This is a genomic window from Agrobacterium sp. 16-172Ci, assembly GCF_053522725.1.
In genome coordinates, this window is the sequence record NZ_JBNWBW010000002.1 from 170,175 (window position 1) to 284,286 (window position 114,112).

The window sequence follows — 114,112 nt, forward strand, 5'->3', positions numbered from 1 at the left end:
GTGTTCCCGCCACGGACGAAATGCCGGTCAAGTCGAACAAGTTTCCATAAAGTTCAGAATACGAGCCCGATGTCATTTCATATTACCCCGACCGCCGCCGCCCGTGATTCCGAGACGAAGCAGATCGATCACAACGATTCGATCCGCGCGTCCTATATGACGGTGGAGGAACTGCATGATGCGGGCGCCGCGCTTTCGCGCGATGGCGCCGACAGTCTTCCCGGCTTCATGGAGTTCGATTTCTTCGAGCGTCATCGCGAGAACGAGAAGGAAATCCTCAGGGTCTATCGTACCACGGCCGTCGATGCGGAAAATGGCGCGACGATAACGCCGGCGGCGGAATGGCTGCTCGACAATCACTACGTCATCGAAGAGGCGATCCAGGAAGTCCGCCGGGATTTTCCGCGCAAGTTCTACCGCCAGCTACCGACGATGACGGTAGGCGGCGTGACGATCCCGCGGGTCATGGCGCTCGGCTGGCTTTATGTCGCCCATACCCACAGCACGGTTTCGCGCGAAAACATGACGGCGCTGGTGGATGGCTACCAGACCTCGAAGACGCTGCAGATCGGCGAATTGTGGGCTTTGCCGTCGATCATCCGTTTCGTCCTCATCGAAAATCTCCGCCGCATCTCCATTCGTGTGGAGCGTTCGCGCCGCATGCGCCAGAAGGCGAATGAGGTCGTTGATGAAATCATCCGTCTGAACGATGCCGAGGCGTCGGCCGCGCTTCTCAAGCAGGTCGATTCGCTGGTTGACGATCCGACTTTCGCGACGCAGTTCCTTTATCGTCTCCGCAATGGCTCACAGACCTCCGGTTTGGCGGTTGCGTGGCTTGAAGAGCGTCTTCATGCTGCCGGCACCGATGCCGAAAACGTCATGATGTCGGAACATAATCGCCTGGCATCCGGCAATGTGACGATGGGCAACATCGTCAAGAGCCTGCGCGAAATTGACGATACCGAATGGTCGGTGTGGTTCGAGGAAGTCAGCCACATCGACAAGGTTCTGCGCGAAGAGACCGACTACGAGGTTCTCGATTTCGGTTCGCGCAACACCTACCGCAACACGATCGAACTTCTGGCGCGCCGTTCTCCCAAGACCGAAGTCGAGGTTGCGCGCGCCGCCGTCGAAATGGCGCGTTCGGAGACGCCGGCGGGTGCGGATGAAACCCATCGCGTCAATGTCGGCTCCGTGCTCGTCGGCCAGCGCCGCTTCGAGCTTGAAAAGGCTTTGGGTTACCGGCCGCTGGTGTCGCAGCGTATCGTGCGCTCGATGCGCAAGTTCAACTGGCTGGCAATCGCCGCGCCGGTCCTTCTCATCACCGCGCTCGCCATGCTCGCTGTCGGCTGGTTCCTGGCGCAGGCGGGCATGCCCTGGTATGTCGTGACCGCCTTCCTGCTGATGTTCGCATTGCCGGCATCCGAAGGCGCGACCGGCCTCTTCAACACCCTCGTCACCTTCTTCGTGAAACCGTTCCGGCTGGTCGGATACGAGTTCAAGAACGGCATTCCGCAGGACGCCCGCACATTGGTCGCCGTGCCCTGCATGCTGACCAGCCGCGACAGTGTCGACGAGATGATGCGCAATATCGAAGTGCATTATCTCGCCAATCCGCATGGCGAGATCTACTTCTCGCTGGTGAGCGACTGGCGCGACGCGCAATACGAGCAGTCCGACGATGACCTCGAGATTCTCGATTATGCCAAGCGCGAGCTTGCGGCGCTGAACAGCCGTTATGCCTTTGATGGCAAGACGCGCTTTTACCTGCTGCACCGCCGCCGCCTCTACAATCCGGCCGAAGGCTGCTGGATGGGCTGGGAGCGCAAGCGCGGCAAGCTGCATGAACTGAACATGCTGCTGCGCGGCGACAAGGATACGACCTTCCTCGGCGGCGCGAACGTCGTGCCGGAGGGCGTGAAATACGTCATGACACTGGATGCCGATACGCGCCTGATGCGCGATGCGGTGACCAAGCTCGTCGGCAAGATGCACCACCCGATCAATCGCCCGGTGATCGATCCGGTATCCGGACGGGTTGTCGAAGGCTACGGTCTGCTGCAGCCGCGGGTGACACCTTCGCTGACGACCGGCAAGGATGCCTCTGTCTTCCAGCGCGTTTTCTCGATCAACCGCGGTATCGATCCTTACGTCTTTACCGTTTCCGACGTCTATCAGGACCTGACCTCCGAAGGTACCTTTACCGGCAAGGGCCTTTACGATGTGGATGCCTTCGAGGCGGCGCTGAAGGGCCGCATCGAGGAAAACTCCATCCTCAGTCACGATCTGCTCGAAGGCTCCTTTGCGCGCTGTGCGCTGGTGACCGATGTGGAACTGGTGGAGGACTTCCCGACCCGTTATGAGGTGGAAGTGTCGCGCCAGCATCGCTGGGCGCGTGGCGACTGGCAGCTTCTGCCCTTTATCCTCGATCGTGCCCGTGGCGTTACCGCCATCGGCCGCTGGAAGATGGTCGACAATCTGCGTCGCTCGCTGACGCCGATCGCCTGGTTCTTCGCCTCGATCCTCGGCTGGTATTTCATGGATCCGCTCGGTGCGTTGATCTGGCAGATCCTGCTGATCTTCTCGCTGTTCGTCGCGCCCACGCTTTCCCTGCTGTCCGGTCTCGTGCCGCGCTCCACCGATATCGTGCCGCAGGCGCATTTCCATACCATCTGGTCGGAAATCCGCGCCACCAATGCGCAGGTTGCGTTGCGCATCGTCTTCATCGCCGATGCCGCCTGCATGATGACGGATGCGATTGCCCGTTCGCTTTACCGCCTGCTCGTCAGCCACAAGCTGATGCTGGAATGGCGTACCGCCGCCAGCATGCAGTCGAGCGCGCAGGGCAGCATCGTCGATTATTATCGCCAGATGTGGCATGCGCCCGTGGTGGCGATGCTTGGCCTGCTGTTTGCGGCGTTGCCGGGCGACAACGCTTTCCTGATCGGCATTCCATTCACGCTGCTCTGGGTTCTGTCCCCCGCCGTTGCCTGGTATGTCAGCCAGTCGGCTGAAACCGAAGACCGGCTGTTCGTTTCGGAACACGTCTCCTTCGAGCTTCGCAAGATCGCGCGTCGCACCTGGCGTTATTACGAGGCCTTCGTGACGCCGCAGGAAAACCACCTGCCGCCGGACAACTTCCAGGAAACGCCGGAACCGATCGTTGCTTCGCGTACCTCGCCGACCAATATCGGCGTCTATCTGCTCTCCGTCATCTCGGCGCGTCAGTTCGGCTGGATCAGCTTTGCCGATACGCTGGAGCGGATCGAGAACACGATCCAGACTGTCGAGAAGATGGAAAAATATCGTGGCCATCTCTACAACTGGTATCACACCGACACGTTGCAGACGCTTGGACCGCGCTATGTTTCGGCGGTCGATAGCGGCAACCTCGCCGGTCACCTTATTGCGGTTTCGTCTGCCTGCCGTGATTGGGCAGAAGCGCCGTCCGCGCATCTTCAGGGTAATCTGGACGGTATCGGCGATCTTGCCGGCATTCTGCGCGAAACGCTGAAGGCGCTGCCCGACGACCGCAAGAACCTGCGCCCGCTGCATCGCCGCCTCGAGGAGCGCATCATCGGCTTCTCGAACGCTCTGGCCTCCGTCAAGCGCGAGCATGAATTCGCCTCGATCCGCGTCATCAATCTCGCGGTTCTTGCGCGCGATATCCAGAAACTCGCAACCAACGTCGATCACGAGGTGAAATCCGCGCAGAGCGCGGAAGTGACGCGCTGGGCGCAATTGCTCGTCGATTGCTGCGAGGCGCATATTTCAGACAGCGCCATCGACCTCACCAATATGGAGCCGCTGCGCCAGCGCCTCGCATCGCTGCGCGACCGTAGCCGTAACCTCGCCTTCTCGATGGATTTCACCTTCCTTTACCGCAAGGATCGCCGTCTTCTGTCGATTGGCTACCGCGTCGAAAGCAAGGAGTTGGACGAGGCTTGCTACGACCTTCTGGCTTCCGAATGCCGCCTGACCAGCCTCTTCGCCATCGCCAAGGGCGATCTGCCGACCGAGCACTGGTACCGCCTCGGCCGCCAGGTCGTGCCGATTGGTGCGCAGGGTGCGCTGGTCTCCTGGTCCGGCTCGATGTTCGAATATCTGATGCCGCCGCTCGTCATGCAGGAGCGTCAGGGTGGCATCCTCAACCAGACCAATAATCTGATCGTCAAGGAACAGATGAACCACGGCCGTCGTCTCGGCACGCCATGGGGCATTTCCGAAGCGGCGTTCAACGCCCGCGATCACAACATGAACTACCAGTACACCAACTTCGGTGTGCCGACGCTTGGCCTCAAGCGTGGCCTTGGCCAGAATGCGGTGATCGCACCTTACGCATCGATCCTCGCCAGCCAGTATGATCCCGATGGTGCGCTTGAGAACCTCGACAAGCTGCGCAAGCTTGGCGCTCTCGGCCAGTACGGTTTCCATGACGCGGTGGATTTCACGCCGACACGTGTGCCGGATGGCAAGGTCTGCGCGGTGGTCTACAATTATTATGCACACCACCACGGCATGTCGATTGCGGCCGTCGCCAACGTCGCCTTTGACGGCGTGCTGCGCGAACTCTTCCACTCCGATCCGGTGATCGAGGCGGCAGAACTGCTGCTGCAGGAAAAGGCGCCGCGCGAAGTGCCGGTCATGAGCGCCAAATACGAGCCGGAAACCCCCGGCAAGGAACAGGCGGACTTGTTGCGTGCGGAAGTTCGTTCCATCACCGACCCGGCCGCGCGCGACCGCGAAGTGGTGTTCCTCTCGAATGGCCACTACTCGACCATGCTCACCTCGACGGGTGCCGGTTATTCGAAGTGGAACGGCCAGGCCATTTCCCGCTGGAAGGCCGACCCGACCGACGACCGCTGGGGCACCTTCATCTTCCTGCGCGACACCACCAATGGACAATGGTGGAGTGCGACGGCCGAGCCGCGTGTCATCGAAGGTGAAAAGACCAAGACGATCTTCACCGATGACAAGGCCGAGTTCCACAAGACCACCGGCGATCTGCAAAGCGTTGTCGAATGCATCGTCGCCACCGAGCACGATGCCGAAGGCCGCCGCGTCACTCTGCTCAATGTCGGTTCCGAGGATCGCTATATCGAAGTGACCTCCTATTTGGAGCCGGTCATTGCGTCGGAGGATGACGACAATGCCCATCCGCTGTTCTCGCGCATGTTCGTGCAGACGGAGATCGGCCGCCGCGGCGACGTTATCCGCGCCTGGCGCAACCGCCGCAGCCCGAACGAACCCGGCACCGTCATCGCGCACCTGGCGGCTGACAATGCCGGCCCGTCTCGCCCGACGGAATTCGAGACGGATCGCGCCAAGTTCATCGGCCGCGGACGCTCGCTGCGCGAAGCGGCGGCTTTCGATGCCGGTGCGACGCTTTCCAGCACCGACGGCTTCACGCTTGATCCGATCCTGTCGCTGCGCCGCACCGTGCGGGTGCCGGCGGGCAAGAAGGTGAGCGTGATCTTCTGGACGATTGCCGCGCCGAGCCGCGAGGAAGTCGACAAGGCAATCGACCGTTATCGTCATCCGGACGCCTTCGCGCATGAACTGGTGCATGCCTGGACGCGTACGCAGGTGCAGATGCGCCATGTGGGCGTCACCTCGCAGCAGGCGGCCGCCTTCCAGCATCTCGGCCGTTATCTGACCTATCCGGACATGCATCTGCGTGCGGATTCGGAAACGCTGAAAACGGGTCTCGCGTCGCAGCGCGCCTTGTGGCCGCTTGCGATTTCGGGCGATTTCCCGATCTTCAGCCTGCGCATCAACGACGATATGGACATGGATATCGCCCGTGAAGCGCTGAGCGCCCATGAATATCTGCGTTCACGCGGTGTGATCTTCGATCTCGTCATCGTCAACGAACGGGCTGCGTCCTATGCGCAGGACATGCAGCATGCACTCGATCATATTTCCGAGGCGCAGCGCCGCATCAATCCCGCCGATGGCGGACGTCCGCACGTCTTCTCGGTGCGCCGCGACCTGATGGATGAAGAAACCTGGAGCGCGCTTCTCGCCGCTTCCCGCGTCGTTCTCCACGTGCGCAACGGCAAGATCGTCGACCAGATCAACCGTGCGGTATCGCTGTTTGCGGCCCATCGCGGCCCCGACGGCACGAGCGACGCAGCACAGGCCCGTCTGCCTGTTCCGGTCTTCCCTGTGGCGGAGCCGGTGGAAGATGCGGGCGACCTCGATTTCTGGAACGGTTTCGGCGGTTTTGCCAGAAGCGGTCAGGAATATGTCGTGCGCCTCAATGGCGGGCAGTCCACGCCGCATCCATGGATCAACGTCATCTCGAACGAGAATTTCGGCTTCCATATTTCGGCCGAAGGCGCCGGTTTCAGCTGGAGCCGCAATTCGCGCGACTATCAGCTGACGCCCTGGAGCAACGATCCGGTCATCAACCGGCCGGGTGAGGCCTTCTATGTCGCCGATGTGGAGACAGGAAAGCTCTATACGCCCTGCGCCGCGCTTTCGCGCGATCCCGAAGCCATGTTCGAAACCCGCCATGGTCTCGGGTACTCCGTGCTGACGGGCGTGGCCGATACGCTTGAGGTGGAGCTGACGCAGACCGTGGACCGTGAAAAACCGGTCAAACTCTCGCAGGTCATCGTTCGCAACAAGGGCTCGAAAAGCCGCCGTCTGAAGGTCTATGCCTATGTGGAATGGGTGCTCGGCAATAACGGCCAGAAATCTGCGCCGTTCATTCTGAGCAGGCATGATGCCGGCAACAATGCGATCTTCGCGTCGAACCCCTACAGCATCGACTATAGCGCCCGCACGGCCTTCCTGACGCTCGACAGCGAAGCGAGCGGCTTCACGACCAGTCGCCGGGAATTCATCGGCCGCTTTGGGTCGGCGCAGGCGCCGCAGGGCATCGTGTCAGGTGCCGCACTCAGCGGCAGCACGGAGGTCGACGGCGATCCCTGTGCCGCGCTGATGCAGGAAATCCACCTAAAGCCCGGCGAAGAACGGCACATGACCTTCATTCTCGGCGATGCCGACAATGCGGAAGAGGCCGAGGCGCTGGTGAAGGATGTTCGTAAGGCGGACTTCCAGACGGTGCTGGATGAGAGCAAGGCGTTCTGGACGGGCTTTACCGGCCAGTTGCAGGTTTCCACGCCTGATTCCGGCTTCAACCACATGGTCAACAACTGGCTGCCCTATCAGGCGCTGGCATGCCGCATTCTGGCGCGTACTGCCTTCTACCAGTCGAGCGGTGCTTTCGGCTTCCGCGACCAGTTGCAGGATACTCTGGCCTTCCTGCTCTACCAGCCGGATCTCGCCCGCAAGCAGATCCTGCGTGCGGCAGGCCGCCAGTTCCCGGAAGGCGATGTGCAGCACTGGTGGCTGCCGCTGACGGGCGCCGGTGTTCGTACCACCATTTCGGACGATGTGGTCTGGCTCGCTTATGCGATCAACCAATATGTCTCGGCCACGGGCGATGCTGCCATCCTCGATGAAAGCATCCCCTTCCTGAAGGGGGCGGCATTGATGCCCGGCCAGCATGACGCTTTCTTCCAGCCGGAAACTAGCGACAGATCCGCCACGCTTTACGAGCATGCGGCGCTGGCGCTCGATCTTGCCATTCATCGCACTGGCGAAAATGGCCTGCCGCTGATCCTCGGCGGCGACTGGAACGACGGCATGAACCGTGTCGGCGTGGGCGGCAAGGGCACCAGCGTCTGGCTCGGCTGGTTCCTGTCCGGAGCGTTGCGCGATTTCATCGAGATTGCGGAAAAGCGTGGCGATACCGACCGCGTCGGCAAATGGGCGGCGCACCGGGAAAAGCTGCGCAATGCGCTGGAAACAGCTGGTTGGGATGGCAGCTACTACCGGCGCGGTTATTTCGATGACGGCACGCCGCTCGGTTCCGCCGAAAGCGAGGAATGCCGGATCGATTCGCTCGGCCAGAGCTGGAGCGTTCTCTCCGGCGAAGGCGAAGAGGCTCGGTCGCGGCAGGCAATGGATGCCGTCATGGAGCATCTGGTCGATGAGCAGACTGGCATTATCCGGCTGTTCACGCCGCCCTTCTCGCGTGCGCCGCATGATCCGGGTTACATCAAGGGATATCCGCCGGGTGTGCGCGAAAACGGCGGACAATATACCCATGCGGCGACCTGGGTGGTTCTTGCCCTTGCGAAGCAGGGTCGGGCGCAGGAGGCATGGAACTGCTTCAAGTTGCTTAACCCCGTCAATCACGCGCTCGATACGGCAGCATCGGAAACCTATCGGGTCGAACCCTATGTGGTGACTGCGGATGTCTACGGTGAAGGCGCTTATGCAGGCCGTGGCGGCTGGAGCTGGTACACGGGTTCCGCCGGGTGGCTCTACCGCGCTGCTGTCGAGGGTATTCTCGGCATCACCCGCACCGACGGCAAGCTGCATATTTCGCCGTCGCTGCCGGAGGACTGGAGCGGCTTCTCGGTGAAGATCACGCTCGACGGCAGGGCCAGGGATATCGTCGTAAGCCGCAAGGCCGATACGGCGGAAGTCTCCGTTTCCGTCGATGGTAAGGCCCTGTCGGCAGGTGATCGGGTGATCCCCTTCGACTGAGACGATCAGGTTTCCGTTCGCCTTTAAACTCAGGCTCCCGTGGTAACGCGGGGGCCTGAATCTTTATGGGGCTACCCTGGCCTCCGACTCAGTCTGTGGGTCGGATCATGGCACGGAAGCCCGGACCTAGTTCGCAGCGTCGGCTGGAAGCTCCCGCAGCACCGGGATAGGGTCATATTGGCGAAGGTTTTGATGGCGCGGTGCCGGATCGTCCGGTGCGGACTGTCTCGTCAATCTTTTCGAGAAAAGCAGCCGTCGCGAATAGTCGGTCGATCGGAAGGGAGTTATCTTGCAATTCAGCGCATCTTTCACAGAACTTGCACTGTTGGCGTTGCTCGCCATTCTTTCCCTGTCGTTGTCGTGTTGGCTGGCGCGTTACCCACGGAAAACGAGCGTCGGAGTAATGCTTGGCGTGGTGCTCGGAGTTTTCCTGACCAATCTCGCAGCAGGCATTGTCCTTTCTGGGAAATGTCCTCCCCTTCGGGCAGATCGATTTCTGGCTGGCAAGTTCCCTGACCGGAATTCTCCAATAGGCGACCTGTGATCTGGCGGGGCCGTCGGGAAGCGCACAAAGAAAAAGGGCGGACAACATGCTGTCCGCCCTGTCTTCATTCCGTCAGCCAGACCCTCAGGAGGCAATGGCCTTTGGCCGGGGCTGCTGGTTTTCGTCTTCCGTCAGCAGGCCGCTGGTGCGCAGCAGCGAGGTAAAGCGTCCGCCGCGCTGGCTCAGCTCATCGAAAGTACCCTTTTCGATGATCCGGCCCTGATCGAGGAACAGCACGAGATCGGCGTCGCGAACCGTGGAAAGGCGGTGGGCGATGATGAAGGTTGTACGGTTCTTTCTCAGCGCATCCACGGCGGCCTTCACGCGGGCTTCCGTTTCCACGTCGAGCGCGCTGGTCGCTTCGTCCAGAACCAGAATGGGAGCGTTCTTCAGTATGGCGCGGGCAATGGCGATGCGCTGGCGTTCGCCGCCGGACAGGCGGTTGCCGCGTTCACCCACCTGGGTCAGATAGCCGTTGATGCGGCTATCGATGAAATCCGTCGCCGCCGCTGCTGCCGCTGCTTCCACCACTTCCGCATCGGTGGCCGATTCACGGCCGAGGCGGATGTTTTCGCGAATGGAGCGGTTCAGCAGGCCGGCATCCTGAAACACCGTGGCGATGGAGTTGCGGAGCGAATTTTTCGTCACCGTCGAAATATCGGTCCCATCGATCAGAATCTGGCCGGAATCGGGATCGTAGACCCGCTGCAGGAGATTGATGAGCGTGGTCTTGCCGGCACCTGTCGGTCCGACGATCGCGACTGTCTCGCCGGCCTTGGCCGTGAACGAAACGTCGTGAACGCCCTGCTTGGTGTTGGCGAAACCGAAATTGATGTTGCGGAACTCCACGGTGCCGGAGACATTCGACAATTCGCGCGCATCGCCCGGCTCTTCCCGTTCCTTGACGGAATCTTCCAGCACGAAGAAATCCTCGAGCTTGGCGCGGGCTTCGAAAATCTGCGTCACGAATTGGCGCATCTGGTCCAGACGGCCGATCAGGAGATTAGCGAAACCGATGAAGGCGATGACATCGCCGACGCGCAACTCGCCGTTCTTCACCAGCACGGTGCCGATGACGAGGATGATCATCATCGAAACGGTGGAGGCCGTGCGGTTCAAAGCACTTGCAAAGGCCCACCAGTCGAGCACCGGATATTGCGCGCTCAGCAGCTTTTCGGTGAAAGATTTCAGCGCCTTCGTTTCGGCCTCGATGCGGTTGTAGCTGTGCAGCACCGAGACGTTGCTGATGGAATCGCTGACATGGGCAAAAACGCTGTGATAGTGTTCTTCGACCGAAGCCTGGCCGTCCTTGGTGCGGCCCATCACCCACTTGCCGATGAACCAGTAGACGATACCGAGGCCGATCAGCACGAAGCTGAGGCGCAGGTCCATGGACATGGCGGTCGGGACGAGCAGCACCAGTGCGACGAAGGTGGCCAGATGCGTGCGCATGAATTCGAGCCAGAGGCCGAACAGCGTTTCGCTGGCGCGCAGCAGCGTGTGGAGGGCATTGGATGTGCCGCGCTGATGGTGCCAGGAAAGCGGCATGGAGATGATGCGCCCGAAGGCTTCCGTCAGCAGCGAAGCGCGCCGGCCATGGGCCAGCCGGTCCGCCTCGCGGGCGACAGCCACATAAGCGACAGTGTTGAAGACACCGAAACCCGCCCAAAGAATGAGAATGGGCGTGACGTTGGTGCCGGAAGAGATGGCGTCGATGATCCGGCCGAACAGCACCGGTTCGGCGATGGTGATCGCTGCAAGAATGACGTTGGCGATGACGACCACCGTCACCCGCCATTTATGTACGGTCAGATAGCGCAGAGCGCGTGTGTAAACCTGAAACAAGGTCAAATTTTCAATCCAGTCCGAGCGTCTTTTTCGAGCGGTTGTTTGTTCGGTCTCAAGGCAAGTTATTTTAGCAAGGTTGCATGAGACGGCGAAATTTGTGTAATTATCGCTCTTTCTGTCTGAATGGCGGCTTAACAGATTGACCGCGCGTGCGAACCGAAAAAAACCGAACCCGATGTTTCCCGGGGACTGCCGTCACAAGATTTCGCATCTTCGTTTCAGGGATTGCTAACGACGATATGTTCAATCTCAACCGACCGGCGCCCGAGTAACATGACGTCATCGCGGGACCACGTCCTTCGTGTCATTCCCTTCAAGCCAAGCTCCGGACCCCGTGTCTTTATGCATGATATTCTTCACTTCATCTCTGCGTGTTACCAGACGGGAAGCGCCGACCGCGTTCGTTCCGAATTTGCAACGCTCATTCGCGAATACGGTTTCGACTATTTTCTTGTCAGCAGGCGGATGACCGGGGAGCTCGCCTCCACCGGACACATCCTTGCGCAACATCTGCCCGAAGGCTGGCTGGAGGTCTACAGGGCCAAGAAATACAATCTCGTCGATCCCGTCCGCAAGGTGATCGGCATGGTGCACAAGCCGTTTCAGTGGAAGGAAGCGCTGGACGGCCTACCACGTGCGATGCATCGCAAAAGGGCGAGCGTCTTTTTCCACGATGCCGGCCGGTACGGTCTGCAGGGTGGTTACGCCTTCCCCGTGCATGGCCGCGCGGGCTTCATCGGTGCGGTCTTCATTGGCGGTCAGGATCGGCAATTGCCCTCTTTGCAGGTGGAACTTCTGGATGCGGCCACGCGTGCCGTATTCTGGCGCCTGCTCGATCTTTCCGGTCAGTCCCACGGCTTCAGCAATGCTCCTGACGTTTCCGCTCTCGAGCTTACGAGGCGCGAAATGGAGGTGCTGACGCTGATGGCGGACGGCATGACCTCCACCGAAATTGGACGCCAACTATCGATCTCCAACCACACGGTCGATTGGTATATCAACGGAATTCAGCGCCGTTTCAGCGCAAAGAACCGGCAGCATACAGTGGCACTTGCTTTTCGTCATGGTTTGCTGAGCTAGCGCAAACAGGACAGTTCTCGCCGGAATTGCCCTTTCCAAGACCGGGTTTTGCTGCTTAATTCCGCAGTGCAGCAGAAATTTTGTTTTGGCGTGTGGGGAGACCGTCTTGAAAATATCGAAAATACTTGTTGCCAACCGATCCGAAATTGCGATCCGTGTTTTCCGGGCAGCGAACGAGCTTGGGATTAAAACCGTTGCGATTTGGGCGGAAGAGGACAAGCTGTCTTTGCACCGCTTCAAGGCGGACGAATCCTATCAGGTCGGCAGGGGGCCGCATCTCGCCAAGGATATGGGACCGATCGAGAGCTATCTTTCGATCGAGGAGGTCATTCGCGTAGCCAAGCTCTCCGGAGCGGACGCGATCCATCCCGGTTACGGTCTTCTGTCTGAAAGCCCTGAATTCGTGGAGGCCTGCAACAAGGCCGGCATCACCTTCATCGGACCGACGGCAGATACCATGCGCCAGCTCGGCAACAAGGTGGCTGCGCGCAATCTGGCGATCTCGGTCAACGTCCCCGTTGTTCCCGCTACCGATCCGCTGCCCGACGATATGGCGGAAGTGGAGCGCATGGCCGAGGAAATCGGCTATCCGGTCATGCTGAAAGCCTCCTGGGGCGGCGGCGGACGAGGCATGCGCGCCATCCGGAGAAGAGAGGATCTTGCCCGAGAGGTGACGGAAGCCAAGCGCGAGGCGAAAGCCGCCTTCGGCAAGGATGAGGTCTATCTGGAAAAGCTGGTCGAGCGTGCTCGCCACGTCGAAAGCCAGATTCTCGGCGATACGCATGGCAATGTCGTGCATCTGTTCGAGCGTGATTGTTCGATCCAGCGCCGCAATCAAAAGGTGGTCGAGCGTGCACCCGCGCCCTATCTCACCGAAGCGCAGCGTCAGGAACTTGCGGCCTACTCCCTGAAGATCGCCGCCGCCACCAGCTATATCGGCGCCGGCACGGTCGAATATCTGATGGATGCCGATACCGGCAAATTCTACTTCATCGAGGTCAATCCGCGCATCCAGGTGGAGCATACCGTCACCGAAGTCGTTACCGGTATCGATATCGTCAAGGCGCAGATCCATATTCTCGAAGGCGCTGCCATCGGCACTGCGGAATCCGGCGTGCCGCGCCAGGAGGATATCCGTCTCAACGGCCATGCGCTGCAGTGCCGTATCACCACTGAAGACCCGGAACATAACTTCATTCCGGATTACGGCCGTATCACCGCCTACCGTTCCGCCTCTGGCTTCGGCATCCGTCTGGATGGCGGCACTTCCTATACCGGCGCTGTCATCACCCGCTATTACGATCCGCTGCTCGTCAAGGTAACGGCCTGGGCGCCGCAACCGGATGAGGCGATCAACCGCATGGACCGCGCGCTGCGCGAATTCCGTATTCGCGGCGTCGCGACCAACCTCACCTTCCTCGAAGCCATCATCGGTCACGACAGTTTCCGCAACAACACCTATACGACCCGCTTCATCGATTCGACGCCGGAACTGTTTGCGCAGGTCAAGCGTCAGGACCGCGCCACCAAGCTCCTGACCTATCTTGCCGACGTGACCGTCAACGGCCACCCGGAAACCAAGGGTCGCGCCAGGCCGTCCGAAAAAGCGGCAAAGCCCGTCGTGCCTTATATCGATGCGCCGACGCCCGATGGCACCAAGCAGTTGCTGGACAGGCTTGGCCCGAAGAGCTTTGCGGACTGGATGCGCAATGAAAAACGCGTTCTGGTTACCGATACGACCATGCGCGACGGGCACCAGTCGCTGCTGGCCACCCGCGTTCGCACCCATGATATCGCCCGAGTCGCCAGCGTTTACGCCAAGGCGCTGCCGCAGCTTCTCTCGCTGGAATGCTGGGGCGGGGCGACGTTCGACGTTTCCATGCGCTTCCTGACGGAAGACCCATGGGAGCGTCTTGCGCTGATCCGCGAAGGCGCGCCGAACCTGCTGCTGCAGATGCTTCTGCGCGGCGCGAACGGCGTCGGATACAAGAATTATCCGGACAATGTCGTCAAATATTTCGTCCGTCAGGCTGCAAAGGGCGGGGTCGATCTTTTCCGCGTCTTCGACTGCCTGAACTGGGTGGAGAATATGCGCGTCTCGATGGATGCGATTGCCGAGGAGAACAAGCTCTGCGAGGCGACCATCTGCTATACCGGCGATCTGTTGAATTCGGCGCGTCCGAAATACGATCTCAAATATTATACCAACCTTGCCGCCGAGCTTGAAAAGGCCGGGGCTCATATCATCGCCGTCAAGGACATGGCGGGCCTGTTGAAACCGGCCGCCGCCAGGGTTCTGTTCAAGGCGCTGCGTGAGGCGACCGGTTTGCCGATCCATTTCCACACCCACGATACCTCGGGCATTTCCGCCGCGACCGTTCTTGCGGCCGTGGATGCCGGTGTCGATGCCGTCGATGCCGCAATGGATGCCTTCTCCGGCAATACGTCGCAGCCATGCCTTGGCTCGATCGTGGAGGCGCTGGCGGGGTCGGAACGCGATACGGGTCTCGATACCGAATGGATCCGCCGCATTTCCTTCTACTGGGAGGCCGTGCGCAACCAGTATGCCGCCTTCGAGAGCGATCTCAAGGGACCGGCCTCGGAAGTCTATCTGCATGAAATGCCTGGCGGCCAGTTCACCAACCTCAAGGAACAGGCGCGTTCGCTGGGTCTCGAAAGCCGCTGGCACGAGGTGGCGCAGGCCTATGCCGACGCCAACCGCATGTTCGGCGATATCGTCAAGGTGACGCCGTCCTCCAAGGTCGTCGGTGATATGGCGCTGATGATGGTCAGTCAGGATCTGACGGTGGCCGACGTTGAAAACCCTGATCGTGAAGTGTCTTTCCCGGAATCGGTGGTGTCGATGCTGAAGGGCGATCTTGGGCAGTCGCCCGGCGGCTGGCCGGCAGCCCTGCAGAAAAAGGCGCTGAAGGGCGAAGCGCCCTATACGGTTCGTCCGGGTTCGTTGCTGGAAGATGCTGATCTCGATGCCGAACGGAAAGTGATCGAGACCAAGCTGGAGCGCAAGGTCGACGATTTCGAGTTCGCGTCCTATCTGATGTATCCGAAGGTGTTCACGGATTTCGCGCTGACAGCCGAGACCTATGGCCCTGTGTCAGTGCTGCCCACCCATGCCTATTTCTACGGCATGGAGGATGGCGAAGAACTGTTTGCCGATATCGAACGCGGCAAGACGCTGGTCATCGTCAATCAGGCCTCGTCCGGCACGGATGACAAGGGCATGGTGACGGTATTCTTCGAGATCAACGGCCAGCCCCGCCGCATCAAGGTGCCGGATCGTGCCCATGGCGCTTCCGGCTCCGCCGTGCGCCGCAAGGCCGAACCTGGCAATGCCGTCCATATCGGCGCGCCGATGCCGGGCGTGATCAGCCGCGTCTTCGTCAACCAGGGCCAGGAGGTCAAGGCCGGCGACGTGCTGCTTTCCATCGAGGCCATGAAGATGGAAACCGCGCTTCACGCCGAACGCGACGGCAAGATCGCCGAAGTTCTGGTGCGCCCCGGCGATCAGATCGATGCGAAGGATCTGCTGATCGCTTACGGGGAATAAAGCCGTATCCGATCATCGATGCAGTGTCAGACGCCCGCCTCTCCGGCGGGCGTTTTTTGTTGCGTAGCCGTGAAAACTCGAATATGCATGTTCGTGCACGTTTATTCCGGTTTATGCATGGGTTTCGATGAGCGATCATTTTGTCAGCGAGCGGCAGGCGCTCATCCTTGCGCAGTTACGGCAAAGCGGCCGGGTGCTGGCGCAGGATCTCGCGCAGAATTTCGGCGTTTCCGAAGACACCGTGCGCCGCGACCTGCGTGAGATGGCAGCCCGGGGCGAATGCCTGCGCGTTTATGGCGGAGCGTTGCTTTCCGACAGCAAAACGGTGCCGCTGAAAACGCGGATCGCCGAGGATGCGGACCGCAAGGCCCTGCTGGCGCGCGCCGCTGTCCCGCTTCTCGAGCCGGGCATGGTCGTCTTCATCGATGCCGGTTCCACCAATCTCGCCATTGCAAGGGCGCTTCCGGCCGGGCTCAACCTGACGGTGGTGACGAATACGCCCGCCATTGCCGCTGAACTGACGGGGCGGGCCGATAGCGATCTGGTGCTGATCGGCGGCAAGGTCGATCCGGCCGTAGGTGCTGCGATCGACGCCATGGCGCTTCGGCAGCTCGAACTGATGCGGCCCGATCTCTGCATTCTCGGTGTCTGCGGCGTTGCGGCCGAGACGGGTCTGTCGGCGGATGTTTTCGAGGATGCGGTGTTCAAGCGGCTTGCCTGCAGCGCCAGCCAGCGGATTGTCGCCGCCATCACCAAGGAAAAGCTCGGCCACAGGGCAGCTTTCCATGTGCATGATTTTTCTCCACCTCTTTCCCTCGTGCTGGAACTCGATGCCGACCGCGCATTCGTCGAGGCGCTGTCGGCAAAGGGCGTACAGGTTTATTGCGGCGAAGATGACGCCGTTCAGTTTTCTCATGGTCAAGTCTGAAGGATATTGCCGATGAATGGCCCCACGACATTTTCGCCGACAGGCATACGCTCGTCCTATCTGACGCGGCACAGGCTGGGCGTTTCCCTGCTGTTCTTGATGAACGGTTTCATGATGGGGTCATGGGCGCCCAAGATTCCGGAATTTGCGGCGCGCCTGTCCCTCAGTGAGAGCGCGCTCGGCCTGATCATTCTGGTCTTCGGCATCGGTTCGCTGGTTTTCATGCCGATTGCCGGTTCGCAGATCGCCCGTTTCGGTTCGCGTACGGTCAGTCTCGTCACAGCGGCGATCTTTTTGCCGACTCTGCTTTTCATTTCCTGGGCGGGCACGGTGTGGGCCGGGGTGATTGCGGTGTTTCTGTTCGGCGGGCTGACGGGGGCGATGGATGTCGCCATGAACGCCAATGCGGTAGCGGTGGAACGGGATATGCGCCGCGCCATCATGTCATCGTGCCACGCCTTCTGGAGCCTTGGCGGCCTGATCGGCGCCGGTCTTGGCGGTTATCTCATCACGGCCATCGGTGTGCAGGGACATGCCATTGCGCTGACGGTCATCGCGCTCGTGCTGCTGGTCATCGCGTGGCCGCGCGTCCTTGCGGATCGTCCGCATCCGGAGGAAGAGCGCCCGAAAGGCGGCCTGCCGCTGACGCCGCTGCCGTGGATCATCGGCCTGATGGCGCTGTTCTCGATGATTCCTGAAGGCGCTATCCTCGACTGGGGCGCTCTTTATCTGCGCAATGAACTCGGTGCTTCGGTGTCGCAGTCCGGTTTCGCCTTCGCGGCTTTTTCCATGACCATGGCGGCCATGCGGTTTGCCGGCGATCTGGTGCGTGACCGCTTCGGCGCCGTGACGACCCTGCGCTTCTGTTCGGCCATGTCGATTATCGGTCTTATGATTGCCGGTCTTGCGGGAAATTCCACTATCGCGATCATCGGCTTCGCGATTGCCGGCGTCGGCATTTCCAACATGGTGCCCATTGCCTTTTCCGCCGCCGGCAACATGCCGGGACTGGCGCCCGGCATTGGTCTCTCGGTGGTCACCACCATGGGCTATTCCGGTATTCTGGTGGCGCCGTCCGCCATCGGCTTTATTGCCGAGCATACCGGCCTTGCGAGCGTCTTCATCGCCCTGCCGCTCTTGCATGTGGTGGTTCTGCTGCTTTCGCGGCTCGCCCGCCATGCGGATGGCGCGGGCAAGGAATAGGCGTCTCGAATTTTGCCATGATTGCGGTAAAGTAGAAGCTCTCATGCGTTGGGTGTTGACAAGCAGGCTTGCCTGTTTCACCTCAATTGCCAGACCTTGCCGCAAGCTCCAGAGACCGCCATGACGTCACATGCCGATTACGATCCCAAGCCCCGCCGCGCATCCGTCGCCGTAGACGTGGGCGGTGTCATTGTCGGTGGCGGCGCGCCCGTCGTCGTGCAGTCGATGACCAACACCGATACGGCGGATATCGACGCCACCGTGCAACAGGTGGCGGCGCTCTTCCGGGCCGGTTCGGAAATCGTGCGCATCACCGTCGACCGCGACGAAAGTGCGGCCGCCGTGCCGAAAATCCGCGAGCGGTTGCTGCGGCTTGGGCTTGATGTGCCGCTTGTCGGCGATTTCCATTATATCGGCCACAAGCTTCTGGCCGATCATCCGGCCTGCGCCGAAGCGCTGGCGAAATACCGCATCAATCCGGGCAATGTCGGCTTCAAGGACAAGAAGGACAAGCAGTTCGGCGAGATCGTCGAAATGGCGATCCGCTACGACAAGCCGGTGCGAATCGGCGTCAACTGGGGGTCGCTCGATCAGGAACTTCTGACGACGCTGATGGACAAGAACAAGGAGCAGGGCTTCCCTCTCTCCGCCCGTCAGGTCACGCGTGAGGCCATTGTTCAGTCGGCGCTGATTTCCGCCGAGCTTGCCGAAGAGATCGGCCTGCCGCGCAACCGCATCATCCTGTCGGCCAAGGTCAGCCAGGTGCAGGACCTGATCGCCGTTTATTCAATGCTGTCGGAACGCTCCGACCACGCCCTGCATCTCGGCCTCACCGAAGCGGGCATGGGCTCCAAGGGCATCGTCGCCTCATCCGCCGCCATGGGTTATGTGCTGCAGCACGGCATTGGCGATACGATCCGCGTTTCGCTGACGCCTGAGCCGAATGGCGACCGCACCCGCGAAGTGCAGGTGGCGCAGGAACTGCTGCAGGTCATGGGTTTCCGTCAGTTCATTCCGGTCGTTGCGGCATGTCCCGGCTGCGGGCGCACCACGTCCACCGTCTTTCAGGAACTTGCCCAGAACATCCAGAACGATATTCGCAAGAACATGCCGATCTGGCGTGAGAAATATCCGGGTGTCGAGGCGCTCAACGTTGCCGTCATGGGCTGTATCGTCAACGGCCCCGGTGAAAGCAAACATGCCGATATCGGCATTTCCCTGCCCGGAACCGGCGAAAGCCCGGCAGCGCCCGTTTTTATCGACGGTGAAAAAGCGCTGACCCTGCGTGGTCCCAATATCGCCGCCGATTTTGAAGCGCTTGTGATCGATTACATCGAAAAGCGTTTTGGCCGGAAAGATGCGGCGGAGTAAAGAGTACCGTGAAAAGGCCGGAATTCCACTGTCATACCTCCTGAACCTCTCGGAGCATCAAAACACATGATCAAAAAAATCGCGATCATCGCCCTTTGCGGGACCTATCTTTCCGCCTGCACCACCACCGATCCCTATACGGGTGAGCAGAAGATGTCGAACACGGCGGGCGGCGCCGGCATCGGCGCCGTGGTCGGTGCTCTGGGCGGTCTGGCTGTCGGCGGTTCGCCGACCGGTCGCCGTAATGCCGCGCTTATCGGTGCGGGCATCGGCGCGCTCGCCGGCGGCGCCATCGGTAATTACATGGATGGCCAGGAAGCCGAGCTTCGCGCCCAGCTTCAGGGAACCGGCGTTTCGGTTACCCGCCGTGGCGACAGCATCGTTCTCAACATGCCGTCGAACATCACCTTTGCGACGGACCAGGATCAGGTCATCCCGCCATTCTATCAGACGCTCGATTCCGTCGCCATCGTGCTGAACAAGTTCAACCGCACGCTCATCGACATCAACGGCCATACCGATTCGACCGGCAGTGCCGGTTACAATCAGGGTCTTTCGGAGCGTCGTGCCGCATCGGTCGCCAATTATCTCGGCGCGCGCGGCGTCGATCAGCGCCGTATTTCGACGCTCGGCTTCGGCCCGTCGCAGCCGATCGCTTCGAATGCAACGCCGGATGGCCGCGCTCAGAACCGTCGCGTCGAAGTGCTGATTTCGCCGCTCAAGGGCTGATTGGGTGATGAAAAGCTGAGTGGAAGCCGCTCAGCTCTTTCGTTCAGCGATGAATCTGGCGGCCGCGATGAGAATCGCGGCCTTTTCGCCATAAGGGGCCAGCAGTTCGCTGGCTTCCGCCACTTGCTCCCGCAGCTGGCTGCGCGCCCAGTCCTCGCCGCGCAGCGCCACAAGCGTTCCCTTGCCGCGCGCGGCGTCCTTGCCGGTTGCCTTGCCCATGGTGGCGGCATCGGCCGTCAAATCCAGAAGGTCGTCGGCAAGCTGGAAGGCGAGGCCGATCTTTTCGCCGAAGAGACGCAGCCTTTGCCTTTCAGAAATATCGCTGCCGGCGATGATTGCGCCCGCTTCGCAGGCAAAACGCAGCAGTGCACCGGTTTTCATAGCCTGCAATGTAATGACGCCGGCTTCATCGGGTGCTTTTTTCTCCGCAGCGAGATCGAGGGCCTGGCCGCCGGCCATACCGCCGATGCCCGCCGCGCGGGCAAGCGAAAGTACGAGCGCGGCCTTGCGCTCGGCCGCAAGCGGATTTTCGTCCGATGCGATGATATCGAAGGCAAGCGTCAGCAGGCTGTCGCCGGCGAGAATTGCTGTCGCCTCATCGAATTTGCGATGCACGGTCGGCTGGCCGCGGCGCAGGTCGTCATCGTCCATGGCCGGCAGATCGTCATGAACAAGCGAATAACAATGGAGGCATTCCAATGCCGCGCCAACATAAAGGGCGGCTTCGGCATTCCCGCCCGCAAGGGCGGCACTTTCGATGACGAGGAAGGGTCGCAGGCGCTTACCGCCGTTCAATACGCCATGGCGCATGGCGTCGAGCAGGTTTTGCGGGCGCGTGATCTCATCCGCGCGGGCTTCGCCGGAAAGCAGGCGACCAAGCAGGGCTTCGGTTTTTGCCGCGTTTTCGCGCAGCTTCGTTTCGAAATTTGTCATCGCAGCGTCCATGCCGCGCTCTTTGGCATGCCGCGCGAATGCAGGCAAACCTTTTCGTGATTCCAGAGGTCCAACTATTTGAGCGGACTCGCCTTGAAGGCGGCAATGGACTATGAAAGGCTTCAATTGGTGCGGGGCTTTGACGAATATTGAGCAGTACGCCTGAAAGCGACGCAGATTACGCCGTTCTGGCGGAAGACCGGAGCAGTCCGAAGGTGGATTTTCGCACGTTGGCAAAGCGCATCATCATGACCTTGCTGGCTTTGCTGATCCTGCCCTATCTGCTGATCCCAGTCTATGCGCTGCCGTTTTTCCGTCCGGTCTCGACGCTGATGCTCGCCGATCTGGTGACCTTTCAGGGTTATGACCGGCGCTGGGTGCCGCTTGAGGATATTTCGCCGCGCCTTGTTCAATCCGTGATGATGTCTGAGGACGGGCAATTCTGTTTTCATGGCGGCGTGGACTGGAACCAGATGCAGTCCGTGGTCAGCAACGCGCTCGACGGGGCGTCCACCCGTGGCGCAAGCACCATTCCGATGCAGACGGCCAAGAACCTGTTTTTATGGAACGGCCGTTCGTTCTTGCGCAAGGGGTTAGAATTGCCGCTGGCGATTGCCGCCGATTTCGTCTGGTCGAAAAAACGGATGATGGAGATTTATCTCAACGTTGCCGAATGGGGACCGGGCATTTACGGAATCGAGGCTGCCGCCCAGCACCATTTCAAGGTGCCGGCCGCAAAACTGAGCTCCCGTCAGGCGGCGCTGCTGGCGGTTTCGCTGCCTAATCCCATAGACCGCGTCGCCAGCAAGCCGGGACGCGGGCTGCAACGGCTTGCCGGCCTTATCGAGCGGCGCGCGCGTGCCTCCGGCGGCTATGTCGGCTGCGTGCTGGATTGACCCCGGCGCGCCGCGTCAGCCCTTCTTGAAAATATAGTCGGTTTCCTGACGCAGGGTTTCACCCGGCCGCAGGATAGCGTGCGGAAAATCCGGGTGGTTAACGGCGTCCGGCCAAATCTGCGTTTCCAGGCAGAAACCGGCAAAGGGGCCGTAGTGACGGCCATCGAGGCCGGGAACCGGAACGTCCAGTTTGAAGGCCGAATAAAACTGCACACCGGGCTCGGTGGTGTGAACCTCAAGGGCGATATCGGAGGCCGGCGAATAGGCGCGGGCGACCTTGCGTTTTGCGCGGCGCTCGGGCGACAGGCAGAAATTGTGGTCGTAGAGAACCTGCTCGCCATTCTCCTTGCGCCGCATCGGTGTCGGGTGGCGCAGGTCGAAGACGGTGCCTTCGACGGAGCGGATTTCGCCCGTCGGTATCTGCTTTTCATTGGTGGGCAGGTAAAAATCAGCCGCGATGCTGATCTCATGCCCAAGCGCGGTGTCTGCGCCATCGAGATTGAAATAGGAATGCTGGCAGACATTGGCGATGGTCGGCTTGTCGGTCACCGTTTCATAGACCACCGAAAGCACGCCGCCGTCGAGGATCGTATAGGTGGCCGTGACCGTGCAATTGCCGGGATAACCAGCGCGGCCATCGGGATCGATGATCTGCAGAACCGCGTGGCTTTCGCCATGTTCCATCAGCATCCAGTTGCGCTTGCCCATGCCGTCGCTGCCGCCATGCAGGTGGGTTACGCCCTTTTCATTGAGCTCCAGCTGGTAGTCGCGCCCGTCGATGGAGAACCGCCCGTCGCCGATGCGGTTGGCGTTGCGGCCGGGCGTGGCACCGAAATAGGAGGAATATTTGTAGTCCTCGAACTTGTCGAAGCCGAGCACGAGCGGCGGCTGGTGGCCTTCAAGGCGCAGATCCTGAATGACGGCGCCCCAGGTGATGACCTTGGCCGTCAAACCGCCTTTCGAGATGGTGACGCGTTCGACTTTTTCGCCCGTCGCCGTGAAACCGAAATTCTCCCGCGCCGCCGCGTCGCTCATCGTCATTCTCCCTGATGTTGCGAATTGCCGGGCGGACGTTGCGTCATTTCCCGGCAATTCGCAATCCCGCAATTCAAAGCATGTCTCCCAAAAGTGCGCCGCGGTTTTGGGACAAAGACATGCTTAAAACAAAAACGAAAGCGCGTCGCATGCGTTCGATAAAACGCGAGGCGCTTTACGCGGCGAGTTTGCCAATGGATTCGAGATCATAAGGTGTCGTCTGGTATATCTCGTTGATCCAGTTGCCGAAAAACAGGTGGGCATGGCTGCGCCAGCGGTTGAGCGGGGCAAGCGCCGGGTCGTTGTGCGGAAAATAATCATGCGGAAGCTTGATGGGCACGCCGGCATTCGCGTCACGGAAATATTCGTCGGAAAGCGATGTCGAATCATATTCGACATGGTTGAACATATAGAGCCTGTTGCCCTCTTTCTCGTGCACCAGACAAACGCCCATTTCCTCGGATTCCATCAGGATTTCGAGTTTCGGATGTTTTTCGATATCGGCGCGGCGTACCTCCGTCCAGCGCGAGACCGGGACCTGGAAATCATCCGAAAAGCCATTCAGATAGATCGATGAGGGGCAGAGATTGCGGTGACGGTAGACCCCGAAAGCCTTTTCCTTCAACTCGTGCTTCGGCACGCCATGGAAATGATAGATGGCGGCCATCGCGCCCCAGCAGACATTCAGCGTCGAATGAACGTTGGTCTGCGTCCATTCGAAAATTTGTCGCATTTCGTTCCAGTAGGTCACGTCTTCATAGGCCAGCGTCTCCACGGGCGCGCCGGTAATGATGAAGCCGTCGAACTTGCGGTGGCGCACTTCCTCCCACGTCTCGTAGAAGGACAGAAGATGTTCTTCCGGCGTGTTCTTGGCACGATGGCCGCCGATCCGCACCAGCGACAGCTCCACCTGCAGCGGCGAGGCGCCGACGAGGCGCGCCATCTGGATTTCCGTCTTGATCTTGTTCGGCATGAGGTTGAGAAGCCCGATCTGGAGCGGGCGGATATCCTGCCGGATGGCCGCCGTTTCGGTCATGACCCGCACTCCCTCATGAACGAGGGTCTCAAAAGCGGGAAGCGTATCGGGAATCTTGATCGGCATGTCGAACTCTCTTTTCCGGATCACGTAAAGAACGTTGCGAAAACAAAAAAACCGGCAGCGAAATCGCGACCGGTCCCAGGAAATTGCCTTTTTCCTCGACCCTTTAGCGACTTCTTTAAAGTGGCTGCAAGCCGGTCGGCAAATCACCACTGAGGCGTTTCATAATCCCGAAGCCGGCGAAAATCAATATAGGCCGATTTCATCGGGTTTCTGCTTTCCATTTTTGGCCGAGGTGCGATAAGGCAGGGCATGAATAAAGAGCGCTTCACCATTCTGCTTGGCGGCGATGTCACGGTGACCGATCGTCTGCAAGAGGCGGTCGCGGATAGCCGTGTGATTGCGGCCGACGGCGGCATGCGCCATGCCGGGCCGCTTGGCCTTGCGCCGGAGTTGTGGGTCGGGGATTTCGATTCCGCCAGCAAAGAGTTGCTGGAGGCCTGGCCCGATGTGGCGCGGCAGCCATACCCGACCGCAAAGGCGGTGACGGATGGCGAGATCGCGGTATCGGAAGCTCTCTCCCGTGGCGCGCATTCGCTGGTGCTCGTCGGTGCGCTTGGCGGCGCGAGAAGCGACCATGCGCTTCAGCACCTCCTTTACGCGGTGGCGCTTGCCGAACGTGGTATCGACGTTACGCTGACGTCAGGTGAAGAAGAGGCGCGGCCGCTGCTTGCCGGTTCGCTGGATATCGATCTGCCGCCCGCCTCGCTGTTTTCGGTTGCCGGATTTACCGCCCTCGAGGGGCTCGATATCGGCAATGTGCGTTATCCGCTCAAGGATTTTGCGCTTGCTTTCGGTTCGTCCCGCACTATTTCCAATGTCGCGAATGGCGGCCCCGTGCATTTCTCGCTGAAAAGCGGAAAAGCCATCGTGCTCGCCCGCCCTTATGATCTGACCGGAGCCTGACGCCTTGGCACCCCCAATTTTGAAACTCGATGACATCAAGCTGACCTTCGGCGTGACCCCGCTGCTCGATGGCGCCAATCTCCAGGTGGAACCGGGCGACCGTATCTGCCTTGTCGGGCGCAACGGTTCCGGCAAGTCCACCCTGATGAAGATCGCCGCGGGTCTGGTCGAGGCGCAATCGGGCGAGGTTTTCCGGCATCCGGCCGCCACCATCCGCTATCTGGAGCAGGCCCCGGATTTTGCCGGTTACGACACGGTTCAGGCCTATGCCGAAGCGGGGCTCGGACCCGGTGACGATCCCTATCGCGTCACCTATCTTCTGGAGCATCTCGGTCTCACCGGGCAGGAACATCCGGCGAGCCTTTCCGGCGGTGAAGCGCGACGTGCGGCCCTTGCCCGCGTCATGGCGCCGGAACCCGATATCCTGATGCTGGACGAACCGACCAACCATCTCGATCTGCCCACCATCGAATGGCTTGAAAGCGAGCTGCAGCAGACGCGCAGCGCGCTGGTGCTGATTTCGCATGACCGGCGTTTTCTCGAAAAGGTCTCAACCTCGACCGTCTGGCTGGATCGTGGCCAGTCGCGCCGTCTCAATCGCGGTTTTGCCCATTTCGAGGAATGGCGCGACAAGGTGCTGGAAGAGGAAGAACTGGAACAGCACAAACTCGGCAAGGCCATCGAGCGTGAAGAGCACTGGATGCGCTATGGCGTGACCGCAAGGCGCAAGCGCAACATGCGCCGCGTCGGCGAGCTTCAGGCCATGCGTGCGGAATATCGCGGCCACAAGGGACCTCAGGGCACGGTGCAGGCGACCGTTACCGAAGGACGTGAATCCGGCAAGCTGGTCATCGAGGCCGAGGCCATCACCAAGGCTTATGGCGAGCGCGTGATCGTCGCGCCGTTTTCGCTGCGCGTCCATCGTGGAGATTGCATCGGTTTCGTCGGCCCGAACGGTGCCGGGAAAACCACGCTTCTGAAGATGCTCACCGGCCAGCTGGAGCCCGATAGCGGCACCGTGAAGCTCGGCACCAATCTGGAGATTGCGACGCTCGACCAGAAACGCGAGGATCTCAATCCCAACGATACGCTCGCCCATTATCTGACCGATGGCCGCGGTGAAAATCTGCTGGTCAACGGCGAGTTGAAGCACGTGACGGGCTATATGAAAGACTTTCTGTTCCAGCCGGAACAGGCCCGCACGCCGATCCGCAACCTTTCCGGCGGGGAGCGCGCGCGTCTTATTCTGGCGCGCATTCTGGCCCGGCCGACCAATCTTCTGATCCTCGACGAGCCGACCAACGATCTCGATATCGAAACGCTCGATCTGCTGCAGGAAATCGTTGCGGGCTTTTCCGGCACCGTTATCCTCGTCAGCCACGACCGCGATTTCCTCGACCGCACCGTCACCTCCACCATCGCGCCCGTCAATCCGGACGAACCAGACGGACGATGGATCGAATATGCCGGTGGCTATTCCGACATGATGGCGCAGCGCAAGGGTGCGGCGGAAGAAAAACGCAAGGCTGAGAAACAGGAAAAGGCGAAAGCCGCACCTTCGGCCTCTGCATCGCAGGATCCTTCAAAGGCCAAGGGCAAGCTTTCCTTCAAGCAGAAATTCGCGCTCGAAAACCTTCCGAAGGAGATGGAAAAGGCGCAAAGCGAAATCGCAAAACGCGAGCAGCGTATGGCCGATCCGGAACTTTTCACAAAGGACCCGGCGGCCTTCAACACGCTGGCGCAGGAAATGTCGAAGCTGCGCGACAAGCTGGAGGCCATGGAAGAAGAATGGCTGGAACTGGAAATGCTGCGCGAGGAACTGGAGGGCTGAAGGCAATCAGTTCCCCGTTTGACCGGTCCTCCTTCGGCCTTTGAGAGAAAAGCAGAATTGCCGTTCTATGCCGGCGTTCGTTTGGAGGAGTTGTGAAAATGCGCATGATTTTCGTCAATCTGCCGGTCAAGAATATCGAGACATCAAGAAACTTCTTCACTGCTCTCGGTTTCAGCTTCAACCCGGAATATTCGGATGACCGCACGCTCTGCATGATCGTGGAAGAGAATATCTTCGTGATGCTTCTCCAGGAGGGACGTTTCCGCGATTTCATCAACGGCGATATTGCCGACGCGACGCGAACCACCGAGGTTCTGACCTGTCTTTCCGCCGGAAGCAGGGAAGAAATCGACCGGATGATCGCCACGGCGCTTGCCTCCGGCGGCAGCGGCTGGAAGCCTGTTCAGGACCATGGCTTCATGTATGCCGGCAGCTTTCAGGATCCCGACGGGCACGTCTGGGAACTGGTGCATATGACGGAATAGGGCTGATCTCGGCCATCTTGCCAATCGGGGACGGCGGGACTACACCATCATCTTGATCTAACGGGGTGTCTTTTGCGCTTGGGTGCGAAAGGCTGAGAGGCTTGCCAACCCGAAGAACCTGATCCGGTTCATACCGGCGGAGGGATTAGACGGCTTTAACGCAGGCGGCTATTTCCCTATCGTTTTTTTGAGGAGATACCCGTGCGCCGTCGTCTTTTCCTGAATACCCTCGTTGCCGCCTCGCTGTTTCTGCCCGGCCTTGCCGTTGCACAGGATAGACAGGAACTGACCGTCTACACCTATGAAAGCTTCGTTTCCGAATGGGGTCCCGGTCCCAAGGTAAAGGAGGCCTTCGAGAAGGTTTGTAATTGCACGGTCAATTTCGTCGGCGTGGCCGATGGCGTGGCGCTGCTCAATCGTCTGAAGCTTGAAGGGGCGGGGTCCAAGGCGGACGTCGTGCTTGGCCTCGACACCAATCTTGTCGCGGAAGCAAAACAGACCGGTTTGTTCGATGTCGGCGGCATCGATGCATCGGCGGCCAAGGTGCCGGGCGGCTACACGGACGATGTTTTCATTCCCTATGATTACGGTCATTTCGCTGTCATTTATGATACGCAGACGGTGAAAAGCCCGCCGACGAGCCTGAAAGACCTCGTGGAAGGCGACCCCTCGCAGAAAATCGTCATTCAGGATCCGCGTACCTCCACGCCGGGGCTTGGCCTGCTGCTATGGGTGAAATCGATCTACGGCGACAAGGCCCCGGAGGCCTGGGAAAAGCTCAGGAAGCGCATTCTCACCGTTACGCCGGGCTGGTCGGAATCCTATGGCCTCTTCACCAAGGGCGAGGTGCCGATGGTGCTCTCCTACACCACCTCGCCCGCCTATCACATGGTCGCTGAAAAAACGGATCGTTATCAGGCCGCCGCCTTTTCCGAAGGGCATTACATCCAGATCGAGGTTTCCGGTCTCCTCAAAAACGCGCCGCACAAGGAACTGGCAAAGCAGTTCCTGGCTTTCACGCTGACATCCGGTTTTCAGGATGCCATTCCGGAAAACAACTGGATGATGCCGGTTGCGGCAACCTCGAAGCCCTTGCCGGAGGCGTTTTCAAAACTCGTGGTGCCGCAGAAGACTTTTCTGATGGATCCGGAAGAGGTGGCGAAGAACCGCAAGGCATGGATCGATGAATGGCTTGCCGCCATGAGCATGAATTGAGGAAGAGGCACACCAGCGCATGATGCTGCGTCGCGATTACCGGCGGTCGATCATTTTCGGAACGGCGGCTTTTGCCGCCGTTTTCCTGTTCATGGCGCTCGCGGTTGCAGCTCTCCTGTCTTTTGATGCCGGCGCGTCCGCTGCCGGCATCATGGATGCCTATACGCTGCGCATCCTGCGTTTCACGCTTTATCAGGCAACGCTTTCCACCCTTCTTTCCATTGTTCTCGGCCTTCCGGTGGCGCTGGCGCTTTGTCGTCGGCGCGCGTTTGCGGGAAGGATCTGGATCATCAGGCTGATGGCGGTGCCGATGGGTCTGCCGGTGATCGTCGGCGCCTTCGGTATCATCACCATCTGGGGCAGGCAGGGCGTTTTGAATTCGGCCCTCGTTTTTGCCGGAGCGGATGAGCCTTTCAGCATTTACGGCCTCTCCGGCATCCTCATTGCCCATGTGTTTTTCAATCTTCCGCTTTCGGTGCGTCTGATGCTGGCCGGGCTGGAGCGCATTCCGGGCGAATATTGGCGCATGGCGGCGAGCCTCGGCATGGGGCCGGTTTCGATTTTCCGTTTTATCGAATGGCCGGCGGTCGCGCGTCTCGTCCCCGGCATTGCCGGGCTTGTCTTCATGCTGTGCGCCACCAGCTTCACGCTCGTTCTTCTGCTGGGCGGCGGGCCGGCAGCAACGACGCTGGAGGTGGCGATTTATCAGGCGTTACGGTTCGATTTCGATCCGCAGCGGGCGATTGCGCTTTCGGTTTTGCAGATTGGCCTCACCGCAATCCTGCTCGGCCTTCTTGCCTTTTTGCCGTCGCCCGTAGCGGAGATTCCCTCGCTTGGTCGTTCCCTTCGCCGTTTCGACGGAAAGGGCATGGGTGTCCGCCTCTGGGATGGCGCGGCAATCGTGTTCGCTGTTCTGCTGATCGGCCTGCCACTTGTCGCCATCGCTGTCTCGGGTTTGAGGGCCGATCTGCCGCGTCTTCTGTCCGCGCCGATTTTCCTGCGCGCGGCGGCGACCAGTCTTGCAATCGCCGCACTCTCCGCAGCCCTTGTCGTGCTTTGCTGCATGGCGATCATCGGCGCGCGCCAGGCGATAGGCTCCAGACGGCGAGCGGGACAACCCCTGCGCTTCCTCTCTACCATGCTCGGGGCAGGGTCTTCGCTGGTGCTTTTGGTGCCGCCAGTCGTATTGGGAAGCGGATGGTTTCTCTTATTGCGGGTTTTCGGCGATACCAGCTTCTATGCGCCGGTCCTCGTGGCGCTGATCAATATGCTGATGGCTTTGCCGCTTGCCATGCGGGTTCTGGAGCCGGCCTGCACCAGTCATTTCTTGCGCACCGGCCGACTTTCCGCCAGTCTCGGGCTTCAGGGTCTGGCGCGGCTGCGGTTCGCCGATCTTCCGGTTCTGTGGCGGCCGCTGGCCATGGCGTTTTCCTTCGCCATGGCCCTGTCTCTCGGCGATTTAGGCGCGGTTGCCCTGTTCGGATCGGAAAGTTTCGTCACCCTTCCATGGCTGGTTTATAGCAATATGGGCAGCTATCGTACCAACGATGCCGCCGGTTATGCCTTCCTTCTCGGTATCGTCTGCCTGCTGCTTGCCGCAGGCGGTGTTGCACGGCAATCCCAATCAGCAGGGGCGAGCATATGACAGGCGATGATTTTGCCGTTGAACTGGACAAGGTCAGGCTGCGGCTTGGAACACAGGATTTCGACCTCGATTGCACATTCTCGAAGAGCCGGATAATTGCCGTCGTCGGCGCGTCCGGTTCGGGAAAGTCGACGCTTCTCAACCTCGTCGCCGGTTTCGAGGCGCCGGATTCCGGCCGCGTGATGATCGGCGGGCAGGACATGACGGCGCTCGATCCTTCGGAAAGACCAGTCTCATCGATCTTTCAGGATAATAATCTGTTTGCGCATCTCGATATCTTCACCAATGTCGCTCTCGGTGTCAGCCCCGGGCTGAAATTGCGGGTGGAAGACCGGGAACGGATTGAGATGGCGCTTGCACGTGTCGGTCTGGCGGGTTTCGACAAACGTTTGCCGGGCACGCTTTCCGGCGGAGAAAGGCAGAGGGCGGCGCTGGCGCGTGCGCTGGTCAGGAAAAAACCGGTCATGCTGCTCGACGAGCCTTTTGCGGCACTCGATCCCGGACTGCGGGCGGGTATGACGTCGCTGCTTCTCGACTTGCATGGAGAAACAAAAAACACGGTGATTATTGTCACCCACCATCCCGAAGACATAAAGAAGCTGGCGCAGAAGGTGGTTTTTCTTGATCGCGGCCGGGTTGTCTATGTCGGCTCGACCGCAGATTTCTTCGCCACACAAAATGTGAAGGCGGTGGACAGTTTTCTGAACGGGTGATCGCCTTATTTTCGACGTGTGCCGCTGGCAATCGCTTTAGATGACTTCAATGGCGCTAATTTGCACTTGCCAGTTTCAAGTTGTTGCCCGAGAAAAGATGGGAATTATTGCGTTCTTCAGGAATAATCCGGACTTGATGGATCGTTTTTACCGTTTCGGCATTCATCGCCCGTTGGGGCGAATCTGTTATTCTGGTCTGCAATTAACGGATGATCAGGAACGTTAGGGGCAGGCATAGAGAATGAGAAATAGCATGACTGCACAGTGGAGGCTCTTCTCCCGTTCAGGCCTTCGCCGTTCGGGCAGGATGGCTGCAGCCTGTTCCGTGCTGACCGCTTCTGCGGTGTTCCTGTCGTCGTGCCAGTCTCTCTTCAGCCCGGCCTACCAGTCCACCCTGCGCCCGTCGGATAATCCGCAGACCGTGGAAGAGGTGCAGAAGAATGATCCCCGCGCCCAGATGGGCGCGCGCGAGCATCCCCGCATCGTGGCGAGTTATGGCGGTGAGTACCGCGACGCCAAGACGGAACGGCTTGTCGCGCGTATCGCCGGCGCTCTAACCGCCGTTTCGGAAAATCCGCAACAGTCTTACCGCATCACTATTCTCAACTCGCCGGCCATCAACGCCTTTGCGCTGCCGGGCGGATATCTTTACGTGACGCGCGGGCTTCTGGCGCTTGCCAACGATGCTTCGGAAGTGGCCGCCGTGCTTTCGCATGAGATGGGCCATGTCACCGCCAATCACGGCATCGAACGCCAGCGCCGCGAAGAGGCGGAGGTGATTGCCAGCCGCGTGGTTGCCGAAGTGCTGTCGAGCGACCTTGCCGGCAAGCAGGCGCTTGCGCGCGGCAAGCTGCGGCTTGCGGCCTTTTCGCGCCAGCAGGAATTGCAGGCGGATGTGATTGGCGTGCGGATGCTGGGCGAGGCCGGTTACGACCCCTTTGCCTCGCCGCGTTTTCTGGATTCCATGGCGGCCTATGCGCGGTTCTCTTCGGCTGATCCCGAAAACGACCAGAGCCTTGACTTCCTTTCCAGCCACCCCAACACGCCGCAGCGCATCGAGCTTGCGCGCCGTCATGCCCGCGCCTTCGGCCAGGACGGCCAGGTCGGCGATCGTGGTCGCGACTGGTTTCTGGATGGCACAGATGGTCTGCTTTATGGCGATAGCCCGCAGGAAGGTTATGTCCGCGGCCAGACATTTCTGCACGGAACGCTCGGCATTCGTTTCGATGTGCCGGAAGGTTTCCTTATCGACAACAAGGTCGAGGCCGTTCTGGCGACGGGACCGGGCGATATGGCCATCCGTTTTGACGGTGTCGCCGATCCGAAACAGACGAGCCTTGCCAATTACCTGACCAGCGGCTGGGTTGCCGGCCTGTTGCCGGAAACCGTCAAGGAAACCCAGATCAATGGTCTGGAGGCCGCGACGGCCCGGGCAAGTGCGGATAAATGGGACTTCGACGTGACCGTCATTCGTGTCGGCCAGCAGATATTCCGTTTCCTGACCGCCGTGCCGAAGGGCAATACGCAGCTTGATTCCATCGCCAATACATTGCGCACCAGCTTCCGCAAGATGACGCCGCAGGAAATCGCCTCGTTGAAGCCGCTCAGGGTACGGGTGGTGACGGTGAAGCCCGGTGAAACCGTGGCGACGATGGCGGCGCGGATGATGGGAACCGACCGGAAGCTCGACATGTTCCGCATGATCAATGCCATGAGCGCCACGGCCACCATTCAGCCGGGCCAGCGGGTGAAGATCATTTCGGAATGAGCTGACGGCCTGTCATTCACCGGTTGCCTGAGACAGGTAGGCGTGAACAAGTGCAATCATTTCCCGTCTGACTTTGGGCGACTGCAATTCTCCGCGGCGGGCGGCATTGTGAATGATGCCGTCAATGGCATCGGATACGATCAGCGCCGTGGTTCTGCTTTCGACCTTTGTGTCGGCCGTCATATGTGCCGCGATCGCTGCAGCGTAGAGACCGAGATATTCCTGTTCGAAAACGCTGTTGGGATCGTTCGTCCCTTCGTGGCTGGGCGCATCGTCCAGAAGGACCTTGTGAAGACCGGGATGGATGCTGTGGACCCCGATCATGCCGGTCACGAGCTCTTCCACGAATTTCGCAAGCGATTGCCGCTTTTGCGAGACGCTCTTCATGACGGAGAGACAGTCCTCGAGGTGACGATGGCGCACCGCTTCCACGATTGAAATCTTGTCCGGGAAATATTGATAGAGCGAGCCGATGCTGACGCCAGCCGTTTCGGCGACCCTGTTCGTGGTAAAACCCGCCCAGCCATGATCGCTCAAAATGCGAGCCGCCGCGTGAATAACGGCATCGACCGTGGCGCGGGAACGCTCCTGACGCGGCTCCTTGCGCATCTCGGTCTTCCGCTTTGCAATGCGAGTAGACAAGACACCCTCCATGACGAAAATATAAACATAGTGCTCACATTTTTGAGATGTAAAGGATATTGTGATGAGGGATCTGCTCAGGAGCCTGCTCGGCTATCACCAATGGGCGAACAGGGACTTGTTCGAGAAGCTGAAACACCTCGATCCCGTCCACAATGCATCTGAACGGCACACGGCAATCCGGCTGATCAATCACTATTACGTCGTTGCGAGGATTTTTTCGGGTCACCTCACGGGAACGGCACACGGCTTTCTCTCGGATAATACCGAGGCAACGCCGCAGCTGGATGATCTTGCGAAGGATGTCGCCGCTCTCGATGGCTGGTATCTCGATTATCTCGAGAAAACATCGCCGGCATCGCTTGGCGAATTCGTCGCCTTCACCTTCACGGATGGGGACAAGGGTTACATGTCCCGCGCTGAGATGATCTCACATATGGTTCTGCATGCGGGCATTCACAGGGGCGAGGTCGCGCGTATTCTGAGCCAGCTCTCCATCACGCCGCCCTGGGATACTTTTGCCGTGTTTCTGCACGGCACGCAGCCGCAGCGGCGTTTGCAGGGACTATAATAAAAACCACCCGCCCCCTGCGGGGGACGGGTGGCTTTCCTGCAACGATGGCCTCAGGAGCTTATTGCCACTCACGCACGTCGACGAAATGACCGGCGATCGCCGCCGCTGCCGCCATGGCGGGGGAGACGAGGTGGGTGCGGCTCTTGTAGCCCTGACGGCCCTCGAAATTGCGGTTCGAGGTGGAGGCGCAGCGTTCGCCGGGTTTCAGGCGGTCGTCATTCATGGCAAGGCACATGGAGCAGCCTGGCTCGCGCCATTCGAAACCGGCTTCGAGGAAAATCTTGTCCAGACCTTCCTTTTCCGCCTGTTCCTTCACGAGACCGGAGCCGGGCACGATCATGGCCGAAACGGTGGGAGCGACTTTACGGCCGTCGACGATCTTCGCCGCCGCGCGCAAATCCTCGATGCGGCCATTGGTGCAGGAGCCGATGAAGACGCGGTCGATGGCGATATCGGTGATGCGCGTGCCGGGCTTCAGGCCCATGTAGTCAAGCGCACGCCACTTGGAAGCGCGCTTGTTTTCTTCCTCGATATCATCGGGATCGGGAACCATGCCTTCAATGGAGGTCACGTCTTCCGGAGACGAGCCCCAGGAGACGATGGGCGGCAGGTTGGCCGCATCCAGCACCACGACCTTGTCGTAATGGGCGCCTTCGTCGGATTTCAGCGTTTTCCAATAGGCGATGGCCTGTTCCAGCGTTTCGCCCTTCGGCGAGCGCGGCTTGTCCTTGATGTAATCGAAGGTGGTTTCGTCAGGTGCGATAAGACCCGCACGGGCTCCGCCCTCAATGGTCATGTTGCAGACCGTCATGCGGCCTTCCATGGAGAGCGAACGGATCGCCTCGCCGGCAAATTCGATGACGTGGCCGGTGCCGCCAGCCGTGCCGATCTCGCCGATAATGGCGAGGATGATGTCCTTGGCGGTAACGCCATCGGGAATTTTGCCGTCGACACGCACCAGCATGTTCTTGGCTTTCTTCTGGATCAGCGTCTGGGTCGCCAGAACGTGCTCCACTTCCGAGGTGCCGATGCCATGCGCCAGTGCGCCAAAGGCGCCGTGGGTCGAGGTGTGGCTGTCACCGCACACGATCGTCATGCCCGGCAGGGTGAAGCCCTGTTCGGGGCCGACGATGTGAACGATGCCCTGGCGCTTGTCGCGCTCGGAATAATATTCGACGCCGAAATCCTTGGCGTTCTGCGCAAGCGCCTCCACCTGAATGCGGCTTTCCTCGTTCTTGATGCCTTCCAGCCGGTCGGCCGTGGTCGGAACGTTATGGTCGACAACGGCCAGCGTGCGGGCAGGCGAATGCACGGGACGACCGGCCATGCGCAGGCCTTCGAAGGCCTGCGGGCTCGTCACCTCATGGACGAGGTGACGATCGATGTAGAGAAGACAGGTTCCGTCCGGGTCACGATTGACGACGTGGTCGTCCCAGATTTTGTCATACAGGGTGCGGGGTGCGCTCATGGCTCTATGCCTTGTCATGGAAAAGGGTAATCAGGGTTCAGAAAAGCGTGGACAGCGGTACTGTCAGGCGAGCCTAAGTCGGCTGGTGAGCGCCCCGGAAACGCGCGCAAAGAACCGTGCCGGCAGACGCTTGTGGTCCTGCAGCACATAAACATTCTGCGCGAGACATCCGAATTTAGATCCCATGGCAGCCTTCATACCAGATCGCCGGTTTTACGGCAATATCAATGCGCATAGCATGGAACGCGACTGTCCGGCATTTTCTATGTGCACTGCATCACGGCTGAAGGCCCGTAACAAGCCTGCCCTGCTGGGGTTCTCCAATGGTCATGATGCAATGCAACTTGCGTATTTTGCGATGCACATATAGATGGGTTCCCTTATCATTTGCGTTTCGACGAGAAATCGAAGGGAGGGAAAAGCATATGGTATCCGAAAAAGCCCTTATCTCGAAGATCACCTGGCGGCTGATGCCGTTTCTTGGCCTTCTCTATCTCATCGCCTATATCGACCGCCAGAATGTCAGCTATGCCAAGCTGCAGATGGTCGACGCGTTGAGCCTCAGCGAATATGCCTATGGTCTTGGCGCTTCGCTGTTCTTCATCGGTTACTTCATCTTCGAAGTGCCGAGCAACCTGTTCCTCAACCGTTTCGGCGCCAGCAAATGGTTTGCCCGTATTCTGGTTTCCTGGGGCGCCGTCACCATCGCGCTTGCCTATACGCAGAACGCCACGATGTTTTACATCCTGCGCTTCCTGCTCGGGCTTTGCGAAGCGGGTTTCTTCCCCGGCGTATTGTTCCTCATGACGCTCTGGTTCCCGCGCGATTATCGCGGCCGCATGATCGGCCTGTTCATGATTTTCAGCGCGCTTGCCAATGCCATCGGCGCGCCGCTCGGCGGCATGCTGCTCGATCTGGATGGTTTCCTTGGTTATGCCGGATGGGAATGGGTGTTCCTCGCCACGGGTATCCCGGCGGTCATCGCCGGCATCGTCACCTTCTTTTATCTCGACGATACCCCGGAAAAGGCGAAGTTTCTGACGCAGGATGAGAAGGACTGGTTGAAGAACCGGCTGGCCGAAGAAAACAGGGGCATGGAAGAGCATGCGGAGGACGGCTTCAAGGCGCTGGTCAATCCGCGCGTTCTGTTCATGGCGCTCTGCTATGTCGGCTTTCCGCTGGCGGCCTATGGTCTCAGCTACTGGCTTCCAACCATCGTGAAGAGCTTCGGCGTTTCCAACACCGCCAATGGCTTCATCAACATCATCCCCTGGGTGATCGTAGCCGTCGCCCTGTTCGTTGTGCCCCTGGCCGCCGACAAGGCAAAGAACAAGACGCCCTATATCGTCGGTCCTGCCTTCATCGGCGCCTTTTGCCTGTTGATGTCGGCATTGCTGAGCGATCCGGTCTTGCAGTTCGCCTTCCTCTGCATCGCCGCTGCAGGCATCTTTGCCGGTCAGCCGGTGTTCTGGAGCCTGCCCGGCCGCTTCCTCAAGGGAGCAGGTGCGGCCGCCGGCATCGCCGCGATCAATTCCGTCGGCAATCTGGGTGGCTTCGTGGCGCAGAACGTGGTGCCCTGGATCAAGGATCAGACCGGCAGCACCATTGCGCCGATGTTCTTCCTTGCCTTCTGTTTGGCGCTTGCCGGGGTGCTGGTCATCGTCGCAACGCGTAGAATGGGCAATCAGGCCAAGGCTGCCTGACTTTGGAAGATTGCGACGGCTGCCACGAGTGTCGGCGGTCGCATACATAAAAAATCGTGGCCTGGATTTTTTCCGGGCCACGATCATTTTAAGCAGCAAATAATGAATTCTCTTTGAGAGAATTACGCCGTGAACCAGTCGCTACCGGTGAGGTGAACACCGGCGACAACGATCTTTTCGCCCTTGTGCTCGCCAGTGACGTTGTAGGTGAGGATGGTGTCGCTATCGTCGATCCTCACCGCCCAGTTATCGATTACCGTGCCGACCAGTTTCAGCTTGTCCATGGAGGCGTTGAAGCCTTCGATGCTGTCGGTGGCGGAGCTTTTGGCCATGTCGCCGAGATTGAAGACGAAGGTATCAGCGCCACCGCTTGCAATGATGCGATCGATACCCGTGCCGCCGGTTACCAGCGAGGAAGCCAGCTTCACTCCGCTCAGGTCGATTTTGTCGTCACCGGCGCCTGCATTGATGGTGACATTGGTGAAACTGCCGTCGGTTACGCCAGCGCCACCATTCACAGCCTGGGCGAGAATACCGCCCGTACCTTCGGCTGAGGTGTCGTTGAACGACTTTCCTGCCTTGAACGTGATGGTGTCGTTGCCAGCACCTGTGTCGACATTGAAGGCATTTGACCAGAATTTCTCGTTCGAAACGAGAGAGACGGTTACCGTATCGTTACCTGAGCCCGTTGAAATATTGCCACGCTTGGCATTGAGTACTTCAACATTGGATGAACCCGTGCCGCCGAGGTGAACATCGACGTGAACGATATCCTTGAACGAGAGGTTTTCGGATGTGTCGGATTTGGCGAGGACGTTTTTAACGGAATTCCACGCCGTCGTTACGTCGAAATTGAAGCTGTTCGTGTCGGCATTGTATCCGACAGCGATCTTGGCACCCGGGGCGGCCTGAACGATGCCGGAATTGAGCGAGGAGCCGGTCTTGGTCTGCGTAGTCGCTTCATCGAGGAGTTTGTATGTTTCCTGATCGACCAAATTGGTAAGCGAAGCGACAGTGTAGGCGCCACCATTACCGAAAGTTACTTTTAACGCCATTTTACACTCCATAAATTTTGAGAAATCGATGAATTGAAATTAAATTTATAATAAATATTGCGGGTGATATTTAATACGTAAAAAATGATAATACAATATAAGAAATTGTTTTTTTGAATAAAGTGCGTCTTTAACGTGTTGCGGAAATTCCTTTCGTAAAATTATGGGCAATGGAAACTGTTTATTCCTGGACGAAGGTCTTTTTGAGCCTGTCCTGGAACGGCTTCACAAAATAAGAAAGAACACTCCTTTCGCTGGTTTGTATGAACACTTCGGCTGGCATGCCGGGATATAATTTCCCGCCGGGCAGATGACCCATTCCGGCCTTGTCGGGTTTGATGCGCAGCGCGTAATAAGATGATCCAGTTCGGGAATCTGTCTGCAGATCGGGGGCGACGACAGCAACTAGCGCGCTCAAATCCGGCGTCGTGCTTTGATTGAATGCCGTGAAACGAATGGTGACCGGTTGCCCGACGTAAATCTGATCGATGTCTCGTGGGGTTATGTTGGCCTCGATGGCAAGCTCATCCTGCTCCGGCACCACCAGCATCAGCACTTCACCCGGTTGAATGACGCCATTTATATTGTGCACCGAGAGCTGGTAGATGCGGCCGGCAATCGGTGAGCGGATGTCGAGGCGATCCAGCTGGTCGCGCGTTGCCGCCAGCCGCTCTTCATATTCCGCGACGGTCGCTTCGATCGATGTCAGGTCTTTCGTGACTTCCGATTTGCGGTCTTCATCGAGCTGAAGCAATTGCAGGTCCAGTTCGCTCAGCTTGCCCACTGTCTGTGCCCGGGCGGCGATGTATTGGCCCTGCTGACCTTCGAGATTGGAAAGCTGGCGCTTGAGGAGATTGAGGCGCTGAAGTGTGACAAGCCCTTTTTTGAAAAGCTCGTCCGTCTTGGAAACGTCTTCCTTTACAATGGCAAGCTCATTGTCCGTCGCCTCCACCTGCACCTCGAGGCCGCGTGCCTCGTCGGCGAGTTGGTCCTTGCGTGTTCCCAGCTGCTTTTTCATGCCGATCAAGGCGTTGCGACGGCTGTTGAAAAGGTTCTGTTCGCTGTCGATAAAGGTCTTGGCCGCCTTCGAACTCGTCAGTGCCGCCAGATCTTCCTGCACGGTGAAAGACGGCGCCTCGGCAATTTCCGCACGCAGACGCGCTCGACGCGAATAAAGCTGCGCAAGCGTATTTTCGACGATGGAGAGGTTGGCCTGCACGACGGTGGCGCTCAGCCGCAACAGGACCTGACCTGCCTCGACCCTGTCGCCTTCGGCGACATTGATCTCGCTGACGATGCCGCCGGAAAGATGCTGGATTTTCTTGGAGTTGCCTTCAACGACAACCCGGCCGGTGGCCACCACCGCGCCGGCAAGCTTTGCAAAAGCCGCCCAGCCGCCCAATCCGACCAGCAGGCCAAGGGCGAGAACGACCACCGCGGTCGAGTGCCTGAGAATGGACGCATTCGTCATACCGGGTTTTTCCGCCTCAACCATTTTCGCTCACCCGGTTTTCAATCTTGCGCGTTTCTTCCTCCTCAGGCACCTGGCGGATGTTCTGCCGCAGGATTTGCGCGAGCACTTCCTCCTTGGTGCCAAAGCGCAGCATTCGGCCGTTGCTCATCACCATCACCAGATTGACGCTTTCGATGGCGCTGGGGCGATGGGCAATGACGACGACAATGCCGCCACGCGCCCTGATGTCGCCAATGGCATTGCGCAAGGCCGCTTCGCCTTCGCTGTCCAGATTGGAGTTCGGCTCATCGAGAAGGACGAAAAAGGGTTCGCCAAACAGCGCGCGGGCAAGGCCGATGCGCTGTTTCTGACCACCCGACAAGGCCTCGCCACGGTCGCCAATATAGGTATCGTAACCCTTGGGCAGGTTCAGGATCAGCTCATGCACCTGCGCGGCCTTGGCTGCGGCGACAACCGCTTCCGCCGTCGCATCGCGGTCGAAGCGCGCAATATTCTGCGCCACGGTCCCCGGCATCAGCTCCACCTGCTGGGGCATGTAGCCGATGGATTTGCCGAGAAACTCGAAATCCCACTGGTTGAGCGCGGCCCCATCGAAGCGGACGGAACCGCGTTCATAGGGCCAGATGCCGGTCATCAAGCGTGCCAGTGTGGATTTGCCCGAGGCGCTTGGGCCGATGATGCCGAGACCATCGCCGGCGTTCAGCGTGAAGGAAATATCGGCGACCGTATCGCGCGCGCCATTGGGTGGCCCACCGGTTACCCGATCAACGGCAACGGTATATTTCGGGCGGGGCAAGGAGAGCGGCTGCGAGGGTTCGGGCACCAGTTCCAGGAACTCGTTGACGCGTTTCCAGCCCTGTCTTGCGGTCATGAAGCTGCGCCAGTTTGCAATCGCATGTTCGACAGGGCCGAGCGCCTTCGCGGAGAGGATCGACCCTGCGATGATGCTGCCCGCCGATGCATTGCCGTCGATGACGAGAACGGCGCCGATGGCCATGACGCCGGATTGCAGCAACAGGCGGAAGGTTCGCGACATGGCGCCGAGCATGCCGGCAGTATCGGATGTTGACAGGGTGATGGCGCGGTATCTGGAATGTAGCTCGTCCCACATGGATGTCACCGCCCCCATCATGCCCATGGTCTTGATGGATTCGATGTTGCGCTGGCTGCTGCCGACAAGGACGTTTCTTTGCCCTCGTGCGGTATAAGCCTGCTTTGTCGCCCGTTCGGTCAGCCAGTTCGTAAGAAGCGTCAGCACGATGAGAACTATAGCTCCGCCGAGCACAGCGAACCCGATCCACGGATGCAGGGCAAAACAGATCAGCAGATAGATGGGCAGCCAGGGAATGTCGAAAAAGGCGGCCGGGCCTGGTCCCGAGAGGAACTGGCGGATCTGATCGAGATCGCCGACGATCTGCAGCCCATCGATCTTTCCCGAGGCAAGGAGCGGCGCACTGATCGACGCCCTGAAAAGCTTCTGATTGAGAGCGTCGTCCATATTGTCCGAAATGCGTGCCAATATGCGGCCTCGCAGCGCGTCGAACCCCATCAGAAACGCGTAGAGAACGATCAGGAGAACGACCAGTGCCACAAGGGATGGAATGCTCTTGCTTGGCAAAATGCGGTCGTAAACTTCCAGCATGAAAAGCGAGCCGGAAAGATTAAGAATGTTCATCAACGCGCTGGCGAGACCAACGGCAAAAAAAGCGGACTTATTTTTTGTTAAAAAAGAATTAAATAAAAACATAATAACACCTGAAACAGCAAGAAAATCGCACAATAAATGCAATTAGGCAATGCTGTTCGAGGATTGGTTAAAACACTCGAGCAAGAAATCAGGCAGGCATTTGTCGCCGGTCGAAATTTGCCGCATCTTTCCGCAAAGGAAATGATTGAAAGAGCTTCGATATTCTCCGGCCAGCCAATGCTCGCCAAACGCGGCTTTCAAGCCGCATGCGTGCTTTGTTGCGTTATATCCACGCAACAAAAAAGGCGGCCCGAAGACCGCCTTTCAATCAATCCATCGAAATGGAAATCTTATTCCGCTGTGGCTTCCGCAGCCTTTGCTGCTTCTTCCGCTGCCTTGGCTTCTGCGGCTTCGGCTGCTGCCTTCTCGGCGGCGAGAGCCTGTGCTGCTGCTACCTTTTCGGCTTCCAGACGTGCCTTCTCGTCGGCAAGTGCCTGACGCTCGGACTCGTTCAGCTTGCGGGCGCGCGTACCGGTGTTCTCAACGATACGGGCAGCCTTGCCGCGACGGTCGCGCAGGTAGTAGAGCTTCGCGCGGCGAACCTTACCGCGGCGAACGACTTCAACGCCTTCGACCAGCGGGGAGTAGATCGGGAATACGCGCTCGACGCCTTCGCCGTAGGAGATCTTGCGAACGGTGAAGCTTTCGGAAAGACCGCCGCCGGAACGGGCGATGCAAACGCCTTCGTAAGCCTGAACGCGGGTACGGTTACCTTCGGTAACGCGCACGTTGACGCGCAGGGTGTCGCCCGGAGAAAACTCGGGCAGGGTGCGCTTTGCTTCGATCTTGGCGGCCTGTTCGGCTTCCAGCTGCTGAATGATATTGGTCATGTTAACCTCTGATTTCTTCTGAAACAGCCAGAGCGCTCAACGGTTCGTCTGTCGGTCAATGCCTTCAGACCATGCCTTGCGGCAGGAGCGGGTTCGCCATTCTTTGCTTTCGGTTGGGATATTTCCCATTTCCACGCGGGCACATACACGAGGATGCGCCGTTTGTCATCCCTTTCATGACAATATTTTATCAATTACGCGCCGTGTTCCGGCAGTTGCGAAGCGGCGCGCTGGCGGATATGGCATGGGAACCTTGGGAGGGGCCATGTCCATATTCATTATTCTCATGCTGTTCGCCACCGGTTTTCTGTCGGGTGTCGTCAATGCGATTGCCGGTGGCGGCACCTTCCTGACCTTTGGGGCGATGACGCTGGCCGGCCTGCCACCCATCGTCGCCAACGCCACGTCAGCCATCGTGCAGTTTCCGGGCTACATCACCTCCGTGATCGCCTATGGGCCGGAAATCCGCGCCCATTGGCGCGAGGCGATCCTTCTGTCGGCCGTTTCAGTCGTCGGGGGGCTGGCCGGATCGCTGCTGCTTTTGTCGCTCGACAATCCTTCCTTCCGCCAGCTCGTGCCATGGCTGCTTCTTGCGGCCACCGCCGTTTTCGCTGCCGGCCCGTGGCTGCGGCCGAGGGCGAGCGTCGAACGTTCGCCCGGCAATCTGCCGAGCCTCGTCTTTCAGGGTCTCGCTTCCGTCTATGGCGGGTTTTTCGGTGCCGGCATGGGCATCATGATGCTGGCCATCCTCGGAATAACCTCGGGCGGCATCTACCATCATCTGAACGCGCTGAAAAACCTCTTGTCAGTCGTGATCGCCGTCATCGCAATCACGATCTTCGTCAGCGGTGGCGTCGTTTCCTGGTGGGCGGCGCTCATCATGTTCCCTGCGGCCGCACTTGGCGGCTATGTGGGCGTGCATACGGCACGGCGGGTGCCGCAGTGGATCATCCGCTGGCTGGTGATCGCCGTCGGGCTGGTGCTGACGGCCTATTATTTCGTTTCAGCCTGAGCCTTTACCAGAAGGTCCGGGCGTCTTTCCTTCGTCAACGCCAGTGCCCGCTCGTGCCGCCATTTGTCGATGGCGGCGTGGTTGCCGGAGGTGAGGACGGCCGGAATATCGCGGCCTTCCCAGACCTGCGGGCGGGTATAGTGCGGATGTTCCAACAGTCCGCCCTCGAAGCTTTCATGCACGCCGGAAAGATCGTTGCCCATGACGCCCGGCAGGATGCGGACGACGGCATCAAGAAGCGTCAGCGCCGCCGGCTCACCGCCGGAGAGGATGTAATCGCCGATCGACACTTCCTCCAGCCCGCGCGCCTCGATCACCCGCTGGTCGACGCCTTCGAAACGGCCACAGACGATGATCGCGCCTTCTCCAGCCGCCAGTTCACGCACACGGTTTTGCGACAGGGGTTTGCCACGTGGGCTCATCAGCAGCCGCGGCCGCGTATCGCCATCCGAAACATGGTCGATGGCCGCCGCGAGAACGTCGGGTTTCAGCACCATACCGGCACCACCACCTGCCGGTGTGTCATCGACGCTTCTGTGTTTGTCGGTGGCGAATTCGCGAATCTGTACGGCGTCCAGCGACCATTGCGCTCGCTCGAGCGCCTTGCCTGCCAGAGAATATCCGAGATGCCCCGGAAACATTTCCGGGTAGAGCGTCAGAACGGTAGCCTTGAAGGTCATGACTTTATTTCTTGCCGAACGGCGATGCGCCGGTTTCGTCCTTGTCGTAAGGATTGTCGATCAGGCCGGCGGCCATCGGATCGATGAGAATACGACCGGCTTCGAGGTCGATTTCCAGCACGGCCGCTTCCGAAAAGGGAATGAGAGCAGGGCGACGGCCCGCGCCCTTCAACTCCAGCAGATCACCTGCGCCGAAATCATAGACGGCGCTGACGGCGCCATAACTTTTGCCATCGGCATCGACGGCTTCCAGCCCTTCGAGATCGGCATAATAGAATTCGTCATCGTCAAGCTCGTCGTCGGGCAGATTGTCACGCTCGATGAACAGTTCCAGCCCATTCAGGCTTTCCGCCGCATTGCGGTCATTGATGCCCCTGAAACGAACGACGACGACGTTCTTGCCCTCGCGCACTTCCAGAATTTCGAAAACACGGCCATCGGCGGTAACAAGGTTGCCATAATCGCCGAGCGCCATCGGATCGGCCGTATAGGTGCTGACACGGACTTCGCCGCGCAGGCCCTGTGCGCCGCCGATCTTTGCCATGAGTACCGGGTTTTCCAGCTTTGCCATCGGGCCGTCCGTCTTCTGGTGTTGGTTGCGTCAGCTTTAAGGTTTGTTGACGCCAAAATAAACAAAAAACGGGCGGCATGGAAAACCACGCCACCCGTTCTTCAAAAGTTTCCGTGCAGATTATTCTGCAGCAGAGGCTTCCGCAGCAGCAGCGGCTGCATCTTCAGCCTTCTGCTTCTTTTCAGCGATACGCTCGAGAGCGCGCTTGCCCGGCTTTGCCTTTTCCGGGTTGCTGCGAGCGGCGCGCTCGGCAAGGCCGGCTTCTGCGAGGAAGCGCAGAACGCGGTCGGTCGGCTGTGCGCCCTTGGCGATCCATTCCTTGATGAGGTCAGCCTTCAGCTCAACGCGCTGCGGGTTGTCCTTGCCGAGCATCGGGTTCCAGGAACCGACCTTCTCGAGGAAACGGCCGTCGCGGGGCGAACGGGCGTCAGCAACGACGATCTGGTAATACGGGCGCTTCTTGGAACCACCGCGTGCGAGACGAATTTTAAGTGCCATGTGATATACTCCTTAGGATGGCTTGTCCGCCTTTCAGGCGGTCTTTTCGGTACCGCCATGTTCGGCGGCGATTGCTTCATGATGCCGGATGACTTCCTTGATGACGAAGTTCAGGAACTTCTCGGCGAAATCCGGGTCCAGATTGGCGTCCTTCGCCAGACGGCGAAGGCGTTCGATCTGGTATTCCTCGCGCGCCGGGTCGGCCGGCGGCAAATTGTACTTTGCCTTCAGCACGCCCACCGCTTTGGTACAGCGGAAACGTTCGGCAAGAATGTGAACCAGTGCGGCATCGATATTGTCGATCGACTGACGGTATTCGGAAAGCTGGGCTTTCACCTCTGCATTGTTCATTGGCGCGCCCTCACTTCTTTTTCGGGAAACCGGGAAGCCCCGGCATGCCACCAAGACCCGGCAGCTTTGCGCCACCGAGACCAGGTAATCCGCCCGGCAGACCGCCAAGGCCGGGCATTCCACCCGGCTTGCCGAGACCGGCGGCTTCCGCCTGCTTCTGGAGCGCCTCGAGCTGCTTGGGATCGATGTTCGAAAGGTCAGGCATACCGCCGCCCATCATGCCACCGAGGCCCATCTTGCCGGCAAGGCCGCCCATCATCTGTTTCATGATGCCGCCCTTGCCCTTGCCGCCCATGGCCTTCATCATGTCGGCCATGCCGCGATGCATCTTCAAGAGCTTGTTGATTTCGGCGGCATCCGTGCCGGAACCGGCGGCGATGCGCTTCTTGCGGCTGTGTTTCAGAATATCCGGATTGGCGCGCTCGGCCTTGGTCATGGACGAGATGATGGCGATCTGGCGGTCGAACATCTTGTCGTTCATACCGGCCGAAGCCATCTTGTCCTTCATGCCGGCCATGCCGGGCATCAGCCCCATGATGCCGCCCATGCCACCCATCTTCTTCATCTGGCCAAGCTGGTCGGCGAGATCGTTGAGATCGAACTTGCCCTTGGCCATCTTCTCGGCCATGGCGCGGGCTTTTTCCGCATCGATGTTTTCGGCGGCCTTCTCGACCAGCGAGACGATGTCGCCCATGCCGAGAATACGGTCGGCAATACGGCGCGGATGGAACTCGTCGAGTTCGTTCATCCGCTCGCCGATACCGATCAGCTTGATCGGCTTGCCGGTGACGGCGCGCATGGAGAGAGCCGCACCGCCGCGTCCGTCGCCATCCATACGGGTCAGCACGAGGCCGGTGATGCCGACGCGCTCATCGAAGTTGCGCGCCAGGTTGACGGCGTCCTGACCGGTCAGCGAATCCGCGACCAGCAGGATTTCATGCGGGTTGGACTTCTTCTTGATGTCGGCCATTTCCAGCATCAAGGGTTCGTCGATGTGCGTGCGGCCGGCGGTGTCGAGAATGACGACGTCATGGCCGCCGAGTTTTGCTGCTTGCACTGCACGCGCGGCGATATCGGTCGGCGACTGGCCGGCAATGATCGGCAGCGTGTCGATGCTCGTCTGGACACCAAGCTGGCGAAGCTGTTCCTGGGCGGCCGGACGACGCGTGTCGAGAGATGCCATCAGCACCTTCTTCTTATCGCGGTCGGTCAGGCGCTTGGCGATCTTGCCGGTGGTGGTGGTCTTGCCCGAGCCCTGCAGACCCACCATCATGATGACGACGGGGGCGGGGGCGTTGAGATCGATGGAGACGCCTTCGGTGCCGAGCATCTCGACAAGCTCGTCATGCACGATCTTGACGACCATCTGGCCGGGCTTGATCGACTTCAGGACGGCGGCACCAACAGCCTTTTCACGCACCCTGTCGGTGAAGGAACGCACGACTTCCAGTGCAACGTCCGCTTCCAAAAGCGCACGGCGAACCTCGCGCAGGGCGGCGGCAACATCGGCTTCCGTCAGCGCGCCACGGCCGGTCAGTCCATTCAGAATGGAACCAAGGCGGTCCTGGAGGTTTTCAAACATCGTTTCTTCCTTCTTCGTTCCGGGGTTTCCGAAACGTCGGTGCTTTCGCTGCCAAAAACAAGACGCAAAGCCAAAAAGCACCCGAGGGCGCATCGCGCTGTCGGGTGTTGACCTCCGGGATCTCTTTATACCTTTGCGGGTCCCGGTCGGCGGCTTGGAGTCATGAAACTGCCAGCTGATGGGCGGGATAAACAGGAAAGTGCGGGAAAAGTCAAGGCGGCGCGGGTTTGTGGCCAAAAAGGCCCGCATTTCATCTTTGCGTGATTGGCCGCAGGCGGCCATTGACGGCGCTTGAACGGGCCCCTTTCGCTCCTTATACCTTTGTCATGAAACGTCGAAACTTCTTTCGTTTTTCCGCTCTTGGTCTGCTCGCTCTGGCGGGTGGGGGCCTCTATGCCCGCCGTTCGAACGCGAGCGCCTATTATAGCGGCCCGATCTCCGATCATTTCGACGGGGTGCGCTTCTTCAATCCCGGCGGTTCGCCGCCCGGCAATTTCATGGGCCTTATGAAATGGCGCTTCAATGGCGAGCGCGCCACATGGCCGGAAAGCTATCCGAGCCCTTTTCCCTTCGCAAAACCGGAAGCCCGGATCGAAGGCAGGGACATGCGCGTCACCTTCGTCGGCCATGCCTCGTTTCTCATCCAGACGGCGGGGCTGAATATTCTCATCGATCCGGTGTGGTCGCAGCGCACCAGCCCGTTCAGTTTCGCCGGTCCCAAACGGGTCAATGCGCCCGGCATCCGTTTCGAGGACCTGCCGCCCATCGACCTGGTGCTGGTGACGCATAATCACTACGACCATCTGGATATGGAAACGCTGAAGCGCCTGCATGTCGCGCACAAACCGCTCTTCATCACGCCGCTCGGCAATGACGCCATCATCCGTACCGGGGTCGAGGCGGCGCGCATCGAGGTGGGCGACTGGGGCGATGTGGTGGAGACAGGGCCGGTTAAAATCCACTTCGAGCCGTGCCATCACTGGTCGGCCCGCGGCCTGAACGACCGGCGCATGGCGCTATGGGCTGCCTTCGTCATCGAAACGCCCGGCGGTAAAATCTACCATATCGGTGACACCGGCTTCCATGAAGGTCTCAATTATCACGCCGCGCGCAAGAAGCACGGCGATTTCCGCCTCGCAAACCTGCCCTTCGGCGCTTACGAACCGCGATGGTTCATGAAGGGCCAGCACCAGAACCCGGCGGAAGCCGTGGAAGGCATGAAGCTTTGCGGTGCGGCGCATGTCTGCGGGCACCATTGGGGTACGGTACAGTTGACGGATGAGGCCGTGGATGCACCGCTTGCGGCCCTGAAGGTCGCATTGACAGAGCAGGGGGTGGAGGAGAGCCGTTTTCGGCCGATGCGCCCCGGCGAGGTCTTCGACGTGCCTTCCGCCTGATCGCTGCCGCGTTTGCGCCGTAACAGTCTGGTAATTTGCTGCCCTTTCCGCCATATAGGGCGAAAGCGCGGGGAAATCCCCTATGCAATCCGATTTTCAGACGGTTTTCAGGTTTAGGGCAATGGTGGATACGGTCGAATTTGCGAAGATGAACGGGCTTGGCAACAAGATCCTCGTTGTCGACATGCGCGGCCGTAAAGATATGGTCACGCCGGAGGCGGCGATTGCGCTGAACGCCGATGCTGCCACACAGTTCGACCAGATCATGGCCATCCACGATCCGCGTGTCAGTGGCACGGATGCATTTATCGACATCCTCAATTGCGATGGCACGAAGGCGCAGGCTTGTGGCAATGGCACGCGCTGCGTGGTGCAGGCGCTGTCGTCCGAAACGGGCAAGACCAGTTTCACTTTCCAGACGGTGGCTGGCATCCTCAACGCCGTCGAACATGAAGACGGCATGATTTCCGTCGATATGGGCCTGCCGCGTTTCCGCTGGAGCGATATTCCTCTTTCGGAAGAGTTCCACGATACCAGCCGTATCGAATTGCAGATCGGGCCGATCGATGCGCCGATCCTGCATTCGCCGGCCGTGATGTCCATGGGCAATCCGCATGCGATTTTCTGGGTGGATCGCGATCCGATGGAGTTCGATCTCGAACGTTTCGGACCGCTTCTCGAAAACCATCCGATCTTTCCGGAAAAGGCCAATATCACGCTGGCGCAGGTGATTTCCGACAGCGCGCTGCGCACCCGCACCTGGGAGCGCGGCGCCGGACTGACGCTTGCCTGCGGTTCCGCCGCCTGCGCTTCAGCTGTTTCCGCTGCCCGCACCGGCCGCACCGGCCGAAAGGTCACTATCGATGTGGCCTCTAGCCCCATTCGCGTTCCGCTGACGATCGACTGGCGTGAAGATAACCACGTCATCATGACCGGCCCTGCCGAGTGGGAATGGTCAGGTTCGGTCGACCCCGTCACCGGTTCCTGGGCGCGGGATGCGGTCGAGCGGGGGGCTGTATGAGCGGCGTCGAGGTCATAACCTTCGGCTGTCGTCTCAACACCTATGAATCGGAAGTGATGCGGGCGGAGGCCGAAAAGGCCGGGCTCAACAATGCCGTGCTGGTCAACACCTGCGCCGTGACGGGTGAGGCGGTGCGCCAGGCACGCCAGGCCATCCGCCGGGCAAGGCGGGACAATCCGCATGCCCGTATCATCGTTACCGGCTGCGCCGCCCAGACCGAGAAGCAGACCTTTGCCGAGATGCCCGAGGTGGATGCGGTGCTGGGCAATGAAGAGAAGCTGAAAAGCGCCTCCTATCGTGCGCTGCCGGATTTCGGCGTTTCGGCGGAAGAAAAGCTGCGCGTCAACGATATCATGAGCATCAAGGCGACCGCGCCGCAGATGGTGAAGCACATCGACGGGCATGTGCGCGCCTTTATTCAGGTGCAGAACGGCTGCGATCATCGCTGCACCTTCTGCATCATTCCCTATGGGCGCGGCAATTCCCGCTCCGTGCCGATGGGGGCCGTGGTGGATCAGGCGCGCAGGCTGACGGAAAGCGGCTATTGCGAGATCGTGCTGACCGGGGTGGATGCAACGAGCTATGGTGCGGACCTGCCGGGAGAACCTTCCCTCGGTTATCTTGCCAAGACATTGCTGAAGCAGGTGCCGGATATTCTGCGTCTGCGGCTTTCCTCCATCGACAGTATTGAGGCCGACCGCCATCTGATGGATCTTGTTGCCGATGAGCCGCGTTTCATGCCGCATCTGCACCTGTCCCTCCAGCATGGCGACGACATGATCCTGAAACGCATGAAACGCCGCCATTTGCGGGCTGATGCCATTCGCTTCTGCAACGAGGTGCGATTGCTGAGGCCCGATATCGCCTTCGGGGCGGATATGATCGCCGGTTTTCCGACCGAGACGGAAGAGATGTTCGAAAACGCCGCGACGCTTGCGGAAGAATGCGGCATTTCCAGCCTGCATGTCTTTCCCTACAGCCCGCGTGCGGGGACGCCCGCGGCACGCATGCCGCAGCTCGACCGGGCTTTGGTGAAGGAGCGGGCGGCGAGGCTTCGGGAGCGCGGCGAGGCGCTGAAGCTGGCGCATATGCAAAATATGGTCGGTTCGGTGCAGACGATCCTCGTTGAAAATAACGGTTTTGCCCATACCGACAATTTCACGCTGGTGGAGGCGTCGCATCTTGCTCCGCGCACTCTTGCGCAGGTTGCGATTACCGGCCACAACGGCAAACATCTGAACATGAAGCTTCTGGCGGCGGATGCGGCCTGAGGCGGCACAAGAGAAAACACACGGGAACGACCATGGCCCTCGGCTTCATCAAAAAAGTCTTTTCGTTCGGCAAGGACAAGGCCGAAACGAATGACCGGCCGCAAGAGGACACCGCGCCTGAGCGCGGCAATGAAAACGCTTCCTTCGAAGCGGCGCTAAGTGACGCCGAAGCGCATGGCCCTGTCGATAAGGACCCGGTTTCCGAACTGGAGATGGAGACGGCCGGCGGACCAGCCCCGGACGAGGCGACGGACGTGGTCCTTCCCGACGATGACGAGGAAGAGGACGCACCGCTTCTGCCCGGTGCCGAGCTTTCCGGCGATATGGGCGTGGTGCCGCTGTCGTTGCTACAGGCGGAAGCAGCCGCCGAAGAGCAGGTCGAATCTGCCCCCCAAGCAACGGATGTTGTGCTGGATGCGGATGCGATGGATGCGCTGCTTGACGAGGCCGAAGCCGCGACTGCCGCCGAGCCCTCCGCTACACCGCCAGCTCTACCAAAGGGTTTTTCGTCCGCCAGTGAGCGGCAGGAGCCTGCCCCTGCCGCACCGCAGGTAAAACTGACATGGTTTCAGCGCCTGCGGGCAGGGCTTGCCCGTACATCGTCGCAGCTGACCACACAGATTTCGGCGCTTTTCACCAAGCGCAAGCTGGATGAGGATACGCTTGATGAGCTGGAGGATCTTCTCATCCAGTCGGATCTCGGCGTCGAGACTGCCATGCGCATCACCGGCGCCCTGTCTTCCGAGCGTTACGGCAAGGATGTGAGCGGCGAGGACGTGGCGCGCATCATGGCGGGCGAGATCACCAAGGTCCTGAAGCCTGTGGCCAAGCCGCTGGAACTCGATCTTTCACACAAGCCGCATGTCATTCTCGTTGTCGGTGTGAATGGTACGGGCAAGACGACGACTATCGGCAAGCTTGCCGCCAAGCTTTCCGGTTCGGGTCTCAAGGTCATGCTGGCGGCGGGCGATACGTTCCGCGCGGCGGCCATCGAGCAACTCAAGATCTGGGCGGACCGCACCGGTTCGCAATTCATTGGCACCAAGCTTGGCGCGGATGCAGCGGGGCTTGCCTATGATGCCTATGAGCAGGCGCGGGCGCAGAAAAGCGACGTTCTCATCATCGATACGGCCGGTCGCCTGCAGAACAAGACGGAGCTGATGGCGGAGCTGGAAAAGATCGTGCGCGTGCTTGGCAAGCTCGATCCGGATGCGCCGCACACCGTGCTGCAGACGCTGGATGCGACGACCGGCCAGAACGCCATGAACCAGGTAGAAATATTCCGCAATGTCGCGGGTGTTTCGGGCCTGATTATGACAAAATTGGATGGCACGGCGCGGGGCGGTATCCTCGTTGCCATCGCTGCCAAACACAAGCTGCCGGTTTATTTCATCGGTGTGGGTGAAGGTGTTGATGATCTGGAGCCCTTCGAGGCGGAAGATTTCGCCAAGGCCATTGCGGGAGTTTGAGTATGGATATTGAAAGCAATTCCAAGGAAAGCGAAAAGATGGTGGCGGAAATCAGCCCGCTCCTGAAATTCGTGCTCGAGCTTGGCCCGCTCATGGTCTTCTTCTTCGCCAATTCCCGCGGCGAATGGCTGGCCTCCACTTTCCCCGTGCTGACGGAGTTCGGCGGGCCGATCTTCATCGCCACTGGCCTGTTCATGATCGCAACGGCTTTGGCGCTTTCCGTCTCATGGGTGCTGACGCGCAAGTTGCCGATCATGCCGCTGATATCGGGCATAGTGGTCTTCGTGTTCGGCGCGCTGACGCTTTGGCTGCAGAACGATACTTTCATCAAGATGAAGCCGACCATCGTCAACACGCTGTTCGGTGTCATTCTGCTCGGCGGCCTGTTCTTCGGGCAATCGCTGCTCGGTTATGTCTTCAATTCGGCCTTCCGGCTGACGGATGAGGGCTGGCGCAAGCTGACGCTGCGCTGGGGCATATTCTTCCTCTTTCTTGCGGTGCTGAATGAGGTGGTGTGGCGCATGTTTACCACCGACACCTGGGTTGCCTTCAAGGTGTGGGGCACGATGCCGATCACCATCATCTTCACCATGGCGCAGATGCCGCTCGTCATGCGCCATTCGCTGGAACCGCTTAACAAGGACGAAAAATGACCGTTGCAGAGATGTCGGCTTCCCGTTCGCGCTCGCTCAAATGGTTCGGCGTGGCCGCCGGGCTGCTTCTCCTGCAAATCGTCATCCTTTACGCCATGGGCCGCATTCCGATCTGCGAATGCGGTTATGTGAAGCTGTTCGAGCCGGGCGTGAACACGCCGGGCAATTCCCAGCATCTGGCCGACTGGTATACTCCCTCGCATATCATTCACGGTTTCCTGTTCTACTGGTTCGCCTGGCTGCTGTTCCGCAACAGGTCGCTTTCCATGCGGCTTTCGCTTGCGGTTCTGGTGGAAGCGGCATGGGAAATCCTAGAAAACTCGCCTCTCATCATCGATCGTTATCGGACCGCGACGATGGCGCTGGGTTACACCGGCGACAGCATCCTGAACTCGGCGATGGATACCGTTTTCATGGCGCTGGGTTTCCTGTTTGCCGCCCGTGTGCCGGTGTGGTTGACGGTGGCGATCGCCATCTTCTTCGAAATCTTCACCGGCTGGCTGATCCGTGACAACCTGACGCTGAACGTGGTCATGCTGCTTTGGCCCGTGGACGCGATCAAGGAATGGCAGAACGCGCTCCCGCAAATGTGAACGGGTTTTCCGGGGCCGCGGGCCGAAAGGCACGGAAGCCGTGCAATATATGCAGGTTTTCTTAATGGCATTGCCGTAGTGTCAGGCAAAGGCTCGTATCTCCCTCCGGCAGAACCCATTGCAAGACAACTTCGCCTATCTTCTCCCCTTCATCATGCTGACATTCGGCGTGGTGTTCCTGTTCCTGCAAAGGATCGGCCACGCTTCCGCCCGCTATTGGGGTATAGGATATCTTTCGGCGGCCTTCGGTTTTGCGACACCTCTGGTGCTTGGCGGCCTGCCGTTCGAAATACAGGCGATTGTTTCGAACCTGTTGTTCTTCTCCGCCTTCTTCCTCTATGGCCACGCTCTGCTCGTCCATTTCGGGCGGCCGCTTTATATCACGGCCAGGCTGTCGATCGTGGTTGCCGCGGTTTTGCTGGTCTCTTTCCATGTTTTCGTCACACCGGATCTGAAACGCGAGCTCGTCATCGGTGATCTCGTCTGTGCCCTTTTGCTCGCGATTCCGGTCTGGCTCGTGCGAAAGCGCCCCGTCGCGCTTGCGGACAGGCTGATGGTGGGAATTGCCTGTCTTGTGGTGCTGGAGACGCTGGTGCGCATCGGCATGCTGCTGGTGATGACGCCGAGCGGCTCGATGATCGAGCTCAGCGAATTCTTCGAATCCGACTATGCTTTCTACATGCAGCTTGCCGCCAGCATCTTCGGCTTCCTGCTGGCGCTCTCCGTGCTCGCGAGTCAGATTTCCGTCACCGTCGACCGGCATCTGCATGCGGCAGAGCATGATCCGCTGACGGACGTGCTGAACCGGCGCGGCTTCGACCGCCGAGTTCCCGATTTTCGTAACGATATCCCTGAGGGTGTGGTCATCGCCTGCGACATCGACCACTTCAAGCGTATCAACGATGTTTACGGTCATGCGGCTGGAGATATCGTTCTTATCGGTCTTTCCGATCTGCTCAGGCGCAATGCGCCCGAGGATGCGCTGGTGGCGCGCTTTGGCGGTGAGGAGTTTGTGGTCTTCCTGCCCGGCCAGACAGCTGCCGCAGCCGGCCAGCTGGCCAATGCCATGCGGACAGGTCTTTCGTCGCTCGATTGGCGCAACCGGGGTGTAACCAGCCAGATCACCGCGAGCTTCGGTGTCTCGGCCGTCGCGAGGGGAGATCATTCCATTCATGACGCCATCAAGCGGGCCGATGACGGTCTCTATGCCGCAAAACGCGGCGGTCGCGATCAGGTGGTGCTGGAAGGCATACGTCTGCCGGCTGAAGGCCCTTCGCTGAGGGTCGTTACCAAGGGGTGATGCCCTACCGAGCGCGTTATTTCCCGGCTGCGGCCGCAATGGCTGGCAGCAGATCGCGCTCGACGCTGCGGGCATCGAAGGGGCCGACCTTTTTATAAAGGATCGTGCCATCCGCGCCGACCAGGTAACTTTCGGGAATGCCGTAGACGCCCCAGTCTATCGCGGCCTTGCCGTTTGGATCGACGCCTATCGCAGCAAAGGGATTGCCGAGCTCGCCGAGGAAGCGCAGCGCATTATCCTGCTTGTCCTTGTAATTGATGCCGACGACGGTGATTCGGCTGTCTTTCGCCAATTCCTGAAGCAGCGGATGCTCCTGCCGGCAGGGAATGCACCAGGAGGCGAAGACGTTCACCAAAGTCAGCTTGCCCTTGATGGCGGCATCGGTCAGCGCCGGCAGGTTGGAGCCTTCCAGCGGCGGTAGCGACAGGGTGGGCGCCCTGGTGCCGATCAGCGCCGAGGGAATGGCGCTGATATCCAGCCCGTTCACGTCCTGATCGTAAAGCATCTTGCCGGCGACGAGGGCGAAACCGCCGAACAGCAGCAACGGCAGCAGCGCAAGCGCATAGCGTGCACGGCCTGTCGTTTTGGCCTTGATGTCCCGGTCAGCCTGCGTCATTGCGCGTCACCTGCGGAACCGGCTCTCGCCCTGCGGCGCACGCCGGATGCCTCGAGTTCTTTCAATTCCCGTTTGCGTGCCTGACCGTCCACGACGACCCAGGCGATGAGACAGAGAACGACAAGGCCGGTCGCCGCATAGGACATGCCGATATAAAAGGCGTGCGTCATCTCCTCAGCCCTCCCGGTTCGCCATGCGGGCGGCGAGACGCCGCTGCGCGGCCACGCGCCGACGCCAGATTTCGTTGCGCATGGCGGCGATGTGCAGCGTGAAGAACAGCAGCGTGAAACCGACGGCCATGGTCAGCAGCGGCCAGAGGAATTCCGCATCGATGGCGGAGCCGCCCATGCGGATGACGCTTGCCGGCTGGTGCAGCGTGTTCCACCACTCGACCGAAAATTTGATGATGGGGATATTCACGAAACCGACGAGGATCAGCACGGCGCTGACACGGGCGGCTCTCGACGGATCGTCCATGGCGCGGTTGAGCGCGATCAGCCCGAGATACATCAGGAAAAGCACGAAGACGGAGGTCAGCCGTGCATCCCACACCCACCAGGTTCCCCACATGGGCTTACCCCAGAGCGAGCCGGTGACGAGTGCAATCAGCGTGAAGGCCGCGCCGATGGGGGCAGCGGCCTTGTGGCTGACATCCGCCAGCGGGTGACGCCAGACGAGGGTGCCGATGGCGGAGACCGCCATGACCGAATAACACATCATGGCGAGCCAGGCTGAGGGCACATGCACATACATTATGCGCACAGTGTAACCTTGCTGATAATCGCCTTCGGTAGTGAAGGACAGATAAAGACCGGCGGCCAGCACCAGCGCCGTGAGCGCAGCGAGCCATGGCAGAATGCGTGCCGCCAGCGCCAGAAACCGGGTGGGATTGGCAAGATCACTGAATTTGGTGATGGTGAAGGTCTGCTCGTTCATGCCGTTTGTGTAACCCGAGAATGGCCGCCCCGCAATTGATCCCTGTCAATCGGGGATCGTCTGGCGTGGTTTCATCAATCCATAACATTGCGCAGCGCCAAAGCGGCGAAGAAAGGTCCGGTCACGGCTGAAAATAACGTGATCGCACACAGAATGAGAAATGGCGGCATGAAGGGCGCCGGGTCCTGCACCGCCGCATAGGAGGCGCTGACGCCGAAGATCAGCACGGGAATGGCGAGCGGCAAGACGAGGATGGACACCAGAAGCCCTCCGCGCGGCAGGGCAACGGCAACCGCCGCCCCTACCGCGCCGATGAAGGTGATGGCGGGCGAGCCGACGAGAAGGGTTAGCATCACGGCGCCGATCGCCACTTCGTCCATGTTCATGAAGAGGCCAAGCAGAGGGGAGGCAAGCACCAGTGGCAGGCCGGTCGTGACCCAGTGTGCCAGGCATTTCACGAACACGGTCAGGACCAGCGGGGTTTCCTGCATCAGGATTAGATCAAGGGAGCCGTCATCCCGCTCGGCCTGAAACAGCCGGTCGAGGCCGAGAAGGGCGGACAGCAGCGCGCCGATCCAAACAATAGCGGGGCCGATGCGGGCGAGCAGGTTGAGATCGGGGCCGACGCCGAAGGGGATGACGGCAACCACTGTCATGAAAAACAGCACGCCGATCAGCGCGCCGCCGCCGGCGCGGATGGAGAGTTTGATGTCGCGGAGGAGGAGGGCGGTCATTGGGGTTGCTCCGCGTCTGGGGCGTTACCCCCCTCTGCCCTGCCGGGCATCTCCCCCTCAAGGGGGGAGATCGGCAAGAGGCTTTTCCGCTGCTTTATTCTCAGGCGTAGAGATGGGCGAGACCTAGCCGCAGGTCGATCTCCCCCCTTGAGGGGGAGATGCCCCGCAGGGCAGAGGGGGGTATGCCCCACGCACATCGCCCTCATGCCCAAGCCTCCACACCCGCAAACCCCGTCATCCGCAATTCCCGCGCGCTCTCCAGCCCCAAAGGCTGATGGGTTGCGGCCAGAACGATGCCGCCTTTCCCAAGATGGTTTTTCACGAGATCGGTAAACATCCCGTCCGCAGCCTTGTCTAGCGCCGCCGTCGGCTCATCGAGAATCCACACCGGTCGCCATGCAATCAAAAGTTTCGCCATGGCAAAACGCCGCTGCTGGCCGGCGGAGAGATAACCGAAGGGCAGGTGGGTAATGCCGGCCAGGCCGACGATCTCCGCCGCCTCATCGATTGCCATGCCCGCACCGCCGGAAAAATCGCCGAGGAAGTCCTTCCAGAACCGAAGATTCTCCGAAACGGTCAGTTCGGTTTTCATAGCATTGCGATGGCCAAGATAATGGCAGGCCTCAGACGGGCGCATGTCAGCGTCTATTTCTTTGCCGGCTATCTTTATTCGTCCCTGTTCGGGCCGCAGCAGGCCGGCCACCGTGCGCAGCAGGGTGGATTTTCCTGAACCGTTGCGACCGGTCAACACAAGAGCCTCACCGTCGCTTAACTTGAAGGAAATATTCATGAATATGAAATCTTCGCCGCGTCGCACGCCAAGATTTTCCGCCGTCAAATCCATGCTGCGGTTCCGATTACGATTTCGTCGTCTCGATCATAAAAAAATCGATTAGGTTCGTTGAATGGTCTGGCACGTTTTAGAGAAATTATCTATATGGGTGTCAACACGCCAGCGGCCGGCGTGAACATCATCTTGCGCCGGACTTGACGATTGCGAGGAGCAATTTTCACGTGCGGACAGCGGAAATGGTCGTACCCGCATCCTGATGTGCATGAGTGCATAGGTGTCCGCACGCACGTGTTGGCTATCAGAGTAAGCGGGGTTTTTATCCATGCCCAAATCACTCGACAGTTTCCAATGTCGTTCCGTCCTTACCGTTGACGGTAAGGAATACATCTATTTCAGCCTTCCCAAGGCTGAAGCCAATGGCCTGAAGGGCGTTTCCAAGCTGCCCTATTCCATGAAGGTTCTCTTGGAAAACCTGCTGCGTTTCGAGGACGGCCAGTCCGTCACCAAGGAACACATTCTGGCGGTTTCCGAATGGCTGAACAACAAGGGCCTGACCGAAACCGAAATCGCCTATCGCCCCGCCCGCGTTCTGATGCAGGACTTTACCGGCGTTCCCGCCGTTGTCGACCTTGCCGCCATGCGTGACGGCATCAAGGCCCTTGGCGGCGATCCGGAAAAGATCAACCCGCTGGTTCCCGTCGATCTCGTCATCGACCACTCGGTCATCGTCGACGAATTCGGCACGCCGAGCGCCTTTGCCCGCAACGTCGAGCTGGAGTATGAGCGCAACGGCGAGCGTTACCGCTTCCTGAAGTGGGGCCAGCAGGCGTTCAAGAATTTCCGTGTGGTTCCGCCCGGCACCGGCATCTGTCACCAGGTCAACCTCGAATATCTCGGCCAGACCGTCTGGACGAAGGAAGAGGATGGCGAGACGATTGCTTATCCGGATACCTGCGTCGGCACCGATTCGCACACGACCATGATCAATGGTCTCGGCGTTCTCGGCTGGGGCGTTGGCGGTATCGAGGCTGAGGCGGCCATGCTAGGCCAGCCGGTCTCCATGCTTCTGCCCGAGGTTATCGGCTTCAAGCTGACCGGCAAGGTGAAGGAAGGTGTGACCGCGACCGACCTCGTGCTGACCGTGGTTCAGATGCTGCGCAAAAAGGGCGTTGTCTCCAAATTCGTCGAATTCTTCGGCCCCGGCCTCGATTCGATGTCTCTGGCCGACCGCGCCACCATCGGCAATATGGGCCCGGAATATGGCGCGACCTGCGGCTTTTTCCCGGTTGACAGCGAGACTATCAATTACCTGACCATGTCCGGCCGTGCCAAGGATCGCATCGCGCTCGTCGAAGCCTATTCGAAGGCGCAGGACATGTGGCGCACCGGCGACGGTTCCGACCTCGTCTTCACCGATACGCTGGAACTCGACCTTGGCGACGTCGTGCCCTCCATGGCCGGCCCCAAGCGTCCGGAAGGCCGCCTGCCGCTCGAAACCATCGCGCCGAATTTCGCGACGGCTCTTGAAAATGACTATAAGAAGCCCGGCCAGCTTTCGAGCCGTTATGCGGTCGAAGGTGAGGCTTTCGATCTCGGTCACGGCGATGTGGCGATTGCCGCCATCACCTCCTGCACAAACACTTCCAACCCCTCGGTTCTCATCGCTGCCGGCCTCCTCGCCCGCAACGCGGTCGCCAAGGGTCTGAAGTCCAAGCCGTGGGTGAAGACGTCGCTCGCACCCGGATCGCAGGTCGTTGCCGAATATCTCGACAAGTCCGGTCTGCAGAAGGACCTCGACGCGATCGGCTTCAACCTCGTCGGCTTCGGCTGCACGACCTGCATCGGTAACTCCGGTCCGCTGCCGCCGGCGATCTCCAAGACGATCAACGACAAGGGCCTGATCACCGCCGGTGTTCTCTCGGGCAACCGCAACTTCGAGGGTCGTATTTCGCCGGATGTTCAGGCGAACTATCTGGCCTCGCCGCCGCTCGTCGTGGCTTATGCCCTTGCCGGCACGGTCCAGAAGGATCTGACGAAGGAGCCGATTGGCGACGACCAGAACGGCAATCCGGTCTACCTCAAGGATATCTGGCCGACCTCCAAGGAAATCCAGGAATTCATCCTGAAATACGTCACCCGCGAGCTTTACGAAACGAAGTATGCCGACGTGTTCAAGGGCGATGCGAACTGGCAGGCGGTTCAGGTTCCTCCGGGGCAGACCTATGCCTGGGACGACCAGTCGACCTATGTTCAGAACCCGCCCTATTTTGTCGGCATGGGCAAAAAGGGGTCGGGCCTCAAGAACATCAAGGGCGCGCGCGTCCTCGGTCTCTTCGGCGACAAGATCACCACCGACCATATTTCTCCGGCCGGTTCGATCAAGGCCGCTTCGCCTGCCGGCGCCTATCTGACGGCGCATGGCGTCGCCGTAGCTGACTTCAACCAGTACGGCACGCGTCGCGGCAACCATGAAGTGATGATGCGCGGCACCTTCGCCAATATCCGCATCCGCAACCACATGCTCGGCCCGAACGGCAAGGAAGGTGGCTACACCATCCACTATCCGTCCAAGGAAGAGATGTCGATCTATGACGCGGCCATGAAATACAAGGCCGAAGGCGTCCCGCTCGTCATCTTCGCCGGTGTCGAATATGGTAACGGTTCGTCTCGCGACTGGGCGGCGAAGGGCACCAACCTGCTCGGCGTCAAGGCTGTCATCGCGCAGTCTTTCGAACGTATCCACCGTTCGAACCTCGTCGGCATGGGCGTCGTTCCCTTTGTCTTCGAGGAAGGCACGACCTGGGCGAGCCTCGATCTCAAGGGTGATGAAATCGTCGAGATCGACGGTCTCGAAGGTGAAATCAGGCCGCGTGAAAAGAAGATCGCCAAGATCACCTATAGCGACGGTTCGGTGAAGGAAGTTCCGCTTCTTTGCCGCATCGATACGCTGGATGAAGTGATCTACATGAACAACGGCGGCATTTTGCAGACCGTTCTTCGCGATCTGGCCGCATAAAGCTTCAACAATCGAAGACGCCGGGAGAAATCCCGGCGTCTTTCCATTTCATCGTCTCTTTTTTTGTGATTGTCGCTCACCCCTTCGTGACTTTCTATTGAAGGGCAATAGACGTTATTTTCCGGTTTGCATCCCGGCAGGATTGATCGCATCAATTCGTCTGGATCTCTTCCGGACAAAGGTTTTTGTAATGCCGCTGAAATTCCCCCTGTCGATATGTCTTCTCGGCACGTTCCTCGTCACCTCCGCGCAGGCGCAGGAGGCCGTGAAGGGCGTCGTCGAATTGTTCACGTCGCAGGGATGCTCATCCTGCCCGCCGGCCGATGAAGCCCTGCGCAAGATGATCCAGAAGGGCGACGTCGTCGGTCTTTCCTACCATGTCGATTACTGGAACTACCTCGGCTGGACGGATTCGCTGGCGTCTAAGGAAAATACCGACCGGCAATATGGTTACATGCGCGCGCTCGGCCGCAACGGGGTCTATACGCCGCAGGCCATTCTGAACGGCCGCGACCACGTCAAGGGTGCCGATGTTCGCGGCATCTATGACAGGCTGGATGCGTTCAAGCGCGAGGGCAAGGGACTGAACGTGCCGGTCTCGTCGAAATTTGCCGGTGATGAGGTGGAGATCGATATCGGCGCGGGCAGCGGCAAGGCCGATGTCGTCGTCGCTTATTTCACGCGAGAGCAGACCGTGGATGTGCAGAAGGGCGAAAACCAGGGGAAAAAAATGTCCTACTGGCACAGCGTCTATGATGTGCAAACGGTCGGCATGTGGGATGGTTCGCCGATGACGGTGAAGCTTCCGGCGAGCGTGGTGGCCAAGGTGAAAAAGGGCGGCTGCGCCGTGCTGTTGCAGACGGCCAATGCCGGTGGCGATCCTGCGGCAATTGTCGGCGCAAGTATCCTGCTTGGAAATGAAAACCCCTGATCGCCTGTCGGGCGATGGAAGATCCGGTCCGGGCATTGGGGGCTGGGGGTAAAGGGTCAATGCACCGGACCGGGTCATCTTGGTGCCTAGGCATCAATTGACAATAGGACTATTCCACCCAATTCGGGCCATGGTTTGACCGAAATACGGCAGCCCATGCGAAAATGGCTGCCTAAATGGTTACCATTTTTAACCCCTGCCTTTGCCGTTGGCAGCGCTCGTCGGAGAATCGGCGGGCGCAATTCTGCGCTGACGTCTTCCGGTTACTCTGCGCATCGAACGCTTGTCGAACCTTTCCCGGAATTCCCTGCCCTATCCGCCATGCCGGTGCAAAGACTTGCAATTTCGCCCTCTCAGGCTCACACTGCATGGATGATTTGGGTGGAATCGGAGGTATTGGATGACCGATCAACCGGATGTGCAGCAGGTGCAGACCGCTTCACGTGACAATTCCACCGTTATCGATCTCCGCGAATATAAAAAGAACAAGGACCCTTTGCCGGTCACCTTTCACCGCCGCGAGCTGGATGCGATCCTGCGCATCTATGGCCGCATGGTGGGAGAGGGCGAATGGCGTGACTACGCCATCGATCACCTCAAGGAAAAGGCGGTATTTTCCGTCTTCAAGCGTTCAGGTGAAATGCCGCTTTTCAGGATCGAGAAAAACCCCAAGCTGGCGGCGAAACAGGGCGCCTACTGTGTGGTGAATACGGATGGCCGCATTCTCAAGCGAGGGCATGAGTTGCCGCAGGTTCTGAAGGTCTTCGACAAGGTTTTGAAGCTCATCGAGTGAGCTTTCGCAAAAGCGGACTGCCCGCCTCTGGTGGATAGGGCTAAAGAATCTTTCCGAATAAAAAGGCGGCCGAAGGGCCGCCTTTCATATGTCTGGCAATCGAACCCTTAACCTTAGTCGTCGCGGTTTCCGAGGAACTGCAGGAGGAAGGTGAAGAGGTTGATGAAGTCGAGGTAGAGCGTCAGTGCGCCCATGATGGCCTTACGGCCAGCGACGGCAACATCGTCAGCATCGAAATACATTTCCTTGATCTTCTGGGTGTCGTAGGCGGTCAGGCCTGCGAAGATCAGCACGCCAATCGCGGAAATCGCGAACTGCAGCGCGGAGGATGCAAGGAAGATGTTGACGATCGAAGCGATGATCAGACCGAACAGGCCCATGATCAAGAACGAACCCATGCCAGACAGGTCTTTCTTGGTCGTGTAACCGTAAAGCGAGAGCGCACCGAACGAGGCCGCGGTCACGAAGAAGGTCTGCACGATGCTCTGGCCGGTGTAGACCAGGAAGATCGACGAGAGCGAAACACCCATCAGCGCGGCATAAACCCAGAACGTCGTCTGCGCAGCAGAAACGCTCATGTTCTGGATGCGGAAGCTAAGGAAGAAGACCAGTGCCAGCGGAGCGAGCATCACGACCCAGCGCAGCGGCGACGCGAAAAGCAGCTGGGCGAAAGCCGGGTTGGAAGCGGCAAGCGTATAGGTGCCGAACGCTGCAACGCCGGTGATGACCAGAGCCAGCGCCATCAGGTTATAAACCTTGAGCATATAGGCGCGAAGACCTTCATCGATCATCGCACCAGTCTGTGCACGGGTCTGCGCCATGCGGTTCTGGTAGTTATTGAAGTCAGCCATTGTTTCCTCTTTTGAGCTCCGTGATTGCTACGGTGTCGGGATACCTCCCGGGCGCCGCTGCGGAGCTTCAGCAAGCCTGTTCAAGAATATGATGGCAGAACGTGTTCTATACAAGGCCTTTTCCAGCTGAAAAGACACCATATGCGCGAAAAGCGCTCACGTTTTGGCGATCATTACAAAGAATTAATCGTTAAAGTTAAGCGGTGCACAACCGACGATCATTCACCTGCCTGCCGGAGAACCGGGGCTGCCTTCTGCCCGAGAATCCGCCATGTGCCGATGAGGCCGATGCCCACCGTCATGACGAGGGCGACGACGAGCGTTCCGATCGCCACATCCGGCAGGAAGCTGGAGGGCAGCTTCATGATGCGGGCGATCACGAACCATGCGGAGACGCCGCCGGCGAAAAGTGCGAAGACGGCGGTGGCGAGGCCTAGCATCATATATTCGTAGGAGAAGGCGCGGATGAGCAGGTTTCGTGTGCCGCCCAGCGTTTTCAGGATGACCGCGTCATGGGTGCGGGTGCGGTTTCCGGCGGCAAGAGCGCCGGCGAGAACCAGGACGGAGGCGATGAGGGCGACGGCGGCGGCGGCGCGAATGGCGGTGGCGAGCTGGCCGACAAGCCGGTTGACGACGTCGAGCGCATCCTTCACGCGCACGCTGGTGATCGTCGGAAAGGCGTTGGTGACAGCGCGCAATATGCGGCCTTCGTCGGCGGCGGTTGCGGAGGGGTCGGCGAGTGTCGCCAACCACGCATGCGGCGCGCCGCGGAAGGTGTTTGGCGAAAACACCATGACGAAATTGATCGACAGGGATTCCCATTCGACATTGCGCAGATTGGCGATCCTTGCCGTTATGCTGCGGCCGAGCACGTTGACGGTCACCGTGTCGCCAATCTTGAGACCCAGTTCCCCGGCTTCCTCGGCCGCGAAGGAGACCAGCGGCTCGCCGCTATAGTCCGGTCCCCACCAGCTTCCTTCTGTGAGAGTCGCGTTTTCGGGAATATCCTGCGAATAGGTGATACCCCGGTCGCCGCGCAGCACCCAGCGTCCGGCTGGAGGCACCTCCATTTTCGTGACGTCCTCGCCGTTGAGCGCCAGGATGCGGCCGCGCAGCATCGGCACTTCGGTCAGCGCGCCTTCCGGCGCTTCCCGCTTCAGAAGATCGCGGAAGCCCTGAAGTTCGCTGCCCTGAATATCCACGAAGAAGAAATTCGGTGCGCGGTCCGGCAGGCTGTCCGTCAGTTCGCGGCGCAGATTGCCGTCTATCAGCGTGAGCGTCACGAGCAGGGTCAGGCCGAGGCCGAGCGAAAGGACGACAGACGGGGTGAGCGCGCCCGGCCGGTGAATATTGCCGATCGCCAGCCTGAGCGCAGCCGAATGAACGCGCGGACTACGCTTGGCGATGGCTTTCACGCCGGAGGCAACGAGCCTCAGCACCACGAAGGCAAAAGCGATGGCGGCAAGGAAGACCGAGGCGATGAAGCGGTCTTCCGCCGAAAGGATGGCCAGCGCGGCGAGCGCTGCCAGCAGCAGGCCGGTTGCGGCCAGATAGGGCCAGGATGGCCAGCTTCCCTCCTCGAAACCCTGTTCGCGGAAAAGCGCCGTTGCCGGCACTTCGCGCGCCTGGCCAAGCGGCACGATGGCGAAAGCGAGCGTCGTCAGGAGGCCGAACAGGGCGGCAAGGCCGAGCGCGCCGGGATAGAAGGCAAGCTCCTCCGGCACGGGCAACACGCCCTCCAGAAACCGCATGGCGATGAGGGGCGCGATGGCGCCGACCACGAGGCCGATGACAATGCCGACAGCGGCAATGAAGGCGATCTGGAAAAGATAGGTCATGGTGACCACCGAGGCTGGCGCCCCTAAGCATTTCAACGAGGCGATGGTGGTGCGCTTGGAATCCAGAAACGCGCGAACGGCATTGGCAACGCCGACACCGCCGACGATGAGGGCGGTGAGGCCCACCAGCGTCAGGAATTGCGAGAAGCGATTGACGTTTTCGGTGAGCGATGGGGCCGCCCGATCACTGGTGCGGATGGACCAGCCGGCATCGGGAAAGGCCTTGTTGGCCGAATCGGTCATCGTTGACCGTGCCGAAGGATCGTTCAGCCTGATCTTGTAGGCATGCTCGACCAGACTGCCGTTCTGAACGAGACCCGAGGCGAAAAGGGCGTCGCGGCTGACCATCAGTCGTGGAGCAAAACCGAAACCGTCGGAGAGAGCATCCGGCTCGTCGACCACGGTGCCGGTCAGTTTCAGCTTCACATTGCCGAGCAGGATTTCATCGCCGACCTTGGTGCCGAGCCGTTCCAGCAGAAGCGGCGCGGCAATGGCGCCGTAGGTGTCGCCGTTCCCGGCCAGAAGCTCATTCAGCGGTCGGTTCGGCTCGGCAACGAAGGTGCCATAGAGCGGGTAAGCGCCATCGATAGCCTTCACTTCCGTCAGGGTCTGTTCGGACCCGTCGCCAAGGCGCGCCATGGAGCGCAACCCGGTGGAAACCGCGACGGTGCCGAGGCTGTCGAGATAGGCCCGCTCTTCCTGTGTCGCTTCCCTGTTGCGCAGTTCGAAACGCACATCGCCCGCCAATATGGACTGACCTTCCGTGGCGATGGCGCTGGTCACCGCGCGCGAGACGGAATTGACGGCGGCGATGGCGCCGGTTCCAAGCGCGATGCAGGCGAGGAAAATGTAAAAGCCGCGCAGGCCCCCGCGAATTTCGCGGCGCGCGAGCCTTGCGGCGTTTCTGATATTGGCGACGGACGGGAGAAGGGATCCGATCATGCCGGTACCGCCCGCGCCATCTGGGGGCGAGCGCTGTCGCCCTCGATCTCGCCGGAGCGTACCTTGATCTGCCGCGAGCAGCGGGCGGCGAGCGAAGGATCATGGGTGACGAGCACCATGGTCATGCCGCGTTCGGCCTGTTTGGCAAACAGGAGATCGGCGATCTGTTTCCCCGTATCGGTATCGAGATTGCCTGTCGGTTCGTCGGCGATCAGCACGGCCGGTGAGGGGGCAAGTGCTCGGGCGATGGCGACACGCTGCTGTTCGCCGCCGGAGAGCTGGCCGGGATAGTGGTTGAGACGTTCGCCGAGACCGACGGCGACGAGCTCGCGTCTGGCGATCTCAAAGGGGTTGGGTGTGTTTGCCAGTTCGAGTGGGACCGCAACGTTTTCCAGCGCCGTCATATTGGCGATGAGATGGAAGGACTGGAAAACAATGCCGATGTTGCGGCCACGAAAATCCGCCAGCGCGTCCTCGCCGAGCTTGTGCAGTTCCGTATCCGCGATGATGATTTCACCGCTATCGAGCCTCTCGAGACCGGCAAGCACCATCAGAAGCGTCGACTTTCCCGATCCGGAGGGGCCGACGATACCAACCGCCTCGCTCTCTCCGATTGAAAGATCGATGTTCTTGAGAACGTGAACGGAGGCGGCGGCATTGCCGAGCGTGAGGTCGGCTTTCTTCAGCTCTATGATGCTTTTCGTCACAATTCTCGTTCCTATATAGGGTGATGAAAACGGTCTGGCGGTCGATGCGGTCGGTATTTCAGACAATGGGAACCAAGTTAGGAAAGCCGTGATGAGATTTAAAGCTGCCCTGTTTCACTTCATCGTCATTTTTGCCGCCGCCTTTTCCGCAACTGTTGTCATGGCTCAGGAGCGGACATTGCAGCTGGTCGGACTGGGCGACAGCCTGATGGCCGGCTATCAGCTTCCCCCCACCGACAGCTACACCGCACAGCTTGAGGCTGCATTAAAGGGCAAGGGCGTCAACGTCGCCATCGCCAATGCCGGTGTGTCCGGCGATACCTCTTCCGGCGGTCTCGCGCGGGCGGACTGGTCGGTTCCCGATGGTACAGACGGGGTCATCCTGGAACTCGGCGCAAATGACGCTCTGCGCGGAATTCCCCCGGAACAGACCGAAAAGAACCTCGACACCATCATTTCCGGTTTTCAGAAGCGCAACATAGCCGTGTTGCTGGTCGGCATTATGGCGCCGCCGAATATGGGCGATGATTATGCCAGGCGCTTTAATCCGATCTTTCCGAAGCTCGCCGAAAAATACAACCTGCCGCTTTATCCCTTCTTTCTGGACGGCGTGGTGACGGATGATGCGCTGAAGCTGGACGACAAGATGCACCCCAATACGAAGGGTGTGGCGATGATGGTCGAAAAATCTTTGCCGGCTGTTGAAAGCTTCATCACGACAATCGGTGCGCAAAAAAAATAAGCACTTGCGCCCGCCTGCATTGCGTGATTCGCTATGCTTGTTCTGCCAAGAGATTCGGGGAGCTCGCCATGCCGAGACTGTTTACCGCCCTCGAAATTCCGCGCAATGCGGCTATGAGCCTCTCATTGTTGCGCGGTGGTCTGCCGGGAGCCCGGTGGATCGATGTGGAGAATTATCACATAACCCTGCGTTTTATCGGTGACATCGACGGGCGGACCGCCGATGAGGTTGTTGACAGGCTGGACCGGATCGAAAGGCCGGAATTCCAGCTCAGTCTCACCGGTATGGGGTCCTTCGGTTCCAAGAAACCGCATTCCATCTGGGCCGGGGTTTCTCCCTCACCGGAAATGCATGCGCTTCAGGCGGAAATCGAGCGGATCTGCCAGAGGATCGGTCTCCCGCCCGATCCGCGCAAGTTCATGCCGCATGTCACGCTGGCGCGGTTGCGCTCCTCCCGCGTGGACGATGTGGTGCAGTATCTTTCCGGACGCGGCAACTTCCGCACCTCGCCCTTCACGGTCGGCCGTTTCGTGCTGATGTCGTCGAAGGAATCGGTGGGCGGCGGACCCTATATCGTTGAAGAGGCGTTTCCGCTTCACGAGGCGCGGTCCAGCTCCATATTTTCGAGCAACGATCTGCATCCTGCCAAGAGCATGTTGTAGACCTTGAGGAACCCGTCCTCGGCTCCGTAATAGGGGTCGGGGACGTTCTCGCGACGGCAAGTGGCATAGTCCATGAAGAGATGGATCTTGTGCCGTTGTCTTTCCGGGCTTGATTGCAGCAGGTTCGCCAGATTGTTTTCGTCCATGGCGAGTATCAGGTCGAAGGCCTCGAAATCCGCAGGGGTGACCTGTCTCGCCCGCTGCCTGGAAATATCGACGCCATGCCGTCGCGCCATGGCAATGGATCGCGGATCGGGTGCGTCACCCGCGTGCCAGCCGCCAGTGCCGGCGGAATCGATGGTAAGCTGATCAGACATGGCCGCGCCGTCGGCAAGGTGTCTCAAAACCCCTTCGGCCAGCGGTGAACGGCAGATATTGCCCATGCAGACAAAAAGAATAGCTGTATGTTTCATGGAATATGCGTCGATCCGGTCGTTGAAGCGTTAATAGGTCTCAAGCGGAGGCAAGTTCATGAAATATCCCAGACTCGAGCCGGACGCCATCCGGCAGGCCCTGTCGAAACTCGAGGGCTGGTCCCTGCGCGAGGACGGGGCGGCGATCGTCCGTTCTTTCAAGTTCTCCAGCTTTGCGGAAGCCTTCGGTTTCATGGCCGAATCCGCACTTGTCGCGGAAAGGCTCAATCACCATCCCGAATGGTCCAATGTCTATTCGCGGGTCAAGGTCTGCCTTACCACCCATGATTCGCAGGGTGTGACGGAGCGGGATTTTCTTCTGGCCGAGGCCATGCAAAAGGCGGCTGCGGGCCGAAGCAATTGAACGACGGACCTTAAATCCCATATAATAGCCGTGACCGGAGGACCGTCGATCATGGATGATGTGAAAATCGGTGAAATTCTTCTGCCGGGTGAAACCGACAGGCAGCAGGAGCGCGAGACTGTGGTGCGGGCGAAATTCTGGCCCAAGCTGAAGCGCGTGATGTCGAAGGTGCCTTTCGCACGCGATGCGGCGGCTGCCTATTATTGCGCGATCGACCGCGATACGCCCTTGCGCGCCAAGGGTATCATTCTGGCGGCGCTCGCCTATTTCATCATGCCGATGGATGCCGTGCCGGATGTGCTGGCCGTTATCGGATTCACCGACGATATTGCCGTCATCACGGCGGCGCTCGCCATGATCCGCGCCCATATCAAGATGGAGCATTACGAGGCGGCTGACGCCATGCTGAAACGGCAGCAGGAAGCCGGGTAACGCCTCTGTGATCTGGCTGTTCGGGTGAGCCCGACGGGCGACAAATTCTTGCCTGAATTTATGTGTCATACACACGGAGGAAGGGTGTTTCGCGCCCTTCTCCTCAGGGCGTCGGGAGTCGCCAATCTGTAACACCGCAAGACGTTTCCGGCATTTTATGCGTGTTGTTGACGGTTTGGTAACCGCTTCCCGACCACAATGAGAAAAGACGATCCGCACCTGAACGTGGCCGATCCAGAAACTGGGCTCGCCGATGCTTCGGGCCAATGGAAGACAATAACCCGGCAGGAAATTCTATGTTTGTAAGAAGTGTAGCAACCGCAGCGGCCATTTTGCTGACCAGCGTCGGCGTAGCATCTGCACAGTCGCCCACGCGCATCCAGCAGTTCAATGCATGGGGTGCCTATTCGTACAAATCGGGCAACAGCACCGTCTGCTACGTTCTTTCCATTCCGACCGCCAAGGAACCGGCAAGCGTCGACCATGGCGATATCTTCTTCATCGTGTCGCAGCGTCCCGGCCAGAACATTTCCTATGAGCCGCAGGCCATGGTGGGTTATCCGCTGAAGCAGGGTTCCAAGGTCAATGTGACGATCGACAACAAGAACTTTGTCATGTTCACCAAGGACAAGGCAGCCTGGGTTGAAAACGCTGCTGAAGAACCGGCACTCGTCGCCGCCATGAAGGGCGGCAAGTCGATGACCGTCAAGGCAGTTTCCGGCCGTGGCACCGCGACCTCCTATTCCTATTCGCTGTCGGGTATTTCGGCGGCTCTCAAGCAGATCGAGAGCTGCAAGTAACGCTGACGCTTTATCGCATTCAACGATGGCCGGTCATTGACCGGCCATTTGCGTTTTTACTTGTTTGATGCTAAAGGCGCGGCAACATTGACAGGCGGATGCGCGAAAAGTGCTCCGCCTTTGATTTTCTCGACATGCAGACGATTTTCCGCCTATCCGAAAGGCTGGTCGTGCGATGCATGGAATGATGGGATAGCGTGATGTCCGTAATGCAAGCCCCTGCCGGCCTGGCAGTCAAAACCCCGCTGATCGCCAATAGCGATCTGATGTCCGGCAAGCCGTCGCTGATCGGCCTGACGCGTGAGGACATGGGCGAGGCGCTGGCCGAAATCGGTGTGCCGCAGAAGCAGGTGAAGATGCGCGTCAGCCAGTTGTGGAACTGGCTTTATGTGCGCGGCGTCTCCGATTTCGACAATATGACCAATGTCGCCAAGGAGCTTCGTGAGAAGCTGAAGGCGGCCTTCACCATCGCCCGCCCGGAAATCGTCGAAGAGCAGATCTCCAATGACGGTACCCGCAAATGGCTGATGCGGTTCCCGCCGCGCGGTGCGGGACGTCCGGTCGAAATCGAGACGGTCTATATTCCCGAAGAGGGTCGCGGCACGCTGTGCATTTCGAGCCAGGTGGGCTGTTCGCTGACCTGTTCCTTCTGTCACACCGGCACCCAGCGCCTCGTGCGCAACCTGACGGCTGAGGAAATTCTCTCCCAGCTTCTGCTGGCCCGTGATCGGCTCGGTGATTTTCCCGATGGTTCGACGCCGGTTGGCGCTTATGTGCCGAGCGAAGGCCGCAAGGTTTCCAACATCGTGATGATGGGCATGGGCGAGCCGCTCTATAATTTCGAGCATGTGAAGACCGCACTTCTGATTGCCACCGATGGCGACGGTCTGTCGCTCTCCAAGCGTCGCGTCACGCTCTCCACCTCGGGCGTTGTGCCGGAAATCTTCCGCACCGGCGATGAGATCGGCGTCATGCTGGCGATTTCGCTGCATGCGGTGCGCGACGAGCTGCGCGACATGCTGGTGCCGATCAACAAGAAATATCCGCTGAAGGAACTGATCGAGGCCTGCCGCAAATATCCGGGCCTCTCCAATGCCCGCCGCATCACCTTCGAATATGTGATGCTGAAGGATGTGAATGACAGTCTGGAAGACGCCAAGATGCTGGTGCAGCTTCTGAAGGGTGTTCCGGCCAAGATCAACCTCATTCCGTTCAACCCATGGCCGGGCACGAACTATCAGTGCTCGGACTGGGCGCAGATCGAGAAGTTCGCCGATTTCATCAATCAGGCGGGTTATGCTTCGCCGATCCGCACGCCGCGCGGTCGCGATATTCTCGCTGCCTGCGGCCAGCTGAAGTCGGAATCGGAGCGCATGCGCAAGACCGAAAGGTTGGCTTTCGAGGCGATGATGATCGCCAACCATGGCGCGGATGACTGAATAAGCCGCAATTGCCGCCTGAAAGCTTGTTTTGCAGCGGTTCTCCGATTGATTTCGGGCTGTCTTGTTCCTAAGAAGACGAAAACAGGGAACCAACAGGAGGATATCCATGCGCGCATTCATTCTGGCTCTCGCTGCCGCGAGCGCCCTCGTTCTGCCGGCCAAGGCTGAAAACGTCACCGTTGCCGTCACCGCCATCGTCGAACATCCGGCGCTTGATGCCGCCCGTGATGGCGTCAAGGCCGCGCTTGCCGAGGCTGGTTACAAGGAAGGCGAGAACCTCAAGTTCCTTTATGAGTCCGCGCAGGGCAATCCCGGCACCGCGGCGCAGATCGCCCGCCAGTTCGTGGGCGATGCGCCGAACGTCATCGTGCCGATTTCCACGCCGTCCGCTCAGGCCGTCGTCGCCGCCACGCGCGACATTCCGGTCGTCTTCACGGCGGTTTCCGATCCGGTCGGCGCACAGCTCGTCAAGGACATGCAAAAGCCCGGCCGCAACGTGACCGGCCTTTCCGACATGCTGCCGGTTGGCGAACATCTGGCGCTCATCAAGGAAATCTCCCCGAACGCCAAGTCGATCGGTTTCATCTACAACTCGGCCGAGGCCAACTCCGTTTCGACGCTGGCCCTCTTGAAGGCCGAAGCCGAGAAGGCGGGTCTCAAGGTTGTTGAATCCGTCGCCACCAAGTCCGCAGAAGTGCAGGGCGCAACCCGCGCACTGGTCGGCAAGGCCGATGTGATCTACGTTCCGACCGACAACACCATCGTTTCCGCTTTCGAAGCGGCTGCCGGCGTTGCATCCGAAGCCAAGATCCCGCTTTACGCCGCCGATACGGATTCCGTCGCCCGCGGTGCGGTTGCCGCCCTCGGTTTCAACTATTTCGACGTTGGCAAGCAGACCGGCGCCGTCGTCGTCCGCATTCTCAAGGGTGAAAAGCCGGGCGATATTCCGGCAACCGTTGCTGTCGGCACTGATCTGGTGATCAACAAGAAGGCCGCCGAAAAAGCTGGCGTTACCTTCCCGGAAAGCATCACCAAGCGCGCCACCAAGGTCATCGACTGAACCGAAACCAGACTGAATAACGGGCGGCGGCAAATTCGCCGCCCGTTTTACGTGGCACGAGATGGTGCCCGTCTCCGCCTGATGGCGGCAATAACAAGGACATTACCGTGAGCCAAATCGCCTTCTGGGGTGCCGTGGAGCTGGGACTGGTCTTCGCTTTCGTGGCGATCGGCGTTTATCTCGCTTTCCGGGTGCTTGATTTTCCTGACCTGACCGTGGACGGTTCGTTTCCGCTCGGCGCCGCCGTGGCTGCCGTGCTGATCATCGCCGGTCTAAATGCCTGGGTTGCGACGGCGATTGCGATGGTGGCCGGTGCCGCCGCCGGCATCGTGACCGCGACGCTCAACGTTCGTTTCAAGATTCTCAACCTGCTTGCCTCGATCCTGACGATGATCGCGCTGTTTTCCGTCAATCTGCGCGTGATGGGAAAGCCGAATGTCGCGCTGCTCAATCAGGATACGATGATCTCGCCGTTTTACGGCCTCGGCCTGTCGGAATATCTGGTGCGGCCGCTGTTCGTCGGCGCGCTGGTGCTGATCGCGGTCATCCTCGTCTGGCGTTTCCTTGAAAGCGATGCGGGCCTTGCCATGCGCGCGACGGGCGCTAATGCCCGGATGGCGCGGGCGCAGGGCGTGAAGACCGGCAACCAGATCTATCTCGGTATGGCGCTTTCGAATGCGCTGGTCGCTCTCGGTGGCGCGCTGTTTGCGCAGACCAACGGCTTTGCGGATGTGACCTCCGGTGTCGGCACCATTGTCGTCGGCCTTGCCGCTGTCATCATCGGCGAAACGCTGTTCGGCGCGCGCGGCATTCTGATCGCGCTGATCGGCTGCGTTTTTGGCTCCATCGCCTATCGTCTTGCCATTCAGCTTGCCCTGTCGAGCGATGTGCTGGGCCTCAAGGCGTCCGATCTCAATTTCGTAACGGCGGTATTGGTGGCAATCGCATTGATCCTGCCCCGACTGCGCCGCGGGGGAGCAACATCGTGATTTCCCTTTCCGATATCCAGGTTGTCTTCGGGCGCGGCACGCCGCTGCAAAAGCAGGCGCTCTCCAAGATCAATCTCACCATCGACGATGGCTCCTTCGTCACCGTCATCGGTTCCAATGGCGCTGGCAAATCGACGCTGCTCGGCGTTCTGGCGGGCGATGTCCTGCCGACGGCGGGCAAGGTGATGATCGGCGGCGCCGATGTTACCCGCAAACCGACCGCCAGCCGGGCTGGGCGAGTGGCGCGGGTGTTTCAGGACCCGCTGGCGGGCAGCTGCGGCGCGCTCACCATTGAGGAAAATCTGGCGCTCGCAGCGTCGCGGGGCGAGCGTCGCGGCCTTCTGCCGGCGCTTGGGCGCGGCCGTCGGGATTTCTTCAAGGAGCGCATTGCCTCGCTCAATCTCGGGCTGGAAAATCGTCTGAAGGACCGCATGGACCTTCTGTCCGGTGGCCAGAGGCAGGCGGTCTCGCTCGTCATGGCGACACTGTCCGGCTCGGATGTGCTGCTGCTCGATGAACATACGGCTGCTCTCGATCCCGGCATGGCCGAATTCGTGATGGAGCTGACCCGCAAGGTCGTGTCGGAGCGCAAGCTGACGACGCTGATGGTTACCCATTCCATGCGTCAGGCGCTGGATTATGGCACTCGCACGATCATGCTGCATGCCGGTGAGATCGTGCTCGACGTCTCCGGTGACAGCCGTAAGGATCTCGAGGTCGAGGACCTGATCGACATGTTCCGCAAGATACGCGGCCAGAAGCTCGATGACGATGAGTTGCTGATCGGTTGATTGTAAAAAGGCGCCGTAAGGCGCCTTTTTTTATTTGCCGTCAGCGCGCCTGCGTGAAGAAAATCTTGACGGCAAAAAGCGAAAAGACGCCGGCGATCGTATAATCCAGTCCGCGCAGAATTTTCCGGTTGCGTTGCAGCCAGGCTGAAAGAACATCTGCGGCGATCACGATGCCGATGCCGATCGGCAGCGCGACGATGATCGACCAGATGCCGAGGAAGATCAGCTTGCCGGTTACATGCGGGTCGGATGCGCTGACGAATTGCGGCAGAAAGGTCATGAAAAAGATGATGATCTTCGGGTTCAGCAGGTTCACCCAGATGCCGTTCAACAGCGCTGATTTCAGCGAGGACTGCGCTTTTTCGCCGGTGCTTTTCACCATCACGAAATCCGAGCCCTTGCGGATCGCCTGAATGGCGAGCCAGACGAGATACGCGGCTCCGCCGGTCTTCAGGATCATGAAAGCGGTCGGCGAAGCGACGATGAGGGCGGCGACGCCGAAGGCGACGAGCATCGTGTGCACGGTAATGCCGATATTGGTTCCCAGAAGCGTCATGAAACCCGCCGTCCGGCCCTCGCGCAGCGAGCGGCTGATCCACAGCGTCATGTCAGGCCCCGGCGTCACCGCCAGAAGCAGAATGGCGATGGTGAAGGCGATCAATGTTGGCAGGCCTGGAACGAAATCCATCGCGGCACCCGTAAAATCTGGAGGTTGCCGTGCTTAACGCGATTTCGCGCTTCTGCCAATGTTTTTGAGCGCCAATGCATCGGCGCGAAAAGCCGCCGCAACGGTCACATCGCGGCGGCCCGGAACATTCAGTTTTTCAGGAAGCTGGTGAAGGCGGCGGAGTATTCCGTGTGCCAGCGTGACAGCGGCGGGCGGTTCTGGACGATGTCATAGGCCGCCCAGAGAATGCGTTTTTCATCCGTCGGGCGGTCCACCTCGCCATCCGGGCAGAGAATGTAGAAATCACCGCGGCCGATGCTTTCGACCATGAAGTCGACGGTCTGTTCGCCGGTCCATGCGCCCTCCGGCTTTTCCGTTCTGCCATGGGCGGTGAGGCCGGTGAAAACGTAACCGGGGATCAGCAGATGGGCGGAAACCGAGCCGTTCGGAATATTGCGCAATTCGTGCTGAAGCGCTTCCGTGAAGGTTTTGACGCCGGATTTCGAGACGTTGTAGGCGGGATCGCCGGGAGGTGTGGTGATGCCCTGTTTCGAGCCGGTATTGATGATGAGTGCCGGCTCGCCATGGGCGATCATGCCCTGGCCGAAAACGCGGCTGCCGTTCACGACGCCCATCAGATTGACGTTGATGATTTTTTCCCAATTGGCCTGCGGCCCGAAGATGGCGCTGCCGGGCTGGATGCCGGCATTGTTCATGAGGACGTGCACGCGGCCGAAACGCTGGATGACGGCGCGTTCCAGCGCCTCAAGCTCATCGAGTTTCGAGACGTCGGTCGGGATGGCGACGATCTGCGCTTCGCCGTCCTTGGCGACGGTCAGAATATCCGCATGGGCAGCGGCGAGCTTTTCGCCATCGAGATCGACGAGCACGACGCTCATGCCGAAACCGGCGAATTTGCGGGCGGCGGCAAGTCCGATGCCGGATGCCGCACCGGTGATGACAGCGACATTATCTTCCTTGAATGCGGGGTGGATGGTCGTCATAGGTTTCTCCTTCGCGTCGTTTCGGCTGTTTCCAGCGGTTTGCAACGTTGCCTGAACCTGAGTGGCTTCATTCACGGTCTTCAAGTCGATCGCGCCGCTTATGATAAAGCGCGAATTTTCATAATGCATGTGACAATTGCTTCGTTCCCATCGATGCGCCCGGTGATCGCCCACTGTCGTACCCGCCCATCAATTGTTTTGTCGCTTATCTCACGGAAAAGCGCTTCACACATTTCGGGTTGCACTGTAAAAGTGCCGAAATCCCAAGGAAATGGCGGTGTCCCAATGCCGTCATCATGCAGATGGACATCACTATGGCACTTCCGAAAGACGTTAAGAAAGTCGTTCTCGCCTATTCCGGCGGTCTCGACACCTCGATCATCCTGAAATGGCTTCAGACGGAACTCGGCGCGGAGGTCGTGACCTTCACCGCCGATCTCGGCCAGGGGGAAGAACTTGAGCCGGCGCGCAAGAAGGCCGAGATGCTGGGCATCAAGGAAATCTTCATCGAGGACGTCCGCGAAGAGTTCGTGCGTGATTTCGTGTTCCCGATGTTCCGCGCCAACGCCGTTTATGAAGGCGTCTATCTGCTCGGCACCTCCATTGCCCGCCCGCTGATTTCTAAGCACCTGATCGAAATCGCCAAGAAGACCGGCGCGGACGCCATTGCCCATGGCGCCACCGGCAAGGGCAACGACCAGGTCCGTTTCGAGCTTTCGGCCTATGCGCTGAACCCGGACATCAAGATCATCGCTCCCTGGCGCGACTGGACGTTCAAGAGCCGTACCGACCTCTTGAACTTCGCCGAACAGCACCAGATTCCGGTTGCCAAGGACAAGAAGGGCGAGGCGCCTTTCTCGGTCGACGCCAACCTGCTGCACTCCTCTTCCGAGGGCAAGGTTCTGGAAGACCCGGCACAGGAAGCGCCGGAATATGTGCATATGCGCACCATTTCCCCGGAAGCCGCGCCCGACAAGGCAACCGTCATCAAGGTCGGTTTCCGCAAGGGCGATGCCTGCTCCATCAACGGCGTTGAAATGTCGCCGGCGACGCTTCTTGCGACGCTGAACAACTATGGCCGCGAAAACGGCATCGGCCGTCTCGATCTCGTCGAGAACCGCTTCGTCGGCATGAAGTCGCGCGGCGTTTACGAGACGCCCGGCGGCACCATCCTGCTTGCCGCGCATCGCGCCATCGAATCCATCACGCTTGACCGGGGTGCAGCCCACCTCAAGGACGAGCTGATGCCGCGTTACGCCGAGCTCATCTATTACGGCTTCTGGTTCTCGCCAGAGCGCGAAATGCTGCAGGCCCTGATCGACAAGAGCCAGGAACATGTGGAAGGCGAAGTGACGCTGAAGCTCTACAAGGGCAATGTCATGGTAACCGGCCGCGAGAGCGCCAAGTCGCTCTATTCCGACGCGCTGGTGACCTTCGAGGACGACCACGGCGCTTATGACCAGAAGGATGCGGCAGGCTTCATCAAGCTCAACGCGCTGCGTCTTCGCACGCTCGCAAAGCGCAATATCAGCAAGTAATTCTGCTGGAATGGAAATAATGGAACCCGCTGGCGGCGACGCCGGCGGGTTTTTTCATGTCTCTCGTCTGGAGACGATGCGGAAGCCGATGTAGCTGGCGATTGCGGTGAATTCCATCACGGGGATGATGATGCCGAAGCCGGTCAACGGCGAACCGATAAACGAGGCTGCGGCACCGCCTGCAAAACCCGACCCCATCTGAATGAACCCCATCATCGCCGATGCCGAGCCGGCAATATGTGGAAAAGGGGCTAGGGCCGCCGTCACCATGGATGGCGTCAATAAGGCGATGCCGACCGTTGCGACCGCCACGGGTCCCATGATCGAAAGAAAGGATGGCGGTATCAGGAACACCGACAGCAGGATAAGGAGACCGCCTGTTCCCGAAAAACAGAGGCCGAGGACGACCGAACGGCGGTCGCCCAGCCGCGGTGCGATATAACGCAGGGCGATGGAGCCGAAGAAATAAGCGGCGGTCTGCATCAGCATGCCGATGCCGAAGGCGGTGGGTGTCATACCGACCTTGTTGATGAGGATGAAGGTCAGCATGGTCGCCTGCGCATAAAGCGCGCCGATGGAACCGCCGAGCACCAGTGCGGCGAGAAGAAAACGCGGCTCGGTGAGCAATGTCCCATAGGCCGACAGGAGGCGGCGCGGGCGGATCAGGTTCTTGTCCGGGCTCGTCGTCTCGCGCAGGAAGACCACGACGGAGAAGATGGTGAGGGCCCCGAGGCCGGCCATGAGGAAAAATACCGATTGCCACCCGAAAGCCGCAAGCGAAAGCCCGCCGATGGTCGGGCCCATGGCGGGGCCAACGGCCAGCATGATGCCAATGAGGTTCATGATGCTGGAGGCTTCTGCGCCCGTGAATTGATCGCGCACGATGGCGCGCGCCACCGTCATGCCGACGGAGGCGCCAATGCCCTGAACAAGCCGGGCGAAGAGCAGCACTTCAATTGTTGGGGCAAAGATCGCCAGCAGTCCACCGCCCAGAAAGATGGAGAGGAAGACGAGACTCGCCTTTCGCCGACCGAAGGCATCGGATGCCGGGCCGGCGAGCAGCTGGGCGATGGCGAAACCGGCGAAATAAAGCGAGAGGCTGAGTTTGACGGCGGATTCCGTGGTGGAGAAAACCCGCGTCAGTTCCGGCATGGCCGGTGTGTAGATCGCCATGGAAATCGGCGCCAGCGCCGTCAGCAACGCACCGAGTATGGCCGTGCGCTTTCTGGACATGATCGTTTCTGGCGACATTGCGATCAGCAGCTCTGGCCCGGCTGTTCCGGCTGGAGATTGTTGCGAAGGGTCTGCAGGAAGCTGCGGAAAAGCGCGACTTCTTCTTCGTTCAGGCCCTGCGTGGCGTGACGGACGAGTTCATCGATTTCCTGGCGCACGGCTTCCAGCATGTCGGTGGAGTTTTTTGTCAGCACGATGCGCTTGGAGCGCCTGTCCTGCGGGTCCTGCTGGCGTTCGATGAGATCGAGAGATTGCAGCTTGTCGAGATAGGCGCAAATCGTCATCGGCTCGATGCCGAGCCGGGCGGCGATATCCGACTGCTTGCTGCCATCAACGACGGCAACCGTCAGCAATGCGCGCGCTTCGCCGGGCGTCAGGCCCAGTCCGGCTTCAGAAATTCGGCGCTCAAACGCACTGTTCAGCAGGCGTGCGCCGCTGTTCAGTAAAAATGCCAATGAGTCTTTTTCGCGTTTAGTGCCCATGCTTCGCCTTTTCGTAAGTCAGCCTTACTAAAATCCCGGCGATAATCAATGGCGCATAAATCATATTGTTGAAAATCGAGTAAAGTATGTGTCAGTTCGATTGCGTTACGGTCGGCAACATAATCGACGATTGTTACGCCAAAGCAAAGAAGATCGGACATCCCGCGTTTTATTTCATCTGCCATGCCGGTCCATATCGTCGGTCAAGTCCCTTACACAGGTCACCCGCCATCGGTATCCGGCTGCTGTGCCGGCAGTTGGGGCAAAAGCAAAAATCAGGTCGCAGCCAATCTTCCTTACACCAAAGTCCGGCATTGAATTGCCGGTGGAGGCGTGCCCATATGGGCTTAAACCGGAATCGTTCAAGGAAGATGAAATGCCATCCAAGACCGCGCTTTATCCCGCACTCGTTGACTGGAACGGCCACAATGGTCTGCCGAAATTCGATGCGGTCAGGGATGAGGATTTCGCTCCGGCCTTCGATGCCGCCCTTCTGTCTCACGAACAGGAAATCGATGCGATTGCCGGCAATGCTGAGGCCCCGAGCTTCGAAAACACCGTGACCGCGCTCGAAATCGCCGGAGACGATCTTTCGCGCATTTCGGCGCTGTTCTGGAACAGGGCAGGCGCCAATACCAATGGTGTGATCCAGGCGCTGGAGCGCGAGATCGCACCGAAACTGTCGCGGCACTATTCGAAGATCGGCATGAACGAAGCGCTGTTCAAGCGCATCGATACATTGTGGGAAAAGCGCGGAACGCTTGGGCTGACGGGTGAGGAAAGCCGCGTCCTTGAGCGGCACTGGAAGGGTTTCGTGCGCTCCGGCGCCAAGCTGCCGAAAGACCGGCAGGAACGCTTGGCGGCGATCAATGAGGAGCTTGCGGGTCTCGGTGCGAAATTCGGGCAGAATGTGCTGGCGGATGAAAAGAACTGGAAGCTTCTGCTTTCCACGGAAGAGGAACTTGCCGGTATTCCCGGTTTCCTGCGCGACGCGATGGCGGGTGCGGCCCGTGAGCATGGCGAGGACGGCAAATTTGCCGTCACCCTTTCCCGTTCCATCATCGAACCTTTCCTGACCTTTTCCGAACGCCGCGATCTGCGCGAGCAGGCCTTCAGGGCCTGGGTGGCGCGCGGCGAGAATGGCGGCGAGACCGACAATCGCGAGATCGTCCACCGCACGCTCGAACTGCGCGAGGAAAAGTCAAAGCTTCTCGGTTACGCGAATTTCGCCGCCTACAAGCTTGATGACACGATGGCGAAGACGCCGGATGCCGTGAACGGCCTTTTAGGGCAGGTCTGGGAAAAGGCCGTGCGCCGTGCGGGCGAGGAAGAGGCCGAACTGGCCGCAATCATCGCCGAGGAGGGCAGGAATCACGAAGTGCTGCCCTGGGACTGGCGGCATTATGCCGAAAAGCTGCGGGCACGGAAATTCAGCTTCTCCGAGGCCGAATTGAAGCCTTATCTGCAACTCGAAAAGATCATTGAGGCCTGCTTCGATGTGGCCGGGCGGCTGTTTGGGATTCGGGCGGTCGAAGTCAAAGGCGTCGCCGCCTATCACCCGGATGTGCGGGTTTTCGAAATCCGCGACGAAAAGGGCGGTCTGAAGGCCATGTTCCTCGGCGATTATTTCGCCCGCCCCTCCAAGCGCTCCGGCGCGTGGATGAGCTCCTTCCAGTCGCAGCACAAGCTGCCCTTGAAGAACGGCACGGTCGGAGAAATTCCGATCATCTACAATGTCTGCAATTTCGCCAAACCGGCCGAAGGCAAACCGGCGCTGCTTTCGCTCGACGATGCGCGCACGCTGTTTCACGAATTCGGCCACGCGCTGCATGGCATGTTGTCAAATGTCACTTACCCCTCCGTTTCCGGAACGGGCGTCTCGCGCGATTTCGTCGAATTGCCGTCGCAGCTTTACGAACATTGGCTGACGGTGCCGGAAATTCTGGAAAAATACGCCCTGCATTATGACACAGGCGCGCCGATGCCGAAGGCGCTGCTGGATAAGGTTCTGGCCGCGCAGACCTTCAATGCCGGTTTCAGCACGGTGGAATTCACCTCGTCGGCGATTGTCGACATGGCGTTCCACACGCGGGAAAACGTGAGCGATCCGATGGTCGTGCAGGGTGAGGTGCTCTCCACCCTGAACATGCCGAAGTCTATCGTCATGCGGCATGCGACCCCGCATTTCCAGCACGTTTTCTCCGGCGATGGATATTCGGCCGGCTATTATTCCTACATGTGGTCGGAAGTTCTGGATGCCGATGCCTTTTCGGCCTTCGAGGAAACCGGCAATCCCTTCGATGGCGAGATGGCGCGCAAGTTGAAAGACAATATTTATTCCGTCGGCGGTTCCATCGATCCGGAAGAGGCCTATCTTGCTTTTCGTGGCAAGATGCCAAGCCCGGACGCCATGCTTTTGAAGCGTGGTCTGGCATAAGGGTCCGGTATAAAAGACTGTCATATTTCTGAGCTAGAACCTGAGTGCAGGGGGCTTATGACAAGGCCCCCCCTTTCGCATTTGCAAAAAAAAGGTTATGAGCGCGCCAAACTAAATTGGCGTTTCTCATCAATATAGCGCCCAACCTCAGAGATTTTGAACAATGGCACTTCGCAACATCGCGATCATCGCGCACGTTGACCATGGAAAAACGACGCTCGTGGACGAGCTTCTGAAGCAGTCCGGCTCGTTCCGCGACAACCAGCGTGTCGCCGAGCGCGTGATGGATAGCAACGATCTCGAAAAGGAACGCGGCATCACCATTCTCGCCAAGGCGACCTCGGTGGAGTGGAAAGGTGTCCGCATCAACATCGTCGACACCCCCGGCCACGCCGATTTCGGCGGTGAAGTCGAGCGTATCCTGTCGATGGTGGACGGTGCTATCGTTCTGGTCGATAGCTCGGAAGGCCCGATGCCGCAGACCAAGTTCGTGGTCAGCAAGGCGCTGAAGGTCGGTCTTCGCCCGATCGTCGCGATCAACAAGATCGACCGTCCGGATGGCCGCCACGAAGAAGTCATCAACGAAGTCTTCGACCTCTTCGCCAACCTCGACGCCACCGACGAGCAGCTCGACTTCCCGATCCTCTACGGTTCTGGCCGCGATGGCTGGATGAACGTCAACCCGGAAGGTCCGAAGGATCAGGGTCTTGCACCGCTGCTCGATCTGGTTCTTGAGCACGTTCCGGAGCCCAAGGTTGAAGAGGGCCCGTTCCGCATGATCGGCACGATCCTTGAAGCCAACAACTTCCTCGGCCGCATCATCACCGGCCGCATCGCGTCCGGTTCGATCAAGCCGAACCAGGCTGTGAAGGTGCTTGGCCAGGACGGCAAGACAATTGAAACAGGCCGCATTTCCAAGATCCTCGCCTTCCGCGGTATCGAGCGCACCGCAATTGAGGAGGCCCATGCGGGTGACATCGTCGCCATCGCCGGTCTTTCCAAAGGCACCGTCGCCGACACCTTCTGTGATCCGTCGGTTACCGAGGCGATGCAGGCACAGCCGATTGACCCGCCGACCGTTACCATGTCGTTCATCGTCAACGACAGCCCGCTGGCTGGCACCGAAGGCGACAAGGTTACGAGCCGCGTTATCCGTGACCGCCTGTTCAAGGAAGCCGAAGGCAACGTTGCGCTGAAGATCGAAGAAGCCGAAGGCAAGGATTCGTTCTTCGTTTCCGGTCGTGGCGAATTGCAGCTGGCGGTTCTGATCGAAACCATGCGTCGCGAAGGCTTCGAGCTTGCCGTTTCGCGTCCGCGCGTCGTGATGCACAAGGATGAGAACGGCACCCTCTTGGAGCCGATCGAAGAAGTCGTGATCGACGTTGATGAAGAACATTCCGGCGTCGTCGTCCAGAAGATGTCCGAGCGCAAGGCTGAAATGGCCGAGCTTCGTCCTTCCGGCGGCAATCGCGTTCGTCTGAAGTTCTATGCGCCGACCCGTGGCCTGATCGGCTACCAGTCGGAGCTTTTGACCGACACGCGCGGTACGGCGATCATGAACCGTCTGTTCCACGACTATCAGCCCTTCAAGGGCCAGATTGCCGGTCGCGTGAACGGCGTTCTCTTGTCGAACGGTTCGGGTGAAGCTGTTGCTTATGCCATGTTCAACCTGGAAGATCGCGGCCCGATGATCATCGAGCCGGGTGAGAAGGTCTATGCCGGTATGATCATCGGTATTCACTCTCGCGATAACGATCTCGAAGTGAACGTGCTGAAGGGCAAGCAGCTGACCAACATCCGCGCTGCCGGCAAGGATGAAGCCGTGAAGCTGACGCCGCCGATCCGCATGACGCTCGATCGCGCGCTTTCCTGGATTCAGGACGATGAGCTGATGGAAGTGACGCCGAAGTCCATCCGTCTGCGCAAGATGTTCCTGGACGCCAACGATCGCAAGCGTTTTGAAAAGGCCAAGCTCGCTGTCTGATTGCGGCTTGTCGTTATGAATTTGAAAAAACCCGGCCTTGAGCCGGGTTTTTTTATGCGTTCGTTTTTATGTGTGCATGAGTCGAAAGGTGCTTGTGCCAAAGGTTAAGGATGCGTTAATTTTTATCAGTCGTCCACATGAATAGGCTGTGGGTAAGCTTGCCGGCGTTAACCTTTATGACTGGTAAGTTTCCGTGGCCGGGGCCAGAATCGCGTTATGAAAACGTTATCCATCGATGTTCGCCGTGCTGAACCGCATGATGCGCGCGCCATTTCCGAGGCGCACCGTCTGTCGTGGCAACAGGCCTATGCCGGCCTTATCCCGCATCGGCCGTTGACGCAGATGCTCGAGCGTCGTGGAGAAGTCTGGTGGAAAAAGGCAACCAAAGGCTCCGCAACCATGCTGGTGGTGGAGGTGGCCGGTGTGGTCGCCGGATATGCGACACTGGGCCTCAGCCGGGCACGCGGGCTGCCGCAGGACGGCGAGATATACGAACTTTATCTCCGGCCGGAATATCAGGGCATCGGGCTAGGCTCGCTGCTGTTTACGGAAGCGCGCAGACTGCTGACCTCGCTTGGCTGCAACGGCATCGTTGTCTGGTGCCTTGAAGACAGCGATGTGGCCAACCGCTTTTTCCGCTCTCATGGTGGTCGCGATATCGCCGAAGGCATGGAAGATTTCGACGGCAAGTCGCTTCGCAAGGTCGGTTTCGTCTGGAACTGACAAACAATGCCGGGTGATTTGGCCCCGGGTTCATTCTCGCGGCCGGCCATGCGCAATTGCGATAGCCTCAAATCCCGCATTCTGCCTTATCCGCCCAAAGCCATGTTGCAATGCGGCGACTTTCCCAGTATCGAAAACCAAATCCAACCCGTCGAATGAGGGAAGCGAATGCGTATCGATGCAATTTCCGTAGGCAAGAATCCGCCGGATGACGTGAATGTCATCGTTGAAGTGCCGGTCGGTGGACACCCGATCAAGTACGAGATGGACAAGGATGCCGGTGCGCTGATCGTCGATCGCTTCCTCTACACGCCGATGACCTATCCGGGTAACTATGGTTTCGTACCGCACACCCTGTCTGACGATGGCGACCCGATCGACGTTCTCATCTGCAACACCCGTCCGCTGGTTCCGGGCTGCGTCATCAATGTCCGCCCCATCGGCGTGATGATCATGGAAGATGACGGCGGCAAGGACGAGAAGATCCTCGCCGTGCCGGTTCCGAAGCTGACGCGCCGTTACGACAAGGTCCACAATTACACCGACCTGCCGGAAATCACGCTGAAGCAGATCGAGCACTTCTTCGAGCACTACAAGGATCTGGAGCCCGGCAAGTGGGTGAAGATGGGCGGCTGGCAGGATGTCGACGTCGCCAAGAAGCTGATCGTTGAAGCCATCGAGCGCTACAAGGCGCAGGGCTGATCTAAAGCATGTCTCCCAAAAGTGTGCAGCGGTTTTGAGACCAAGACATGCTTAAAAACAAAGATCTAAAGCGCGTCGCATGAATCAGATTAGACGCGATGCGCTTTAGTTTTCGAGCTTTTTGAATAGCTCTTCGAAATCCTCCGGGTCGGTGTCGATCCGGAGGATTTTTTTACGCGCCGTTTCGCCTGAAACGAAGCTGATGGAGGATTTCGGCAGGCCGAGTTTTTTCGCCAGCAAAACAATCAGGGCCCTGTTGGCCTTGCCGCCTTCCGGCACGGCGCTGACGCGGGCCTTCAGATGCGCGTTTCCCTCCGCATCCTTTTCCACGCCGTCGACGGCGTTCCGCCCGCCATTCGGTGTGAGGCGGACGGTCAGGCGGACATGGTCGCTATGCTTCTGCCAGCAGGCGCTCAAGCGACCATCGGGTAAAGCGTGTTCCACATGAAGGAGCGGATGAAGAAGATGATCAGGAGAACGATGATCGGCGAAATGTCGATGCCGCCGAGATTGGGCAGAATGCGGCGGATGGGGCGCAGAACCGGTTCCGTGACATTGAACAGAAAGCTGCCGATGGCGTTCACGAACTGGTTGCGGGAATTGATGACGTTGAAGGCGTAAAGCCAGGAAAAAATAGCGCTGGCGATCAGCACCCACGTATAGAGGTTCAAGGCCAGATCGATGGTCTGAAACAGGGCAAGCATCAATATCTCCGTATCTTGGTTGCAAGACATTTAGACATTGAACCGTGAACCGGCAAGTGTTGCGCCAGATCGTAATGATCTTTGGTCTGAGCGACCGGCGATCATCACAATCTGGCTCGTGCCTTTGCAGCGGGATTTCAGACGAAAACCGCTCACACTTTTCGTCATCCCGTCAGTGAGGGCTGGCGATTCCTGTGATATCGCTCTATTGCAAAGCTCTCATATTGTCTCGCGAGCACCCAGCCGATGTCCCTCCCTTCCGCCGAAAACCGTTTCGGTGCATTCCGGCACAGTTCCTATCGCCGCTTTTTCAGCGCCCGGTTTTTTTCGGCCTTCGCCATCCAGATCGTCAGCGTCTCGGTCGGCTGGCAGATGTATGAGGTGACCGGCAACGCCTTTTATCTCGGCCTGATCGGTCTTTTCCAGTTTCTGCCGTCGCTGCTTCTGATCCTCGTCACCGGAACGGTCGCCGACCGGCACAATCGTCGGCGCATCATGTCCATATGCCTGCTGATTGCGGCGCTGTGCGCTGCCGCTCTTCTGGGTCTTACGCTGACGCACAGCTTTTCCCCCTGGCCGGTCTTCGCCATTCTTGTCGTCTTCGGCATAGAGCGCGCCTTCATGGGGCCGGCGGTTCAGTCGCTGGCGCCCAATCTCGTGCCGGTAGAGGATTTGCCGAACGCCATCGCCTGGAATTCCTCGTCGTGGCAGATGGCGTCCATTCTCGGTCCCGTCGCCGGCGGCCTGCTTTATGGCCTCGGTGCTTCCGTCGCCTATAGTGTGGCATTCGTGCTCTTCATCGTATCGGCGACGCTTGCGGTGACGATCCGCAAGCCGGACCAACGCGGCCCGGCAAAAGCCATCAGTCTCGAAACCATGCTCGCCGGGTTCAAATTCATCGCGCAGGAAAAAATCGTTCTCGGTGCGATATCGCTCGATCTTTTCGCGGTGCTGCTGGGCGGCGCCGTTGCGCTGATGCCAATTTTTGCCAAGGAAGTTCTGACGCTCGGGCCATGGGGTCTCGGGCTTCTGCGGGCAGCACCCGGCATCGGGGCCATCACCGTTGCTGTCATTCTGGCCTTCAAGCCCATTCGTCATCACGCCGGTCTGCTGATGTTTACGGGCGTCGGCCTCTTCGGCATCTCCACCGTGGTCTTCGGGCTTTCGCAAACCGCGTGGCTGTCGATCGCCGCGCTGGTGGTCATGGGCGCATCCGACATGGTATCGGTTTATGTTCGCGAGACCCTGATCGCGTTGTGGACGCCGGATGAGGTGCGCGGGCGTGTGAATGCCGTGAACATGGTGTTCGTCGGCGCATCGAACGAGCTGGGCGAATTCCGCGCCGGCACCATGGCGCATGTCGTCGGGGCCGTACCGGCCGTTGTCATCGGCGGGGCGGGCACGCTTGCTGTGGCAATTATCTGGGCGCTCGGTTTCTCCAGGCTGCGCAAGATCGACAATCTGGACGCGCCGCACTGACGGACACGGGCCTCAGCGCTGCGCCTTGCCCTCAAAAACCAGATCGAGAAAATTGCCGAGCCATGCCCTGAGCGGCGTGTCGAACAGCATGCGGCCTTCCAGATGCTGGCTGCCCACCTGCGCATTGGGCATGCCGAAGCGCTGCGCGCCGCGCACCACCCAGCTATGCATCATGGCGCGCGTCAGTTCGGCGTGAAACTGCAGGCCCCAGGCATTTTTTCCATAGCGATAGGCCTGATTGGGATAGGTCTCGCCGGAGGCCAGAAGTTCGGCTCCGCGCGGCAGCTCGAACCCTTCCTTGTGGAAATGATAGACCATCTTCGGCCAATGCGGCATCAGAAGCCGCCCATGTTCGGTGGCATGAAGCGGATACCAGCCGATCTCCACCTTGCCCTCCCTGTCGGGCTCCACCTTGCCGCCGAGATGTTTGGACAACATCTGCGCGCCGAGACAGATGCCGAGAAAGGGTTTGTTTTCCTTCAACGGCACCTTCAGCCAGTCGATTTCGGCTTTGACGTAGTCATGAGAATCGTTGGCGCTCATCGGGCCGCCGAAGATGATGGCGCCCGCGTGTTTCTCCAGCGTTTGCGGCAGGTCATCGCCCAGTGCAGGGCGCCTTATATCCAGACGATAGCCTTTTTCCACCAGCATCTGGCCGACGCGGCCGGGCGTGGAACGTTCCTGATGCAGGACGATGAGCAGCGATGGTTGTTTTCTCTGTTGCCTGGAAGGGTCAAACAGCATCGTCTTCGTTTTCGCTTTCTTCAGCGGGCCCGGACCTCGTGGCGGCCTGCTGACGTTGCAGAACCCTGTCGCGCACGGATACACCAAGCAGGTCGGCGACTCGCCAGATCACATGGTCTTCCATTTCGCTTCGTTCGCCGTCAGCGTAAACAATATCCCATAATATGCCAATAAGCTCCACGCGCTGCTCTTCATCGAGATGGCGGCGTATATCGGTGGTGAAGCGGTAATAATCGACGGCTTCCTTGCCGGCCTCCTGGCCAGCGGCGAGAAGCGCATCCAGCTTTCCGGCATCGAGATGGTAATACTCCTGTAGGATTTCGCGCAGGCGGTCGCGCTCGCTTTTCGAGACGGTGCCATCCGCTTCCATGACCTGGAAACAGAGGGCGGCCACCGCCACCCTCAGATCGTCCGGGCTGAAATCATCCCCATGCGGGCCGACGAGGTTCTGAATAAACGACTGTATTTGCTGGAACATCGATATCCTGTTCGTCAGAAGAGTTTGAGCCGGGTCTTGGGTTCGGCTTCCGCACCGGGTTTCTTGACGCCCGGATCATCCGGCGCGCCGCCGAAAAACGGCACGGCTTCCGCCTTTTCATCCGTGACACCGGTTTCCACTGGCGCTTCGATTGTGACCGGCTTTTTCTCCTGCGGGACCGATACGACCGGCTTGACCTCGATCGGTGCGGCCGGGGCCGGTTTTGGTTCGGCGGGCGTCTCCGGCGCGGCTTCGACAATGATCGTCTTCGCGGCCGGTTCGGCCCGTGCGGGCGCTGCGGCAATCGCGTTTTCGATTGTCAGGTCTTCAACGGGCGCTTCGAGCTGGCCGAAAGGCGCTTTCCATTCGAAAGCATCGAGACGGCCGGTGACCGGCGAGACCGGCAGCCATTTTTCCGAAACGATGCCGTCGGCCACCCAGGCGGGGTCGCGCGGCGCGCGCAGCGCCTGCGCCATCCAGTAGCGCACACGCCCCTGATCGCCGCTCTCGGCCTCCTCGATATCGGCCATCAGCAAGAAGATGCTCTCGCGCGGTTCGATCCGGGCGGCGGCCTCGGCCTTGGCTCGCGCCTTGGCGAATTCCTTGGCGTCGAGCGCTGCCTGCGCCACGGCGAACAGAGATTCGATGTTGTTGGGCTTCAGGCCCTCAAGCCGCTCAGCCCGTTTCAACCGGTCGATGGCGGTATCGCCGCTGCGTGCGCGGACATAAAGTTCGGCGATCTGCGGGTGCGGATCGTTCTTCCAGACGGGCTCCAGAACCGTGGCTGCCTTGCGCAGATTGTCTTCCCGGAGATAGGATTTCGCCGCGATCAGCGCTGCCGGAACCAGGCTCCTGGCAAGCTTGAGAGCGTGCTTGGCATCCTCGCGCGCGCCAACCGGATCGCTTTCCAGCTTTTCCCCGGCCTTGGCAGTAAGAAGCACGGCTTTCAGACGTTCCGCCTCACCGCGTTCGATAACGCCGGCCGCCTTCTGCTGGTCGAGCAGGCGGATGGCATCGTCCCACTGTCCGTTGCGGCAGCGGTTTTCCAGCGTCGCCTGCGCGGCCCAGGGCAGATAGGGAGCCTTTTCCGCTGCATCCTCGGCATATTGCTGGGCGGCTTCATAGGCGCCCTGACGGCGGGCCTCGATATAAAGGCCGCGAAGGCCAAGTTCGCGAGTCTCGGGATCGCGGGCCATGGCTTCGAATTTGCGCCGCGCCTCGTCATATTTGCCTTCGATGAGATCGGCCTGCGCATCGAGCAGATGGATCAGCGGCTCCTGATCGGCGCTGAGCAACCCTTGAGTACGGGCCGTCATCTTGCGGGCGAGGATGGCATTGCCGGCCCCGGCAGCGATGAGCCCTGTGGAGAGCGCCTGATAACCCCGGTCGCGCTTGCGGGCGCGGAAATAACGACGGGCGGCATTGGGTGAGGTCCAGATGGCGTTGACGATCCACCAGACCAGCATGACGGCAGCGACCAGCGCCGCGATGATGGAGGCAGCGACCATCAGGCTCATTTCGATCAGCTGGCCCTGCCAGACGATGGAGAGCACACCCGGCCTGTCGGCCAGCCAGGAGAAACCGAAGCCGAGAGCCAGAACGATAACGGCGAAAGTCAGAATTCTGGTCATGCCCTTACCCCTGCCTGCCGGTGCTGGTGATGGCGCGGTTCAACGTGCCGCCGACCAGATTCTCGACCTCGATGCGTGCATCCAGCGATTTCTTGTAATCGGCGGATGCCGTCTTGGCGGCATCGGGAAGCCCGTTCCATTCAAGCGCCGCGCCCTGCAGATCGCCGTTGCGCAGCTTGTTTTCCATGCGCGCGATCTTGGCCTCAGAAGTTTCGCCCTCGATATTTCCGACCCGACGCACCTTTACCAGCGAAAAAGCGCTTTCGGTCAGGCGTTCCATGATGCCCTGATTGGGGTCAGGCTGGTTGATCGCGGAAAGCATCGCATTGGCGACGTCAGGGAATTTCTGCATCAGTTCCGAACGTGACGGCACACCGGTTGCGGCGAAGGATTGCAGCGATGCGATGGCCGGATCGTCGGGCGTTACCTTGGACAGTGTGTCGAGTTCCGTCAGGAACGGCCCACCGCGATCGATCGCGGCCTTCAGCGCCGCGGAAGCGATGGCGCGGGCGACTTCGATATCGTCGCGCGGCTCGTTGATCTTGGCTTCCGCATCCGCAAGGCGGCGTGTCAGTTCCGCCGTCGCCGATGCCTGCGCGGATCGCTCCGACTGGAGGGTGGATTCCAGCGCGGCGATTTTTTCCGACAGCCCATCCACCTGCGGTGCCTCGCCCTTTGCGCCTTCGAGGGTTGCGATGCGCTGTTCCAGCGCGGAGGTGTCGCCGACCGGCGCATTGGCAAGCTGCTGCCGCAAGCTGCCGAGATCGGTTTTCAGTGCGGCGATTTCTTCGCTTCCCGCCCTGCCTGCATTGAAGGAGGGCAGGATGCCGGCATATTGCATGCTGCCGGCGGCGGCGAGCGCGACAAGGCCGCCGACGATACCTGCCGCGATCAGGCCGGAGGTCGCGGCCTGTTTGCGCTCCTCCTGCTGCGGTGTGGAGGGCTTTGCCGGCCCCGAGGAGGAGGAGGTCGCCGTCGTTGGTTTTGCAGCGGTGGCGCTGCTGGACGCTGTGGAGCCGAAGGCCGGCTTCGCAGCAGCTGCTGCAGCCGTGCTCTTGTCAGTCGTGCCCGTCGACGGTTTTGTATCGGCTTTAGGCGAAACGGGGGCCGGCGAGACGGGGTCTTTCTGCCTGTCTGCGGGCTGCTTGTCTGCGGCGCTCTCAGCCTTCGGTGCCGTGGCTACGGATTCCGGTTTGCCGACATTGGGTTCGGGCTCGATAGGGGTTTTCTTGGGCTGGTCCCAGATGGGGGCGGGGTTTCCCGTTGCGGCTGCTTCGGGCTTTGTCTCCGAAACACCCGGCTCTGCGGTGGCCTCAGGTGTTTTGTCACCGGGCTTTTCGTCCGTCTTGGCAGCGTCCACGTCGGCGGAAATTGCTTTCACGTCTTTGGCGTCCAGGTCGATGGTGACCGGTTCGGCTTTGGACTTGGAGTGGCGTGGCGGCTTTCCCGATACCATGACAACCTCATTTCTGCCTGCAGTAATCTAAACCTAGTCAGTGACGGCGGCAAAGGAAAGAGGCGAGCTCGAATTAGGTTCCAGAGTTGTGGCGTAGAAGTTCAAACATCGCGGCTTCGCTCGGTTCTTCGGCGGCCTTGGCGTTTGCGCGGAAGATCTCCGGAACGAGAGAAAACACGTTGCGGCTGATGCAGATGAATTGTGTCGTTGCCAGCGCCGCCACGTATTTTTCCGTCGATACATGATGAAAAAACGCCCGCGCCGCTTCCGATGAATAGAGCAGGACCACATCGGCAGCGCTTTCGACAAGCGCCGTCTCTAGCATCGTCTCCGAAATGTCGGAGGGCAGCATCTCGTAACAATCGACCGTTCTGATCGGAATGCCGGCGGCGGTAAGGCCTTCCTCGAAGACGGCGCCACGGGGCCTGCCGGCGAGATAAAGCAGGGGCTCTTCTTCGGAAAATAGAGTCCGGTGCTCAGTCACCAGCGCGGTCAGACTCACGGCGTCGCCGGAGGCGGTGAAAATCCGTGCGAAGCCTGTTTTTCCCGCCGCTTCCGCCGTTGCTCCGCCGACGGCGAAAAGCGGTTTTGACAGATAGGGAGCCAGCCCGTCCCGTGATGTTTCCAGCGCCCGCAGCGCCTCGGCACTGGTCACCGCGATGGCCGCCAGCGGGGCGGATAGCGCCGAGACGGCGCGTTCGCCGTGATGGGCGGGATAAAACAGCGGAAGAAGCACCGGCGCATGGCCAAGCGCTTCAAGCTTTGCGGCCGTCCTTTCGCCCGAACGCTGCGGCCGGGTGACGACGATCCGCATCGGCTCAGCTCCAGCCTTCGAAGAAATTGCTGCCCGCCTTGGCGCGCACGTCTTCGCCGGCCTGCCGGCCGAGCTTTGCCGCATCGCGGCGGTTGCCGGAGGCTTCGATGCCGTGGCTCGTCTGGCCATCGGGGGTGAGGATCAGGCCGGAAAAATGCAATTCCTCGCCGTCGCAGGTGGCGTAGCCGGCAATCGGCGTGCGACAGGAACCATCGAGTGCTGCCAGAAAGGTGCGCTCGCATGTGACGGCATCATAAGTGGGCCTGTCGTTTATGGGTGCGAGCAGTTCGTCCATGCGCGTATCGCCGATGCGGCTTTCCACGCCGATTGCGCCCTGGGCCGGAGCAGGAGGGAATTTCTTCGGGTCGAGAATTTCCGTCGGCACATTGTCCTTACCAAGTCTCTTCAGGCCGGCAAAGGCGAGAAGCGTCGCATCCGCCTGGCCTTCCTCCAGCTTGCGCAGGCGGGTATCGACCTGACCGCGGAAGATGATAACGTTCAGATCCGGCCGCAGGCGGCGGATCAGCGCCTGGCGGCGCAGGGATGCGGAGCCGACCACGGCGCCCTGCGGCAGCTCCAGCAGCTTCGGTGCGGTGCGACCGATGAAGGCGTCGCGTATGTCTTCGCGCGGCAGGAAAGCGGACAGATAGAGCCCTTCGGGCAGAACGGTCGGCATGTCCTTGGAGGAATGCACGGCCATATCGAGTTCGCCGGACAGAAGCTGGCTTTCCAGCTCCTCGGTAAACAGGCCCTTGCCGCCGATCTCCGATAAAGCGCGATCGGTTATCCGGTCGCCCTTGGTGGACAGCACGACGATTTCGAACATTTCTTCCGGCAGGCCATGCGCCGCCATCAGCCGGTTGCGCGTCTCGTAAGCCTGCGCGAGCGCCAGCGGGCTGCCGCGCGTGCCGATTCGGAAAGGTTTTGTTTGCATCCGCGTCTATCCATTGTTACCGGAGTTGTCTTAGACCAACTCAGCGCATGATCGCAATGAACGAACAGATTTGATGACCCCCTTTCTTCGCATCCTCGGCATAGAGACAAGCTGTGACGAAACCGCCGCATCCATTGTGGTTCGGCATGCGGACGGCCATGGCGAGATCGTCTCCGACGTCGTTTTGTCGCAGCTTGAGGAACACAGCGCCTATGGCGGCGTGGTGCCGGAAATTGCTGCGCGCGCCCATGTCGAGGCGCTGGATACGCTGGTGGAAGAAGCGCTGGAGCAGGCTGGCGTGACCCTTGCCGATGTCGACGCCATCGCCGCCACCTCCGGCCCCGGCCTCATTGGCGGCCTGCTGGTGGGTTTGATGACGGGCAAGGCCATCGCCAAGGCGGCCGGCAAGCCGCTTTACGCCATCAACCATCTGGAAGGCCACGCGCTGACGGCGCGCCTCACCGATGGTCTGTCTTTTCCCTATCTGATGCTGCTCGTCTCCGGCGGCCATACCCAACTGGTGCTGGTGCGTGGCGTGGGCGATTATGAGCGTTGGGGCACCACCATCGATGACGCGCTGGGGGAGGCCTTCGACAAGACCGCGAAACTTCTGGGCCTGCCCTATCCAGGTGGGCCTGCGGTCGAGAAGGCGGCGGCGAAGGGTGATCCGAACCGCTTTCCGCTTCCGCGTCCCATGGTCGGCGAAGCACGGCTCGATTTTTCCTTTTCCGGCCTGAAGACGGCGGTGCGGCAGGCGGCGACCGCCATCGCGCCGCTTTCCGAGCAGGATATTGCCGATATCTGTGCCTCGTTCCAGAAAGCGGTGTCGCGCACGCTCAAGGATCGGATCGGCCGCGGCCTTGCCCGTTTCAGCCAGGAATTTCCGCACACAGAAACCGAGCCTGCTCTGGTCGTCGCCGGCGGCGTTGCCGCCAATCAGGAAATCCGCCAGACGCTGCAATCGCTTTGCGATACCCATGGCTTCCGCTTCGTCGCGCCGCCGCACCGGCTCTGCACCGATAATGCCGCGATGATCGCCTGGGCGGGGCTGGAGCGCATGGCGGACGGCCGGGACCCCGATCCGCTCGAAATCCCGCCGCGCTCGCGCTGGCCGCTGGATGGCAGCGCGGAGACATTGATAGGTTTCGGTAAAAGGGGAGCCAAGGCCTGATGCAGCGGGAGAAAATCGTCGTCATCGGCGCCGGCGCCTTCGGAACAGCGCTTGCTGTGGTCATCGCGCTGGAAAACCGGCATGACGTGACCCTGCTCGGCCGCGACCCATCGCTGATGGCCGACCTCAGGAGCGACCGCGTGCACGAGGCGGCCCTGCCGGGCGTCGATCTGCCAGATGCGCTTGAATTTTCCGCCGAGCCAGATGTGCTGGCGGGCGCCGGCATCGTCCTCTTCGCCATGCCCTCGCAGGCTCATGCCGATGCGGCCCGTCAGTACGGTCCTTATCTGGCTAATGACTCAATCATTGTTACCTGCGCCAAGGGTATCGACCGCAGCTCCGGCCGGCTGCTGACGGAACTTCTGGAAGCGGAACTGCCGCATCATCCGATTGCGGTTCTGTCCGGTCCGGGCTTTGCGGCCGACATAGCGCGTGGTTTGCCGACGGCCATGGCGATTGCGGCGGAAGATGCGGTGATAGCCGAGCGGCTTGCGACCACGATTTCCGGCAAGACCTTCCGGCTTTATGCCTCTACCGACCGCATCGGCGTGCAGCTTGGCGGGGCGCTGAAGAACGTCCTCGCCATTGCCGCCGGCATCGTCGAAGGCGCGGGCCTTGGCGATTCCGCCCGGGCGGCGTTGATTTCGCGCGGGCTTGCCGAAATGTCGCGTCTCATCGTTGCGATGGGCGGGAAGGCGGACACGGTGCGCGGCCTCTCGGGCCTTGGCGATCTGGTGCTGACCGCCACCAGTCACCAGTCGCGAAACCTGCGTTTCGGTATCGCGCTTGGCCGGGGTGAGGGCAAGGATATGTCCGGCGGGCTGGTGGAGGGCGCTTTCGCGGCAGCCGTCGCCGCCCGGCTCGGGGAAAGTCACGCTGTCGACATGCCGGTTACCGAAGCGGTGGCCGCTATCATTGACGGCAATCTGGATGTGGCGAGCGCCATGCAACAATTGATGACACGGCCCATCACCACTGAATGAGGGCGGGTCTTCGTTCCAAACCGCTGACGCGTTTGGAAGACATGTTTAACGAGGAGACGAAAATGCTGTTTGCCTTTATCTGCAAGGACAAGCCCGGCCATCTGAATGTACGCATGGAAACACGCCCGGCGCATCTGGAGCACCTGAACAAGCTGAATGCCGAGGGCACGCTGAAGATCGCCGGTCCGTTTCTGGATGCCGAAGGCAAGCCGAATGGCAGCCTCGTGATCGTTGACGCCGCCGATATCGATGCCGCGAAGGCTCTCGCCGATGCCGATCCCTACGCCAAGGCCGGCCTGTTCGAAAGCGTTGACGTGAAGCCCTATAATTGGGTCTTCAACAATCCGGGAGCATGACCGGACATGGCGAATTACTGGCTTTACAAGTCCGAGCCGTTCAAATGGTCCTGGGAAATGCAGAAGGCCAAGGGCGAGGCGGGCGAAGAATGGACCGGCGTGCGCAATTATCAGGCGCGCAACAACATGCGCGCCATGAAGATCGGCGACAAGGGTTTCTTCTACCACTCCAATGAGGGGCTGGATGTCGTCGGCATCGTCGAAGTCTGCGCATTGTCGCATCCGGACTCGACCGCCGAAGGCGATCTGAAATGGGATTGCGTGGATATCCGCGCCGTCTGCGACATGCCGCAGCTCGTTTCGCTGAAGGATGTGAAAGCCAATCCGAAGCTGGCGAAGATGTCGCTTGTCACTTCCATGCGGCTTTCCGTGCAGCCGGTGACGGAAGAGGAATATCTCGAGGTCTGCCGCATGGGGGGTCTGGCCAACCCACCGAAGTCACCGGACTGATGCTTCGGTGAGGACCGATCCCGAACGCTTCATTCTCGGCAATACCGCCATCATGCATCCGCCGCATGTGCCGGAGTTGCGTCTTCATCTCGCCACCGAAGCCCATGAGCTGTGGCTGAAGACGGAGGAGGAGCTGGAAGCGATCGGCCTTCCGCCGCCCTTCTGGGCCTTCGCCTGGGCCGGCGGGCAGGGGCTTGCCCGCTACGTTCTCGATCATCCCGACAGCGTGTCCGGCAGGCGCGTGCTGGATTTCGCCAGCGGCTCCGGTCTGGTCGCCATCGCTGCGGCAAAGGCGGGCGCCGGTGCGGTTCTGGCGGCCGATATCGATCCCTGGACAGAGGCGGCCATTCGGCTGAATGCGGCTCTCAATGGCGTGGACGTTGCTTTCACCGGGCTCGACCTGGTTGGGAAAGCGGTCGAAGCGGATGTTCTGCTGGCCGGCGACGTATTTTACGACCGCGCCTTTGCCGAACTTCTCGTACCGTGGTTTCTGGAACTGACGGAAAAAGGCGTGACCATCCTCGTCGGCGATCCCGGACGCGCTTATTTGCCCAAAGAGCGGCTCCGTACGGAGGCGACCTATCAGGTGCCGGTGACGCGGGCGCTTGAAGACAGCGAAGTGAAGAAGACCACGGTGTGGCGTTTCATCTGATCAGCCCATCACACATTTGCAGTAAACCAGCTTCTTGCTTTTACCGGAAATACTCTATGGCCGGATAATGCAGACGCCATGTTCATAGGCGCAGGCGTCGCCAGCGGTTTCAGCACGGACATTGATGATTTTCGCCTTTGGCGCAAGCTGCGTGCCCGTTGCAACCGCTGCGCCTTTCCGTGAAAGCCCGCCGCCGATTGCGAAATAATTGCCATTGCCTCGAACGCGTAGCGCCGATATCGCACCGACGTAAGTACCGCCGGAGAGGGTGGATGGCAGACCGTCCGTGGAGAAGCTTACCTGCGATTGACGATGCTGATAGTTGTGCTGATAATCACGGCGGCCATAAGAATTCTCTGCCGCCGCCGGAGGCACCGCAGTGAAAATGACGCCTGCGACCATCATGGTCAAAGCAGCGATTCGGCGCTGTAACATGAGCCTCATTCTCCGGATTTTCTTGGTTAACCAAAGGTAAATTACACGATTCATGAATTACGTAAAGGTAAATATTTTAGGGGCGTAAATCTTGGAAACGCTCGATTTTTTATTTTGACGCAAAAAAATTCCAAAAAAAATTCGTGAACCAATCGATTAAATTGGAATCGGCCATGAAATGTGCTTGTCGTGATGCTCCCATGTGATTAAACGTCGCGGTTGGTGCAATGCACATTCTTTCGTCATGTGCTGTTGCTTGGGGGCGTCCTGTCTGATGGGCGCACGGGAAAACGCCGCGAGGTTCTGATGGCGAATGCGACTAATAACCGGCCTCTGTCGCCGCATCTTCAAGTTTACAAGCTGATTCCGACGATGGTTGCATCCATCGTGCACCGCATCACGGGCGGCGCGCTTTATTTCGGAACGCTTCTGGTTGCCTGGTGGCTGATCGCTATCGCCTCGGGTCCTGCCTATTACGACTGGGTCAACTGGGCGATGGGTACGATCATCGGCAGGCTCATCCTGATCGGATACACCTGGGCTTTGGTCCATCACATGCTTGGCGGCCTTCGCCATTTTATGTGGGATCTGGGCTACGGCTTCGAAAAGCACTTTACCACCAGGCTGGCAAAGGCCTCGTGGGTGGTGTCGATCTGTCTGACCGCGCTGATCTGGGTCATTGCCCTGATCGTGCGCTGAGGAGATTTTTCATGGATATGCGTACACCTCTCGGAAAGGTTCGCGGCCTCGGCTCCGCCAAGGAAGGCACCGACCATTTCTGGCGTCAGCGCGTGACTGCGGTCGCCAACGTTCCGTTGCTCATCTTCTTTGTCGTCTTCCTCATCAGGTATGCCGGCGCGCCCTATCCTGAAGTCGTTTCCGCGCTGTCGAACCCGCTCGTTGCGGTCATCATGGCTCTGGTTTTGGTTTCCGGCCTCATCCACATGAAGCTCGGCATGCAGGTCATCATTGAAGACTATATTCACGCCGAGGTTTCGAAGCTCGTTCTTCTGATGCTCAATATGTTTTTCGCGGTTCTCATTGGCGGTCTTTGCATCTTCGCCATTCTGAAAATCGCATTCGCAGGATAATCCCGCCATGGCATCGATCAGTTCACCTTCCCAGAATGGCAAGGCCTACACCTATGTCGATCACTCCTATGATGTGATCGTGGTGGGCGCCGGCGGCGCGGGTCTGCGCGCAACGCTCGGCATGGCGGAACAGGGTTTCCGCACGGCTTGCATCACCAAGGTTTTCCCGACGCGCTCCCACACGGTTGCGGCGCAGGGCGGCATCGCCGCATCGCTCACCAACATGACGCCCGACTGTTGGCAGTGGCACCTTTACGACACCGTAAAGGGCTCCGACTGGCTCGGCGACGTCGATGCGATGCAATATCTCGCCATGGAAGCGCCGAAGGCGGTCTATGAGCTGGAACATTACGGCGTGCCTTTCTCGCGCAACGAAGAAGGCAAGATCTACCAGCGCCCGTTCGGCGGTCACATGCAGAATTACGGCGAAGGCCCGCCGGTGCAGCGCACCTGCGCCGCCGCCGACCGTACCGGTCACGCCATTCTGCACACGCTTTATGGCCAGTCGCTGCGCAACAATGCCGAATTCTTCATCGAATATTTCGCGCTCGACCTCATCATGTCTCCGGATGGCCGTTGCACCGGCGTCGTTGCCTGGAACCTCGATGACGGCACGATCCATCGCTTTGCCGCCAAGATGGTGGTTCTGGCGACCGGCGGTTACGGCCGCGCCTATTTCTCTGCGACCTCGGCCCATACCTGCACCGGCGACGGCGGCGGCATGATCGCCCGCGCTGGCCTGCCGCTTCAGGACATGGAATTCGTGCAGTTCCACCCGACAGGTATTTACGGCGCAGGCTGCCTCATCACCGAAGGTGCACGCGGCGAAGGCGGTTATCTCGTCAACTCCGAAGGCGAGCGCTTCATGGAGCGTTATGCGCCTTCCGCCAAGGACCTTGCCTCGCGTGACGTTGTCTCCCGCTGCATGACGATGGAAATCCGTGAAGGCCGCGGCGTCGGCAAGAACAAGGACCACATCTTCCTGCACCTCGATCACCTCGATCCTGCGATCTTGCATGAGCGTCTTCCGGGCATTTCCGAAAGCGCGAAGATTTTCGCCGGCGTCGATGTGACCCGCGAGCCGATCCCGGTTTTGCCGACGGTTCACTACAATATGGGCGGTATTCCGACCAACTATTGGGGTGAAGTGCTGAATGCCGATGCCAACAACCCGGAGCGTATCGCGCCCGGTCTGATGGCTGTTGGCGAAGCCGGTTGCGCCTCGGTTCATGGTGCGAACCGCCTCGGTTCCAACTCGCTGATCGACCTCGTGGTGTTCGGCCGTGCAGCGGCGATCCGTGCCGCTCAGGTCATCAATCGTGATGAGGCTGTTCCCGCTCTCGATACGGCTGCCTGCGACAAGATCATGGAGCGTTTCGACAGCCTGCGTTACGCCAACGGCTCGACGCCGACGGCGGTGCTGCGCGACAAGATGCAGCGCGCCATGCAGGACGATGCGGCCGTGTTCCGCACGCAGGAATCGCTGGAAAGCGGTTGCCAGCGTCTTTCCGCCATCTGGAAGGAACTGCCTGACGTCAAGGTCACCGACCGTTCGATGGTTTGGAACTCCGATCTGGTCGAGACGCTCGAGCTGCACAACCTCATGGCCAATGCGATCACCACGGTCTATGGCGCGGAAGCGCGCAAGGAAAGCCGCGGATCGCACGCCCGCGAGGATTTCGTCGACGGTCCGTTCGCCGGTCGCGACGACGTGAACTGGCGCAAGCACACGCTTGCCTGGGTCAGCCCGGAAGGCGACGTCAAGCTCGACTACCGCCCTGTTCACACCGACCTCATCGCCGACGGCATCGATCCGAAAAAGATCGAGCCGAAGGCGCGCGTCTACTGATTTGAGGAACTGGATATGGTTGAACTCGCTCTCCCCAAGAATTCCCAGATCAGCGAAGGCAAGGTCTGGCCGAAGCCGGACGGCGCCAAGAATGTGCGCGAATACCGCATCTATCGATGGAACCCGGATGACGGCCAGAACCCGCGCATCGATACCTATTATATCGATGTCGACGATTGCGGGCCGATGGTTCTCGACGCGCTTCTCTACATCAAGAACAATATCGACCCGACGCTGACGCTGCGCCGCTCCTGCCGCGAAGGCATCTGCGGTTCCTGCGCCATGAACATCGACGGCACCAATACGCTTGCCTGCACCAAGGGCATGGAAGAAATCAACGGCACGGTGAAGGTTTATCCGCTGCCGCATATGCCTGTCGTGAAGGACCTCGTTCCCGATCTGTCGAACTTCTACGCCCAGCATCGTTCCATCGAGCCCTGGCTGAAGACGGTTTCGCCGACGCCGGCCAAGGAATGGAAGCAGAGCCATGAAGACCGCCTGAAGCTGGATGGTCTTTATGAGTGCATTCTCTGCGCCTGCTGCTCCACCTCCTGTCCCAGCTACTGGTGGAATGGCGACCGTTATCTCGGTCCGGCCGTTCTGCTGCAGGCCTATCGCTGGCTGATCGACAGCCGCGATGAGGCAACCGGCGAGCGTCTCGATAATCTCGAGGACCCGTTCCGCCTTTACCGCTGCCACACCATCATGAACTGCGCGCAGGCTTGCCCGAAGGGTCTGAACCCGGCCAAGGCCATCGCGGAAATAAAGAAGATGATGGTCGAGCGCCGCGTTTAAAGGCGATTCGCTGACGACAGAAAATCTAGCGGGCCGCGGTCTCGACCGTGGCCCTTTTTACAACCCGGCGTGGGAAAATTCGGTAAAAATCGACCGAAATGGTAATTATCCCGGCCATCGCTTGCGCAAGATAAGGCTTTGGTAATAATTCAGCCTTCTTGTTTGATCATGATCTTTCCGGAAGCGAGAGAATCGGGAGCTTGATATGCAATTCAGATATGTGGTGACGGGCCTTGCGGTTGTGATGACTCTCGCCGGTTGCCAACGTACCTCCTACGATTACAACAACAACGGCAGCAACAATCCTGGTTATACGCCGCCTTTGCAGGCGCAGCCGGTGCCCTCCGTCCAGTCCGGCGCCCTGCCGCCGCCCGGTGGCGCCACGGGCAGCCAGTTCCCGTCGGCACCTGCCTCGGCCGCCCCTGGCGGAACCAACGTCGCTTCTGCCGCTCCGCCGGCGGCCGCACTTGACGTTACCAAGGAATCCATGGTCGGCAACTGGCGCGTTTCCAATGGCGGCGCCAATTGCGACATGTTCCTGACACTCACCAACCTCGGCAGCGGCTCGCGTGGCGGCACGCGCGGTTGTGCGGGCGAGCTGACGGCGATGGGGTCCTGGGAAGTGTCCGGCAAGATGGTTCTCTTCAAGAACCGTTCGGGTGACACGATTGGCCGCGTCTACAAAAGTGCCGATGCGCGCTTTGATGGCACCACCAATAGCGGCCAGCCGCTCAGCCTCAGCCGATGAGTCTTTCCGGTGCAGCCGGAACGCTCTTTTCGCTCTAAGCCTGTCCATTCGTCGCGGGTGCCTTTGTGCGCCCGCGTCCGAGGCGTTTATCCATGAAGCCCTTGCCCGATTACAATCATAGTGTCGTTGAACAGCTCAACGCATTGACGGCAGCTGGCACCTTGCAGGCCGATGCCGCCCAGCTTGGCGTGGCGGCGCATCTGGACCGTATCCTTGCCGATCTGAAGGCGCGCAAGCCCGCCAAGAAGAAGAGTGCGCTCGGCTGGATGTTTGCGCGCAAGTCCGGACCTGCGGCAGCCGTCAAGGGGCTATATGTCTATGGTAGCGTCGGCCGCGGCAAGACGATGCTGATGGACATGTTCTACGAGATGGCGCCCGTTTCCTCCAAACGGCGCTGCCATTTTCACGAATTCATGGCGGATGTGCATAATCGCGTGCATGCACATCGGCAGAAGCTGAAGAATGGCGAAACCAAACAGGCCGATCCGATTCCGCCCGTCGCCGCCCAGCTCCTGGCGGAAGCGGAGCTTTTATGCTTCGACGAATTTACGGTCACTGATATTGCCGATGCGATGATCCTTGCGCGGCTGTTCAGCGAGCTGTTCGCCAATGGCTGCACATTGGTGACGACCTCCAACGTCGTGCCGGACAATCTCTACAAGGACGGTCTCAATCGCGGCCTGTTCCTGCCTTTCGTCGATCTCTTGAAAAAGCATGTGGAGGTGGTGACGCTGGACAGCCCCACCGATTATCGGATGGAGAAGCTGGAAAGCCTTCCCGTCTACGTCACGCCGCTTGACGGTTCGGCGGATCAGGCGATGGACATGGCCTGGCGGCACATGATTGCCGGTCACCTCGTTGCACCGACCGAGATACCGATGAAGGGCCGTTCCATTCTGGTGCCCCGCGCTAGCGGCCGGGTCGCCCGTTTTTCCTTTTCCGATCTTTGCGAAAAGCCGCTTGGGGCTTCCGACTTCCTTGCCATCGCCAATCGTTTCGATACGGTCTTCATCGACCATATTCCGTTCTTGAACGCGGACAAGCGCAACGAGACCAAGCGTTTCATCATCCTCATCGATGCGCTTTACGACCACAGCGTCCGGCTTTTTGCCTCCGCTGCCGCCATGCCGGAAGACCTGCTCGGCAAGCGCAAGGGAACAGAAGGTTTCGAGTTCGATCGCACCGCCTCGCGCCTGTTCGAAATGCGTAGTGCGGATTATCTGGCGCTGCATCACGAAAAACGCCAGAAAGTTTGACACCTTCGTGACGTATTTTCTTACGTTTACGTAAGAAAATAATGATCTAAACGATTGAAAATATTCACCGGAAAAGAATCTGTTGCCAATTTTAGCCAATGGGGCTAATCGGAGTGCGACAATTTGGCTGCCGGTTTGGCGCGGTGAAATTGAATTGAAGCTCAAGAGGAAGCATTCGATGGCTCGCAAAAAAATTGCACTTATTGGTTCTGGCATGATCGGCGGCACGCTGGCGCATCTGGCCAGCCTGAAGGAACTGGGCGATATCGTCCTCTTCGATATTGCCGACGGCATCCCGCAGGGCAAGGGTCTGGATATTGCCCAGTCCGGCCCGGTTGAAGGCTTCAATGCAAAGCTCACCGGCGCTTCCGATTACGCCGCCATCGAAGGTGCTGACGTCTGCATCGTCACTGCTGGCGTTGCCCGCAAGCCGGGCATGAGCCGCGACGATCTTCTCGGCATCAACCTCAAGGTCATGGAGCAGGTCGGCGCCGGCATCAAGAAGTACGCGCCGAACGCATTCGTCATCTGCATCACCAACCCGCTCGACGCCATGGTCTGGGCGCTGCAGAAGTTTTCCGGCCTGCCGAAGAACAAGGTCGTCGGCATGGCCGGCGTTCTCGACAGCGCGCGTTTCCGCCTCTTCCTCGCCGAAGAATTCAACGTTTCGGTCGAAGACGTCACCGCTTTCGTTCTCGGCGGTCATGGCGACACCATGGTGCCGCTCGCCCGTTACTCCACCGTTGCCGGCGTTCCGCTGACCGATCTCGTCAAGATGGGCTGGCTGACCGCCGAGCGCCTCGAGCAGATCATCCAGCGCACCCGTGACGGCGGTGCGGAAATCGTCGGCCTCTTGAAGACCGGTTCGGCCTATTACGCGCCGGCCGCTTCGGCAATCGAAATGGCTGAATCCTACCTCAAGGACAAGAAGCGCGTTCTGCCCGCCGCTGCCCACCTCTCGGGCCAGTATGGCGTTGACGACATGTATGTCGGCGTACCGACCATCATCGGTGCAGGCGGTATCGAGCGCATCATCGAGATCGAACTCAACAAGGAAGAAGAAGCCGCCTTCCAGAAGTCCGTCGGCGCTGTCGCTGGTCTCTGCGAAGCCTGCATCAACATCGCTCCGTCGCTGAAGTAATAGCCTAGCGGCTCCAAACAGGGATTATTCCATGAATATTCACGAATATCAGGCCAAGGCTCTTCTGAAGGGCTACGGCGCGCCGGTTGCTGAAGGCGTCGCCATTCTCAAGGTCGAAGAAGCCGAAGCTGCTGCCAAGCAGCTTCCCGGCCCGCTCTACGTCGTCAAGAGCCAGATCCATGCTGGCGGCCGCGGCAAGGGCAAGTTCAAGGAACTCGGCCCCGACGCCAAGGGCGGCGTTCGTCTGGCGAAGTCCATCGACGAAGTCGTTTCCCACGCCAAGGACATGCTCGGTAACACGCTGGTCACGGCGCAGACGGGCGATGCCGGCAAGCAGGTTAACCGCCTCTACATCGAAGACGGCGCTGATATTGCCCGCGAACTCTACTGCTCGCTGTTGGTTGACCGTTCGGTCGGCCAGGTTGCTTTCGTGGTCTCTACCGAAGGCGGCATGGACATCGAAGCTGTCGCTCACGACACGCCTGAGAAGATCCACACGATCGCCATCAACCCGGAAAAGGGTGTGAGCGACGCTGACGTTGCCGCGATCTCCAAGGCGCTTGAGCTTGACGGCGTTGCAGCCGAAGACGCCAAGTCGCTCTTCCCGATCCTCTACAAGGCCTTCAGCGAGAAGGACATGGCTCTCCTCGAGATCAACCCGCTGATCGTCATGGAAAATGGCCATCTGCGCGTTCTCGACGCCAAGGTTTCCTTCGACGGCAACGCCATGTTCCGCCATGACGACGTCAAGGCGCTGCGCGACGAGACCGAAGAAGACGCCAAGGAAATCGAAGCCTCCAAGTGGGACCTCGCTTATGTGGCCCTCGACGGCAACATCGGCTGCATGGTCAACGGCGCCGGTCTCGCCATGGCGACGATGGACATCATCAAGCTTTACGGCAAAGAGCCGGCTAACTTCTGCGACGTCGGCGGCGGCGCCGGCAAGGAGAAGGTTGCGGCAGCCTTCAAGATCATCACGGCTGACCCGAAGGTCGAGGGCATCCTCGTCAACATCTTCGGCGGCATCATGAAGTGCGACGTCATCGCCGAGGGCGTAATCGCCGCGGTGAAGGAAGTCGGTTTGCAGGTTCCGCTCGTCGTTCGCCTTGAAGGCACCAACGTCGAACTTGGCAAGAAGCTTCTCAACGAATCTGGCCTTGCGATTACGGCTGCTGACGATCTGGACGACGCAGCCAAGAAGATCGTCGCGGCGATCAACGGCTAATTGAGGGACCGGAAATAATGTCTATTCTTGTTAATAAAGACACGAAGATCCTCGTTCAGGGTCTGACCGGCAAGACCGGCACCTTCCACACCGAACAGGCGCTTGCCTATTACGGTACGCAGATGGTTGGTGGTATTCACCCGAAGAAGGGTGGCGAAACCTGGACCGGTTCCAAGGGTGAGAGCTTGCCGATCTTCGCAACGGTTGCCGAAGCCAGGGAAAAGACCGGTGCAGACGCATCCGTGATCTACGTTCCGCCGGCAGGTGCAGCAGATGCCATCATCGAAGCCATCGATGCGGAAATTCCGTTCATCACCTGCATCACCGAAGGTATCCCGGTCATGGACATGGTTCGCGTCAAGGCTCGCCTCGACCGCTCCAAGTCGCGCCTGCTCGGCCCGAACTGCCCGGGTATCCTGACGCCGGAAGAATGCAAGATCGGCATCATGCCGGGCTCCATCTTCCGCAAGGGTTCCGTCGGTATCGTTTCGCGTTCGGGTACACTCACCTATGAGGCCGTGTTCCAGACCTCCAACGAAGGCCTCGGCCAGACCACTGCTGTCGGTATCGGCGGCGACCCGGTCAAGGGCACCGAGTTCATCGACGTCCTGGAAATGTTCCTCGCTGACGACGCTACGCAGTCGATCATCATGATCGGCGAAATCGGCGGCTCGGCTGAGGAAGATGCGGCACAGTTCCTGATCGACGAAGCCAAGAAGGGCCGCAAGAAGCCGATGGCCGGCTTCATCGCAGGCCGTACGGCTCCGAAGGGTCGCACCATGGGCCACGCCGGCGCTGTCGTTTCCGGCGGCAAGGGTGACGCAGAGTCCAAGATTGCGGCAATGGAAGCAGCCGGTATCAAGGTATCGCCCTCTCCGGCGCGCCTCGGCAAGACGCTGGTTGAAGTCCTCAAGGGCTGAGACCACATGACATCGGTAACGGGCGGCGTGGCTTCAATGCCACGCTGCCCGATGCCGCAAGGAACGACAGACAGAACGGCATACCGCCCCGGCGGCAGACAGCAATAATCAAAGCGGCAGGCCGGCGAACGGCCCTAACGGCATCGAGGAGGCGGACGGATAAGTCCGCAAGAACACAATGGCAAGGCAAGAAGCGAACGAGCAGTTTCAGATCACGTCGTTTCTGGACGGCGCGAATGCAGCCTATATCGAGCAGCTCTATGCCCGGTACGAAGAGGACCCCTCTTCCGTGTCGCCGGAGTGGCAGAGCTTCTTCAAGGCGTTGTCCGATAATCCGGAAGACGTGAAGAAGGCGGCCAAGGGCGCCTCCTGGAAGCGCGCCAACTGGCCGATCCCGGCGAATGGCGAACTGGTATCCGCACTCGACGGCAACTGGGCCACGGTCGAAAAGGCCATCGAGAAGAAGGTTCAGGCGAAAGCCGAGGCCAAGAGCGCCGACACCGGCAAGCCGGTCAGCCAGGCGGAAGTTCTGCAGGCGACCCGTGACAGCGTTCGCGCCATCATGATGATCCGCGCCTACCGCATGCGCGGCCACCTGCATGCCAAGCTCGATCCGCTCGGCATCGCGGTCGCGGTTGAGGATTACAACGAGCTGTCACCGAAGTCCTACGGCTTCGAGGAAAGCGATTACGACCGCAAGATTTTCATCGATAACGTGCTCGGCCTCGAATATGCGACCGTGCGCGAGATGATCGATATTCTGGAGCGTACCTACTGCTCCACCATCGGCGTCGAATTCATGCACATGTCCAGCCCGGAAGAAAAAGGCTGGATTCAGGAGCGCATCGAAGGTCCGGACAAGGGCGTCGCCTTCACGGCGGAAGGCAAGAAGGCCATTCTGTCCAAGCTGGTCGAAGCCGAAGGCTACGAGCAGTTCCTCGACGTGCGTTTCAAGGGCACCAAGCGTTTCGGCCTCGATGGCGGTGAATCACTGATCCCGGCGCTGGAGCAGATCATCAAGCGCGGCGGCCAGGAAGGTCTGGAAGAAGTCGTTCTCGGCATGGCCCACCGCGGTCGCCTGAACGTTCTGACCAACGTGATGGGCAAACCGCACCGCGCCGTGTTCCACGAGTTCAAGGGCGGTTCGTTCAAGCCTGACGATGTCGAGGGTTCGGGCGACGTGAAGTACCACCTCGGTGCCTCCTCCGACCGCGAATTCGACGGCAACAAGGTTCACCTGTCGCTGACGGCCAACCCGTCGCACCTTGAAATCGTCAACCCTGTCGTCATGGGCAAGGCCCGCGCCAAGCAGGACCAGCTGGCCAAGCAGTGGGACGGCGATATCATTCCGCTTTCCGAGCGCGCCAAGGTTCTGCCGCTGCTTCTGCATGGCGATGCCGCTTTTGCCGGTCAGGGCGTGGTTGCTGAAATTCTCGGTCTTTCCGGTCTGCGCGGTCACCGCGTTGCCGGCACCATGCACTTCATCATCAACAACCAGATCGGCTTCACGACGAACCCGGCCTTCTCGCGTTCGTCGCCCTATCCGTCCGACGTTGCCAAGATGATCGAAGCGCCGATCTTCCACGTCAACGGTGACGATCCGGAAGCTGTGACCTATGCGGCGAAGGTTGCCACTGAATACCGTATGAAGTTCCACAAGCCCGTCGTCGTGGACATGTTCTGCTACCGCCGCTTCGGCCACAACGAAGGCGATGAGCCGGCGTTCACGCAGCCGAAGATGTACAAGGTCATCCGCGGCCACAAGACCGTGGCTCGCATCTATGCTGACCGTTTGATCGCCGAAGGCCTGATCAACGAAGGCGAATTCGAGAAGATGAAGGCCGATTGGCGCGCTCATCTCGAGCAGGAATTCGAGGCGGGCCAGTCCTACAAGCCGAACAAGGCCGACTGGCTGGATGGCCAGTGGTCGGGTCTGCGCGCTGCCGACAATGCCGATGAGCAGCGTCGCGGCAAGACCGGCGTACCGATGAAGCAGCTGAAGGAGATCGGCAAGAAGCTGTCGACTATCCCGGAAGGCTTCAGCGCTCACCGCACGATCCAGCGCTTCATGGAAAATCGCTCGCAGATGGTCGAGACGGGTGAAGGCATCGACTGGGCAATGGCGGAAGCGCTTGCGTTCGGTTCGCTCGTCGTTGACGGCCACAAGATCCGCCTTTCTGGTCAGGATTGCGAACGCGGCACCTTCTCGCAGCGTCACTCGGTTCTCTATGATCAGGAAACCGAAGAACGCTACATCCCGCTGGCAAACCTTGCGCCGACGCAGGCTCGTTACGAAGTCATCAACTCGATGCTTTCGGAAGAGGCCGTTCTCGGTTTCGAATACGGTTACTCGCTCGCCCGTCCGAATGCGCTGACGCTCTGGGAAGCCCAGTTCGGCGACTTCGCGAACGGTGCTCAGGTCGTGTTCGACCAGTTCATCTCGTCGGGTGAACGCAAGTGGCTGCGCATGTCCGGTCTCGTCTGCCTTCTGCCACATGGCTACGAAGGTCAGGGTCCGGAACACTCGTCCGCCCGTCTGGAGCGCTGGCTGCAGATGTGCGCCGAAGACAACATGCAGGTTGCCAACTGCACGACCCCGGCCAACTACTTCCACATCCTGCGCCGCCAGATGAAGCGCGACTTCCGCAAGCCGCTGATCCTGATGACGCCGAAGTCGCTGCTGCGTCACAAGCGCGCCACCTCTTCGCTGGCCGAGCTTGCAGGCGAGTCCTCCTTCCACCGTCTCCTGTGGGACGATGCCGAGGTCATCAAGGACGGCCCGATCAAGCTGCAGAAGGATTCGAAGATCCGCCGCGTCGTCATGTGCACGGGCAAGGTCTATTACGATCTGCTCGAAGAGCGTGAAAAGCGCGGTATCGACGATATCTACCTGCTGCGTATCGAACAGCTTTACCCGTTCCCGGCCAAGGCGCTCATCAACGAGCTGTCGCGCTTCCGCAATGCGGAAATGGTCTGGTGCCAGGAAGAGCCGAAGAACATGGGTGCGTGGTCGTTCATCGATCCTTACCTGGAATGGGTTCTGGCGCATATCGACGCCAAGTACCAGAAGGTCCGTTACACGGGCCGTCCGGCTGCCGCCTCTCCGGCGACCGGCCTGATGTCCAAGCACCTGGCGCAGCTTGCTGCGTTCCTGGAAGACGCGCTGGGAGAGTGAAAACTCTCCCGCACCGCCCCGCAAAAAAGACACCTGAATAACGGAACTAGATCATGGCCACTGAAATCCGCGTACCAACCCTCGGCGAATCCGTCAGCGAAGCGACCGTCGGCACCTGGTTCAAGAAGGTCGGCGACACCGTCAAGGCCGACGAACCTCTCGTTGAACTGGAAACCGACAAGGTTACCGTCGAAGTCCCGGCGCCTGCGTCCGGCGTTCTAACCGAAATCGTTGCGCAGAACGGCGAAACCGTCGGTCTCGACGCGCTTCTCGGCCAGATCGCCGAAGGTGCTGCCGGCGCTGCGACCTCCGCACCTGCCGCAGAACCGGCAAAGTCTGCTGCGGCTGCCGCACCGGCACCTGCCGCCGTTGCCGCACCGGCGACCGGCTCCATGCCGCCTGCACCTGCCGCCGGCAAGCTGCTTGCTGAAAACAACCTGTCCGCCGATCAGGTCGACGGTTCGGGCAAGCGCGGTCAGGTTCTGAAGGGTGATGTTCTTGCCGCTGTCGCCAAGGGCGTTTCGGCACCGGCTGCCGCTCCCGCTCCGGCTGCTGCACCCCGTCCGGTTTCCGCCGAGCAGGATGCCGTTCGCGAAGAGCGCGTGAAGATGACCCGCCTGCGCCAGACGATCGCCCGTCGCCTGAAGGACGCACAGAACACCGCCGCCATGCTCACCACCTATAACGAGGTGGACATGAGCGCGGTCATGGATCTGCGCAACCGCTACAAGGACGTGTTCGAGAAGAAGCATGGCGTCAAGCTCGGCTTCATGGGCTTCTTCACCAAGGCCGTGACTCACGCGCTCAAGGAACTGCCTGCCGTCAACGCTGAAATCGACGGCACGGACATCATCTACAAGAACTATTGTCACGTCGGCATGGCTGTCGGCACCGACAAGGGCCTCGTCGTTCCGGTCATCCGTGATGCCGACCAGCTCTCCATCGCGGGTGTCGAAAAGGAACTCGGCCGCCTCGCCAAGGCGGCGCGTGACGGTTCGCTCGGCATGGCCGACATGCAGGGCGGCACCTTCACCATCACCAATGGCGGTGTCTACGGTTCGCTGATGTCCTCGCCGATCCTCAATGCACCGCAGTCGGGCATTCTCGGCATGCACAAGATCCAGGAGCGTCCGGTCGCCATCGGCGGTCAGGTCGTCATCCGTCCGATGATGTATCTTGCGCTCTCCTACGATCACCGTATCGTTGACGGCAAGGAAGCCGTGACCTTCCTCGTTCGCGTCAAGGAAAGCCTCGAGGATCCGGAACGTCTGGTTCTCGATCTTTAATCGGTCTTGCTTTTCGTTTCAGCGGGGTTTCAAGTGAGGCCCCGCTGAAAGACCACCCGGGAGAGCAGACGTGCAGCCGACATTTCTTGCCGCTTCGCCTTTTTTACCGCTTATCGGTCTAAGCGTTCTTCTTCTCGTCGTGCATGTCCTGTTACAGGGGATAATGGCGACCAGAGAGTTGGGTCGTGAATGGAATGCCGGTCCCAGGGACGGTGAGCAGAAGCCACAGGGCAAGCTCTCCGGTCGCGCTTCGCGCGCATCGGCGAATTTCCGGGAGACCTATCCGGCTTTTGTGGCACTCGCCTTCGGCGTTATCATGGCGGGTGACCCATCCGGGCTAGCGCTTATTGGTGCCTGGCTCTGGCTGATCTGCCGTGTTGTCTATATCCCGCTTTATCTTACGGGCGTTCCTTATATCCGCTCGTTCGTCTGGCTGGGCTCAATGCTTGGTCTGGCACTCATGTTTATCGTGCTGATGTTTTGAAGGCGGCTCGTGATGCATCAATATCTCATCGAACTTGCATCCCTGATGGCGATCTTCTCCTTTGCGATCGTCTCGCCCGGCGCCGATCTCGCTATGGTCATGCGCCAGGCAATGGTGCATGGTCGCAAGCAGGCCATCATCACCAGCTTCGGGGTTGGGACGTCTCTGATGTTCCACGTCACCTATACGATCCTCGGACTTGGCCTCATCATTTCTCAGTCGATCTATATCTTCAACATCGTCAAATGGCTGGGCGTCGCCTATCTGATCTATATCGGCATCAAGGCGCTGCGCGCCGGCAAGACCGAATTGCCCGGCGCTGAAGCTGAAGGCGTTCAGGCGAAAAGCAGCCAGACCGCGCTTAAGGCCTTTACGCTCGGTTTTGCCGCCAATGCACTCAATCCCAAGCCGGTGTTTTTCTTCCTGTCGATCTTTTCGACGGTGGTTCACGCTCACACGCCGGTCGCCATCAAGTTCGGATACGGTCTCGTCATGGCGAGCTGCCTTATCCTGTGGTTCGTCGGTGTCAGCCTGTTCATGACGACGCCGCGCATGCGCGCCGCATTTCAGCGCGCCAGCCAATGGATCGACCGCACCAGCGGTGTGGTCTTCATCGCTCTCGGTATAAAACTCGCAACGGAAAAAGCGGCCTGAGTTTCAGGTCAAACGGAAGCTGGGCATTGATCCGATATCTTGCCCCTATAAAGCAGGAACCAGAATATGGCATATGATGTAGTTGTAATCGGCACCGGCCCCGGCGGTTATGTTTGCGCGGTCAAGGCGGCACAGCTCGGCCTGAAGGTCGCTGTCATCGAAAAGCGCGCGACCTATGGCGGCACCTGCCTCAATGTCGGCTGCATTCCCTCCAAGGCGCTGCTGCATGCGTCCGAAACCTTCGCGCATGTGGCGCACGGCGTCGATTCGCTCGGTATCGAAGTTCCTGCGCCCAAGCTTAATCTTGAAAAGATGATGGCGCACAAGGACGGCGTGGTGAAGGCGAACGTCGATGGCGTGTCCTTCCTGTTCAAGAAGAACAAGATCGATGCCTTCCAGGGCACCGGCAAGGTGGTTTCCGCCGGCAAGGTTTCCGTCACCAACGACAAGGGTGAGACGCAGGAGATCGAAGCGAAGAACATCGTGATCGCCACGGGTTCGGATGTTGCCGGCATTCCGGGCGTTCAGGTCGATATCGATGAAAGCGTCATCGTCTCCTCCACCGGTGCGATCGCTCTTTCCAAGGTTCCGGAAAAGCTCATCGTTGTCGGCGGCGGCGTCATCGGCCTCGAGCTCGGTTCGGTCTGGTCGCGTCTCGGCGCCAAGGTTACCGTCGTCGAATATCTCGACAATATTCTCGGCGGCATGGATGGTGAAGTTTCCAAGCAGGCCCAGCGTCTGCTGGCCAAACAGGGTCTCGATTTCAAGCTCGGCGCCAAGGTGACGGCTGTTGAAAAGACCGCCGCCGGTGCAAAGGTCGTGTTCGAGCCGGTCAAGGGCGGCGCTGCCGAAACGCTGGAAGCAAACGTCGTGCTGATCTCCACCGGCCGCAAGCCCTATACCGAAGGTCTTGGCCTCGCGGAAGCCGGCGTTGTGCTGGACAGCCGCGGCCGCGTTGAAATCGACGGTCACTACAAGACCAATGTCGACGGCATCTATGCGATAGGCGACGTGGTGAAGGGCCCGATGCTCGCGCACAAGGCGGAAGATGAGGGCGTTGCTCTCGCGGAAATCCTCGCCGGTCAGCGCGGCCACGTGAACTACGACGTCATTCCGGCCGTGGTCTATACGCAGCCGGAAGTGGCTTCCGTCGGCAAGACCGAGGAAGAACTGAAGGCCGCTGGCGTCGCCTACAAGGTTGGCAAGTTCCCCTTCACCGCCAATGGCCGCGCGCGCGCCATGCAGGTGACGGATGGTTTCGTGAAGATCCTCGCCGACAAGGAAACCGACCGGGTTCTCGGCGGCCACATCGTCGGCTTCGGCGCTGGCGAAATGATCCACGAAATCACCGTACTGATGGAATTCGGCGGTTCTTCGGAAGATCTGGGCCGTACCTGCCATGCGCACCCGACCATGTCGGAAGCCGTGAAGGAAGCGGCGCTGGCGACCTTCTTCAAGCCGATCCACATGTGATCGGTGTTGGAGCCCGCTGCTCCAACATTAAATTTCAGTCATCTGCCAAACCCCGGCTTGCCATGCAGGCCGGGGTTTTCCATACTCGCGCCACAGCCTGTCTAACCTTTTGATAAAAGGCAATAAAATGGCGTTTCCAAGTCAAGTTTCCTTCACCGTTCCGCAGCGCATCATCCATTGGGCGATGGCGCTTCTGATCTTCTTCAACCTGTTGTTTCCCGATGGCATGGAACATGCCTACCGGCTGATGCGGCGGGGCGAAACACTGACGCCGGAACAGGTATCTTCGGCCAATATTCACGCCTATGTCGGCTTCACCATTCTGTTGCTTGCGGTGCTGCGCCTCTGTCTACGCTTCTTCCAGGGCGTGCCGCCGCATCCGGCCGAAGAACCGCGACCGTTTCAGATTGCGGCGAAGCTGGCGCATTTCACCTTTTATGCCCTATTCCTCGTCCTGCCCCTGTCCGGTATTGCCGCTTATTACTTCGGTGCTCAGCCGGCCGGGCAGTTGCATTCCGGACCATTCAAGGCGCTGATGTGGGTGTTGATCGCCGGTCACGTCGTCGCCGTTCTGGTTCACCAGTTCTACTGGCGCACCAATGTCCTGAAGCGCATGACGCACGGCTAAGCGGCGGTTTGTCGCGTTTCCGGTTCCTCGGAAAAAGAGGAAGGTGACCCCTGCCGCATGGCGCGGCCGGGGTTCAGGAATGCAGGATATCGAAGACATATTACCGGGCGCAGACTGGCGGGATCGCTATCAGGGAGAGATGGTGACGCCGGAGCCGTCCTCACTCGATGTGAGCAGGCTCCTTCTCGATCATCCTCCTGCATGGATCCGCAGCCTTATGGCACT

The 114,112-nt window shown here is 59.7% G+C and carries 103 protein-coding genes and 2 riboswitches (1 of these 105 running past the window's edge); of the genes, 64 read left to right on the forward strand and 39 right to left on the reverse strand.

Going from position 1 to position 114,112, the window contains the following annotated elements; genetic code table 11:
- Positions 1–69: 69 nt before the first annotated feature.
- Positions 70–8,565: a GH36-type glycosyl hydrolase domain-containing protein gene (locus ACQZ40_RS03815; RefSeq protein WP_448747428.1), complete on the forward strand. Its 8,496-nt coding sequence runs from the start codon at positions 70–72 to the stop codon at positions 8,563–8,565.
- Between the two features lie 172 nt (positions 8,566–8,737).
- On the opposite strand, the gene ACQZ40_RS03820 is transcribed toward ACQZ40_RS03815, so the two are convergent.
- Complete coding sequence (locus ACQZ40_RS03820; protein WP_448747429.1) at positions 8,738–9,157, reverse strand: hypothetical protein; 420 nt, start codon at positions 9,155–9,157, stop codon at positions 8,738–8,740.
- Between the two features lie 36 nt (positions 9,158–9,193).
- Entirely contained in the window at positions 9,194–10,960 is a 1,767-nt protein-coding gene (locus ACQZ40_RS03825) for a glucan ABC transporter ATP-binding protein/ permease (RefSeq protein ID WP_003520317.1), read from the reverse strand.
- A 339-nt stretch (positions 10,961–11,299) separates the two neighbouring features.
- Between ACQZ40_RS03825 and ACQZ40_RS03830 the strand changes: the two genes are divergently transcribed.
- From ACQZ40_RS03830 to ACQZ40_RS03855, 6 genes are all read left to right on the forward strand, one after another.
- The gene (locus ACQZ40_RS03830; protein ID WP_065656899.1) at positions 11,300–12,037 is read left to right on the forward strand and encodes a helix-turn-helix transcriptional regulator; all 738 of its coding nucleotides are present in this window, start codon (positions 11,300–11,302) and stop codon (positions 12,035–12,037) included.
- A 106-nt stretch (positions 12,038–12,143) separates the two neighbouring features.
- Complete coding sequence (gene pyc, locus ACQZ40_RS03835) at positions 12,144–15,605, forward strand: pyruvate carboxylase (protein ID WP_433822588.1); 3,462 nt, start codon at positions 12,144–12,146, stop codon at positions 15,603–15,605.
- Between the two features lie 127 nt (positions 15,606–15,732).
- Positions 15,733–16,533, forward strand: coding sequence for a DeoR/GlpR family DNA-binding transcription regulator (locus ACQZ40_RS03840; RefSeq protein ID WP_448747430.1), 801 nt, complete (start codon positions 15,733–15,735; stop codon positions 16,531–16,533).
- A gap of 12 nt (positions 16,534–16,545) precedes the next feature.
- Positions 16,546–17,736 carry an MFS transporter gene (locus ACQZ40_RS03845; RefSeq protein ID WP_433822586.1) on the forward strand — a complete coding sequence of 397 codons (1,191 nt, stop codon included), beginning with the start codon at positions 16,546–16,548 and terminating at the stop codon, positions 17,734–17,736.
- A gap of 120 nt (positions 17,737–17,856) precedes the next feature.
- Complete coding sequence (gene ispG, locus ACQZ40_RS03850) at positions 17,857–19,107, forward strand: flavodoxin-dependent (E)-4-hydroxy-3-methylbut-2-enyl-diphosphate synthase (protein ID WP_020010805.1); 1,251 nt, start codon at positions 17,857–17,859, stop codon at positions 19,105–19,107.
- A 66-nt stretch (positions 19,108–19,173) separates the two neighbouring features.
- On the forward strand, positions 19,174–19,836 hold the full coding sequence (locus tag ACQZ40_RS03855) for an OmpA family protein (RefSeq protein ID WP_448747431.1): 663 nt from the start codon (positions 19,174–19,176) through the stop codon (positions 19,834–19,836).
- Positions 19,837–19,866: 30 nt separating this feature from the next.
- Here ACQZ40_RS03855 and ACQZ40_RS03860 read toward each other — a convergent pair whose 3' ends face one another.
- Positions 19,867–20,781: a polyprenyl synthetase family protein gene (locus ACQZ40_RS03860; RefSeq protein WP_448740374.1), complete on the reverse strand. Its 915-nt coding sequence runs from the start codon at positions 20,779–20,781 to the stop codon at positions 19,867–19,869.
- Between the two features lie 137 nt (positions 20,782–20,918).
- On the opposite strand from ACQZ40_RS03860, the gene mtgA reads away from it, so the two are divergent.
- A complete protein-coding gene (gene mtgA / locus ACQZ40_RS03865) occupies positions 20,919–21,665 on the forward strand; it encodes a monofunctional biosynthetic peptidoglycan transglycosylase (RefSeq protein WP_020010807.1) in 747 nt (248 codons plus the stop codon).
- A 15-nt stretch (positions 21,666–21,680) separates the two neighbouring features.
- Here mtgA and ACQZ40_RS03870 read toward each other — a convergent pair whose 3' ends face one another.
- Complete coding sequence (locus ACQZ40_RS03870) at positions 21,681–22,700, reverse strand: aldose epimerase family protein (protein WP_448747432.1); 1,020 nt, start codon at positions 22,698–22,700, stop codon at positions 21,681–21,683.
- A 175-nt stretch (positions 22,701–22,875) separates the two neighbouring features.
- A complete protein-coding gene (gene metA, locus ACQZ40_RS03875) occupies positions 22,876–23,802 on the reverse strand; it encodes a homoserine O-acetyltransferase MetA (RefSeq protein ID WP_078052334.1) in 927 nt (308 codons plus the stop codon).
- Positions 23,803–23,885: 83 nt separating this feature from the next.
- Positions 23,886–23,962, reverse strand: a riboswitch (SAM riboswitch).
- 89 nt (positions 23,963–24,051) lie between these two features.
- On the opposite strand from metA, the gene ACQZ40_RS03880 reads away from it, so the two are divergent.
- From ACQZ40_RS03880 to ACQZ40_RS03910, 7 genes are all read left to right on the forward strand, one after another.
- On the forward strand, positions 24,052–24,705 hold the full coding sequence (locus tag ACQZ40_RS03880) for a thiamine diphosphokinase (protein WP_448747433.1): 654 nt from the start codon (positions 24,052–24,054) through the stop codon (positions 24,703–24,705).
- A gap of 4 nt (positions 24,706–24,709) precedes the next feature.
- Positions 24,710–26,536 (forward strand): ABC-F family ATP-binding cassette domain-containing protein, encoded by a 1,827-nt coding sequence (locus tag ACQZ40_RS03885; RefSeq protein ID WP_080815582.1) that lies wholly within the window; start codon positions 24,710–24,712, stop codon positions 26,534–26,536.
- 98 nt (positions 26,537–26,634) lie between these two features.
- On the forward strand, positions 26,635–27,021 hold the full coding sequence (locus ACQZ40_RS03890; RefSeq protein WP_448747434.1) for a VOC family protein: 387 nt from the start codon (positions 26,635–26,637) through the stop codon (positions 27,019–27,021).
- A 51-nt stretch (positions 27,022–27,072) separates the two neighbouring features.
- Positions 27,073–27,183: riboswitch (TPP riboswitch) on the forward strand.
- Between the two features lie 39 nt (positions 27,184–27,222).
- Positions 27,223–28,236 (forward strand): thiamine ABC transporter substrate binding subunit, encoded by a 1,014-nt coding sequence (gene thiB / locus ACQZ40_RS03895; RefSeq protein ID WP_448747435.1) that lies wholly within the window; start codon positions 27,223–27,225, stop codon positions 28,234–28,236.
- Positions 28,237–28,255: 19 nt separating this feature from the next.
- On the forward strand, positions 28,256–29,881 hold the full coding sequence (gene thiP / locus ACQZ40_RS03900) for a thiamine/thiamine pyrophosphate ABC transporter permease ThiP (protein ID WP_448747436.1): 1,626 nt from the start codon (positions 28,256–28,258) through the stop codon (positions 29,879–29,881).
- A complete protein-coding gene (locus ACQZ40_RS03905) occupies positions 29,878–30,594 on the forward strand; it encodes a thiamine ABC transporter ATP-binding protein (RefSeq protein WP_338810942.1) in 717 nt (238 codons plus the stop codon). Before thiP ends, ACQZ40_RS03905 begins: the two co-directional genes overlap by 4 nt.
- Before the next feature lie 307 nt (positions 30,595–30,901).
- Complete coding sequence (locus ACQZ40_RS03910; RefSeq protein ID WP_448747499.1) at positions 30,902–32,362, forward strand: M48 family metalloprotease; 1,461 nt, start codon at positions 30,902–30,904, stop codon at positions 32,360–32,362.
- 12 nt (positions 32,363–32,374) lie between these two features.
- Here the strand turns inward: ACQZ40_RS03910 and ACQZ40_RS03915 are convergent, their stop codons facing one another.
- Positions 32,375–32,971, reverse strand: coding sequence for a TetR/AcrR family transcriptional regulator (locus ACQZ40_RS03915; protein ID WP_269831357.1), 597 nt, complete (start codon positions 32,969–32,971; stop codon positions 32,375–32,377).
- 97 nt (positions 32,972–33,068) lie between these two features.
- Between ACQZ40_RS03915 and ACQZ40_RS03920 the strand changes: the two genes are divergently transcribed.
- Positions 33,069–33,575 (forward strand): DinB family protein, encoded by a 507-nt coding sequence (locus ACQZ40_RS03920; RefSeq protein ID WP_271045553.1) that lies wholly within the window; start codon positions 33,069–33,071, stop codon positions 33,573–33,575.
- Between the two features lie 61 nt (positions 33,576–33,636).
- On the opposite strand, the gene leuC is transcribed toward ACQZ40_RS03920, so the two are convergent.
- A complete protein-coding gene (gene leuC / locus ACQZ40_RS03925; protein ID WP_271045552.1) occupies positions 33,637–35,046 on the reverse strand; it encodes a 3-isopropylmalate dehydratase large subunit in 1,410 nt (469 codons plus the stop codon).
- A 425-nt stretch (positions 35,047–35,471) separates the two neighbouring features.
- Between leuC and ACQZ40_RS03930 the strand changes: the two genes are divergently transcribed.
- Entirely contained in the window at positions 35,472–36,749 is a 1,278-nt protein-coding gene (locus ACQZ40_RS03930; protein WP_125145339.1) for an MFS transporter, read from the forward strand.
- A 122-nt stretch (positions 36,750–36,871) separates the two neighbouring features.
- Here ACQZ40_RS03930 and ACQZ40_RS03935 read toward each other — a convergent pair whose 3' ends face one another.
- The 4 genes from ACQZ40_RS03935 to rplS all read right to left on the reverse strand — a co-directional run bounded on the left by ACQZ40_RS03935 (position 36,872) and on the right by rplS (position 41,855).
- Complete coding sequence (locus ACQZ40_RS03935) at positions 36,872–37,804, reverse strand: rhizobiocin (RefSeq protein WP_104679595.1); 933 nt, start codon at positions 37,802–37,804, stop codon at positions 36,872–36,874.
- Positions 37,805–37,985: 181 nt separating this feature from the next.
- Positions 37,986–39,299, reverse strand: a complete 1,314-nt coding sequence (locus ACQZ40_RS03940; RefSeq protein WP_220317728.1) for an HlyD family type I secretion periplasmic adaptor subunit — start codon at positions 39,297–39,299, stop codon at positions 37,986–37,988.
- The gene (locus ACQZ40_RS03945; RefSeq protein WP_448747437.1) at positions 39,292–41,025 is read right to left on the reverse strand and encodes a type I secretion system permease/ATPase; all 1,734 of its coding nucleotides are present in this window, start codon (positions 41,023–41,025) and stop codon (positions 39,292–39,294) included. The genes ACQZ40_RS03940 and ACQZ40_RS03945 overlap by 8 nt, the downstream gene beginning before the upstream one ends.
- A 290-nt stretch (positions 41,026–41,315) precedes the next feature.
- Entirely contained in the window at positions 41,316–41,855 is a 540-nt protein-coding gene (gene rplS, locus ACQZ40_RS03950) for a 50S ribosomal protein L19 (protein WP_059759847.1), read from the reverse strand.
- A gap of 265 nt (positions 41,856–42,120) precedes the next feature.
- On the opposite strand from rplS, the gene ACQZ40_RS03955 reads away from it, so the two are divergent.
- Positions 42,121–42,867: a sulfite exporter TauE/SafE family protein gene (locus tag ACQZ40_RS03955; protein WP_448747438.1), complete on the forward strand. Its 747-nt coding sequence runs from the start codon at positions 42,121–42,123 to the stop codon at positions 42,865–42,867.
- Here the strand turns inward: ACQZ40_RS03955 and trmD are convergent.
- The 5 genes from trmD to ffh form a co-directional block, all read right to left on the reverse strand.
- Positions 42,849–43,547 carry a tRNA (guanosine(37)-N1)-methyltransferase TrmD gene (gene trmD / locus ACQZ40_RS03960; RefSeq protein WP_448747439.1) on the reverse strand — a complete coding sequence of 233 codons (699 nt, stop codon included), beginning with the start codon at positions 43,545–43,547 and terminating at the stop codon, positions 42,849–42,851. The genes ACQZ40_RS03955 and trmD overlap by 19 nt on opposite strands.
- Before the next feature lie 4 nt (positions 43,548–43,551).
- Complete coding sequence (rimM, locus tag ACQZ40_RS03965; protein WP_448747440.1) at positions 43,552–44,118, reverse strand: ribosome maturation factor RimM; 567 nt, start codon at positions 44,116–44,118, stop codon at positions 43,552–43,554.
- A gap of 120 nt (positions 44,119–44,238) precedes the next feature.
- Positions 44,239–44,616: a 30S ribosomal protein S16 gene (gene rpsP / locus ACQZ40_RS03970; RefSeq protein ID WP_003520510.1), complete on the reverse strand. Its 378-nt coding sequence runs from the start codon at positions 44,614–44,616 to the stop codon at positions 44,239–44,241.
- A 33-nt stretch (positions 44,617–44,649) separates the two neighbouring features.
- Complete coding sequence (locus ACQZ40_RS03975) at positions 44,650–44,967, reverse strand: chorismate mutase (RefSeq protein WP_065656918.1); 318 nt, start codon at positions 44,965–44,967, stop codon at positions 44,650–44,652.
- 10 nt (positions 44,968–44,977) lie between these two features.
- On the reverse strand, positions 44,978–46,549 hold the full coding sequence (gene ffh / locus ACQZ40_RS03980; RefSeq protein WP_448747441.1) for a signal recognition particle protein: 1,572 nt from the start codon (positions 46,547–46,549) through the stop codon (positions 44,978–44,980).
- A gap of 326 nt (positions 46,550–46,875) precedes the next feature.
- On the opposite strand from ffh, the gene ACQZ40_RS03985 reads away from it, so the two are divergent.
- From ACQZ40_RS03985 to ACQZ40_RS04015, 7 genes are all read left to right on the forward strand, one after another.
- Complete coding sequence (locus ACQZ40_RS03985) at positions 46,876–47,946, forward strand: MBL fold metallo-hydrolase (protein WP_065657034.1); 1,071 nt, start codon at positions 46,876–46,878, stop codon at positions 47,944–47,946.
- 121 nt (positions 47,947–48,067) lie between these two features.
- Positions 48,068–48,967 (forward strand): diaminopimelate epimerase, encoded by a 900-nt coding sequence (gene dapF, locus ACQZ40_RS03990; RefSeq protein ID WP_448747500.1) that lies wholly within the window; start codon positions 48,068–48,070, stop codon positions 48,965–48,967.
- On the forward strand, positions 48,964–50,238 hold the full coding sequence (mtaB, locus tag ACQZ40_RS03995) for a tRNA (N(6)-L-threonylcarbamoyladenosine(37)-C(2))-methylthiotransferase MtaB (RefSeq protein ID WP_448747442.1): 1,275 nt from the start codon (positions 48,964–48,966) through the stop codon (positions 50,236–50,238). Before dapF ends, mtaB begins: the two co-directional genes overlap by 4 nt.
- A 32-nt stretch (positions 50,239–50,270) precedes the next feature.
- Entirely contained in the window at positions 50,271–51,707 is a 1,437-nt protein-coding gene (ftsY, locus tag ACQZ40_RS04000) for a signal recognition particle-docking protein FtsY (RefSeq protein WP_448747443.1), read from the forward strand.
- A gap of 2 nt (positions 51,708–51,709) precedes the next feature.
- Positions 51,710–52,360, forward strand: coding sequence for a septation protein A (locus ACQZ40_RS04005; protein WP_065656922.1), 651 nt, complete (start codon positions 51,710–51,712; stop codon positions 52,358–52,360).
- Complete coding sequence (locus tag ACQZ40_RS04010) at positions 52,357–52,953, forward strand: DUF2585 domain-containing protein (RefSeq protein WP_433822575.1); 597 nt, start codon at positions 52,357–52,359, stop codon at positions 52,951–52,953. The genes ACQZ40_RS04005 and ACQZ40_RS04010 overlap by 4 nt, the downstream gene beginning before the upstream one ends.
- 118 nt (positions 52,954–53,071) lie before the next feature.
- Positions 53,072–54,253, forward strand: coding sequence for a GGDEF domain-containing protein (locus tag ACQZ40_RS04015; protein ID WP_162934132.1), 1,182 nt, complete (start codon positions 53,072–53,074; stop codon positions 54,251–54,253).
- Positions 54,254–54,269: 16 nt separating this feature from the next.
- Here the strand turns inward: ACQZ40_RS04015 and ACQZ40_RS04020 are convergent, their stop codons facing one another.
- The 5 genes from ACQZ40_RS04020 to ccmA form a co-directional block, all read right to left on the reverse strand.
- On the reverse strand, positions 54,270–54,869 hold the full coding sequence (locus ACQZ40_RS04020; RefSeq protein WP_125145332.1) for a DsbE family thiol:disulfide interchange protein: 600 nt from the start codon (positions 54,867–54,869) through the stop codon (positions 54,270–54,272).
- The gene (ccmD, locus tag ACQZ40_RS04025; RefSeq protein WP_060725377.1) at positions 54,866–55,039 is read right to left on the reverse strand and encodes a heme exporter protein CcmD; all 174 of its coding nucleotides are present in this window, start codon (positions 55,037–55,039) and stop codon (positions 54,866–54,868) included. The genes ACQZ40_RS04020 and ccmD overlap by 4 nt, the downstream gene beginning before the upstream one ends.
- 4 nt (positions 55,040–55,043) lie before the next feature.
- Positions 55,044–55,805: a heme ABC transporter permease gene (locus ACQZ40_RS04030; protein ID WP_035261524.1), complete on the reverse strand. Its 762-nt coding sequence runs from the start codon at positions 55,803–55,805 to the stop codon at positions 55,044–55,046.
- 74 nt (positions 55,806–55,879) lie between these two features.
- Positions 55,880–56,539 carry a heme exporter protein CcmB gene (gene ccmB / locus ACQZ40_RS04035; RefSeq protein ID WP_059759870.1) on the reverse strand — a complete coding sequence of 220 codons (660 nt, stop codon included), beginning with the start codon at positions 56,537–56,539 and terminating at the stop codon, positions 55,880–55,882.
- A 202-nt stretch (positions 56,540–56,741) separates the two neighbouring features.
- Entirely contained in the window at positions 56,742–57,383 is a 642-nt protein-coding gene (ccmA, locus tag ACQZ40_RS04040; protein ID WP_271045544.1) for a heme ABC exporter ATP-binding protein CcmA, read from the reverse strand.
- A gap of 271 nt (positions 57,384–57,654) precedes the next feature.
- Between ccmA and acnA the strand changes: the two genes are divergently transcribed.
- From acnA to ACQZ40_RS04055, 3 genes are all read left to right on the forward strand, one after another.
- Positions 57,655–60,348, forward strand: a complete 2,694-nt coding sequence (acnA, locus tag ACQZ40_RS04045) for an aconitate hydratase AcnA (RefSeq protein ID WP_448747444.1) — start codon at positions 57,655–57,657, stop codon at positions 60,346–60,348.
- A gap of 190 nt (positions 60,349–60,538) precedes the next feature.
- Positions 60,539–61,279, forward strand: coding sequence for a DUF1223 domain-containing protein (locus tag ACQZ40_RS04050; protein ID WP_003523168.1), 741 nt, complete (start codon positions 60,539–60,541; stop codon positions 61,277–61,279).
- Between the two features lie 400 nt (positions 61,280–61,679).
- Positions 61,680–62,072, forward strand: coding sequence for a DUF2794 domain-containing protein (locus ACQZ40_RS04055; RefSeq protein ID WP_003523170.1), 393 nt, complete (start codon positions 61,680–61,682; stop codon positions 62,070–62,072).
- Between the two features lie 113 nt (positions 62,073–62,185).
- Here ACQZ40_RS04055 and ACQZ40_RS04060 read toward each other — a convergent pair whose 3' ends face one another.
- The 3 genes from ACQZ40_RS04060 to ACQZ40_RS04070 all read right to left on the reverse strand — a co-directional run bounded on the left by ACQZ40_RS04060 (position 62,186) and on the right by ACQZ40_RS04070 (position 66,410).
- Entirely contained in the window at positions 62,186–62,923 is a 738-nt protein-coding gene (locus ACQZ40_RS04060; protein ID WP_220317716.1) for a Bax inhibitor-1/YccA family protein, read from the reverse strand.
- 218 nt (positions 62,924–63,141) lie between these two features.
- The gene (locus ACQZ40_RS04065) at positions 63,142–65,703 is read right to left on the reverse strand and encodes an ABC transporter permease (RefSeq protein WP_448747445.1); all 2,562 of its coding nucleotides are present in this window, start codon (positions 65,701–65,703) and stop codon (positions 63,142–63,144) included.
- Positions 65,700–66,410, reverse strand: coding sequence for an ABC transporter ATP-binding protein (locus tag ACQZ40_RS04070; RefSeq protein WP_174044912.1), 711 nt, complete (start codon positions 66,408–66,410; stop codon positions 65,700–65,702). Before ACQZ40_RS04070 ends, ACQZ40_RS04065 begins: the two co-directional genes overlap by 4 nt.
- A gap of 91 nt (positions 66,411–66,501) precedes the next feature.
- Here ACQZ40_RS04070 and ACQZ40_RS04075 point away from each other — a divergent pair, with 91 nt between their 5' ends.
- Both ACQZ40_RS04075 and thpR read left to right on the forward strand, forming a co-directional pair.
- Positions 66,502–67,152, forward strand: coding sequence for an arylesterase (locus ACQZ40_RS04075; RefSeq protein WP_080856846.1), 651 nt, complete (start codon positions 66,502–66,504; stop codon positions 67,150–67,152).
- A gap of 68 nt (positions 67,153–67,220) precedes the next feature.
- The gene (gene thpR / locus ACQZ40_RS04080; RefSeq protein ID WP_003523177.1) at positions 67,221–67,814 is read left to right on the forward strand and encodes an RNA 2',3'-cyclic phosphodiesterase; all 594 of its coding nucleotides are present in this window, start codon (positions 67,221–67,223) and stop codon (positions 67,812–67,814) included.
- Here thpR and ACQZ40_RS04085 read toward each other — a convergent pair.
- The gene (locus ACQZ40_RS04085) at positions 67,748–68,227 is read right to left on the reverse strand and encodes a low molecular weight protein-tyrosine-phosphatase (RefSeq protein WP_448747446.1); all 480 of its coding nucleotides are present in this window, start codon (positions 68,225–68,227) and stop codon (positions 67,748–67,750) included. The two genes, thpR and ACQZ40_RS04085, sit on opposite strands and share 67 nt — an antisense overlap.
- A gap of 58 nt (positions 68,228–68,285) precedes the next feature.
- On the opposite strand from ACQZ40_RS04085, the gene ACQZ40_RS04090 reads away from it, so the two are divergent.
- The 7 genes from ACQZ40_RS04090 (at position 68,286) to ACQZ40_RS04120 (ending at position 74,105) form a co-directional block, all read left to right on the forward strand.
- On the forward strand, positions 68,286–68,591 hold the full coding sequence (locus tag ACQZ40_RS04090; RefSeq protein ID WP_003505045.1) for a 4a-hydroxytetrahydrobiopterin dehydratase: 306 nt from the start codon (positions 68,286–68,288) through the stop codon (positions 68,589–68,591).
- A 51-nt stretch (positions 68,592–68,642) separates the two neighbouring features.
- Positions 68,643–69,023, forward strand: a complete 381-nt coding sequence (locus ACQZ40_RS04095) for a YkvA family protein (protein WP_003523181.1) — start codon at positions 68,643–68,645, stop codon at positions 69,021–69,023.
- A gap of 296 nt (positions 69,024–69,319) precedes the next feature.
- On the forward strand, positions 69,320–69,823 hold the full coding sequence (locus tag ACQZ40_RS04100) for an invasion associated locus B family protein (protein WP_003523183.1): 504 nt from the start codon (positions 69,320–69,322) through the stop codon (positions 69,821–69,823).
- A 266-nt stretch (positions 69,824–70,089) separates the two neighbouring features.
- Positions 70,090–71,262, forward strand: a complete 1,173-nt coding sequence (gene rlmN, locus ACQZ40_RS04105) for a 23S rRNA (adenine(2503)-C(2))-methyltransferase RlmN (protein WP_078052458.1) — start codon at positions 70,090–70,092, stop codon at positions 71,260–71,262.
- A gap of 109 nt (positions 71,263–71,371) precedes the next feature.
- Entirely contained in the window at positions 71,372–72,325 is a 954-nt protein-coding gene (locus ACQZ40_RS04110; protein ID WP_003523186.1) for an ABC transporter substrate-binding protein, read from the forward strand.
- 107 nt (positions 72,326–72,432) lie between these two features.
- Positions 72,433–73,314 (forward strand): ABC transporter permease, encoded by an 882-nt coding sequence (locus ACQZ40_RS04115; RefSeq protein WP_003505036.1) that lies wholly within the window; start codon positions 72,433–72,435, stop codon positions 73,312–73,314.
- Positions 73,311–74,105 (forward strand): ABC transporter ATP-binding protein, encoded by a 795-nt coding sequence (locus ACQZ40_RS04120; protein ID WP_220317711.1) that lies wholly within the window; start codon positions 73,311–73,313, stop codon positions 74,103–74,105. Before ACQZ40_RS04115 ends, ACQZ40_RS04120 begins: the two co-directional genes overlap by 4 nt.
- Positions 74,106–74,145: 40 nt before the next feature.
- Here ACQZ40_RS04120 and ACQZ40_RS04125 read toward each other — a convergent pair whose 3' ends face one another.
- Positions 74,146–74,793 carry a LysE family translocator gene (locus ACQZ40_RS04125; RefSeq protein ID WP_003523192.1) on the reverse strand — a complete coding sequence of 216 codons (648 nt, stop codon included), beginning with the start codon at positions 74,791–74,793 and terminating at the stop codon, positions 74,146–74,148.
- A 128-nt stretch (positions 74,794–74,921) separates the two neighbouring features.
- A complete protein-coding gene (locus tag ACQZ40_RS04130) occupies positions 74,922–75,776 on the reverse strand; it encodes an SDR family NAD(P)-dependent oxidoreductase (protein WP_080857101.1) in 855 nt (284 codons plus the stop codon).
- Between the two features lie 314 nt (positions 75,777–76,090).
- On the opposite strand from ACQZ40_RS04130, the gene ACQZ40_RS04135 reads away from it, so the two are divergent.
- Positions 76,091–77,314 carry an argininosuccinate synthase gene (locus tag ACQZ40_RS04135; protein WP_003523477.1) on the forward strand — a complete coding sequence of 408 codons (1,224 nt, stop codon included), beginning with the start codon at positions 76,091–76,093 and terminating at the stop codon, positions 77,312–77,314.
- A 54-nt stretch (positions 77,315–77,368) separates the two neighbouring features.
- On the opposite strand, the gene ACQZ40_RS04140 is transcribed toward ACQZ40_RS04135, so the two are convergent.
- Genes ACQZ40_RS04140 through ACQZ40_RS04150 form a run of 3 tightly spaced genes read right to left on the reverse strand, consistent with a single transcriptional unit; the run spans position 77,369 to position 79,214 of the window.
- Positions 77,369–78,565, reverse strand: coding sequence for a multidrug effflux MFS transporter (locus tag ACQZ40_RS04140; protein ID WP_208616035.1), 1,197 nt, complete (start codon positions 78,563–78,565; stop codon positions 77,369–77,371).
- A 5-nt stretch (positions 78,566–78,570) separates the two neighbouring features.
- Positions 78,571–79,029: a MarR family winged helix-turn-helix transcriptional regulator gene (locus ACQZ40_RS04145; RefSeq protein WP_020813564.1), complete on the reverse strand. Its 459-nt coding sequence runs from the start codon at positions 79,027–79,029 to the stop codon at positions 78,571–78,573.
- Positions 78,987–79,214, reverse strand: a complete 228-nt coding sequence (locus tag ACQZ40_RS04150) for a hypothetical protein (RefSeq protein ID WP_174036562.1) — start codon at positions 79,212–79,214, stop codon at positions 78,987–78,989. Before ACQZ40_RS04150 ends, ACQZ40_RS04145 begins: the two co-directional genes overlap by 43 nt.
- 191 nt (positions 79,215–79,405) lie before the next feature.
- On the opposite strand from ACQZ40_RS04150, the gene ACQZ40_RS04155 reads away from it, so the two are divergent.
- The 4 genes from ACQZ40_RS04155 (at position 79,406) to ppa (ending at position 84,875) form a co-directional block, all read left to right on the forward strand.
- Positions 79,406–81,466, forward strand: a complete 2,061-nt coding sequence (locus ACQZ40_RS04155) for a M3 family metallopeptidase (RefSeq protein ID WP_448747447.1) — start codon at positions 79,406–79,408, stop codon at positions 81,464–81,466.
- Between the two features lie 163 nt (positions 81,467–81,629).
- Positions 81,630–83,450, forward strand: a complete 1,821-nt coding sequence (gene typA, locus ACQZ40_RS04160) for a translational GTPase TypA (protein WP_065656937.1) — start codon at positions 81,630–81,632, stop codon at positions 83,448–83,450.
- 216 nt (positions 83,451–83,666) lie between these two features.
- A complete protein-coding gene (locus ACQZ40_RS04165; protein WP_003523484.1) occupies positions 83,667–84,173 on the forward strand; it encodes a GNAT family N-acetyltransferase in 507 nt (168 codons plus the stop codon).
- Between the two features lie 168 nt (positions 84,174–84,341).
- Positions 84,342–84,875 carry an inorganic diphosphatase gene (gene ppa / locus ACQZ40_RS04170; protein ID WP_003523485.1) on the forward strand — a complete coding sequence of 178 codons (534 nt, stop codon included), beginning with the start codon at positions 84,342–84,344 and terminating at the stop codon, positions 84,873–84,875.
- A gap of 105 nt (positions 84,876–84,980) precedes the next feature.
- Here ppa and ACQZ40_RS04175 read toward each other — a convergent pair whose 3' ends face one another.
- The gene (locus ACQZ40_RS04175; RefSeq protein ID WP_162934130.1) at positions 84,981–85,292 is read right to left on the reverse strand and encodes a DUF167 domain-containing protein; all 312 of its coding nucleotides are present in this window, start codon (positions 85,290–85,292) and stop codon (positions 84,981–84,983) included.
- Positions 85,289–85,579 (reverse strand): YggT family protein, encoded by a 291-nt coding sequence (locus tag ACQZ40_RS04180; RefSeq protein ID WP_003523487.1) that lies wholly within the window; start codon positions 85,577–85,579, stop codon positions 85,289–85,291. Before ACQZ40_RS04180 ends, ACQZ40_RS04175 begins: the two co-directional genes overlap by 4 nt.
- Positions 85,580–85,825: 246 nt before the next feature.
- Here ACQZ40_RS04180 and ACQZ40_RS04185 point away from each other — a divergent pair, with 246 nt between their 5' ends.
- A complete protein-coding gene (locus ACQZ40_RS04185) occupies positions 85,826–87,058 on the forward strand; it encodes an MFS transporter (RefSeq protein ID WP_448747448.1) in 1,233 nt (410 codons plus the stop codon).
- A gap of 12 nt (positions 87,059–87,070) precedes the next feature.
- On the opposite strand, the gene ACQZ40_RS04190 is transcribed toward ACQZ40_RS04185, so the two are convergent.
- The 6 genes from ACQZ40_RS04190 to hemC all read right to left on the reverse strand — a co-directional run bounded on the left by ACQZ40_RS04190 (position 87,071) and on the right by hemC (position 93,115).
- Complete coding sequence (locus ACQZ40_RS04190) at positions 87,071–87,802, reverse strand: glutamine amidotransferase (RefSeq protein WP_080856838.1); 732 nt, start codon at positions 87,800–87,802, stop codon at positions 87,071–87,073.
- The gene (locus tag ACQZ40_RS04195; RefSeq protein ID WP_448747449.1) at positions 87,792–88,280 is read right to left on the reverse strand and encodes a tellurite resistance TerB family protein; all 489 of its coding nucleotides are present in this window, start codon (positions 88,278–88,280) and stop codon (positions 87,792–87,794) included. The genes ACQZ40_RS04190 and ACQZ40_RS04195 overlap by 11 nt, the downstream gene beginning before the upstream one ends.
- 14 nt (positions 88,281–88,294) lie before the next feature.
- The gene (locus tag ACQZ40_RS04200) at positions 88,295–89,911 is read right to left on the reverse strand and encodes a heme biosynthesis protein HemY (RefSeq protein ID WP_174036557.1); all 1,617 of its coding nucleotides are present in this window, start codon (positions 89,909–89,911) and stop codon (positions 88,295–88,297) included.
- Positions 89,912–89,915: 4 nt separating this feature from the next.
- Positions 89,916–91,367: a mitofilin family membrane protein gene (locus ACQZ40_RS04205; RefSeq protein WP_448747450.1), complete on the reverse strand. Its 1,452-nt coding sequence runs from the start codon at positions 91,365–91,367 to the stop codon at positions 89,916–89,918.
- Between the two features lie 73 nt (positions 91,368–91,440).
- Positions 91,441–92,181, reverse strand: a complete 741-nt coding sequence (locus ACQZ40_RS04210) for a uroporphyrinogen-III synthase (protein ID WP_448747451.1) — start codon at positions 92,179–92,181, stop codon at positions 91,441–91,443.
- A gap of 4 nt (positions 92,182–92,185) precedes the next feature.
- Positions 92,186–93,115 carry a hydroxymethylbilane synthase gene (gene hemC, locus ACQZ40_RS04215; RefSeq protein ID WP_448747452.1) on the reverse strand — a complete coding sequence of 310 codons (930 nt, stop codon included), beginning with the start codon at positions 93,113–93,115 and terminating at the stop codon, positions 92,186–92,188.
- A 73-nt stretch (positions 93,116–93,188) separates the two neighbouring features.
- Here hemC and tsaD point away from each other — a divergent pair, with 73 nt between their 5' ends.
- The 5 genes from tsaD (at position 93,189) to ACQZ40_RS04240 (ending at position 96,727) form a co-directional block, all read left to right on the forward strand.
- The gene (gene tsaD / locus ACQZ40_RS04220; protein ID WP_425646735.1) at positions 93,189–94,286 is read left to right on the forward strand and encodes a tRNA (adenosine(37)-N6)-threonylcarbamoyltransferase complex transferase subunit TsaD; all 1,098 of its coding nucleotides are present in this window, start codon (positions 93,189–93,191) and stop codon (positions 94,284–94,286) included.
- Positions 94,286–95,269: an NAD(P)H-dependent glycerol-3-phosphate dehydrogenase gene (locus ACQZ40_RS04225; RefSeq protein WP_078052371.1), complete on the forward strand. Its 984-nt coding sequence runs from the start codon at positions 94,286–94,288 to the stop codon at positions 95,267–95,269. Before tsaD ends, ACQZ40_RS04225 begins: the two co-directional genes overlap by 1 nt.
- A 62-nt stretch (positions 95,270–95,331) precedes the next feature.
- A complete protein-coding gene (locus tag ACQZ40_RS04230) occupies positions 95,332–95,625 on the forward strand; it encodes a YciI-like protein (RefSeq protein WP_003523501.1) in 294 nt (97 codons plus the stop codon).
- Between the two features lie 6 nt (positions 95,626–95,631).
- Positions 95,632–96,075, forward strand: a complete 444-nt coding sequence (locus ACQZ40_RS04235) for an EVE domain-containing protein (protein ID WP_448747453.1) — start codon at positions 95,632–95,634, stop codon at positions 96,073–96,075.
- A gap of 7 nt (positions 96,076–96,082) precedes the next feature.
- The gene (locus ACQZ40_RS04240) at positions 96,083–96,727 is read left to right on the forward strand and encodes a class I SAM-dependent methyltransferase (RefSeq protein WP_271045534.1); all 645 of its coding nucleotides are present in this window, start codon (positions 96,083–96,085) and stop codon (positions 96,725–96,727) included.
- 54 nt (positions 96,728–96,781) lie between these two features.
- Here ACQZ40_RS04240 and ACQZ40_RS04245 read toward each other — a convergent pair whose 3' ends face one another.
- Complete coding sequence (locus ACQZ40_RS04245) at positions 96,782–97,162, reverse strand: hypothetical protein (RefSeq protein WP_271045533.1); 381 nt, start codon at positions 97,160–97,162, stop codon at positions 96,782–96,784.
- Between the two features lie 306 nt (positions 97,163–97,468).
- On the opposite strand from ACQZ40_RS04245, the gene sdhC reads away from it, so the two are divergent.
- From sdhC to ACQZ40_RS04325, 16 genes are all read left to right on the forward strand, one after another.
- The gene (sdhC, locus tag ACQZ40_RS04250; RefSeq protein ID WP_448747454.1) at positions 97,469–97,861 is read left to right on the forward strand and encodes a succinate dehydrogenase, cytochrome b556 subunit; all 393 of its coding nucleotides are present in this window, start codon (positions 97,469–97,471) and stop codon (positions 97,859–97,861) included.
- Positions 97,862–97,872: 11 nt separating this feature from the next.
- Positions 97,873–98,253 (forward strand): succinate dehydrogenase, hydrophobic membrane anchor protein, encoded by a 381-nt coding sequence (gene sdhD / locus ACQZ40_RS04255; RefSeq protein ID WP_448747455.1) that lies wholly within the window; start codon positions 97,873–97,875, stop codon positions 98,251–98,253.
- Positions 98,254–98,260: 7 nt separating this feature from the next.
- Positions 98,261–100,102 carry a succinate dehydrogenase flavoprotein subunit gene (gene sdhA, locus ACQZ40_RS04260; protein WP_304981850.1) on the forward strand — a complete coding sequence of 614 codons (1,842 nt, stop codon included), beginning with the start codon at positions 98,261–98,263 and terminating at the stop codon, positions 100,100–100,102.
- A gap of 15 nt (positions 100,103–100,117) precedes the next feature.
- Positions 100,118–100,897 (forward strand): succinate dehydrogenase iron-sulfur subunit, encoded by a 780-nt coding sequence (locus tag ACQZ40_RS04265; RefSeq protein ID WP_003523509.1) that lies wholly within the window; start codon positions 100,118–100,120, stop codon positions 100,895–100,897.
- Between the two features lie 205 nt (positions 100,898–101,102).
- Complete coding sequence (locus ACQZ40_RS04270) at positions 101,103–101,645, forward strand: protease inhibitor Inh/omp19 family protein (RefSeq protein ID WP_065656953.1); 543 nt, start codon at positions 101,103–101,105, stop codon at positions 101,643–101,645.
- Between the two features lie 92 nt (positions 101,646–101,737).
- On the forward strand, positions 101,738–102,901 hold the full coding sequence (gene zapE / locus ACQZ40_RS04275) for a cell division protein ZapE (protein ID WP_035263522.1): 1,164 nt from the start codon (positions 101,738–101,740) through the stop codon (positions 102,899–102,901).
- 178 nt (positions 102,902–103,079) lie between these two features.
- Complete coding sequence (mdh, locus tag ACQZ40_RS04280; protein WP_065657038.1) at positions 103,080–104,042, forward strand: malate dehydrogenase; 963 nt, start codon at positions 103,080–103,082, stop codon at positions 104,040–104,042.
- 31 nt (positions 104,043–104,073) lie between these two features.
- Positions 104,074–105,267 (forward strand): ADP-forming succinate--CoA ligase subunit beta, encoded by a 1,194-nt coding sequence (gene sucC / locus ACQZ40_RS04285; protein WP_125145313.1) that lies wholly within the window; start codon positions 104,074–104,076, stop codon positions 105,265–105,267.
- A gap of 17 nt (positions 105,268–105,284) precedes the next feature.
- On the forward strand, positions 105,285–106,187 hold the full coding sequence (gene sucD, locus ACQZ40_RS04290; protein WP_448747456.1) for a succinate--CoA ligase subunit alpha: 903 nt from the start codon (positions 105,285–105,287) through the stop codon (positions 106,185–106,187).
- Positions 106,188–106,365: 178 nt separating this feature from the next.
- Positions 106,366–109,362: a 2-oxoglutarate dehydrogenase E1 component gene (locus ACQZ40_RS04295; RefSeq protein WP_448747457.1), complete on the forward strand. Its 2,997-nt coding sequence runs from the start codon at positions 106,366–106,368 to the stop codon at positions 109,360–109,362.
- A 53-nt stretch (positions 109,363–109,415) separates the two neighbouring features.
- Positions 109,416–110,648: a 2-oxoglutarate dehydrogenase complex dihydrolipoyllysine-residue succinyltransferase gene (odhB, locus tag ACQZ40_RS04300; RefSeq protein WP_448747458.1), complete on the forward strand. Its 1,233-nt coding sequence runs from the start codon at positions 109,416–109,418 to the stop codon at positions 110,646–110,648.
- A gap of 70 nt (positions 110,649–110,718) precedes the next feature.
- Positions 110,719–111,132: an MAPEG family protein gene (locus ACQZ40_RS04305; RefSeq protein WP_125145312.1), complete on the forward strand. Its 414-nt coding sequence runs from the start codon at positions 110,719–110,721 to the stop codon at positions 111,130–111,132.
- Between the two features lie 12 nt (positions 111,133–111,144).
- The gene (locus ACQZ40_RS04310; RefSeq protein WP_271045531.1) at positions 111,145–111,786 is read left to right on the forward strand and encodes a LysE family translocator; all 642 of its coding nucleotides are present in this window, start codon (positions 111,145–111,147) and stop codon (positions 111,784–111,786) included.
- Positions 111,787–111,852: 66 nt separating this feature from the next.
- Complete coding sequence (gene lpdA / locus ACQZ40_RS04315; protein WP_271045530.1) at positions 111,853–113,259, forward strand: dihydrolipoyl dehydrogenase; 1,407 nt, start codon at positions 111,853–111,855, stop codon at positions 113,257–113,259.
- A gap of 127 nt (positions 113,260–113,386) precedes the next feature.
- A complete protein-coding gene (locus ACQZ40_RS04320) occupies positions 113,387–113,887 on the forward strand; it encodes a cytochrome b (protein WP_065656961.1) in 501 nt (166 codons plus the stop codon).
- Between the two features lie 79 nt (positions 113,888–113,966).
- Positions 113,967–114,112, forward strand: partial view of a DUF2867 domain-containing protein gene (locus ACQZ40_RS04325; protein WP_448747459.1) — the start only. Its footprint extends 343 nt past the window's final position; only the first 146 of its 489 coding nucleotides appear in the window; its start codon is at positions 113,967–113,969; its stop codon lies beyond the right edge, outside the window.

What these genes read in the sequence shown, in the direction of transcription:
- ACQZ40_RS03815 (WP_448747428.1), top strand. Translation starts at nt 70, where the DNA reads ATGTCATTTCATATTACCCCGACCGCCGCCGCCCGTGATTCCGAGACG.
- ACQZ40_RS03820 (WP_448747429.1), bottom strand. Translation starts at nt 9,157, where the DNA reads ATGTTGTCCGCCCTTTTTCTTTGTGCGCTTCCCGACGGCCCCGCCAGA.
- ACQZ40_RS03830 (WP_065656899.1), top strand. Translation starts at nt 11,300, where the DNA reads ATGCATGATATTCTTCACTTCATCTCTGCGTGTTACCAGACGGGAAGC.
- ACQZ40_RS03840 (WP_448747430.1), top strand. Translation starts at nt 15,733, where the DNA reads ATGAGCGATCATTTTGTCAGCGAGCGGCAGGCGCTCATCCTTGCGCAG.
- ACQZ40_RS03845 (WP_433822586.1), top strand. Translation starts at nt 16,546, where the DNA reads ATGAATGGCCCCACGACATTTTCGCCGACAGGCATACGCTCGTCCTAT.
- ispG (WP_020010805.1), top strand. Translation starts at nt 17,857, where the DNA reads ATGACGTCACATGCCGATTACGATCCCAAGCCCCGCCGCGCATCCGTC.
- ACQZ40_RS03855 (WP_448747431.1), top strand. Translation starts at nt 19,174, where the DNA reads ATGATCAAAAAAATCGCGATCATCGCCCTTTGCGGGACCTATCTTTCC.
- ACQZ40_RS03860 (WP_448740374.1), bottom strand. Translation starts at nt 20,781, where the DNA reads ATGGACGCTGCGATGACAAATTTCGAAACGAAGCTGCGCGAAAACGCG.
- ACQZ40_RS03870 (WP_448747432.1), bottom strand. Translation starts at nt 22,700, where the DNA reads ATGAGCGACGCGGCGGCGCGGGAGAATTTCGGTTTCACGGCGACGGGC.
- metA (WP_078052334.1), bottom strand. Translation starts at nt 23,802, where the DNA reads ATGCCGATCAAGATTCCCGATACGCTTCCCGCTTTTGAGACCCTCGTT.
- ACQZ40_RS03880 (WP_448747433.1), top strand. Translation starts at nt 24,052, where the DNA reads ATGAATAAAGAGCGCTTCACCATTCTGCTTGGCGGCGATGTCACGGTG.
- ACQZ40_RS03890 (WP_448747434.1), top strand. Translation starts at nt 26,635, where the DNA reads ATGCGCATGATTTTCGTCAATCTGCCGGTCAAGAATATCGAGACATCA.
- thiP (WP_448747436.1), top strand. Translation starts at nt 28,256, where the DNA reads ATGATGCTGCGTCGCGATTACCGGCGGTCGATCATTTTCGGAACGGCG.
- ACQZ40_RS03905 (WP_338810942.1), top strand. Translation starts at nt 29,878, where the DNA reads ATGACAGGCGATGATTTTGCCGTTGAACTGGACAAGGTCAGGCTGCGG.
- ACQZ40_RS03910 (WP_448747499.1), top strand. Translation starts at nt 30,902, where the DNA reads ATGGCTGCAGCCTGTTCCGTGCTGACCGCTTCTGCGGTGTTCCTGTCG.
- ACQZ40_RS03915 (WP_269831357.1), bottom strand. Translation starts at nt 32,971, where the DNA reads ATGCGCAAGGAGCCGCGTCAGGAGCGTTCCCGCGCCACGGTCGATGCC.
- ACQZ40_RS03920 (WP_271045553.1), top strand. Translation starts at nt 33,069, where the DNA reads ATGAGGGATCTGCTCAGGAGCCTGCTCGGCTATCACCAATGGGCGAAC.
- leuC (WP_271045552.1), bottom strand. Translation starts at nt 35,046, where the DNA reads ATGAGCGCACCCCGCACCCTGTATGACAAAATCTGGGACGACCACGTC.
- ACQZ40_RS03930 (WP_125145339.1), top strand. Translation starts at nt 35,472, where the DNA reads ATGGTATCCGAAAAAGCCCTTATCTCGAAGATCACCTGGCGGCTGATG.
- ACQZ40_RS03935 (WP_104679595.1), bottom strand. Translation starts at nt 37,804, where the DNA reads ATGGCGTTAAAAGTAACTTTCGGTAATGGTGGCGCCTACACTGTCGCT.
- ACQZ40_RS03940 (WP_220317728.1), bottom strand. Translation starts at nt 39,299, where the DNA reads ATGGTTGAGGCGGAAAAACCCGGTATGACGAATGCGTCCATTCTCAGG.
- ACQZ40_RS03945 (WP_448747437.1), bottom strand. Translation starts at nt 41,025, where the DNA reads ATGTTTTTATTTAATTCTTTTTTAACAAAAAATAAGTCCGCTTTTTTT.
- rplS (WP_059759847.1), bottom strand. Translation starts at nt 41,855, where the DNA reads ATGACCAATATCATTCAGCAGCTGGAAGCCGAACAGGCCGCCAAGATC.
- ACQZ40_RS03955 (WP_448747438.1), top strand. Translation starts at nt 42,121, where the DNA reads ATGTCCATATTCATTATTCTCATGCTGTTCGCCACCGGTTTTCTGTCG.
- trmD (WP_448747439.1), bottom strand. Translation starts at nt 43,547, where the DNA reads ATGACCTTCAAGGCTACCGTTCTGACGCTCTACCCGGAAATGTTTCCG.
- rimM (WP_448747440.1), bottom strand. Translation starts at nt 44,118, where the DNA reads ATGGCAAAGCTGGAAAACCCGGTACTCATGGCAAAGATCGGCGGCGCA.
- rpsP (WP_003520510.1), bottom strand. Translation starts at nt 44,616, where the DNA reads ATGGCACTTAAAATTCGTCTCGCACGCGGTGGTTCCAAGAAGCGCCCG.
- ACQZ40_RS03975 (WP_065656918.1), bottom strand. Translation starts at nt 44,967, where the DNA reads ATGAACAATGCAGAGGTGAAAGCCCAGCTTTCCGAATACCGTCAGTCG.
- ffh (WP_448747441.1), bottom strand. Translation starts at nt 46,549, where the DNA reads ATGTTTGAAAACCTCCAGGACCGCCTTGGTTCCATTCTGAATGGACTG.
- ACQZ40_RS03985 (WP_065657034.1), top strand. Translation starts at nt 46,876, where the DNA reads ATGAAACGTCGAAACTTCTTTCGTTTTTCCGCTCTTGGTCTGCTCGCT.
- dapF (WP_448747500.1), top strand. Translation starts at nt 48,068, where the DNA reads ATGGTGGATACGGTCGAATTTGCGAAGATGAACGGGCTTGGCAACAAG.
- mtaB (WP_448747442.1), top strand. Translation starts at nt 48,964, where the DNA reads ATGAGCGGCGTCGAGGTCATAACCTTCGGCTGTCGTCTCAACACCTAT.
- ftsY (WP_448747443.1), top strand. Translation starts at nt 50,271, where the DNA reads ATGGCCCTCGGCTTCATCAAAAAAGTCTTTTCGTTCGGCAAGGACAAG.
- ACQZ40_RS04005 (WP_065656922.1), top strand. Translation starts at nt 51,710, where the DNA reads ATGGATATTGAAAGCAATTCCAAGGAAAGCGAAAAGATGGTGGCGGAA.
- ACQZ40_RS04010 (WP_433822575.1), top strand. Translation starts at nt 52,357, where the DNA reads ATGACCGTTGCAGAGATGTCGGCTTCCCGTTCGCGCTCGCTCAAATGG.
- ACQZ40_RS04020 (WP_125145332.1), bottom strand. Translation starts at nt 54,869, where the DNA reads ATGACGCAGGCTGACCGGGACATCAAGGCCAAAACGACAGGCCGTGCA.
- ccmD (WP_060725377.1), bottom strand. Translation starts at nt 55,039, where the DNA reads ATGACGCACGCCTTTTATATCGGCATGTCCTATGCGGCGACCGGCCTT.
- ACQZ40_RS04030 (WP_035261524.1), bottom strand. Translation starts at nt 55,805, where the DNA reads ATGAACGAGCAGACCTTCACCATCACCAAATTCAGTGATCTTGCCAAT.
- ccmB (WP_059759870.1), bottom strand. Translation starts at nt 56,539, where the DNA reads ATGACCGCCCTCCTCCTCCGCGACATCAAACTCTCCATCCGCGCCGGC.
- ccmA (WP_271045544.1), bottom strand. Translation starts at nt 57,383, where the DNA reads ATGGATTTGACGGCGGAAAATCTTGGCGTGCGACGCGGCGAAGATTTC.
- acnA (WP_448747444.1), top strand. Translation starts at nt 57,655, where the DNA reads ATGCCCAAATCACTCGACAGTTTCCAATGTCGTTCCGTCCTTACCGTT.
- ACQZ40_RS04050 (WP_003523168.1), top strand. Translation starts at nt 60,539, where the DNA reads ATGCCGCTGAAATTCCCCCTGTCGATATGTCTTCTCGGCACGTTCCTC.
- ACQZ40_RS04055 (WP_003523170.1), top strand. Translation starts at nt 61,680, where the DNA reads ATGACCGATCAACCGGATGTGCAGCAGGTGCAGACCGCTTCACGTGAC.
- ACQZ40_RS04060 (WP_220317716.1), bottom strand. Translation starts at nt 62,923, where the DNA reads ATGGCTGACTTCAATAACTACCAGAACCGCATGGCGCAGACCCGTGCA.
- ACQZ40_RS04065 (WP_448747445.1), bottom strand. Translation starts at nt 65,703, where the DNA reads ATGATCGGATCCCTTCTCCCGTCCGTCGCCAATATCAGAAACGCCGCA.
- ACQZ40_RS04075 (WP_080856846.1), top strand. Translation starts at nt 66,502, where the DNA reads ATGAGATTTAAAGCTGCCCTGTTTCACTTCATCGTCATTTTTGCCGCC.
- thpR (WP_003523177.1), top strand. Translation starts at nt 67,221, where the DNA reads ATGCCGAGACTGTTTACCGCCCTCGAAATTCCGCGCAATGCGGCTATG.
- ACQZ40_RS04085 (WP_448747446.1), bottom strand. Translation starts at nt 68,227, where the DNA reads ATGAAACATACAGCTATTCTTTTTGTCTGCATGGGCAATATCTGCCGT.
- ACQZ40_RS04090 (WP_003505045.1), top strand. Translation starts at nt 68,286, where the DNA reads ATGAAATATCCCAGACTCGAGCCGGACGCCATCCGGCAGGCCCTGTCG.
- ACQZ40_RS04095 (WP_003523181.1), top strand. Translation starts at nt 68,643, where the DNA reads ATGGATGATGTGAAAATCGGTGAAATTCTTCTGCCGGGTGAAACCGAC.
- ACQZ40_RS04100 (WP_003523183.1), top strand. Translation starts at nt 69,320, where the DNA reads ATGTTTGTAAGAAGTGTAGCAACCGCAGCGGCCATTTTGCTGACCAGC.
- rlmN (WP_078052458.1), top strand. Translation starts at nt 70,090, where the DNA reads ATGTCCGGCAAGCCGTCGCTGATCGGCCTGACGCGTGAGGACATGGGC.
- ACQZ40_RS04110 (WP_003523186.1), top strand. Translation starts at nt 71,372, where the DNA reads ATGCGCGCATTCATTCTGGCTCTCGCTGCCGCGAGCGCCCTCGTTCTG.
- ACQZ40_RS04125 (WP_003523192.1), bottom strand. Translation starts at nt 74,793, where the DNA reads ATGGATTTCGTTCCAGGCCTGCCAACATTGATCGCCTTCACCATCGCC.
- ACQZ40_RS04130 (WP_080857101.1), bottom strand. Translation starts at nt 75,776, where the DNA reads ATGACGACCATCCACCCCGCATTCAAGGAAGATAATGTCGCTGTCATC.
- ACQZ40_RS04135 (WP_003523477.1), top strand. Translation starts at nt 76,091, where the DNA reads ATGGCACTTCCGAAAGACGTTAAGAAAGTCGTTCTCGCCTATTCCGGC.
- ACQZ40_RS04140 (WP_208616035.1), bottom strand. Translation starts at nt 78,565, where the DNA reads ATGTCGCCAGAAACGATCATGTCCAGAAAGCGCACGGCCATACTCGGT.
- ACQZ40_RS04145 (WP_020813564.1), bottom strand. Translation starts at nt 79,029, where the DNA reads ATGGGCACTAAACGCGAAAAAGACTCATTGGCATTTTTACTGAACAGC.
- ACQZ40_RS04150 (WP_174036562.1), bottom strand. Translation starts at nt 79,214, where the DNA reads ATGGCAGATGAAATAAAACGCGGGATGTCCGATCTTCTTTGCTTTGGC.
- ACQZ40_RS04155 (WP_448747447.1), top strand. Translation starts at nt 79,406, where the DNA reads ATGCCATCCAAGACCGCGCTTTATCCCGCACTCGTTGACTGGAACGGC.
- typA (WP_065656937.1), top strand. Translation starts at nt 81,630, where the DNA reads ATGGCACTTCGCAACATCGCGATCATCGCGCACGTTGACCATGGAAAA.
- ACQZ40_RS04165 (WP_003523484.1), top strand. Translation starts at nt 83,667, where the DNA reads ATGAAAACGTTATCCATCGATGTTCGCCGTGCTGAACCGCATGATGCG.
- ppa (WP_003523485.1), top strand. Translation starts at nt 84,342, where the DNA reads ATGCGTATCGATGCAATTTCCGTAGGCAAGAATCCGCCGGATGACGTG.
- ACQZ40_RS04180 (WP_003523487.1), bottom strand. Translation starts at nt 85,579, where the DNA reads ATGCTTGCCCTGTTTCAGACCATCGATCTGGCCTTGAACCTCTATACG.
- ACQZ40_RS04185 (WP_448747448.1), top strand. Translation starts at nt 85,826, where the DNA reads ATGTCCCTCCCTTCCGCCGAAAACCGTTTCGGTGCATTCCGGCACAGT.
- ACQZ40_RS04190 (WP_080856838.1), bottom strand. Translation starts at nt 87,802, where the DNA reads ATGCTGTTTGACCCTTCCAGGCAACAGAGAAAACAACCATCGCTGCTC.
- ACQZ40_RS04195 (WP_448747449.1), bottom strand. Translation starts at nt 88,280, where the DNA reads ATGTTCCAGCAAATACAGTCGTTTATTCAGAACCTCGTCGGCCCGCAT.
- ACQZ40_RS04200 (WP_174036557.1), bottom strand. Translation starts at nt 89,911, where the DNA reads ATGACCAGAATTCTGACTTTCGCCGTTATCGTTCTGGCTCTCGGCTTC.
- ACQZ40_RS04205 (WP_448747450.1), bottom strand. Translation starts at nt 91,367, where the DNA reads ATGGTATCGGGAAAGCCGCCACGCCACTCCAAGTCCAAAGCCGAACCG.
- ACQZ40_RS04210 (WP_448747451.1), bottom strand. Translation starts at nt 92,181, where the DNA reads ATGCGGATCGTCGTCACCCGGCCGCAGCGTTCGGGCGAAAGGACGGCC.
- hemC (WP_448747452.1), bottom strand. Translation starts at nt 93,115, where the DNA reads ATGCAAACAAAACCTTTCCGAATCGGCACGCGCGGCAGCCCGCTGGCG.
- tsaD (WP_425646735.1), top strand. Translation starts at nt 93,189, where the DNA reads ATGACCCCCTTTCTTCGCATCCTCGGCATAGAGACAAGCTGTGACGAA.
- ACQZ40_RS04225 (WP_078052371.1), top strand. Translation starts at nt 94,286, where the DNA reads ATGCAGCGGGAGAAAATCGTCGTCATCGGCGCCGGCGCCTTCGGAACA.
- ACQZ40_RS04230 (WP_003523501.1), top strand. Translation starts at nt 95,332, where the DNA reads ATGCTGTTTGCCTTTATCTGCAAGGACAAGCCCGGCCATCTGAATGTA.
- ACQZ40_RS04235 (WP_448747453.1), top strand. Translation starts at nt 95,632, where the DNA reads ATGGCGAATTACTGGCTTTACAAGTCCGAGCCGTTCAAATGGTCCTGG.
- ACQZ40_RS04245 (WP_271045533.1), bottom strand. Translation starts at nt 97,162, where the DNA reads ATGTTACAGCGCCGAATCGCTGCTTTGACCATGATGGTCGCAGGCGTC.
- sdhC (WP_448747454.1), top strand. Translation starts at nt 97,469, where the DNA reads ATGGCGAATGCGACTAATAACCGGCCTCTGTCGCCGCATCTTCAAGTT.
- sdhD (WP_448747455.1), top strand. Translation starts at nt 97,873, where the DNA reads ATGGATATGCGTACACCTCTCGGAAAGGTTCGCGGCCTCGGCTCCGCC.
- sdhA (WP_304981850.1), top strand. Translation starts at nt 98,261, where the DNA reads ATGGCATCGATCAGTTCACCTTCCCAGAATGGCAAGGCCTACACCTAT.
- ACQZ40_RS04265 (WP_003523509.1), top strand. Translation starts at nt 100,118, where the DNA reads ATGGTTGAACTCGCTCTCCCCAAGAATTCCCAGATCAGCGAAGGCAAG.
- ACQZ40_RS04270 (WP_065656953.1), top strand. Translation starts at nt 101,103, where the DNA reads ATGCAATTCAGATATGTGGTGACGGGCCTTGCGGTTGTGATGACTCTC.
- zapE (WP_035263522.1), top strand. Translation starts at nt 101,738, where the DNA reads ATGAAGCCCTTGCCCGATTACAATCATAGTGTCGTTGAACAGCTCAAC.
- mdh (WP_065657038.1), top strand. Translation starts at nt 103,080, where the DNA reads ATGGCTCGCAAAAAAATTGCACTTATTGGTTCTGGCATGATCGGCGGC.
- sucC (WP_125145313.1), top strand. Translation starts at nt 104,074, where the DNA reads ATGAATATTCACGAATATCAGGCCAAGGCTCTTCTGAAGGGCTACGGC.
- sucD (WP_448747456.1), top strand. Translation starts at nt 105,285, where the DNA reads ATGTCTATTCTTGTTAATAAAGACACGAAGATCCTCGTTCAGGGTCTG.
- ACQZ40_RS04295 (WP_448747457.1), top strand. Translation starts at nt 106,366, where the DNA reads ATGGCAAGGCAAGAAGCGAACGAGCAGTTTCAGATCACGTCGTTTCTG.
- odhB (WP_448747458.1), top strand. Translation starts at nt 109,416, where the DNA reads ATGGCCACTGAAATCCGCGTACCAACCCTCGGCGAATCCGTCAGCGAA.
- ACQZ40_RS04310 (WP_271045531.1), top strand. Translation starts at nt 111,145, where the DNA reads ATGCATCAATATCTCATCGAACTTGCATCCCTGATGGCGATCTTCTCC.
- lpdA (WP_271045530.1), top strand. Translation starts at nt 111,853, where the DNA reads ATGGCATATGATGTAGTTGTAATCGGCACCGGCCCCGGCGGTTATGTT.
- ACQZ40_RS04320 (WP_065656961.1), top strand. Translation starts at nt 113,387, where the DNA reads ATGGCGTTTCCAAGTCAAGTTTCCTTCACCGTTCCGCAGCGCATCATC.